At 64.4% G+C, this 115,343-nt stretch carries 90 protein-coding genes and 1 tRNA gene (1 of these 91 only partly in view); 47 read left to right on the forward strand and 44 right to left on the reverse strand.

Annotation, left to right across the window (positions count from 1 at the left end):
* Nucleotides 1–60: 60 nt before the first annotated feature.
* From C8J98_RS04195 to tviB, 3 genes are read right to left on the reverse strand one after another with little or no spacing between them, the layout of a single operon-like run.
* Nucleotides 61–1,719: a GMC family oxidoreductase gene (locus C8J98_RS04195; RefSeq protein WP_107912563.1), complete on the reverse strand. Its 1,659-nt coding sequence runs from the start codon at nt 1,717–1,719 to the stop codon at nt 61–63.
* Nucleotides 1,720–1,774: 55 nt separating this feature from the next.
* Nucleotides 1,775–2,785, reverse strand: a complete 1,011-nt coding sequence (locus C8J98_RS04200) for an NAD-dependent epimerase (RefSeq protein ID WP_107911255.1) — start codon at nt 2,783–2,785, stop codon at nt 1,775–1,777.
* A 16-nt stretch (nt 2,786–2,801) separates the two neighbouring features.
* Nucleotides 2,802–4,070, reverse strand: coding sequence for a Vi polysaccharide biosynthesis UDP-N-acetylglucosamine C-6 dehydrogenase TviB (gene tviB / locus C8J98_RS04205; protein ID WP_233260154.1), 1,269 nt, complete (start codon nt 4,068–4,070; stop codon nt 2,802–2,804).
* Nucleotides 4,071–4,398: 328 nt separating this feature from the next.
* Here tviB and C8J98_RS04210 point away from each other — a divergent pair, with 328 nt between their 5' ends.
* The 3 genes from C8J98_RS04210 (at nt 4,399) to C8J98_RS04220 (ending at nt 8,587) form a co-directional block, all read left to right on the forward strand.
* Complete coding sequence (locus C8J98_RS04210; RefSeq protein ID WP_107911258.1) at nt 4,399–5,055, forward strand: response regulator transcription factor; 657 nt, start codon at nt 4,399–4,401, stop codon at nt 5,053–5,055.
* Nucleotides 5,052–7,334, forward strand: coding sequence for an ATP-binding protein (locus tag C8J98_RS04215; protein WP_158272595.1), 2,283 nt, complete (start codon nt 5,052–5,054; stop codon nt 7,332–7,334). The genes C8J98_RS04210 and C8J98_RS04215 overlap by 4 nt, the downstream gene beginning before the upstream one ends.
* A gap of 392 nt (nt 7,335–7,726) precedes the next feature.
* Entirely contained in the window at nt 7,727–8,587 is an 861-nt protein-coding gene (locus tag C8J98_RS04220; protein ID WP_107911261.1) for an aldo/keto reductase, read from the forward strand.
* 227 nt (nt 8,588–8,814) lie between these two features.
* Here C8J98_RS04220 and C8J98_RS04225 read toward each other — a convergent pair whose 3' ends face one another.
* Both C8J98_RS04225 and C8J98_RS04230 read right to left on the reverse strand, forming a co-directional pair.
* Nucleotides 8,815–10,221: a diguanylate cyclase gene (locus tag C8J98_RS04225; RefSeq protein ID WP_107911262.1), complete on the reverse strand. Its 1,407-nt coding sequence runs from the start codon at nt 10,219–10,221 to the stop codon at nt 8,815–8,817.
* 413 nt (nt 10,222–10,634) lie between these two features.
* Entirely contained in the window at nt 10,635–11,939 is a 1,305-nt protein-coding gene (locus C8J98_RS04230; protein WP_107911263.1) for an NAD(P)/FAD-dependent oxidoreductase, read from the reverse strand.
* A 185-nt stretch (nt 11,940–12,124) separates the two neighbouring features.
* Between C8J98_RS04230 and argS the strand changes: the two genes are divergently transcribed.
* Entirely contained in the window at nt 12,125–13,885 is a 1,761-nt protein-coding gene (gene argS, locus C8J98_RS04235) for an arginine--tRNA ligase (RefSeq protein WP_107911265.1), read from the forward strand.
* Nucleotides 13,886–13,974: 89 nt separating this feature from the next.
* Here argS and C8J98_RS04240 read toward each other — a convergent pair whose 3' ends face one another.
* Together C8J98_RS04240 and rclC are read right to left on the reverse strand one after the other, a co-directional pair.
* Complete coding sequence (locus C8J98_RS04240) at nt 13,975–14,316, reverse strand: carboxymuconolactone decarboxylase family protein (RefSeq protein ID WP_107911267.1); 342 nt, start codon at nt 14,314–14,316, stop codon at nt 13,975–13,977.
* A 248-nt stretch (nt 14,317–14,564) separates the two neighbouring features.
* Nucleotides 14,565–15,143 (reverse strand): reactive chlorine resistance membrane protein RclC, encoded by a 579-nt coding sequence (rclC, locus tag C8J98_RS04245; protein ID WP_107911269.1) that lies wholly within the window; start codon nt 15,141–15,143, stop codon nt 14,565–14,567.
* A gap of 96 nt (nt 15,144–15,239) precedes the next feature.
* Between rclC and C8J98_RS04250 the strand changes: the two genes are divergently transcribed.
* Complete coding sequence (locus tag C8J98_RS04250) at nt 15,240–16,160, forward strand: AraC family transcriptional regulator (protein WP_107911271.1); 921 nt, start codon at nt 15,240–15,242, stop codon at nt 16,158–16,160.
* 70 nt (nt 16,161–16,230) lie between these two features.
* Nucleotides 16,231–16,698 carry a DUF1203 domain-containing protein gene (locus tag C8J98_RS04255; protein ID WP_107911273.1) on the forward strand — a complete coding sequence of 156 codons (468 nt, stop codon included), beginning with the start codon at nt 16,231–16,233 and terminating at the stop codon, nt 16,696–16,698.
* Here the strand turns inward: C8J98_RS04255 and C8J98_RS04260 are convergent.
* Nucleotides 16,671–17,858, reverse strand: coding sequence for an MFS transporter (locus C8J98_RS04260; RefSeq protein WP_107911275.1), 1,188 nt, complete (start codon nt 17,856–17,858; stop codon nt 16,671–16,673). The two genes, C8J98_RS04255 and C8J98_RS04260, sit on opposite strands and share 28 nt — an antisense overlap.
* Nucleotides 17,859–17,947: 89 nt before the next feature.
* Between C8J98_RS04260 and C8J98_RS04265 the strand changes: the two genes are divergently transcribed.
* Nucleotides 17,948–18,865 (forward strand): LysR family transcriptional regulator, encoded by a 918-nt coding sequence (locus C8J98_RS04265; protein WP_107911277.1) that lies wholly within the window; start codon nt 17,948–17,950, stop codon nt 18,863–18,865.
* Here the strand turns inward: C8J98_RS04265 and C8J98_RS04270 are convergent.
* The gene (locus tag C8J98_RS04270; RefSeq protein ID WP_107911279.1) at nt 18,862–19,593 is read right to left on the reverse strand and encodes a TIGR02117 family protein; all 732 of its coding nucleotides are present in this window, start codon (nt 19,591–19,593) and stop codon (nt 18,862–18,864) included. The genes C8J98_RS04265 and C8J98_RS04270 overlap by 4 nt on opposite strands.
* 270 nt (nt 19,594–19,863) lie before the next feature.
* Nucleotides 19,864–22,782, reverse strand: coding sequence for a TonB-dependent receptor (locus C8J98_RS04275; RefSeq protein WP_107911281.1), 2,919 nt, complete (start codon nt 22,780–22,782; stop codon nt 19,864–19,866).
* A 118-nt stretch (nt 22,783–22,900) separates the two neighbouring features.
* On the opposite strand from C8J98_RS04275, the gene C8J98_RS04280 reads away from it, so the two are divergent.
* On the forward strand, nt 22,901–23,590 hold the full coding sequence (locus C8J98_RS04280) for a MarC family protein (protein ID WP_107911283.1): 690 nt from the start codon (nt 22,901–22,903) through the stop codon (nt 23,588–23,590).
* Nucleotides 23,591–23,718: 128 nt separating this feature from the next.
* Here C8J98_RS04280 and C8J98_RS04285 read toward each other — a convergent pair whose 3' ends face one another.
* Nucleotides 23,719–24,681 carry an AraC family transcriptional regulator gene (locus C8J98_RS04285; protein WP_107911285.1) on the reverse strand — a complete coding sequence of 321 codons (963 nt, stop codon included), beginning with the start codon at nt 24,679–24,681 and terminating at the stop codon, nt 23,719–23,721.
* A 283-nt stretch (nt 24,682–24,964) separates the two neighbouring features.
* Here C8J98_RS04285 and C8J98_RS04290 point away from each other — a divergent pair, with 283 nt between their 5' ends.
* Genes C8J98_RS04290 through C8J98_RS04305 form a run of 4 tightly spaced genes read left to right on the forward strand, consistent with a single transcriptional unit; the run spans nt 24,965 to nt 28,479 of the window.
* Nucleotides 24,965–25,249 (forward strand): hypothetical protein, encoded by a 285-nt coding sequence (locus C8J98_RS04290; protein ID WP_199229805.1) that lies wholly within the window; start codon nt 24,965–24,967, stop codon nt 25,247–25,249.
* A gap of 4 nt (nt 25,250–25,253) precedes the next feature.
* The gene (locus C8J98_RS04295) at nt 25,254–26,798 is read left to right on the forward strand and encodes a multicopper oxidase domain-containing protein (RefSeq protein WP_107911287.1); all 1,545 of its coding nucleotides are present in this window, start codon (nt 25,254–25,256) and stop codon (nt 26,796–26,798) included.
* A complete protein-coding gene (locus C8J98_RS04300; protein ID WP_107911288.1) occupies nt 26,795–27,925 on the forward strand; it encodes a hypothetical protein in 1,131 nt (376 codons plus the stop codon). Before C8J98_RS04295 ends, C8J98_RS04300 begins: the two co-directional genes overlap by 4 nt.
* Nucleotides 27,925–28,479: an SCO family protein gene (locus C8J98_RS04305; protein WP_107911290.1), complete on the forward strand. Its 555-nt coding sequence runs from the start codon at nt 27,925–27,927 to the stop codon at nt 28,477–28,479. Before C8J98_RS04300 ends, C8J98_RS04305 begins: the two co-directional genes overlap by 1 nt.
* A 97-nt stretch (nt 28,480–28,576) precedes the next feature.
* On the opposite strand, the gene C8J98_RS04310 is transcribed toward C8J98_RS04305, so the two are convergent.
* Genes C8J98_RS04310 through grrA form a run of 3 tightly spaced genes read right to left on the reverse strand, consistent with a single transcriptional unit; the run spans nt 28,577 to nt 30,807 of the window.
* Entirely contained in the window at nt 28,577–29,257 is a 681-nt protein-coding gene (locus C8J98_RS04310) for a hypothetical protein (RefSeq protein WP_107911292.1), read from the reverse strand.
* Nucleotides 29,254–30,414 (reverse strand): cyclophane-forming radical SAM/SPASM peptide maturase GrrM/OscB, encoded by a 1,161-nt coding sequence (gene grrM, locus C8J98_RS04315; RefSeq protein ID WP_107911293.1) that lies wholly within the window; start codon nt 30,412–30,414, stop codon nt 29,254–29,256. Before grrM ends, C8J98_RS04310 begins: the two co-directional genes overlap by 4 nt.
* A 6-nt stretch (nt 30,415–30,420) precedes the next feature.
* Nucleotides 30,421–30,807 carry a GrrA/OscA1 family cyclophane-containing rSAM-modified RiPP gene (gene grrA / locus C8J98_RS04320; protein ID WP_107912566.1) on the reverse strand — a complete coding sequence of 129 codons (387 nt, stop codon included), beginning with the start codon at nt 30,805–30,807 and terminating at the stop codon, nt 30,421–30,423.
* A gap of 258 nt (nt 30,808–31,065) precedes the next feature.
* Between grrA and C8J98_RS04325 the strand changes: the two genes are divergently transcribed.
* Together C8J98_RS04325 and C8J98_RS04330 are read left to right on the forward strand one after the other, a co-directional pair.
* Complete coding sequence (locus tag C8J98_RS04325; RefSeq protein WP_107911295.1) at nt 31,066–32,628, forward strand: DHA2 family efflux MFS transporter permease subunit; 1,563 nt, start codon at nt 31,066–31,068, stop codon at nt 32,626–32,628.
* Between the two features lie 17 nt (nt 32,629–32,645).
* Nucleotides 32,646–33,083 carry a MarR family transcriptional regulator gene (locus tag C8J98_RS04330; RefSeq protein WP_107912568.1) on the forward strand — a complete coding sequence of 146 codons (438 nt, stop codon included), beginning with the start codon at nt 32,646–32,648 and terminating at the stop codon, nt 33,081–33,083.
* A gap of 150 nt (nt 33,084–33,233) precedes the next feature.
* Here C8J98_RS04330 and C8J98_RS04335 read toward each other — a convergent pair whose 3' ends face one another.
* Complete coding sequence (locus tag C8J98_RS04335) at nt 33,234–37,394, reverse strand: CheR family methyltransferase (RefSeq protein ID WP_107911296.1); 4,161 nt, start codon at nt 37,392–37,394, stop codon at nt 33,234–33,236.
* A 78-nt stretch (nt 37,395–37,472) separates the two neighbouring features.
* Between C8J98_RS04335 and alkB the strand changes: the two genes are divergently transcribed.
* From alkB to C8J98_RS21990, 4 genes are all read left to right on the forward strand, one after another.
* Nucleotides 37,473–38,126: a DNA oxidative demethylase AlkB gene (gene alkB, locus C8J98_RS04340; RefSeq protein WP_107911298.1), complete on the forward strand. Its 654-nt coding sequence runs from the start codon at nt 37,473–37,475 to the stop codon at nt 38,124–38,126.
* 184 nt (nt 38,127–38,310) lie between these two features.
* Nucleotides 38,311–46,743: a glucoamylase family protein gene (locus C8J98_RS04345; RefSeq protein ID WP_107911300.1), complete on the forward strand. Its 8,433-nt coding sequence runs from the start codon at nt 38,311–38,313 to the stop codon at nt 46,741–46,743.
* A 76-nt stretch (nt 46,744–46,819) separates the two neighbouring features.
* Complete coding sequence (locus C8J98_RS04350; protein WP_146171519.1) at nt 46,820–47,056, forward strand: hypothetical protein; 237 nt, start codon at nt 46,820–46,822, stop codon at nt 47,054–47,056.
* A gap of 23 nt (nt 47,057–47,079) precedes the next feature.
* Nucleotides 47,080–47,253, forward strand: a complete 174-nt coding sequence (locus C8J98_RS21990) for a hypothetical protein (RefSeq protein ID WP_158272596.1) — start codon at nt 47,080–47,082, stop codon at nt 47,251–47,253.
* 98 nt (nt 47,254–47,351) lie between these two features.
* Here the strand turns inward: C8J98_RS21990 and C8J98_RS04360 are convergent, their stop codons facing one another.
* The 3 genes from C8J98_RS04360 to C8J98_RS04370 all read right to left on the reverse strand — a co-directional run bounded on the left by C8J98_RS04360 (nt 47,352) and on the right by C8J98_RS04370 (nt 51,649).
* Nucleotides 47,352–50,390 (reverse strand): TonB-dependent receptor, encoded by a 3,039-nt coding sequence (locus C8J98_RS04360; RefSeq protein ID WP_107911306.1) that lies wholly within the window; start codon nt 50,388–50,390, stop codon nt 47,352–47,354.
* A gap of 276 nt (nt 50,391–50,666) precedes the next feature.
* The gene (locus C8J98_RS04365; protein ID WP_146171521.1) at nt 50,667–50,942 is read right to left on the reverse strand and encodes a hypothetical protein; all 276 of its coding nucleotides are present in this window, start codon (nt 50,940–50,942) and stop codon (nt 50,667–50,669) included.
* Nucleotides 50,943–51,232: 290 nt separating this feature from the next.
* The gene (locus C8J98_RS04370; protein ID WP_107911310.1) at nt 51,233–51,649 is read right to left on the reverse strand and encodes a hypothetical protein; all 417 of its coding nucleotides are present in this window, start codon (nt 51,647–51,649) and stop codon (nt 51,233–51,235) included.
* Between the two features lie 185 nt (nt 51,650–51,834).
* On the opposite strand from C8J98_RS04370, the gene C8J98_RS04375 reads away from it, so the two are divergent.
* From C8J98_RS04375 to C8J98_RS04395, 5 genes are all read left to right on the forward strand, one after another.
* Complete coding sequence (locus C8J98_RS04375; RefSeq protein WP_107911312.1) at nt 51,835–53,040, forward strand: efflux RND transporter periplasmic adaptor subunit; 1,206 nt, start codon at nt 51,835–51,837, stop codon at nt 53,038–53,040.
* 18 nt (nt 53,041–53,058) lie between these two features.
* On the forward strand, nt 53,059–56,166 hold the full coding sequence (locus tag C8J98_RS04380) for an efflux RND transporter permease subunit (RefSeq protein ID WP_107911314.1): 3,108 nt from the start codon (nt 53,059–53,061) through the stop codon (nt 56,164–56,166).
* Nucleotides 56,163–59,471: an efflux RND transporter permease subunit gene (locus C8J98_RS04385; protein WP_107911316.1), complete on the forward strand. Its 3,309-nt coding sequence runs from the start codon at nt 56,163–56,165 to the stop codon at nt 59,469–59,471. Before C8J98_RS04380 ends, C8J98_RS04385 begins: the two co-directional genes overlap by 4 nt.
* Nucleotides 59,468–60,880, forward strand: coding sequence for an efflux transporter outer membrane subunit (locus C8J98_RS04390; protein WP_107911318.1), 1,413 nt, complete (start codon nt 59,468–59,470; stop codon nt 60,878–60,880). The genes C8J98_RS04385 and C8J98_RS04390 overlap by 4 nt, the downstream gene beginning before the upstream one ends.
* A gap of 119 nt (nt 60,881–60,999) precedes the next feature.
* Entirely contained in the window at nt 61,000–62,109 is a 1,110-nt protein-coding gene (locus C8J98_RS04395) for a calcium:proton antiporter (protein ID WP_107911320.1), read from the forward strand.
* Here C8J98_RS04395 and C8J98_RS04400 read toward each other — a convergent pair.
* The 5 genes from C8J98_RS04400 to C8J98_RS04420 form a co-directional block, all read right to left on the reverse strand.
* The gene (locus C8J98_RS04400; protein ID WP_146171523.1) at nt 62,088–63,338 is read right to left on the reverse strand and encodes a histidine-type phosphatase; all 1,251 of its coding nucleotides are present in this window, start codon (nt 63,336–63,338) and stop codon (nt 62,088–62,090) included. The two genes, C8J98_RS04395 and C8J98_RS04400, sit on opposite strands and share 22 nt — an antisense overlap.
* Nucleotides 63,335–65,806: a TonB-dependent receptor gene (locus tag C8J98_RS04405; RefSeq protein WP_107911323.1), complete on the reverse strand. Its 2,472-nt coding sequence runs from the start codon at nt 65,804–65,806 to the stop codon at nt 63,335–63,337. The genes C8J98_RS04400 and C8J98_RS04405 overlap by 4 nt, the downstream gene beginning before the upstream one ends.
* Before the next feature lie 110 nt (nt 65,807–65,916).
* Nucleotides 65,917–67,059 carry a FecR domain-containing protein gene (locus C8J98_RS04410; protein WP_107911325.1) on the reverse strand — a complete coding sequence of 381 codons (1,143 nt, stop codon included), beginning with the start codon at nt 67,057–67,059 and terminating at the stop codon, nt 65,917–65,919.
* Nucleotides 67,052–67,570 (reverse strand): RNA polymerase sigma factor, encoded by a 519-nt coding sequence (locus C8J98_RS04415; protein ID WP_107911327.1) that lies wholly within the window; start codon nt 67,568–67,570, stop codon nt 67,052–67,054. Before C8J98_RS04415 ends, C8J98_RS04410 begins: the two co-directional genes overlap by 8 nt.
* 118 nt (nt 67,571–67,688) lie before the next feature.
* Entirely contained in the window at nt 67,689–68,045 is a 357-nt protein-coding gene (locus tag C8J98_RS04420) for a carboxypeptidase-like regulatory domain-containing protein (RefSeq protein WP_107911329.1), read from the reverse strand.
* 229 nt (nt 68,046–68,274) lie between these two features.
* Here C8J98_RS04420 and dhaL point away from each other — a divergent pair, with 229 nt between their 5' ends.
* Both dhaL and C8J98_RS04430 read left to right on the forward strand, forming a co-directional pair.
* Complete coding sequence (gene dhaL / locus C8J98_RS04425; RefSeq protein ID WP_107911331.1) at nt 68,275–69,996, forward strand: dihydroxyacetone kinase subunit DhaL; 1,722 nt, start codon at nt 68,275–68,277, stop codon at nt 69,994–69,996.
* 6 nt (nt 69,997–70,002) lie between these two features.
* A complete protein-coding gene (locus tag C8J98_RS04430; RefSeq protein WP_107911333.1) occupies nt 70,003–70,491 on the forward strand; it encodes an OsmC family protein in 489 nt (162 codons plus the stop codon).
* 7 nt (nt 70,492–70,498) lie between these two features.
* On the opposite strand, the gene C8J98_RS04435 is transcribed toward C8J98_RS04430, so the two are convergent.
* Entirely contained in the window at nt 70,499–71,059 is a 561-nt protein-coding gene (locus C8J98_RS04435) for a DUF1003 domain-containing protein (RefSeq protein ID WP_107911335.1), read from the reverse strand.
* Between the two features lie 133 nt (nt 71,060–71,192).
* On the opposite strand from C8J98_RS04435, the gene C8J98_RS04440 reads away from it, so the two are divergent.
* Both C8J98_RS04440 and C8J98_RS04445 read left to right on the forward strand, forming a co-directional pair.
* Nucleotides 71,193–72,236, forward strand: coding sequence for a Dyp-type peroxidase (locus C8J98_RS04440; RefSeq protein WP_107911337.1), 1,044 nt, complete (start codon nt 71,193–71,195; stop codon nt 72,234–72,236).
* Nucleotides 72,229–73,023, forward strand: coding sequence for a family 1 encapsulin nanocompartment shell protein (locus C8J98_RS04445; RefSeq protein WP_107911339.1), 795 nt, complete (start codon nt 72,229–72,231; stop codon nt 73,021–73,023). Before C8J98_RS04440 ends, C8J98_RS04445 begins: the two co-directional genes overlap by 8 nt.
* A gap of 12 nt (nt 73,024–73,035) precedes the next feature.
* Here the strand turns inward: C8J98_RS04445 and C8J98_RS04450 are convergent, their stop codons facing one another.
* Entirely contained in the window at nt 73,036–73,725 is a 690-nt protein-coding gene (locus C8J98_RS04450; protein WP_107911341.1) for a type 1 glutamine amidotransferase domain-containing protein, read from the reverse strand.
* Nucleotides 73,726–74,066: 341 nt separating this feature from the next.
* Here C8J98_RS04450 and C8J98_RS04455 point away from each other — a divergent pair, with 341 nt between their 5' ends.
* Both C8J98_RS04455 and C8J98_RS04460 read left to right on the forward strand, forming a co-directional pair.
* Nucleotides 74,067–75,248 (forward strand): epoxide hydrolase family protein, encoded by a 1,182-nt coding sequence (locus C8J98_RS04455; RefSeq protein WP_199229808.1) that lies wholly within the window; start codon nt 74,067–74,069, stop codon nt 75,246–75,248.
* A gap of 88 nt (nt 75,249–75,336) precedes the next feature.
* On the forward strand, nt 75,337–76,896 hold the full coding sequence (locus C8J98_RS04460) for a methyl-accepting chemotaxis protein (RefSeq protein WP_107911344.1): 1,560 nt from the start codon (nt 75,337–75,339) through the stop codon (nt 76,894–76,896).
* A 219-nt stretch (nt 76,897–77,115) separates the two neighbouring features.
* Here the strand turns inward: C8J98_RS04460 and C8J98_RS04465 are convergent, their stop codons facing one another.
* On the reverse strand, nt 77,116–77,766 hold the full coding sequence (locus tag C8J98_RS04465) for a glutathione S-transferase family protein (RefSeq protein WP_107911346.1): 651 nt from the start codon (nt 77,764–77,766) through the stop codon (nt 77,116–77,118).
* 93 nt (nt 77,767–77,859) lie between these two features.
* On the opposite strand from C8J98_RS04465, the gene C8J98_RS04470 reads away from it, so the two are divergent.
* Nucleotides 77,860–78,426, forward strand: a complete 567-nt coding sequence (locus C8J98_RS04470; RefSeq protein WP_107911348.1) for a TetR/AcrR family transcriptional regulator — start codon at nt 77,860–77,862, stop codon at nt 78,424–78,426.
* Here the strand turns inward: C8J98_RS04470 and C8J98_RS04475 are convergent.
* The 3 genes from C8J98_RS04475 to C8J98_RS04485 form a co-directional block, all read right to left on the reverse strand.
* Nucleotides 78,416–79,597, reverse strand: a complete 1,182-nt coding sequence (locus C8J98_RS04475) for an MFS transporter (RefSeq protein ID WP_199229809.1) — start codon at nt 79,595–79,597, stop codon at nt 78,416–78,418. The two genes, C8J98_RS04470 and C8J98_RS04475, sit on opposite strands and share 11 nt — an antisense overlap.
* Nucleotides 79,594–80,622 carry an NAD(P)-dependent alcohol dehydrogenase gene (locus C8J98_RS04480; protein WP_107911350.1) on the reverse strand — a complete coding sequence of 343 codons (1,029 nt, stop codon included), beginning with the start codon at nt 80,620–80,622 and terminating at the stop codon, nt 79,594–79,596. The genes C8J98_RS04475 and C8J98_RS04480 overlap by 4 nt, the downstream gene beginning before the upstream one ends.
* Before the next feature lie 75 nt (nt 80,623–80,697).
* Nucleotides 80,698–82,110 (reverse strand): amidohydrolase family protein, encoded by a 1,413-nt coding sequence (locus C8J98_RS04485; RefSeq protein WP_233260110.1) that lies wholly within the window; start codon nt 82,108–82,110, stop codon nt 80,698–80,700.
* A gap of 118 nt (nt 82,111–82,228) precedes the next feature.
* Between C8J98_RS04485 and C8J98_RS04490 the strand changes: the two genes are divergently transcribed.
* The gene (locus C8J98_RS04490; protein ID WP_107911352.1) at nt 82,229–83,146 is read left to right on the forward strand and encodes a LysR family transcriptional regulator; all 918 of its coding nucleotides are present in this window, start codon (nt 82,229–82,231) and stop codon (nt 83,144–83,146) included.
* A 54-nt stretch (nt 83,147–83,200) separates the two neighbouring features.
* Nucleotides 83,201–83,830: a TMEM175 family protein gene (locus C8J98_RS04495; protein WP_107911354.1), complete on the forward strand. Its 630-nt coding sequence runs from the start codon at nt 83,201–83,203 to the stop codon at nt 83,828–83,830.
* 12 nt (nt 83,831–83,842) lie between these two features.
* On the opposite strand, the gene C8J98_RS04500 is transcribed toward C8J98_RS04495, so the two are convergent.
* The 3 genes from C8J98_RS04500 to C8J98_RS04510 form a co-directional block, all read right to left on the reverse strand.
* On the reverse strand, nt 83,843–84,667 hold the full coding sequence (locus C8J98_RS04500) for a 4'-phosphopantetheinyl transferase superfamily protein (RefSeq protein WP_107911356.1): 825 nt from the start codon (nt 84,665–84,667) through the stop codon (nt 83,843–83,845).
* A 27-nt stretch (nt 84,668–84,694) separates the two neighbouring features.
* Nucleotides 84,695–86,560: a hypothetical protein gene (locus tag C8J98_RS04505; protein WP_107911358.1), complete on the reverse strand. Its 1,866-nt coding sequence runs from the start codon at nt 86,558–86,560 to the stop codon at nt 84,695–84,697.
* Between the two features lie 82 nt (nt 86,561–86,642).
* Nucleotides 86,643–87,578, reverse strand: coding sequence for an alpha/beta hydrolase (locus C8J98_RS04510; protein ID WP_107911360.1), 936 nt, complete (start codon nt 87,576–87,578; stop codon nt 86,643–86,645).
* A gap of 146 nt (nt 87,579–87,724) precedes the next feature.
* Between C8J98_RS04510 and C8J98_RS04515 the strand changes: the two genes are divergently transcribed.
* Nucleotides 87,725–88,108: a nuclear transport factor 2 family protein gene (locus tag C8J98_RS04515; RefSeq protein WP_107911362.1), complete on the forward strand. Its 384-nt coding sequence runs from the start codon at nt 87,725–87,727 to the stop codon at nt 88,106–88,108.
* Between the two features lie 16 nt (nt 88,109–88,124).
* Here C8J98_RS04515 and C8J98_RS04520 read toward each other — a convergent pair whose 3' ends face one another.
* Nucleotides 88,125–89,195, reverse strand: a complete 1,071-nt coding sequence (locus tag C8J98_RS04520; RefSeq protein WP_107911364.1) for a permease — start codon at nt 89,193–89,195, stop codon at nt 88,125–88,127.
* 82 nt (nt 89,196–89,277) lie between these two features.
* Here C8J98_RS04520 and selD point away from each other — a divergent pair, with 82 nt between their 5' ends.
* Nucleotides 89,278–90,318, forward strand: a complete 1,041-nt coding sequence (gene selD / locus C8J98_RS04525) for a selenide, water dikinase SelD (RefSeq protein ID WP_107911366.1) — start codon at nt 89,278–89,280, stop codon at nt 90,316–90,318.
* A gap of 2 nt (nt 90,319–90,320) precedes the next feature.
* Here the strand turns inward: selD and C8J98_RS21995 are convergent.
* The 7 genes from C8J98_RS21995 to fdnG form a co-directional block, all read right to left on the reverse strand.
* Nucleotides 90,321–90,416: transfer RNA gene (locus tag C8J98_RS21995), tRNA-Sec, on the reverse strand.
* A 13-nt stretch (nt 90,417–90,429) separates the two neighbouring features.
* Nucleotides 90,430–92,358, reverse strand: a complete 1,929-nt coding sequence (selB, locus tag C8J98_RS04530; protein ID WP_199229810.1) for a selenocysteine-specific translation elongation factor — start codon at nt 92,356–92,358, stop codon at nt 90,430–90,432.
* On the reverse strand, nt 92,355–93,779 hold the full coding sequence (selA, locus tag C8J98_RS04535; protein ID WP_107911368.1) for an L-seryl-tRNA(Sec) selenium transferase: 1,425 nt from the start codon (nt 93,777–93,779) through the stop codon (nt 92,355–92,357). The genes selB and selA overlap by 4 nt, the downstream gene beginning before the upstream one ends.
* Before the next feature lie 11 nt (nt 93,780–93,790).
* Complete coding sequence (locus tag C8J98_RS04540; protein ID WP_233260111.1) at nt 93,791–94,864, reverse strand: formate dehydrogenase accessory protein FdhE; 1,074 nt, start codon at nt 94,862–94,864, stop codon at nt 93,791–93,793.
* Nucleotides 94,861–95,523 carry a formate dehydrogenase subunit gamma gene (locus C8J98_RS04545; RefSeq protein ID WP_107911372.1) on the reverse strand — a complete coding sequence of 221 codons (663 nt, stop codon included), beginning with the start codon at nt 95,521–95,523 and terminating at the stop codon, nt 94,861–94,863. The genes C8J98_RS04540 and C8J98_RS04545 overlap by 4 nt, the downstream gene beginning before the upstream one ends.
* Complete coding sequence (gene fdxH / locus C8J98_RS04550; protein WP_107911374.1) at nt 95,520–96,434, reverse strand: formate dehydrogenase subunit beta; 915 nt, start codon at nt 96,432–96,434, stop codon at nt 95,520–95,522. The genes C8J98_RS04545 and fdxH overlap by 4 nt, the downstream gene beginning before the upstream one ends.
* Nucleotides 96,435–96,444: 10 nt before the next feature.
* Nucleotides 96,445–99,516: a formate dehydrogenase-N subunit alpha gene (gene fdnG, locus C8J98_RS04555; RefSeq protein WP_107911376.1), complete on the reverse strand. Its 3,072-nt coding sequence runs from the start codon at nt 99,514–99,516 to the stop codon at nt 96,445–96,447.
* 386 nt (nt 99,517–99,902) lie between these two features.
* Here fdnG and C8J98_RS04560 point away from each other — a divergent pair, with 386 nt between their 5' ends.
* A complete protein-coding gene (locus C8J98_RS04560) occupies nt 99,903–100,298 on the forward strand; it encodes a DUF1622 domain-containing protein (protein WP_107911378.1) in 396 nt (131 codons plus the stop codon).
* Here C8J98_RS04560 and C8J98_RS04565 read toward each other — a convergent pair.
* Nucleotides 100,260–101,408 (reverse strand): hypothetical protein, encoded by a 1,149-nt coding sequence (locus tag C8J98_RS04565; RefSeq protein WP_107911379.1) that lies wholly within the window; start codon nt 101,406–101,408, stop codon nt 100,260–100,262. The genes C8J98_RS04560 and C8J98_RS04565 overlap by 39 nt on opposite strands.
* 163 nt (nt 101,409–101,571) lie before the next feature.
* Here C8J98_RS04565 and aqpZ point away from each other — a divergent pair, with 163 nt between their 5' ends.
* The 8 genes from aqpZ to C8J98_RS04605 all read left to right on the forward strand — a co-directional run bounded on the left by aqpZ (nt 101,572) and on the right by C8J98_RS04605 (nt 107,864).
* Entirely contained in the window at nt 101,572–102,318 is a 747-nt protein-coding gene (gene aqpZ / locus C8J98_RS04570; protein ID WP_107911381.1) for an aquaporin Z, read from the forward strand.
* 90 nt (nt 102,319–102,408) lie between these two features.
* Complete coding sequence (gene kaiC / locus C8J98_RS04575; RefSeq protein ID WP_107911382.1) at nt 102,409–104,118, forward strand: circadian clock protein KaiC; 1,710 nt, start codon at nt 102,409–102,411, stop codon at nt 104,116–104,118.
* Entirely contained in the window at nt 104,115–104,435 is a 321-nt protein-coding gene (locus C8J98_RS04580; protein ID WP_199229813.1) for a circadian clock KaiB family protein, read from the forward strand. Before kaiC ends, C8J98_RS04580 begins: the two co-directional genes overlap by 4 nt.
* Nucleotides 104,432–104,764, forward strand: a complete 333-nt coding sequence (locus tag C8J98_RS04585) for a circadian clock KaiB family protein (RefSeq protein WP_107911384.1) — start codon at nt 104,432–104,434, stop codon at nt 104,762–104,764. Before C8J98_RS04580 ends, C8J98_RS04585 begins: the two co-directional genes overlap by 4 nt.
* A 2-nt stretch (nt 104,765–104,766) precedes the next feature.
* Nucleotides 104,767–106,860 (forward strand): PAS domain-containing sensor histidine kinase, encoded by a 2,094-nt coding sequence (locus C8J98_RS04590; RefSeq protein WP_146171525.1) that lies wholly within the window; start codon nt 104,767–104,769, stop codon nt 106,858–106,860.
* A gap of 124 nt (nt 106,861–106,984) precedes the next feature.
* The gene (locus C8J98_RS04595) at nt 106,985–107,167 is read left to right on the forward strand and encodes a hypothetical protein (RefSeq protein ID WP_107911387.1); all 183 of its coding nucleotides are present in this window, start codon (nt 106,985–106,987) and stop codon (nt 107,165–107,167) included.
* A gap of 97 nt (nt 107,168–107,264) precedes the next feature.
* Nucleotides 107,265–107,528, forward strand: a complete 264-nt coding sequence (locus tag C8J98_RS04600) for a type II toxin-antitoxin system prevent-host-death family antitoxin (RefSeq protein WP_107911389.1) — start codon at nt 107,265–107,267, stop codon at nt 107,526–107,528.
* A 48-nt stretch (nt 107,529–107,576) separates the two neighbouring features.
* A complete protein-coding gene (locus tag C8J98_RS04605; protein WP_107912576.1) occupies nt 107,577–107,864 on the forward strand; it encodes a Txe/YoeB family addiction module toxin in 288 nt (95 codons plus the stop codon).
* Nucleotides 107,865–108,649: 785 nt separating this feature from the next.
* On the opposite strand, the gene C8J98_RS04610 is transcribed toward C8J98_RS04605, so the two are convergent.
* Both C8J98_RS04610 and C8J98_RS04615 read right to left on the reverse strand, forming a co-directional pair.
* On the reverse strand, nt 108,650–109,879 hold the full coding sequence (locus C8J98_RS04610) for a hypothetical protein (protein WP_107911391.1): 1,230 nt from the start codon (nt 109,877–109,879) through the stop codon (nt 108,650–108,652).
* 125 nt (nt 109,880–110,004) lie between these two features.
* Nucleotides 110,005–111,207 (reverse strand): glycoside hydrolase family 27 protein, encoded by a 1,203-nt coding sequence (locus C8J98_RS04615; RefSeq protein ID WP_199229814.1) that lies wholly within the window; start codon nt 111,205–111,207, stop codon nt 110,005–110,007.
* Between the two features lie 59 nt (nt 111,208–111,266).
* On the opposite strand from C8J98_RS04615, the gene C8J98_RS04620 reads away from it, so the two are divergent.
* Genes C8J98_RS04620 through C8J98_RS04630 form a run of 3 tightly spaced genes read left to right on the forward strand, consistent with a single transcriptional unit; the run spans nt 111,267 to nt 112,810 of the window.
* Nucleotides 111,267–111,920, forward strand: a complete 654-nt coding sequence (locus C8J98_RS04620) for a DsbA family oxidoreductase (protein WP_107911395.1) — start codon at nt 111,267–111,269, stop codon at nt 111,918–111,920.
* Between the two features lie 12 nt (nt 111,921–111,932).
* The gene (locus C8J98_RS04625; RefSeq protein ID WP_107911397.1) at nt 111,933–112,400 is read left to right on the forward strand and encodes a GNAT family N-acetyltransferase; all 468 of its coding nucleotides are present in this window, start codon (nt 111,933–111,935) and stop codon (nt 112,398–112,400) included.
* A 23-nt stretch (nt 112,401–112,423) separates the two neighbouring features.
* The gene (locus C8J98_RS04630) at nt 112,424–112,810 is read left to right on the forward strand and encodes a VOC family protein (protein WP_107911399.1); all 387 of its coding nucleotides are present in this window, start codon (nt 112,424–112,426) and stop codon (nt 112,808–112,810) included.
* A gap of 15 nt (nt 112,811–112,825) precedes the next feature.
* Here C8J98_RS04630 and C8J98_RS04635 read toward each other — a convergent pair whose 3' ends face one another.
* Nucleotides 112,826–113,290: a hypothetical protein gene (locus C8J98_RS04635; protein ID WP_107911401.1), complete on the reverse strand. Its 465-nt coding sequence runs from the start codon at nt 113,288–113,290 to the stop codon at nt 112,826–112,828.
* 182 nt (nt 113,291–113,472) lie between these two features.
* Between C8J98_RS04635 and C8J98_RS04640 the strand changes: the two genes are divergently transcribed.
* Nucleotides 113,473–115,343: the 5' portion of a patatin-like phospholipase family protein gene (locus C8J98_RS04640; protein ID WP_107911403.1), read on the forward strand. Its footprint extends 385 nt past the window's final position; the window shows 1,871 of its 2,256 coding nt (coding positions 1–1,871); its start codon is at nt 113,473–113,475; the stop codon falls past the right edge of the window.

Below are 115,343 nucleotides of genomic sequence, written 5' to 3' on the forward strand. Positions count from 1 at the left end.
CAAACGGCTGTGTGATGCATCGATGTATCGCCCCCTGTAACACCCTCGTTACACGCCGGGTCAGACGACGTCGAGAAGTACGCGCAACTGCTCGGCCAGACGCAGGCTGAGCGCTATGAGCGTAAAGGTCGGGAATGCCCAGCCACCCGTGGGGAACACCGAACTGCCCGCGACATGGAGATTGGCGACGCCATGGACCTTGCCCTGCGTATCGACGACACCTTGTGTCGCGTCTTCGGCCATGCGCGTCGTACCCATGTGGTGGGCTGTGCCATGCACTTGGGCGGGGCTGTTGGGATCGGTCGTCCACGCTGCGGCATCGAACCGCCCCGCGCAGGCCAGGGCCAGGCGCTGGCCGGTGAGCGCGCCGAGCATCCGATGCGTATGTCGGTCCAGCTCGGTCAGTCGCCAGTCCACGCGGACGCGACGTAAACCCAGCGCGTCGCGCGTGTCGTCGAGCATGATCCGGCTGTCGCGATTGGGCGCCTGCTCGAAGAAGCCGACCAGTTCCACGCGATCACTGCTCACCGTCGGTTTGTCGCCCACCTTTTGCGCCACCGCGCGGATCACATCGCCCAGGTGCAGGCCGAGGCGCATCGCGCTGATGGCAAGATTCTGTGGCATGGCGAGGGCCGCCGCGCCGCCGGGCCCGTTCTGTAGCGCAGCCGAAAGTCGCGCCTCGAGCAGGGTGGCCTCATCGCGCGTGGGTGGCCGCAAGGCTGCACGTACCTCGCGCAGGGCACGGATGCCGCGTGGCACTTCGCCTTCGACGGCGAACGGATGCACGCGCGCATTCAGCGTGCGGTGCTTGCGCTGCGCTTCGAGCGAAAGGCCGATTTCAGAGGCGACCGATGCGCGTACCTTGCCGATGCTGCGCTCGTAGGGGCGGGTGAGGCGATCGGGACGTTCCGAACGGATGCTGCCGATGGCACCGCTGGGGTGATCCATGAAATAACGACCGACCAGATCGCGATCGTTGCCGAGGCCGTGAGTCGCCACGCTGTCCGAGAGCAACAGGATGCGAGCATTCTCGATACCGCCGGCGGCCAGCACGTAGTGCCGCGCACGCACATGACCACGTCGGCCGTCGAGTGAACCGATGGTGGCTTCGGTCACGGCACTCGCATTGTCCGTGGCGCGCAGTTCCATCACGTTGGCGTGCAGGAGCACGGTGATGTTCGAGGCCTGGGCAAGGGTGTCGCGGTAAGCCTCGCCGAAGGTGATCGGACTGCGCGCGAAGATGAAATTGACCATGGCCTCGGGGTCGAGGTCGAGCGGCGCGCGTGGGGTCGGTCCCTCGAAGCTCCCGGGACCGAAGGCATGTGCCGGATCGATATGGCAGAACTCCCGCGCTTTGGCGTACCAGGGCGCCAGGTCGGCGTAGCGCAAGGGCCAGCCGCTTTCGGGTACCCAGTCGCGTGGCTCGAGGTCGGTATCGGCCAGGGGAATGCAGCCGCCGCCCCAGAGTGTGCAGCTGCCACCGAACACGCGCATGCGCGATGTGCCGGCGTCGAAGGGGGCGCTACCCGCGGAGCTGCCCTCGTACAGTGACTGACTGCGATCCTCACCGGCCAGGCCACCGCCTTCGATAAGGCATACGGTGGTCGAGGTGCCGATGAAAGAGCGCGCAATAGCGATGCCAGCGGGGCCTGCGCCAATGACGCAGAGGTCCGCCTGATAGTCGGCAGCTGCCGACTTGTCGAGGTAGTCGATGATCACGGGGTGCATCTCCAACGTGGTGTCTTGTGTTCTTGTTCTTGTTTTCCGGCGCGTCCTACGCCCGGTAGTAACCGCGGTACCAGTCCACGAACTTGCCCACACCCTCGCAGACATCCACCTTCGGCAGGTATCCTGTGGCCTGGACGAGAGCGGAGACATTGGCCTCGGTGTCGGGCACGTCGCCGGCCTGCAGGGGCAGCATCTCCATCCGCGCCGTCTTTTTCAGGCACTTCTCAAGCACCCGGATGTACTGCATGAGCTCCACCGGCTTTTCGTTACCGATGTTGTAGATGCGGTACGGCGCGACGCCGCTGGAACCCGGGTCGGGTCGGTCGCCCGACCAGTTCGCATTTTTTTCGGGTATCTGGTCCAGCGTACGCAATACGCCTTCGACGATGTCGTCGACATAGGTAAAGCTGCGTTTGTGGTGCCCATGGTTGAACACCTGGATCGGCTCGCCGGCGAGGATCGCCCTGGTGAACAGGAACAGCGCCATGTCGGGTCGGCCCCAGGGGCCGTACACGGTGAAGAAGCGCAGGCCCGTGCATGGAACGCCGTAGAGATGCGCATAACTGTGCGCCATCTGCTCGTTGGCCTTCTTCGACGCCGCGTACAGCGTCAGGGGATGTTCGGTCGGTTGGTGTTCGGAGAACGGCATGCGCGTATCGGCGCCGTACACCGAGCTGGTCGATGCGAAAACCAGGTGCTCCACATCGTGACGTCGGCAACCCTCGAGCACGTGCAGGAAGCCAGTGACATTGCTGGCGATATATACGTGCGGATTCTCGGCCGCATAGCGCACGCCCGCCTGCGCAGCGAGGTTGATCACCCGTTGCGGCTTGTGCGTGACGAAGGCATTTTCCACCGCATCGCGATCGGCGAGATCGGCATGGATATGGGTGTAGCCCGGCTTGTCGGCAAAACGCGCCAGGCGGGCCTTCTTCAGCTCCACGTCGTAGTAGTCGGAAAGACTGTCGAAGCCGATGACCTCGTCGCCACGCGCGAGCAGGCGCATGGCCACGTGGGAGCCGATGAAACCGGCCGTGCCGGTCACGAGCACTTTCATGCTGGTCGGTCCGCGGTCAAAGCCGTCCGTCCACGGCGTCGCGCGGCAAGACGTACTTGACGTCGTAGACCACGGACTCGGGTTTGCCGAAGGCGCGGATGCCCGCTGCGCCCAGGGCGACGAACTCGCGATGGCCCACGGCGACGACCACGGCGTCGTACGCGCCATGCGCCGGGTCGGCCATGGGCGTGATGCCGTACTCGTGCTCGGCCTCGCTCGCGCGCACCCAGGGGTCGTGCACGTCCACCCCGACGCCATAGGTGTCCAGGGCGTTGATGATGTCGACGACGCGGGTGTTACGCAGGTCCGGGCAGTTCTCTTTGAAGGCCAGACCGAGGATGAGCACGCGGGCGCGCACGGGATTGATCCCCTTGCGCACCATCAGCCGTACCACTTCGGAGGCAATGTACGTGCCCATGCCGTCGTTGGTGCGCCGGCCGGCGAGGATTACGTCGGGATGGTGGCCGACCTGCTGGGCCTTGTGGGTCAGGTAGTAGGGGTCGACGCTGATGCAGTGCCCGCCGACCAGGCCTGGTCGGAACGGCAGGAAGTTCCACTTGGTGCCGGCGGCTTCGAGCACCTCGAGCGTGTCGATGCCCAGCTTGTTGAAAAGGATGGCGAGGTCGTTGACCAGGGCGATATTGAGATCGCGCTGGGTGTTCTCGATCACCTTGGCCGCTTCCGCAACCTTCAGGGAGCTGGCCCGATGCGTGCCCGCGGTGATCACCGAGCGGTACAGGGCATCCACGAAATCGGCAGTGGCCGGCGTCGAACCCGAGGTAACCTTGAGAATTCCCGTAACACGATGGGTCTTGTCGCCGGGGTTGATTCGCTCCGGACTGTAGCCGGCGAAAAAATCTTCGTTGAAGACCAGACCGGAAACCTTCTCCAGGATCGGCACGCAGACTTCCTCGGTGCAGCCCGGATAGACCGTGGATTCATACACCACGATGTCGCCGCGCTTGAGCACCTTGCCCAGGGTCTCGCTCGCCCGGATCAGCGGCGTGAGGTCCGGGCGGCGCGCATCGTCGATCGGGGTCGGCACGGTGACGATGTAGACATCGCACTCCGCCAGGTCGTCGATTCCTGAGGAAAAACGCAGCCGGCGCGAGGCACCGAGTTCGTCGCCATCCACTTCCAGGGTGACATCGTGGCCCCGCCGGAGCTCTTCGATGCGTCCGGAATTGATGTCGAATCCAAGGGTTGCGTAGCGCTTGCCGAATTCGACTGCGAGCGGCAGGCCCACGTATCCGAGGCCGACGATGCCGATGCGCACCGTGTCCAGCGACAGCGTGACGGTTTCGCCGGCGGCGTCGTAAGACTGGCCCTCGGCAACGGGTTCGCGCACGGCGGCGGTGCCGGCCGGTCTGCGGCTTACTGTATCCATGCCCGCGTCCTACCCCTTGATGGTCCGGAATCCCCGTCTTGCGGGTCGATGAGAGGTTAGCAACCCACTCGTGGATTGCCTGTACGGCTTACGGAGGTAGACGAATGGCCGATGCCGGATTTGCGGGGTCGGTGGCGTTTACAAGCCTCCATTGCCGATATATGGTTCATCCCGCTCCGCTTCAGAGGCAGGGCATATGACTACAAGGCAGTTCCCAGATCGACTCATGTCCGCGCGCACCTACACCGGCTCAGTACGCGTGGCCTTGCTGGACGATCATGCGCTCGTCCTCAAAGGGCTCATCGCGCACCTTGAGAAAATCCCTTCGATCCTGATCGTCGGCAGCCACGGCGGCAGCCAACCTTTCCGGGCGATGCTGGCCGCCATGCCCGTGGACGTGGCCCTGATCGACTACTCCCTGGCCATGGACGACATCGACGGTGTCGCCCTGATCAAGCTACTGCGTGCGTCGCACCCGTCACTGAAGATCCTCGTGGTCTCGGCCCATGGGTCACGCCTGGTGATTCGTAGCCTGCTGCAGGCGGGTGCCCACGGCTTCGTCGCGAAGAGCCAGGAACCGGATGAGATCATTCGTGCGATCGAGGCAGTGATGACCGGCCGCGAGTACCTGCCTCCGGGCATCATGAGCGGCCTGGTGGACAACCCCATGGCGGGGCTTTCACCCCGGGAGTGGGAAGTGGTCCGCTGCGTGCTCGAAGGCCTGTCGGTCACCCAGATCGCCAACAAGTTCAACCGCAGCCTGAAGACGGTGAGCACGCAGAAGACGGCGGCCTACCGGAAACTGGCCATCGGCGCGGACAACGAGCTGCACATGCTGCGTGCGTATCTCCTGGAATCGGACAGCGAGGTGCCGCCGAAGTGAGGCGATGGATCGCGCTCTTTCTCCTTGCGTTCGTCGTGACCGCCGGTGCCGCCACCGATCCGCCGGACCCGGTCCGCGAGCGGTGGGTCGCGCAACATCCCGTGCTGCGTATCGCGATCGACCCCCAGCAAGGCGCCGAGATACGCGGCGGCGAGGCCAATCCGCTGGTAAGCCAGTACCTGGCCCTGGTCGAAGCGCATACGGGCGTCCATTTCGAGACGGTGCACACCCGTTCCTGGGAGGAGTCCGTCAAGGCCTTCACCGAGCATCGCGTCGACCTGCTTCCCTCCACCAGTGACCGCATGGTCGTGGCGGACCTGGGCGATCGCGCGCTTCTTTCCGCGCCCTTCTATGTCGGCCGTACGCTGATCGTGACGCGTACGGTGGGGCCGGCGAAGGTGGAGATGCGCGATCTCGACGGGCATACGGTCGCGTTCAAGGGTGGCGGTGCTTACGAGTCCTGGCTGAAACGCGAGCATCCGCTGGTCACGCGTCTTCCTCTGGACGATATCCACGAAGTGCTTGCCGCGGTGGAAAGCGGCATCGCGGATGCCGCAGTGGGCATGGATGTGGCGTACCACCCCATCGTGCGCCGCGACTATGCCTCCAGCCTGCGCATCGCCGGGGATGTGCCGGAGATCCCGGTGACGGTGAGAGTGGTCGTGCAACGCGACGAGCCGGAGCTGCTCGAGATGCTCGATGGGGGCATGCGGCGCATCACGGCCGACGAGAACGAGGCGGTGATCGAGCGCTGGCTGGAGACGGCGTACCTGCGTGCGCCGACGCTGTCGCAGGTGGTTTCGGTGTATCAGGTGGAGATCGCGCTGGGCGGCGCGCTGGTGCTCGCGCTGATCTTCGCGCTGTGGCAGATGCGTCGCGCGCAGCTTGCCTCACGGCGCGGCGAGCAACAGAAAACCATGTTGCTTGCGGTGATGAGTCACGAAGTACGCAATGCGGTCAACGCCGTGGTCTCATCGATCGACCTGATGGCGAGGCAACCTCTTGAGGGCCCGCAGCGCGACCTCATGGCCATCGCGCAGGCGAGCGGTCGCAACCTGCGTACGCTGCTGAAGAGTGCGCTCGACTACACCCGATCCGAAGTGCAGGGTTTCACCCCGGATCTGGTCTCCTGTGACGCGCTGGCCGTGGCGCGGCAGGTGATCGAGTCGCAACGTCCGGCGATCGAGGCGAAGGACCTCAAGATTCGCCTGGACCTTCCCATGGGCCCGTTGCCCTGGTTGCTTCTGGACGAGACCCGGCTGCGCCAGGTGCTGGAAAACCTGCTGGCCAATGCGGTGAAGTACACCCAGCACGGACACGTCGGTATCGCGCTGTGGCAAGGCACGGAAGAGACCGCCGACGGCGTGCGCCGGTTGGTGATCGACGTATTCGACACGGGTATCGGCGTGCCGGTGGATCGGCAGCGCGAGTTGTTCCGCGCCTTTGCGCAATCGCATGGACCGCTCGATACGCGGCTTGGCGGAACGGGGCTGGGCCTGGCGATCTGCCGCGATATCGTGACCCACCTGGGTGGGCGCCTGGATCTCACCAGCGAGCTGGGTGTGGGCACTGCCGTGCGCATTGAACTGCCGACCAGCCTGGTGCCTGCCGTGACGACCGTTGCCGACGACGACGCGCTCGGTGTGACGAAGGACGAGCCGATCGGCACGGTGCTGCTTGTCGAGGATCATCCCGCGAACCGCCAGATCATCACCGCGCAGCTCAAGTTCATCGGCTACGCGACGCAATCGGTCGATCATGGGCAAGCGGCTATCGACGTGTTCGAGGCAGGGCGCTTCGTGGGCGTGTTACTCGACTGCGAGCTGCCGGACATGCAGGGCTATGACATCGCCGCGGAGCTGCGTGCGCGGGAACGCTCGGCCGGAGGACCGCGTACGCGCTTCATCGCTATCTCGGCCAATCACGGCGAAGCGCATATACGGCGATGCGAAGAGAGCGGGATCGATACCGTGCTGGGCAAGCCCCTGTCGCTTGAGGGACTCAAGGCGGCACTCGTGGCGCCGCGTACGGAATCGGAGATCGATGCGACCTTCATCAAGGAGTGCCTGGCCGACCTGGCCGCCATCCGTGCCGCCCTGGCCGCGGCGGACCTCACTCGCGCCGCCCATTTTTCCCACCGCCTCAAGGGCGGCGCACTGGTATGGGGCGCGACCTCCATTGCCGCGGACATCGACCGCATCGAGCAGGCGCTTGCGGTCGAGCCGCTCGACAGCGCGGTCGTGGAGCGCTTGCTTGACGCGATCGCCGCGCGTCTTTAAATGTGTGGGAACCCCTTCATTGTGGGAGCCACTTCATTGTGGGAGCCGGCTGCCGGCGATGGCGGTGAGGTAGCCTGGTCATTCTGTAGGAGCCGGCTATGCCGGCGATGGGGGTGAGGTAACCTGGCTATCGCTGCTGAAGCAGCTCCTACATGGCGTGGCCCTACATGGCGTGGCCCTACATGGCGTGGCCCTAAATGGCGTGGCCCCACATGGCCCGACCTTGGACGAAATCCGCGCCGTTTGTCACGGCTTGCTTCAAGCTCGCTCGAACGCAAGCTTCTACGATGTCGATCATCATTGCATCGATGTTTCACAACGCCCTTTAAACGTTCAATGGCGTACCAATGTCTGTCTGACTTTCCCTCGTCCCAACGTAACGGAGTCTACAGATGGCAAGCATCAACGCATCCGCGAGCGGCACGTTCAAGATCGGTGGCGACCTCGAGGTCAACCGCCTCGGCTTCGGCGCCATGCGCATCACCGGAAAGGGCATCTGGGGTGATCCGGCCAACCCCAAGGCCGCGCGCGAGACCCTGGCAAAGCTGCCCGAGCTTGGCGTCAACCTGATCGACACGGCCGATAGCTATGGTCCCTACGTCAGCGAGGACCTGATTCGCGAAGTCCTGCACCCGTATAAGGGCCTGGTGATTGCCACCAAGGGCGGCCTGACCCGTCATGGTCCGGACATCTGGGCGCCGCTCGGCCGTCCCGAGTACCTCCGCCAGTGCGTGCTGATGAGCCTGCGCCGCCTCGGCGTGGAACGCATCGACCTATGGCAGCTGCATCGCGTGGACGAAAAGGTCCCGCAGGATGAGCAGTTCGGTGTCATCCGTGACATGCAGAACGAAGGCCTGATTCGTCACGTCGGCCTCTCCGAGGTCAACGTCGGCCAGATCGAAGCGGCATCGAAATTCTTCAAGGTCGCGACGGTGCAGAACCTCTACAACCTCGGCAACCGCCAGAGCGAGGCCGTGGTCGACTACGCCGACAAGCACAACATCGGCTTCATCCCCTGGTTCCCGCTTGCCGCGGGCGAACTGGCCAAGGAAGGTTCGGTGCTATCGAAGATCGCCAAGAGGCTCGATGCGACGGACGGCCAGGTAGCCCTTGCATGGCTGCTCAAGCGCTCACCGGTGATCCTGCCCATTCCCGGCACCGGCAGCCCCGATCACCTGGAAGAGAACGTCAAGGGCGCATCGCTGAAGCTGTCGCAGGAAGACTTCGAAGCCCTGGAGCACGCGGTCAAATAACCGCCGAACCTTCGGCTAACCGCATAACGGTCGACTAACCGCGGAACTGTAGGAGCCGGCTGCGCCGGCGATCCCTCAACGGCGGTATATGGCGAATGAGGCTTTGAATCGGATCGGGCGGGCGGTTGACCCGTTCGCCCGGTCGTTGCACAACCTCGTTCGCAGCCATGAAAGCCTGAGGGTTCGCCGCTGAAGCGGCTCCCACATCTCGCCGGAAGCCGCGACGTTCACCGGATGCCGCGACAGGCTCGCGCCTCGTAGAGGCGCTGGTCGGCGCTGCTCAGTGCGGCATCCAGTGGCGTTCCCGCGAGCTTCATGGCGGCGCCCAATGTGAATCCGATCGGTGCCGCTTCGGCTTCACTACGCAATCGATCGCTCACTTCGGCGAGTTGCCTGTCATCGGCACTGCGCAATACCACCAGGAACTCATCGCCGCCAAGACGCACCACGGCGTCTTCATCACGCACGCGTGCCCGCAGGAACTTCGCCATATCGACCAGCACGTCGTCGCCACGCTGGTGTCCGTAGGTATCGTTGACCGCCTTGAAATGGTCGAGATCCACGGTGATGCAGCCGAGCGTTTCGTCGCGCGCCATCTCACCGAGCTGGCCGAGATAACGACGGTTGAAACAATGGGTGAGTGGATCGCTCAGCGACCACTCGCGCAGCTGGCGTTCCTGTCGATGTTGCTCGGTAATGTCCTGTGCGTGGCCGAGCACGTAGCGCTCCTGGTCGTCCTCGTCGAGCACGTTGTGATAGGCCCAGATCCGTAGTTCGCCATTCGCTGCGCGCAGCTCGAGGCGACCCGAATCGCTACCCTCGTCGATGATACGGCGCAGGTAGGCATGGAATGCCGGGAGCATTTCCGGCCGCATGAAGTCGGCGAGCGACCGGCCCATCAGGCTGTTGATCGGGTAGCCCAGTGATTGGGCCGCGGCGGGGTTGACCGAGAGCAGGACGCCGTCGAGGTCGTGCGTGCAGATCAGACCGAGGCTGTAATGGAATAGCTGGCGGAACCGGCGCTCACTGGCTTCCAATGACGCCACGGCACGTCGGCGGTGCATCTCCCATTCCTGGGCAGTACGCCTGAGGTCGCGCTCAAGGGTGATCTCACGAGCGAGCGCGGCGTTGCGTTCGACGGCGGTCGCGCGCTGTTCCAATGCCATGCCCACGAGACCGGCAAGGGTGGTCAGGATCTCCCGCTGGGTATCGGTCAGTTCCCGTGGCACACGGTCGATGACGCAGAGCGTACCCATGCCGGATCCGCCGTCAATGGCGATGGGCATGCCGGCATAGAACCGGATGTGTGGATCCGCGTCGACCAGCGGATTATCGGCAAAGCGTTGGTCTTCGTGGGTATCGCGCACTTCGAACAGAGTGTTTCCGTGGATCGCGTGTGCACAGAAAGAAATGTCGCGGGGCGTCTCGGTCACTCCCTCCAGGCCGACCTGGGCCTTGAACCACTGGCGATCGTGGTCGATCAGGCTGACCAGGGCAATCGGCGAGCCCGTGACCAGGGAGGCCACCCGCACGATACCGTCGAAGAAGGGTTCCGGCGCGGTATCCAGCACCGCGAGGCCGCGCAGGCGTTCGAGGCGGAGTGCTTCGTCGTCAGGTAAGGGCGCGGCTTGCATCGCGACTCCTGGGTGGGGGACAGCGGAACGTAGCGGCTCGGCTACCGGCCGGACGTGATCTACGTCACTATCCCGAGGACCGGTTGATCGGTCTACCTTTGCTTATAGCGGCTTGGGCGGGTTCTTGCGTGAATTTTGCGACACGCGCAAGCCGAAGCATTGCGCGCAAGCTTGGTATGCACGCTCCGCAGATCGAACGCCCGCTCGATCTGACCCACGGTTCCAGGCTGGAGCAAGTCGAGGCCGCACTGGCTGCGGTAGGCTATCGCGTCAATCTTTCCGTTGAGCCCGTATAAGCAATCGTACGCAATCCCTTGCTCCAAATTCCGGGGCGATGCAAAGCCTCGTTCACTAAATCTGTGGTGAGGGTTCGCCGATGAATCGGCTCCTACAAGAGCGTGGGCTTTCTTGCTTTAGTGGAGCTTTACCGGCGGCAGGGTGGTATTTCGTAGCCAGTCGGCCAGCCACAATGCCGTTGCACGCGGCCAACCATGCAGCGTGGCCCGGTGTAGCTGCTGTAGCGAAACGTAGAGCATCTTCGCCAACCACCCGCGCATCGGAATGATCGAGCGGCCCTTGGGCCCGGAAGGAAGCTCGCCCGTGGCCTGGCGCTCGCCCAGGGAAACCAGCGTGCCCTTGGAGTGATAGACGAAGGGCGCGACATTCTCGCCGCGCAGGGCGCGGGGCAGGGCGCGTGCCAGGTACGACGCCTGCTGGTGGGCGGCCTGGGCAGTGGGTGGCACGCTCGGGCCGCCGGGTGTGGTGGTGGCGAAGGCGCAGTCGCCCATGGCGTAGATGTCGGTGACGCCCTTGGCCTTCAGCTGGGCGTCGACCAGGATGCGCCGGTCCTTCGATAGCTCGAAGGGGCCGAGGCCTTTCACCATGTCATGCCCGGTGACACCGGCCGCCCACACCTGGATATCGCAACGCACGCTGCTGCCGTCGGACAGATGGAAGGCGCCGTCTTCGACCGCATCCACACCGACGCCGGTGCGTATCGTCACACCCATGCGCAGGAGGATTTTTTCCGCGGACTCCGACGTGCGTGGGTCGACGTTGGGAAGCACGCGTTTCGCCATATCCATCAGGGTAATGTCCAGCTTGCTGGCGGGATCGAGGCCGCCATAGCGGTGCATGTCGTTGAAGGCGTGGTGGAGCTCGGCCGCCAGTTCCACGCCAGTCGCCCCGGCACCGACAATGCCGATGCTGATGCGCTTGTCGGGATCGCCCGCCGTGCGCAGCGCGAGTGCCAGGATCTTGCGACGCAGGTCGATCGCCTGGGCGGGGCTGTCCAGCATGTCGCAGAATTCAAGGACACCCGGCGTGCCGAAATCGTTCACGCGGCTGCCGAAGGCGAGCACGAGCGTGTCGTACTTCAGTATGCGCGCTGGCAGGATGATTTCGTCGGTGAGTGGAAAGCGGACTTCGTCCAGGGCAAGGGTCTTTGCGCTGGGATCCACGTGCTTGAGCGCACCGGGTTCGAACCGGTATCCGTGCGACTGTGCGTGCGCCAGGTAGGGTACGGCTTCTTCGCCATCGCCCAACAGGCCGACTGCAAGCTCGTGCAGGCGTGGCTTCCAGAAGTGGCTGGCGTCCCGGTCAACCAGGGCGACATCGAAGTCGCCGCGCTTGCCCAGCCGTGCCGCCAGTTCAATGCCCGCCGCGCCGCCGCCCACGATCACGACGGTGTGTGCACCGGGTCGCTTTGAAGCCGTCATAGGAGTCTCCTCAGTAGCCTGTGTTCGAGCATACCCATGGATTCGTTGCTTGCTTGCGAAGACTGCTCTTTTCCGGCTAAATCGGGCACATGCATGCAACACGACTGCTCCGACGACGAACGATGCGCTGAAGCCATCCGGCGCGCCCGTGCGTGCGCCCTTGCCCATTGTTTACGGAGAAACCCATGTTCCTGTCCCTGGCGTCGCATGTCGACGCCTCGCTAGTCAGTGTGTTCGCGGCCCTTGGCCTGCCAACGGCGCTCGCGCGTGCCCAGCCGTCCACACGGCCGGATTTCGGCGATTTCCAGTGCAATGCGGCGTTGGCCCTGGCCCGTGACGTCGGGCGGCCGCCCCGGGTCATCGCCGAGGACATCGCCGGGCTGCTCCGCCAGGAGGCGATGTTTGCGGCGGTGGAAGTCGCCGGGCCCGGCTTCGTCAACCTGACGCTGGCGGGGACTTTCCTGGCGACGTCCGCGCGGGTCATGGTGGCTCATGCGCGCCTTGGTCTACCCGACACCGGGCGAGGCCGTCTGGTGATCCTCGACTTCGGTGGTCCCAACGTGGCCAAGCCCCTCCATGTGGGCCACCTGCGTTCGCTGGTACTCGGCGAAAGCCTGCGCCGCATCCACGGGGCTCTGGGCTGGCGTACGTTGGGCGATGCGCATCTGGGCGACTGGGGCCTGCAGATGGGCATGCTGAGCTCGGCCATACGGCATCGTGACCCGTCACTGGCTTTCTTCAACGGTGGTGTCAACGAGGTTTTCCCGTCGAACGCGCCGGTGACCCTGGACGAACTCGAACATCTGTATCCCGAGGCGGCCGCTGCCTGCCGCAGCGATGCCGGGCGAATGGCCGAGGCCCGCGCCGACACCGCAGCCCTGCAGGCGGGTGATCCCGGGTTACTTGCCCTGTGGCGTTCCCTGCGGGCGTTGAGCCTGACCTCGCAGGTGGCGGACTTCCGCGAGCTCGGTGTCGTCTTCGATGCGCTCGACGGCGAGAGCGATGTGCGCGACGCCATCACGCCCCTGGTCGAGCGGCTTCGCGCCAGCGGCGTCGCGCGCGAAAGCGATGGTGCGCTGGTCGTGGATATCGCCATGGCGGAGGACGCCTTCGAGGTGCCACCTCTATTGCTGGCCAAGCGCGACGGTGCAGCCTTGTATGCGACGACCGATCTGGCCACGCTGGAAGCGCGTGCCATGCACGAAGGCCTCGCACGTGTGGTGTACGTCGTCGATCAGCGACAGGCACTCCATTTCGAGCAGGTGTTCCGTGCGGCGGCCAAGGCCGGGATCGCGGCAGGCGTGGAGTTGATCCATGTCGGCTTTGGCACCGTGAATGGGCGCGATGGCCGGCCGTTCAAGACGCGCGATGGCGGCGTGGCCCGGCTCACTGACCTGATCGACGAAGCGGTGGACAAGGCCGCCGAGCGCATCGAAGGTTCCGGTTACGGAAGGGAGCTGGATGCGCCAGGCAAGCTTGCACTCGCCCGGAGCATCGGCCTTGGCGCGGTGAAATTCGCCGATCTCTCGGGTGAGCGGTTGTCGGGCTATGTGTTCGATGTCGAGCGGCTCGTCGCCTTTGAAGGTCGCACGGGGCCCTATCTGCAGTACGCGTGTGTGCGGCTGCGTTCGTTGTTGGCAAAGGCGGGTGGCGGCGCCGCGGAGCCGGGCGTTCCGGTGGCGGACAGCGAGCGGGCGTTGGTCATTGCCTGCCTGGGCTTCGGGGACATTGTGGCGGAGTCGGCGCGGCTGATGCAGCCGGGGGTGCTCGCGGAGTATGCGTTCGGGCTTGCGCAACGCTTCAGTCGGTTTTATGCCGAGTGTCCGGTGTTGGCAGAGCCTGATCTCGACATTCGTACGTCGCGGTTGGGGTTTTGCGTGCTTACGTTGCGCGTACTGGAGCGGGCGTTGTCGCTGCTTGCTATCGATGTCCCGGAACGGATGTAGGAGCCGCTTCAGCGGCGATCCCGCGGCAGCGGGGGAGGGTTTCGCGAGCACCCATTCGCCGATGAATCGGCTCCTACAAGGGGCGGGGGTCAGGCTTTTGAGTAGGCTTCGGTGGCGTCCATGACGCGGGCGGAATAGACCAGCGCGGCGCCTGCGTTGAGGGCGACGGCGACGCCAAGGGCTTCGGCGATCTCTTCGCGGGTTGCGCCTTGCTTGAGGGCTTCGGCCGTGTGCACGGTGATACAACCGTCGCAACGGGTGGTGACCGAGATCGCCAGGGCGATCAGTTCGCGGGTCTTGGCGTCGAGGTGGTTGGTCTTCGCGCCGGCACCGGACAAGGTCTGGTAACCCTTGATTGTGTCCGGGCTGAGCTTGGCGATCTCACCAATACGTGCGCCGAGCTCGTTGCGGTAGGCAGGCCAGTCAAGCATGGGGTAATCCTCGGGAATGGCCGGCGGCACGGGTTTGTGTCGTCGGTAGGAACATGATGGTCCTGCCCCGTGCGCGGGGAAATACGCGAAACGTTCTAGTTCTGGCGCATGCGTCTCACGTGACTTACAGGGGGTCGAAGAAGCGCGGCATCCCGTGCAGTGCTGCTTCATCGGCCTCGTGCCGTCATCGGGCGCCTTGATGGGCATCGTGCTGGCGCCATATGCGCATGGCCTTGCCGTCGCCGCCGTTATCGTTTCCGATTGCCGGCGAGGATAGCCTTCGCCGCATCGATGCCGATGATCCACGAACCGGCCAGCATCATCGTGTCCTTGATCACCAGGCGTCCGGCACCGGAGAGGTAAGGAAATCCGTGCTGTGCATCGCCCAGCGCAGGTACCCATGCTTCGGGTGTCGTGAAGAGAAAGGACAGGGTGACCAGTGTTGTGGCGAAAGCGAGGAAGGCGCCGAGCAGGCCGAGCTTCTTCGACAGCGGATACGACAGCACGAGCAGGGCGATCGTCCATTCGACGATACCAAGGCCGGTGGAGAAACCATAGGTGTTGTTCGCGGTCTGCCATTCGCGCTGTTCGGGCACGAGCTGGCCTTCATGCGTCAGGTGCGCCTTGTATTCGTCGGGATGGTTGTAGAAGAACGACATCACCGGACTATTGGCGACGAAGGGCGTGATGCTGTCGGCCTCGAAGGGAGCGAACTTGAGCGCGCCGATCCAGAGGAAGACGATGGCGATCGCAATGCGCATCAGGTTCGGGCCGAGGCGCTCGGTGCGGACGAAGGCAGAGAGGATGTTGCGGGCAGTGGTGTTCATGGGAGGCGACTTTCTCGGGAGGGGACGAAGAAAGTGTTGCTCGCCAGAGTGAGAGCATGAATACTCATATCACTCAATGACTGGCGCGAACGTCTCATGGATGCCTTGACCCGCGTGCTCGAACTTGCCCAGGTCCAGGGCGTCCTCGACCTCCGTTGCCAGCTGGCCGGTGGCTTCAGCCTCGACCACGTGGATGCCGAAGCCGGCGAGGCGCCATTTCATCTCGTGCTGGGCGGCAGCGCGGCCATGGAGCTGCCGGGTCACACCGTGGTGATGGAAGCCGGTGACCTGCTGGTACTGCCCCAGGGCACCCGCCACCGCGTGCACGATCTGCGCGGTCGGGATGTCACCACGACCGTCTCCCTCGACCACGCGGGCCCCTTTCGTATCAAGCGCAACACGGAAGGCGATACCGATCTCGACCTGCTCTGCGGGCGCTTCACCTTCGCGCCGGACGCGGGGCGACTGCTGTTCAGTGCCTTGCCCGAAATACTCCATGTACGGCTCGGCGGCGAACACGGACTGGATGCACTTTCCGGCATCGTAAGGATGTTTCGCGACGAAGTGGCGCGCATGGATCCCGGCGCCCTGGCCGTGGTCACGGCGCTGACCCAGGCCTTGTTCGTCTTCGCACTCCGCGCACAGTTGCGCGACGGGATCATGCCGCCGTCCTTGCTCGGCCTGATGGTCGATCCCCGGCTCAGTCGCGCCTTGCTGGCCATGCTGCGCGAGCCCGAGCGCGAGTGGACGGTTACCTCGCTGGCCGAACAGGCGGCGATGTCGCGCGCCACGTTCGCGCGTCACTTCGAGGCGCGAGGAAACGTCGCCCCGCACGAGGTACTGACCCTCCTGCGTATGCATGTGGCGGCCGATCTCCTGCGCCGTGGTGAGCTCACCGCCGGCGCCGTGGCCGATCGCGTGGGGTACCGCTCCGAGTCGGCGTTCGGCAAGGCCTTCGCACGCGTCATGGGCACGACGCCGGCGCGTTTTCGTCGCGATGGAAAAGCCGTTTCGTAACGCAAGATCCGGATGGTGGTGTACGGCACGCGAGTGGAACATGGCGCCATACCCACCACGGAGCCACGCCATGTCTTTCCGCATTACCGGTATCGACCCGAAGCCCTTCACGTCGCTGTATGGGCTGGACGAAGAGCAGCTCGCAAAGCGTGGTGTCATTCGCGTCATCGCCCAGGACGATACGGGTTACCCCGAGCGTATCGAACTACGCAACGCACGCCGCGGCGAAGCCTTGCTCCTGCTCAATCACACCCACCAGCCTGCCAGCTCCCCTTATCGTTCCAGCCACGCTATCTTCATTCGCGAAGGCGCGACCGAAGCCTGCAATGTGAGCGATGAGGTGCCCGAGGTATTGCGTACACGTACGCTTGCGCTGCGTGGATTCGACGAGCGTGATCACATTGCCAGTGCCGTCCTCGTCGAGGGCAGCGTGCTGGACGAAGCGATCGAGCGCATGTTCGCGATGTCCTCGGTAAGCTATGCACATGTGCACTATGCGGCGTACGGCTGCTATGCGGCGCGCATCGATCGGGCCTGAACCTCGTGCTTGCGTGCGGCCTGGCGGGATACCGTCAACGCCGCCAGCGCCAGCGCCGTCAACAACAGCGAGACCAGCGGCAGGGAGGCGACGCCGCTGGCCTGCGCTATGCGGCCGCCGAGAAACGAGCCGAAGGCGATACCGGCGAACAGTCCCGACGAATTGAGCGCAAGGACCAGCCCGCGTATTTCCGGTTCAAGCTCGACCACGCGCCGCTGCTGTGAGGGATAGAACACGTCCTGTGACAAGGCCCAGACCAGTAATGGCAGCACCGGCGCCCACCAGTAGGCGGGTACGACGGCAAGGGCGAGGAACACCGGTAGCATCGTGCCCATCGCGGCATACAGCAGGCGATTGGCACCGAAGCGCAACGCCAGGCGTTGCGCCAGCCAGTTACCGGCGACACCGAGGATACCGAAGCCGAACATGATGCCCGATGCGGTCGCGGTGTCTGCGCCGAAACGGTCGCGCAGCAGTGTCGTGATGAGCGTATAGGTCACGAAGTAGCCGGAGACCTGAAGGAAGATCACGGCCAGTCCTGTGCCGGTGGCCGAATGGGTGAGTGCCCTCAACAACCTTCGCAGATCCAGCCGGACGCCTCGCGACTCGTCGTCCACCGTCAGCCAGACCAGCAAAGCCGCCGCACTGGCCAGCACCGCCAGCCCCACGAACACCACACGCCAGCCAAAGGCCGCCGAGGCCGCGATGGCAAGGGGTACGGAGAGAACACTGGATATGGCGATGCCGCTGAAGACCACGGCCAGGGCGTGTCCTTGCCGCTCGGGCGGCACGAGGCCGACACCAATGGATGAAGCCATCGGAGCCACCACGGTGGCGCCAAGACCTGCGAGCACGCGGGCCGCCAGCAACCAGCCATAGCCGGGCGCGACGGCACACAGCACCGAACCGAAAGCCAGGACCAGCAGGCCGCCGATCAGCACATCGCGTCGCCGCCGGTGACCGATGAAGACTTGCGCCAGCGGAGCGCCGATGGAGAAAGTCAGCGCGAACACGGCGACCAGCTCGGCCGCTTGCGCGACGGTCATGCCAGAGCCGACCATCGAAGCCTGGGCGCCAACGACCGCCAGCGAGGCGCTTCCGAGGGCAAAGTTGCAGATGCTGAGAATGCGCAGCACCAGGGGAGCGGAAAGACGGGCCATGGCGGCGTCGCAACGATAAGGGAGCGCCTTATTTCGGGTCCGTCGACCTATAATCAACATCGATTCCAGATATACGAGCCATCCATTTCATGGATATCAGTCGGATCGACCTCAATCTGCTGGCCTCACTCGACGTGCTCCTCGAAGAAGCCAACGTCACCCGGGCGGCGCGGCGCCTCAAGCTCAGCCAGCCCGCGCTGTCCGCCCAGCTCGCACGTCTGCGCGAGTCGTTTGGCGATCCCCTGCTGTTGCCTGCGGAAACCGGGCGCGGCATGACCCTGACCGCCCGTGCGGCGGCCTTGCGCGAACCGCTGCGGGCGGCGTTGCGAGACCTCGATCGCGTGGTCACCCATGCGCCGGAGTTCGATCCGGCACATAGCACGCGCGCCTTCCAGATCGCCCTGAGCGACAACGGTGTGGCCATCCTCGGTGTCGACCTCGTTGCCTGGATAGCCGCTCACGCCGGGCCCGGTATCTGCGTGGCCTTTCGGCCGGTGGATCCCGGCCGTATCGGTGCGCAACTGGAATGTGGCGAGGTCGACCTGCTGGTCAGCATCAATAGCCTTATCCCGCCAGCGATGAAAGCCCGTGTGCTCCTCGAAGACCGTTACCTCATGGCGCAGCGAAAGGGTCACCCGCGCGGCCGCACGCCTCCCGACCTGGATACGTATTGCGCGCTCCGTCACGTGCTCGTGTCGCTGGACGGCGGCGGTTTTCATGGCTTCATGGACGACTACCTGCACCGGCTCGGGCGCAGGCGCCAGGTGGCCGTGTCCGTCCCGCAGTATCACCTGATGCCCGACATACTCGAGGCTACCGATTACGTGGGCGTCATGCCTTCGCGGCTGGTCCAGCGCTTCGCCGGACGGCTCGATGCTTTCGAACTCCCGATCCCCACGCACGATATTTCCATGTATGCGTCGTGGCATCCGCGCATGCAGGCCGACCCCGCGCACCGATGGCTACGTGAGCGTGTCGCCGCCATCGCGGAAGGCACGCGGACCTAACGACTGGCTTCGCCGCGCAGCTGCCAGAACAGCGCCTTGTCGAACGGTGACCACACCGGCACGCGCACGCCGCTTGCGGCCAGGGCGTTGCGTGTCCATTGGTTGCACGTAACGAAGAGGCTGTAACGGCCGTTGGCTTCGTAGAAGGCATCGTTGATGTCGTAATGGTGGCCCGGGATCCACACCGCCGTACCCGTATCGTCGACGGTGACACTCTGGCGGACGAAGGCGACCAGCCTTGCATAGGCGGCGGGAGTCAGGGTGAGGCGTCGTGCCGTGGGGTCGTGCTCCGGTGCCGGACCGTATTCCACATGCATCGCCGCGGCGTCACGCCCGGCGATTGCCTTGAGCGCTGTCGAGGTGGTGAGGTCTCGCCACCGTGGTACGTCGAGGTAGAACGCGCGATCACCCCAGCCGATGGTGACGTACTCAGCGTCGTCGACGTCACCCGCATGCGCGTTATGCACGGGCGGGAACAGACGGGTCCAGTCCATCTGCGGATGCCTGGCCGGCATCGCCAGGCCCGCGTGGACGCCATTGGTGGTCAGCCACACGGTGACACCCTCGTTGGCGGGCTGCCAGGCCCGATTCAACGGAATGGCGCCGAGAACGACGGCGGCGCCCATATACACGAGCGGCGCGAGGATGAGCACACCTGCGATCGTCCAGAGAAGGCGTCGTGCAAACGATGGCCGCGTTATCGGGCCCGATCGGTCCTGCTTGAGCATGCACGTTTCTCCGGCATCGACGCGCCCGCGTTGGCGGAAGGGTATAACGAGGGATCGAAAACCGCATGAGGGCCGCCGCCATGCCCGTAGCAGACCACGCAAAACCAGGAGACGAGCCGTGCCCGGTATGCAAGGGCCTGGGTGAGGTGACGTATATCGACGAGGAGGTCGGTTGCCAGATTGGTGTGCCGTGCTGGGCCTGCTCGGGACCGGCCGAGGAACACCTCGGCCAGCCCGCTTCGGATACACCCTGGCCCGGCTGAGCCGGACTCAGAGTTTGTAGTTGACGCCGAACATCAGCGTGCGGCCGTAGGTGTTGTAGTCGAGCGGCCGGGCGATCTTGATATTGTTCGGCAGCGAGGCGATCTGCTGGGTCTTCTCCGGCGAGTTGGTCAGGTTGTTCACCTGTAACAGCACCGACAGCCCGCTCCAGCGGCCCTCGTTGAACGCGTAGCCGAGCTGGAAGTCGGTCTGTTTGTCGGCGAGGATCTTCTGGTAGCCGAGCTGGTCGAACAGAGCCACCGCCTCGCCCGTGAACGACGAGCGGTAGCGCTCGGCGATGCGCACCGACCAGCCGTACTTCTCGTAGTAGAAGGCGAGGTTGGCCACCTTGCGCGACAGGCCGGGCAGGGTGGACGGGCTGCCGGGAATCGTGGATACCGCGCTGACCGGCAGCGAGCTGTTGGTCAGCGAGAAGTTCGCCAGCATGCCGAAGCCGTCGAGTGCATGCGTCAGCAGGCCGCCTTCGAAAGAGCCGGACAGTTCCAGGCCCTGCATCCTGCCGCCCGTGCCGTTCTGTGGCGTTGTGAATGAACCGATGGTGCTGCTCGGCGTAAGCGTTGGCGTGTCGTTGGTGTAGCGCGAGAAGTCGTAATCGAGCGTGGTTTCGTTGTAGATGTAGTTGAGCAGGTTCTTGTTGAACACGGCCGCCGCGACGTAGCTCGCCGTGCCGAAATACTTCTCCCACGACAGGTCCGCACCCACCGCGATATACGGTTTCAGCTGCGGATTGCCACCACTGCCGGACCACAGCACCTGGCCGGCGGCGGGACCGTCGGTGATCAGCGCGACGCTGGCGGACGTGGCGACCTTTTCGTCGTCGATGCGGCCGCGCGCCATGGTCTTGGCCAGACCGAAACGCAGGTACTGTTTGTCAGCCACTTCGGCCACGAGGTTGAGGCTAGGCAGGACTTTGTTGTAGTTTGTGCCGTCTGCAATGCGGCCGACCAGCGCATCGCCATTGGTCTGCAGGGCTTCGGACGACTGAATCGTACGCACGGCCTGCACGCCCATGTTTCCGCGCAGCGGGATGTCGCCCAGCATCGTGTCGATGTTGAACTTGAGGTACACCACCGGCACCTTCTCGCGTACGGTGTAATTGCGGCTCCAGTCGCCCTGGCCGTTACGCTCGGTCTCGTAGAACTGGTCGCTCAGCGCGCGCAATACGTTGTAGTTTACGATGCCGGGGATGCCGCCGTAACCCAGGTCGGTGATACCGCTCAGGGAGGATGGGTCGATCGGCGCGGCGAAGCCCGGCACGTAATCGTCCGAGGTGGACCCGTTGCCATTTAGCCAGGCGAAGAGCACGTCGGCTTGCTTGGTCTTTTCGCGGTCGGAGTAGTTCACCCCGAAGTTGAAGTCACTGAAGATCCAGCCCACCGGATGGCTGATTTCCAGACGGATCGCCTTGATGGTGTCCTTCTGCTTGTCGTATTCCTCGCGCCCGTTGTAACCGTAGTTGTTCGGGTCGGTGAAATTCACGGCGGAGGTGTCGGACCAGTCCGTGCCGGGGCTGAAATCCGGGAAACCTTCGTCGCGCCTGGTCTGAAAGTCCGTGGACGACGTCGCCTGGCCGGGCAGGCCGGCGAACAGGTAAGCGTCGTGCAGGTGTTTCTTCGCGCTGGAATACGAGAGATCCGCGGTGGCGTTCCAGCCGTTGCCGAAGTCGTACTGGTTGTTCCAGCCGACCGAGAACAGCTTGTCGCGTTCCTTGGTGTACTCGTTCTGCAGGATCGTCTTCAGTCCGTCGATGTGACCGGAAGTGACGATCGGGTAGGGCTGCGCAGGTACGGTGCCGATGTTCGAGTAGGAAACATTGTCGTACGGGCTGCTCGACCACTGCGCGCCGTTGAGGTAAGTCTTCTGGTCGAACGTGGAGTAGTAGAGGTCGAGTGTGGAATGGTAGTGATCGTCCGGTGCCCATTCGAGCACGGTCATCAGGCCGTTGCGCAGCTGCTTCTCGGACTTGGCGCGCAGCTGGGCGCCCTCCTGCGACAGCACGTCGTCGGGCAGGCCGGGCGTGTGCGCGGCTCCCCACTGACCTTCGGCGCCGTTCGGGCCGTTGTTGTTGCTCCACCACCACGCCTGGTACTGCTTTTCCTGCACGGGTGAGTCGAGCTGGGCAAAGCCCACGGCCAGGCCGAGCGTGTGGTCGAAGAACTGGTCGATGTACGAGAAGCTGGCGCGGTGCCCGCTGTCACCGACGCCGGTACCGTGGTTGAGACTGCCATTGGTATTGTTCTCGCCACGCAGGTTGGCGGCGAAGGTGCGCTTGGGCACGTCCAGTGGCTTGATCGTGTGCAGGTCGATGGTGCCCGAAAGACCCTGGCCGACGAGGCTGGCATCGGGTGTCTTGTAGACCACGGCGCCGCTGATGAGCTCGGACGGGTACTGGTCGTAATCCACGCCGCGGTTCTCGCCGATCGTGGCCTGCTCGCGGCCGTTCAGCGTGGTGCCGGCGAAATCGGGCGGCGTACCGCGAATGGAGATCTGGTTGGCACGACCGTCCACGCGTTGCGTAGCCAGGCCCGACACGCGTGCCAGGCTCTCGGCGATGCTGCTGTCCGGCAGCTTGCCGATATCTTCGGCAGAGATCGCTTCGACGATGTTGTCCGAAGCCTGCTTGGTCTTCAGCGAGTTCTGGATACTGCCCTGGATGCCGGTGACGACGATGGCGTCGAGATTGCTCACGGCGTCCGGGTTGGCAGCGTGTTTTTCCTTTTCTTTCGCGGTTTTTGCCGGTTTTGTGGACGGCGTCTCATTTTGTGCCGCAGTGGGAGACGGCGTCTGCTCCTGCGCGAAGACGTCGCTGCCGGAGAACACGAGGAGGGCCATGGCACATGCGGTGGCCAGCGGACGTAGCTGTAGCGCGGGCACGGCAAGACACGGCGTCATGCGTCGATAATTCATCGTTATCCCTGCGTTTAATGATGTGGCGACGCGCCCCCTGACGCGCCGGCGGCGAGGATGCGGCAAGTGACACGAATCTGTCATCCTGCGTCGCAGCACATACCTTCAGGAGTGCCCCATGTGGGAAGAGCTGACCAAGACTGTTCTGTTGATCGTCGCGAGTCTTTTTCCCATCATTAATCCGCCCGCGGCGGCTTTCATGGCAATCAGCATCGTGCCGCATGCGACCGATGCCGAGCGTGCCGACATGGCGCGCCGCGTGGCGATGAACAGCTTTGCGCTGTTGCTCGCATCGTTGCTGGTCGGCGCCTATGTACTCGGCTTCTTCGGTATCTCGATACCGGTGCTTCGCGTGGCCGGCGGGCTGGTCGTGGCCATGGCGGGCTGGCGGCTGCTCGACGCGCCTGACGACGTCGAGGAGGACCAGGAAAACGAGGCTGCCGCGGTAGACCATCGCCACGGCAGGCGCGATCCCTGCTTTTATCCTTTGACACTGCCGCTAACGGTGGGCCCGGGCTCGATTGCCGTGGCCATCGCATTGGGTACGGGGTCGCCGCGGGCGGGACCCACGCTGATTCACTTCGCGGCGGTGGGTATCGCCCTGGTGATCATCACCGCGAGCATTTACCTGTGCATGCGCTTTGCCGAGCCCATCGAGCGCAAGCTGGGTACGGCGGGCACCCAGGTGGTGATGCGGTTGTTCGCATTCTTCATTTTCTGCATCGGGCTGCAGATTCTCTGGTTGGGCGTTTCGGAGCTGATCGGGATTGTTTCGGCTGCGCCTGGCGTGGCGCATCCGGCGCCTTAAGCCCCCAGATCTCCTGTGGGAGAAGATCCTTGTGGGAGCCGATTCATCGGCGATCCCGCGGCAGCGGGCAAGCTTGCGGCTAGCACCCGATCGCCGCTGAAGCGGCTCCCACAAGGGCAAGGTCGCAGCTAGCACCCAATCGCCGATGAATCGGCTCCTACAGAAGATAGATCTCCCAAAGACCGTTCGCGTCGCCAGGCGCAGGGGGTGGCGCCGGTGAAGCGTTTGAATATGGTGGTGAAGTGCGCCTGGGTGCGGAAGCCGGTGTCGCCGGCCACTTCGACGACGGACCGCCCCGACGAAGCGAGCAGCGCCTTCGCGTATTCGATACGCGCGCGCAGGATGTAGTGATGCGGACGCTGCCCCGTGGCCAGGCGGAAGCGTGCGGCGAAGTGCATGGGCGATAACCCCGCCGCGGCTGCGACCGCGGCCAGGCTGATCGGATCGCCCAGGTGCTGGCCGATGTACGCGTCCACGCGCTGCATGCGCCACCGCGGTATCGCCAGCTTCACCGGGTCGAGCCCGTCGATAGTGGCCGTGCTGGCGAGCTGGAAAAGGCGGCTGAGGACGGCTATCGCGAAATGCCCTGCCGTGCCCGGCGTGCAAGACCCCGCATTGGCGGCGAGCAGCGCGAGCGCCAGCTGCTCGATGGCACTGTCGCGGTACATGCCACCGAAGGTTGCGCCGTCAAGCAGAGCCACGCAGTCCATATCCCTGGCAGCGTCGCGGACGAATGATGCCGGCAGATACCACTGGAGGCTGTCACCCGGACCATCCGTGCACATCGTCAGCGCCTGGCCCGGCAGGCTGACGTGCACACTCCCTGCGGCTATCGCGCCGTTCACGACGGTTCGGCCGTCCGCCATCAGTCGCATGGAGGTCGCGCTCAGGAAAACGCGCACCACATAACGATCCGTCGGGATGACGGCGGTCCGGGTACCCGAGCCGCACCGGTCGATCCAGCGGGTGGCCAGTACGCCCGGTGCCGTCCGGGCGAGGACCGGCGGGACATGCCAGATGGTTTCGAGGTGCACGGCGGTGGAGGCGGTGAGGTCGCGCGCAAGCGCGTATGAAGTCTCGTCCAGGCGCACGTTGCCGTCCTCCGCGTCGGGGCCCCGAGGGTCAGGATGATCGGTCCGGCCCCCGGTCTCGCCGACTGACAAGACGGTACGCCTGTCGCCTCGTGCGGAGAGCCGAAAATCTACTTAGAACGAATGGACTGTCCAGACCTTGGCGAGGCATGCCTGGGCCGTTCGAATCGGAAAACGGCCATGCATATCCGAAAGACCATTCGTGCCCTGGGCGACACCATGAGCGGGAAGGGGAGTCGACGCGTCGTGCGTCGGCGTCTGTCCGGTCATGGGGAGTTCCACGATGAAGAAGTCCATTCTGCTGGGCGCCGCTGTCGGCGCCGCGCTGGTGTTCGGCTGCGCCACGCAGGCCCAGCAGGGTCCGACGGTGGACATCGGCAACCGGCACGGCAACCTGCGCCAGGCCCAGGAAAACATCGTCCAGGCCTGGCATCTGGTGAGCGAGGCGCAGGAAATGAACGACTCGCGCCTGGGTGGACACGCGGCGAATGCCAAGCGCCTGCTCGAGCAAGCGAACGACGAGTTGCGCCTTGCGGCGGATGTCGCTAACCAGAACGAGCGGCACTAGACGCATGACCAGACGCAGGCCCCTGCGCGCGGCGGCCCTCGCCCTCCTGGCATGTCTTGCAGGCACGGCTCTGGCCGACCCGCCCTCCGACGACCTGCGTCCACCGCGCGAGTTCACCTACGACGCGAACGGCGTGACCACGGTCACCCTGGTCGCCGCGAAGTCGAAGATCCTCGTCGGCAACACGCCTTACACATCGTTGGTGTTCAACGACGACTACGACGCACCGCTCATCCGTGCGCGTCCGGGCGGAACGATTGCGCTCACGCTCGACAACCGCATGGACGAGATGACCAACCTGCATTTTCATGGCATGCAGGTGTCCCCGCTCGACGACGGCGACAGCATTTTTCGCACCACTGGCCCGCACGAGGTGGGCAAGTACGTGTTGCGCTTGCCCGACGACCATTCGCCGGGACCGTACTGGTACCACAGCCATTTCCACGATGGCGCCGAGCACCAGGTGTCAGGTGGCCTCGCCGGGCCGATCCTCGTCGATGGCATCAAGGACCAGTTCCCGGAACTGAAGGACGTGCGCGAGCGCGCGCTCGTGCTGCGCAACTTCCAGAAGACCTTCACTGGATCGCTCGCCAGCGAGATCGTCACCGGTGCGCCTTCCATCCGGACGATCAACGGGCAGTTCCAGCCGACCATCCGCATTCATCCGGGCGAAACGCAGCTCTGGCATCTGTTCAACATCGCCGCGAACCAGTACTTCCGCATCCGAATCGACGGCGTGCACATGCAACTGCTGTCCCAGGACGCCGATACGGTGGTCAAGCAGGTCGGCGTCGACGAGATGCTGATCGGCCCGTCGGCGCGTGTGAGTATCCTGGTGACGGGCCCCGCACCCGGTTCCTATCCCCTGAAGCTGGGTTCGGCGAACACCGGTCCCGCGGGCGACACGTACGCCGGCGCGCTACTGGGTACGCTCGTTTCGTCGGGCGAGCCCATGAAGACGGTGACGATCACCAGTCCGTATCCCGCCGTGACCGACCTGCGCAAGGTGACGCCGGCTAACCACCGTCGCTTCATCTTCCAGGACTCCGACTCCGACCCCAACGCCTTCTTCATCAACGGCCGCCAGTTCGACATCGGTCGCGTGGACACCACGGTCAAACTGGGCGACGTCGAAGAATGGACCCTGGTCAATCCCAGCCAGGAACTTCATCAGTTCCACATCCACCAGCTTGATTTCCAGGTGACGAAGATCAACGGCAAGGATGTCGACTTCATCGGCTATCGCGACAACGTGTTCATTCCCGCCCTGGGTTCGACCACGGTGCTCATTCCCTTCACGGACCCGGTCATCCTCGGCAAGTTCGTCTATCACTGCCACATTATGGAGCACGAAGACGGCGGCATGATGCAGGTGATCCAGGTGGTGCGTCCTGCCGAGTACGAGGAGGCCGTGAAGCTCGAACCGCTCGGCGGCATCTACGGCGACAACCAGATGTGCACGTACCTGCGCAACACGGGGGGGAATCCGCTCACGCCTCCGTCCAACGCAAGCCGTCCGCTCGGTCCGGCGCCTGAGGTCAGGCCGTGAAGCGGCGCGCAGCTTACGTCGGCATGGGGCTCGCACTCGCGCTTGCGGGGCAGGCGCAGGCCAGCAACGGCCGCTACCCCGGTCTGGGCATGGATTACAGCACGGCCATCCAGTACGACTTTGCCAGCCTGCGCGTGCCCAATCAGCCACATAACGTCACCACCAACGGATACTTCGACATCACCACGGCGGTGCACTTCCGACTGACCACGATCGACGAGATCTGGGTGGGCAGCGAAGTCAGCCCGGTGACGGATACGCGCCCCGGCGAGCGCCGCTGGCTCGGTGGCACCGGCCTGAACATTACCGACGTCAACTGGTACCACCAGGGTTACGTCTCGTCCTTCCGGTTGGGCAAGTTCGACGTGCCGTTCGGACGCGCACAGGATGCCGCGCCGGGACTTTACACCTCTGACTTCGTCGCACCGTACGCACTGGGCGGGATGAATGGCGGCACCTATGAGTACCGCTTCTTTACGGACAACTGGGGCACCATCGCACCGAGTCTGAGTCTCTACGCCGCCGACACGTCGGTACTGAGCCGTTCCTTCCTGCGTCCGTCACAGCAGGCGCGCCGCTCCGACGGTGGCGCGACGAATACGGGCAAGCTCAACAATGCCGCCGCCGTGGTCAACTGGCGCGCACCCGCGGCCATTCCGTACCTTGAAGTGCAGGTGGGTTACATGACCAACCATAAGGGCGATGTGTCCGCCGCCTCGCCCACGGCGGCGAACGAGCAGCTGCGCGTGGCCTCCGTGCGCTACATGATTCCCTTCGTGGCCACGACCGAACTCGGACCGACGCTCGCCGGTCGCTACCTGGACCTCGTGCCCTTCGTCGAGTACGTGAAGGTGCACAACGAGAACGGCACACCCGGCTTCGACACCGAGTACCTGACCACGTCGCTCACCTTCGACGCCGGTCGCTTTGCCTACGGCCTCACGCATACGAACAAGCAGATTTCACCGACTGGTGGTCCGCGGACCAACGAGTACCTCACCGAAGCCAGCATGGTCTACCACGTGACCGGCCTGGTCGACCTGGCACTGTCCGGCGGCAGGTCACGCCAGGGCGGGCAGACGTCCGGCTTGCTGGGCGTCTCGATCACGCTCAACGGATCGTTCTGATGCGCCGTCTCTCTTTCGTCCTCTTCGCCGTGTGCCTGGTCGCTTCCGGGGTCCACGCGGCGAGCCCCACCGTGGGTGGTTCGTTCCAGTTGACCGACCAGGATGGGCATGCCGTGACGCAGTCATCGTTCGCCGGACGGCCCTTGCTTCTCTACTTCGGCTACACCTCCTGCCCGGACATCTGTCCCGTGGACCTTGCGAAAATCGTGAAGATCGCCGGCGCCGTACGTGAGGCCAGCGGGGTGACGGTCACGCCGGTCTTCGTCACGATCGACCCCGAACGCGATACGCCGGCGAGGCTGCAGGCCTATGTGCGCGCCTTCGGCAAGGACGTGGTCGGCCTGACAGGCACGACCACGCAGATCGGTGCCATCACCGACGAGTACCACGTTTACTTCAAGAAGGTGCCCGTCGATGGCGGTTACCTCATGGATCACTCGACGATGCTTTTCCTCGTCGGCGCAAACGGCGCTTACCTCGATCACTACGGGCGCAAGCTGCCCGAGGAGGATGTGGTCAAGCGCGTCGTCACGACACTGCGTGGCGCGGGCTGAGGCAAGGATAATCGCCGCTGAAGCGGCTCCCACAATCAGCTCGGCTCCGCTCTATGTGGGAGCCGATTCATCGGCGATGGGTGCTCGCCCGATCGTCTCAATCCCAGAACGCCTCGACGATGCGATCGTTAGGCCCAAGGATCAGCGTCAGCCGGTTCGGGTCCGTATCCAGTTTGCGAATACCGTCGTTCTCGCGCAGCACGCGCGTGCTCGCCGGCAGGTCCTCTTCGCGCACCGCGTCCTTGCCGCCCGCGGAGCCGCCCTTGGGGACGAAGGTCTTGCCGACGCAGTTCGAGCAATCCACCTCGCGGCCCTGCGCTTCGGCATAGCCGGGGAGCTGGCTGAGCTTCACCGTATTGGTGGCGCTGCGCACGCGGATACCCTTGTACGGGTGTCCGGGCTCGATCACGAAGATGGCTTCCATGGGCCCGAATTTCGTCGCGCTGGAGGCGTCGTCCGGCCCGCGGGCGACGAACAGCAGGTCGAGCATGCCGTCGGCAGACGGCCCACGCGAGATGGCGACCAGTTGCGGGTCGCTCCAGTTCTCCGTGCTGCTCAGGCCGCGCACGCGAACGATGTCGAGCTCGGGCGCGTGGCTGCTGCGTATGAGTTCCACGCTGCTGACCTTGAACAGGGGTTTGATCGCATCGTCGCCGGCCTCCTGCTCGGTGGCTGGTTCCGCCGTGGACGGGGCAGGGGCTTGCTGCGCCGCCGCGCTGGCGGCGAGCCACAGCCAGCCCGCGGCGACTACGAAAACAAGTTGAGACTTTGCAATCATGACGCACTCCTCACCAGCATGTCGTCGTCGAGGACTGTCTCGAGCCGGTCCAGCGCTTCGAGGATCAGGTCCGTGGGTACTTTCTGAACCAGGTCGCAGAACGAGGTCCGGGTGGTGGCGAAACTGCCGTTCTCAGTCAGCTTGTTGATCGGTGAACCGCCGCCGCACACGGCGAAGTACGCGCACTCGGCCTTGCACGCGGCCACGCCGGCCGCGATATCACGGTGCATCGCGCGCATGGCGTCGCTCTGGCGCATGGCCTGGAGCGAATCGGTGTGGATGTTGCCGACGATGAAGTCGCCGTAGTCGGCGTTCTTCAACCCCAGCAGCTCGGGAGAAAAACTCGATACGTTGCCGTGGCAGTCCACGTTGATCATGCCGAAGGGCTGTACCTGGGAGTTCTCGCCGGCGGCCTCGTCCGGTCGCAGGATGCGCGTGAGCATGCCGTCGATCTCGCGCAGGAAACGAATGCCGGCGCTCTCGCGCGATTTCCGCCAGAACGTGCTGAGGAACGCGCGGAAGCGTGCCTCGGCGTTGCCTTCGGAGAATAGTTCGGAAACGTGGTCACCCTCGGATTCCTCGACGTTGAAGCACACGTCCGTAATGCCGACCTCCCGGTAGAACGCCAGCATCTCGTCCGGTGCCTGCAGGCCTTGCGCCGACAGCACCGAAATCACGTGGAAAGGGATGCCTTTGTCGATCAGGCAACGGATGCCTGCGACGGTCTTGTCATAGGTGCCGCGACCCTGGCGCGTGACCCGGTTGGCATCGTGGATTTCGCGTGGGCCGTCGATGCTCACGCCGACGCCGACCTCCCAACGCCGGAAAAGCGCGCACCAGGCCGCGTCGATCAACATGCCGTTGGTCTGGATGGCGTGGCGTACTTCGATCCCGGGTGGACACAGCGATGCGATGAGGGAGAACGCTTCCTCGTAGTATGCAACGGGCATCACCAGCGGCTCGCCGGCGTGCCAGATCACGGTAAGCCAGGGATGGGACCAGCCCGAGGCGAACACGGCGGCGAACACGGCGCGTACCGTGTCCAGCGACATCGTCGAAGTGTCGCTACGGCTGGGCAGGTAGCAATAGCGGCAGGCAATATTACAGAAGGGCGTGGGCTGCAGCACCACGGTGTCGATACACGGCGGGCTATCCACCGCGGCTCACCAGTTGTGCCAGAAGTTATGCCAGCCGCCGTTGCCCCAGTTGTGCCAGCCATTCCCCCAGTTATGCCAACCGTTGCCCCAGTTCCTCCAGCCGCCATTTCGCCAGCCGCCGTTGCGCCAGCCGAACCCTCCGAAGTTCATCCAGGCCAGCAGCGGGTAGGCGGTGCCGCGAAGCGGACGGGTCTCCTCGGCATCCCGGGCGACGTTCTCGCGGATGGAGGCGAGGCGGTCAGCCACGTTGAGGGTCACGTCGCCGGGACTCGCGGTCGCAGGCGTGGCTGGCAGGACGGTCGCCTGCGCCGAACCCAGGATGGTGGAGGCACCGAGGATGCCTGCTGGAAGCAGCACGGCGAGGGCTCGGCGGGTACGGTTCCAGTCAGGCATGGCGAACTCCATGGCAGAGGTGCGGGCGTCGTACATAGTTAAGCTGTCGTGGCGGGTATGGCATGAGTAGAAGTACGTAAAACGGAAAGCCGATGCCTTGCATATAGCTGCATAGTCAGATATAGTCTATGTCAGGCAGTTGCGATGCAGCATGCCGGACGGACCGCCGCCTCCCGCAACGTCTTTGCGGGCAGACGACCGCGGCCTTCTTTTTGCCTACATATCTGATATGTCAGATATATCGAAGCTGGACGTCCCATGTCGTCGTCATCCGCAGTAATCCCTCCCGCGCCACTGACCGGTGTGCGTTTCGTGCTGGGCGCCGTGGCGGTGGCCCTGGCCACCTTCATGAACGTGCTGGACTCGTCGATCGCCAACGTCGCCATTCCCACGCTGTCCGGCAGCCTGGGTGTGTCGGTCGATGAGGGCACCTGGGTCATCACCCTGTTCGCCGCCGCCAACGCCGTGTCGATTCCGCTCACCGGCTGGCTCACCCAGCGGGTAGGGCAGGTGAAGTTGTTCGTCTTCGCGATCCTCGCGTTCACCTTCTCATCGTGGCTATGTGGCATTGCCCCGACCCTGCCCGTGCTACTTGCGGCGCGCGTCCTGCAAGGGGTGGCGGCGGGACCGCTGGTACCTCTGTCCCAGGCGCTGTTGTTAGGCACGTTTTCCAAGGAAAAGGGATCCTCAGCGCTCTCCCTGTGGGCGATGACCGCGACCGTCGGTCCGATCGCGGGCCCCGCGCTCGGTGGCTGGATTACCGACAGCTACAGCTGGTCGTGGATTTTCTACATCAACATTCCCGTGGGATTGTTCGCCGCCGGTGTGGTGTGGACGATCTACCGCGACCGCGAAACACCGTCCAAACGCGTTCCTATCGACGTCATGGGCCTGGTCTCGCTGATCGCCTGGGTGGCCTCGTTGCAGATCATGCTCGACAAGGGCAAGGACCTGGACTGGTTCAGCTCGCCGCTGATCTGCGCGCTGGGCCTGTTCGCCCTGGTGAGCTTCGTCTTCTTCGTCATCTGGGAACTCACCGAAGAACGTCCGATCGTCAACTTGCGCCTGTTCGCGGGCCGGAACTTCCTCGGCGGAACGATAGCGATCTCGGTGGCATACGGCGTCTTTTTCGCCAACCTGGTCATCCTGCCGCAGTGGATCCAGGGTTATCTCGGCTACCGTTCGGTGGATGCCGGGCTCGTCACGGCGCCCCTGGGCATCTTTGCCATCATTCTTGCGCCAGCGATGGGACGGATCATGGGCAAGGTGGACTCGCGAGTGCTCGCGACGATGGCCTTCGTCGGCTTCGCGATGGTCTTTTTCATGCGGTCGCGGTACACCACCGACGTCGACAGTTTCACGCTGGTCCTGCCGACACTTTTGCAAGGCATTCCTACGGCGCTGTTCTTCGTGCCGCTCACGGCGATCATCCTGTCCGGATTGCGCCCGGACCAGGTGCCCGCGGCTGCCGGCCTGTCAAACTTCGTACGTGTCTTTGCCGGCGCGGTGGGCACCTCGCTGCTTGCCACGGGCTGGAGTGACCGGACCATCTTCCATCACGCGCAACTGACCGAGCGTGCCAACGTCTACGATCCCGGTTTTCTCGATACGATCGCCACGTTACGCGGCACCCTGCACGCGGATACGGACGGCGCGATGGCCTTCTTCGAGCGTGGCCTCACGGCCCAGGCGACCATGCTCGGCCTCAACGATATCTTCTGGCTGTCCGGGGTGGCCTTCATCGTCATCATCCCGCTGATCTGGGTGGCCCGGTCGACCCGTGGCGGCGGCGGGGCGGCCGCCGCGGCAGGCGGCCATTGATGGGCCATAATCGGGCCATGGACCATTACACCCGCAAGAACTTCGTGCACACCCAGAGCATCGGCTTCCTGCTGGCCCGGGCACGTAACCTGCTCGCCTCCGATATCGACGCGGCGCTGAAGGATCTGGACATCAGCAGCCAGCAGATGGGCATCATCGTTTCGCTCAGCAAGGGCACGGCGAGCACGCCTTTCGAGCTGTCGAAGCTGCTGGGCATCGACACGGGCCTGATGACCCGCATGCTGGACAAGCTCGAGGAGAAGGGCCTGCTCGAGCGCTCCCGCGACGACAAGGACCGCCGCGTGGTGAACCTCACCCTGACCCGCGCGGGCACCCGTGTGGCCGACGCGATTCCCGATATCGTGCCGCCGGTGCTCAACGCCCATCTGAAGTCGTTCACCCGCGCCGAGTTCGAGGAACTGAGGCGCTTGCTGGGCAAGTTCCTCGGCGAGTGAGCGAATGCGCAGGAGCCGCTTCAGCGGCGAATGCCATTGTAGGAGCCGCTTCAGCGGCGATGCCCTTGTGGGAGCCGCTTCAGCGGCGATGGGTGCTCGCGAAGAGCTTCGCCGATGAATCGGCTCCCACAACGGCAAATGAATCGGCTCCTACAACGGTGAACCGGAGCGCGAGGCCGGAAAGCGCGCCAGGGTGGCCAGCAGGATGCGCATCGATACGGGTTTGCTGATGTGCGCATCGAAGCCCGCCTTCAGCGCACGCCGTTCATCTTGAGGGCGGCCGAAGCCGGTCAGGGCGATGGCCAGGATGTCTCGCGTGGCTGGGTTGGAGCGGACCCTTTCAATAAGCTCGTGACCGTCCATTTCCGGCATGCCTATATCCGAAAGCAGGATGTCGTAGTCACCGGAGGCCAGGATCGACAAGGCCACGGTGCCCGTCATGGCGGTGGTCACGCTGGCGCCTTCCTGGCGCAGCAGTTCGGCGAAGGGCCCGAGCAATTCGTCGGCGTCATCGACCACCATGATGTGGCGGCCGACCAGCTGCGGTCTCCAGCCTGCCGTGATCATCATCGCCGCTTCGCTCTGTCGGACCGACCGGACTGGCAGGACCACGAGGAACGATGCGCCCTGGTCGGGCCCTGGCGAGGTGGCGGAGACTTCGCCGCCGTGAAGGTCGACCAGTTGCTTGACCAGTGCCAGGCCGATGCCGAGGCCGCCGGTGGCGCGATTCTTCAGCGTGGTTCCCTGTTCGAACATGTCGAACACGCGGCCGACCAGGGAAGATGAAATGCCGATGCCGTCGTCGGTTACTTCCAGGCGCACATGCTCGCCGGTGATGCTCAGGGTGGCCGAGATACGCCCGTTCGCCCGGGTGAATTTCAAGGCATTGCCGAGCAGGTTCCAGACGATCTGTTCGACGCGTATGCCGTCGGCCGTCATCATGACGTCGGTGGAGGGCAGTGCAAGGCTCAACTTTACCGACCGCCCCGCGAGCTCGTCGCGCATGCCGTCGGCCACACGCCGCAGGCAATCGGATACATTGACTTCGGTTATGTTGAGGGCGAGTTTTCCGGTATTGAGGCGGGAGAGATCGAGCAGGTCGTCGATGATCTGCGCCTGTCCTTCCACGGTTTTGCGGATCGCGTCGGCCGATCGCTGCGTCGTTGCGTCGCCGCCGACCGCGGCCGAGCGGGCGATGAGTTCCGCGTTCATCAGGATCAGGTTGAGCGGATGTTTCAACTCGTGCGACATCACGGCGAGGAATTCGTCTTTCATCAGCACGGCGCTCTGCGCCGCCTCGCGCGAGGCTTTTTCGGCGTGGAAGAGTTCCTCGCGCTCGCGCTCCCGGCGCTTCTCCTGGGTAATGTCGCGCGCGATTTTGGCGTAGCCGTGAAATCCACCCTGGTTCAGCGGGGTCGTGATGCCGCTGCAGAAGATACGCTCGCCGTCGGCGCGGATATGCCAGCGATCGTCCCTGGCGCGGCCGTGCGTTCGCGCCTGTTCCATCTCATCCTGGAACGCACCCTGCGCGCGGTCTTCCGAGGTGAAGATGAGGTTGGCATGGCGGCCGATGGCGTCACTGTCGGAATAGCGGAACGTGCGCTCGGCACCCTTGCTCCACGAGGTAATGATGCCCTCGGGGTCGGTGGTGATGATCGCGTAATCCACTGCGCTGTCCGCCACCAGTCGCATGCGTTCCTCGCTGCTTCGCGCGGCTTCTTCGGCGGCGCGGCGCCGGGTGATGTCGATGAAGGTCATCACCGCGCCTTCGATGCGGTCCTCGGCGGTGCGATACGGAAGGATGCGGGAGATGTACCAGCGGCCATCCTGGCTGCCGACCTCTCGCTCGATCGTCCGCAACGCCTGGAAAGCCAGGGACGCATCGGCGGCAAGGTCGGGGTAGACGAGGCTGTGGTTGAGGTCGAGCAGCGACCTGCCGACATCCGCGGGGATTAACCGGAACACGTCGGCGGCGCGCGGGGTGAACCGCTTGATACACATGTCGCGGTCGACGAAGACGGTGGCGATGTCCGTGGAGGCGACGAGGTTGCTGAGGTCGTCGTTGGCCTTGGCTGTTTCCTCCACCTTGAGCTTCAGCTCGTGGTTGACCGTGATGAGCTCCTCGTTGATCGACTGGAGTTCTTCCTTGCTGGTCTCCAGCTCCTCGGTGGCCGAACGGAGCTCTTCGTTGATCGACTGCAGTTCTTCGTTGGACGCCTTCAGTTCCTCGTTGGAGGACTCCGACTCCTCCACGGTAGCCTGCAACTGTTCCTTCGCACGCTTCAGTTCCTCTTCCAGCTGGAGCAGGATCGGCGTCTGTTCGTTGTCCGCGTACTCTGCCGGTGCGGCGCTGCGCGCAGGGCCCTCGTGGAAGACCACGAGATGGAAGCCACCGACCTGGTCCTGGTCGCGAACAGGCCGTACCTCGATGCTGACCGAGAGCATACGGCCATCGCGTTCGAGGTCTACGGCCCGCGCACGTACCGAGGTGCCGTCCTGGGTGGACTGGAAGAGCGATGTGCGCAGTTCCAGCCGCAGCTCGGGAACGATCAGGGCCGCGAGCTGGTAGGACGGCGCGCCGCCGGTGAGGCGGAGGTAGACGCCGGCACTCTGGGACATGTGCGCGACATGCCCATCGCGGTCGACGAGGATGCTGGGTGGCACGCGGTCTTCGACTGCTTTGCGGTGGATTTCGCTCAACGAATGGTCCCGGCGGTCCTGTGCGGCCGCAGCGGCAGCCGTCGCGCCGGCGCTGAGTACAGTCGAGGGAAGGCGCGTTGGCGAGTGCAGGTAAATACCGGTACGGCCAACCGCGCTGGCGCGATAGATGCGGTTCTTCTTGTCCACGGGCGTGAAGTACTTCGATACGACTTCGGCGGACTCCGAGCTACCCAGGAACAGGTAGCCGCCCGGGCGTAGCGCGAAATGGAACATCTCCAGGGCATGCGATTGCACATCGCGATTGAGGTAGATGAGCAGGTTCCGGCACACGATCAGATCGAGCTTCGAGAACGGAGGGTCCTGCAATACATTGTGCCTGGCGAACAATACCTTCTCGCGCAGGCTCTTCTGCACGCGGTAGCCATCGTCCTCGCGGGTGAGGAATCGGGTGATGCGGCTGGGCGAAACATCAGCCACCACGGCGGATGAGTAGAAGCCATGGCGGGCATGGGCGATGGCGTCGTCGTCGATGTCGGTGGCGAACACCTGCACCGGGACCGACTTCGGTGCGGCCGCCTCGGTCAGGAGCATCGCCAGGGAATAGGCTTCCTCGCCTGTCGCACAGCCGGCGCTCCAGGCGCGGATGCGCGTGTCTTCGGAGCTTTCCTCGAAAAGTCGTGGAATCACTTCGAGCTCCAACGCCTCGAACGCTTCACGATCGCGGAAAAAATTGGTGACGCTGATCAACATGTCCTTCAACAGCGCGGGCCGTTCGTGCGCGTGCTCCTGCAGGAAGTCCCGATAGCCTTCGAGGGTTTGCTGGCCGTTGACCTGCATGCGTCGCTCGATGCGGCGGAGCACGGTGGCGCGCTTGTAGGCACGGAAGTCGTGGCCGGTCTTCGCGCGCAGGGTGATCATGATGTCGCGCAGGGCATCCTCGTGCTCGCGAGACCCGGCCTCCGCCGCCGCTTCGCCCATGGCAGATGTGTCGTCGAGCGCGGCGCCAGCGGGAAAGACGATGCGCGATGCATCGCGTGCCATGGCGACGATGCGTGCGGGAAGTTCGGCGACGGGAAGAATGACGTCGACGGCGCCGGTGGCGATCGCGGAGCGCGGCATCTGGTCGTACTCGGCATCCTCGGGCTGTTGCACCAGGGTGATACCGCCGCGTTCGCGGATGCGCGCGATACCGACCGATCCATCCGATCCCGTGCCGGTCAGAATCACCGCGAAGGCCTTTTCGCGGTGCACCTCGGCCAGGGTACGGAAGAAGAAATCGATCGCGACGTGCTTGCCGCGCGGGCGCTCCATGTCGATCAGGCGAAGGTAGCCGTCGTTCATCGACAGCGCCTTGCGTGGCGAAATCACGTAGACGTGGTTTTTCTGCAGGGGCAGCGCCTCGACCACCTGGATGACCGGCATGCTTGTGGAGCGCTGGAGAATGCGATCGGCGACGCTGTCATGCCGGGGGGACAAATGCATGACGATAACGATGGCCATGCCCGGCTCGGCGGGCGTGGCCTCGAGGAAGCGGCTCAGCGCTGCCAGACCACCGGCTGACGCGCCGATACCCACGACCGGGAAATCCAGCCCGCTGTGCTGCAGGGTGGGGTCGACTTCCGGGTCGGACGGTGTGGCAGGCTGGGACATCGGAAGGAGCTCAGGTGGGCGATAACCGATTCTCGCGCAACTGGGTACTAAAGGGTGTGTAACGGGGATAATAGGGGCATGACTGCGGATCTCTTCGCCGATTCTCCCTCCACCGAGCGACGCAATGAGCCGCTCGGCCCGGGCGCCGTGGTTCTGCGTGCGTTTGCCCTGGACGAAGGGGCCGCGCTCGTCGATATCATTCACGCGCTGTCCACGGTCTCGCCGTTCCGGCACCTGGTCACCCCCGGTGGTCACACCATGAGCGTGGCCATGACCAACTGCGGCAAGGTGGGCTGGGTGAGCGATCGCCGCGGCTACCGCTACGACGCGATCGATCCCGAGACCGGCCAGCCGTGGCCACCCATGCCGGCACTGTTCATGCAGCTGGCAGCGGAAGCGGCTGCCGAGGCCGGCTTCGACCGTTTCGTGCCGGATGCGTGCCTGGTGAACCGCTATGTCACTGGATCGCGTCTCACCATGCATCAGGACCGGAACGAGCGGCGCGATTCGGAGCCCATCGTGTCCGTGTCGCTGGGCGTGCCGGCCATGTTCCAGTTTGGCGGCCAGGGCAAGGGCACCAAACCGCTGAATGTCCCGCTCGTCCATGGCGACGTCGTCGTCTGGGGCGGTCCGTCGCGCATGAATTACCACGGCGTGCTGCCGTTGAAGGCATCGCATCATCCGCTGACGGGGATGGACCGCCTGAACCTCACCTTCCGCACCGCACGCTAGCGCCTCCGGGAGAGCGTAGACTGGACCGGCGGCCCCCAGGGCCCACGCCGCGCTGATCCATGAAACGAATCCCACCACCCCCAAGGGGCAGGATATAGAGCTGTTCAGGCGCGCAAGTCTTCATGACGCTCCGGGTCCAGAGCGTGAGCCCGCACTGCGGGCGGAACTGTTCAACGCCGACCAGATGGAAGCCCACGGGCTGGTGCTCGCGAAACGCCACGAAGTGGCGAAGCAGCGCTCCGCGGAATGGCTGTTGCCCAGGCTGGCCGATAACGAACGGGTCATCCTCGATGTCTGCCGCGCGCTGATGGCGGCCGGGCGGCGAGGCGCGGGCACCACGCCCGCCGGTGAATGGTTGCTCGACAACCTCTACCTGATCGAAGAACACATCCGCATCGCCAACAAAGACTTCCCCAAGGGCTACAGCCGCGAGCTGGTGCAACTGGAGGATGGTCCGTCACGGGGCTTGCCGCGCGTCTACGACATCGCGCTCGAAGTGATTTCGCACGGCGACGGCCGCATCGATGCAGCGGGGCTGGCGCGTTTCCTCCAGGCGTATCAGTCCGTCGTGCCACTGAAGCTGGGTGAGCTGTGGGCCATCCCGATCATGCTGCGCCTCGCGCTGATCGAGAACCTAAGGCGCATCGCCGCGCGCGTGATGCTCGACAAGGCCAGGCGCCGTCGCGCCACACGTTGGGCCGACGCCATGACGCGCATGGCGTCGGAAGATCCGAAGAACGTCGTGCTGGTCGTCGCCGACATGGCGCGCTCCTCGCCGGTGATGAGTGCACCTTTCGTCGCCGAACTCGTTCGCCGTCTGCAAGGGCAGGGGCCTGCGCTGGCCATGCCACTGGGGTGGATCGAGCAGCGCCTGGCCGAATCCGGCCGCAGCATCGACTATCTGGTACAGATGGAGTCGCAGCAGCAGGCCGCGCACCAGGTATCCGTCGGCAACAGCATCGGCAGCCTTCGCGCGCTGGTGACGGTCGACTGGCGCGACTTCGTCGAGCACGCCAGCCTGGTCGAGGCCTGCCTGCGCGAGGACCCCGCGGGTATTTATGCGGCGATGGATTTCGCCAGTCGCGACCGCTACCGGCACGCCGTGGAACGCCTGGCTCGTGCGGGTCGTATCGGTGAAGTGGCCACGGCGCGCGCCGCCCTCGCAGCGAGCTGCCCCGAGCCGGGTGAGCCACGCGATGGCACGGTCACGCACGTTGGCTATCACCTGGTCGGTGCGGGGCTTCCTGCACTCGAGCGTCGCCTGGGCACCCGGCAGTCCTTCGCTTCGCGGTGCCGGCGTGTTTTCGATCGGGCGCCGTTCGCTTTCTCGCTGACGGCGTTCTTCCTGTTACTGGCAGGCCTCACCACCGGCCTCGTCGAAAGCGCTTCCTTGCCACCCGGCTCGGGCTGGATCGCAGCCGCATTGGCCCTGGGCGCACTGATCGTCGCCAGCCAGCTCACCCTGAGCCTGCTCAACCTGGCGGCCGTGCTCGTCACTAAGCCCGATCAGCTGCCACGTATGGACTACTCAGAGGGCATTCCCGCCCGGGCGCGCAGCATGGTGGCCGTGCCGACCTTGCTCGGCAGCCCCGACGATGTCGACGAGGTAGCCGACGCGCTCGAAGTGCGCTTTCTCGCCAATCGTGACGAGGTCCTGCACTTCGCCTTGCTGACCGACTTCATGGATGCGGATGCCGCCTCGATGCCCGGCGATGCCGCCATCCTCGAGCGTGCCAGGCAGCGCGTCGACGCGCTCAACGCGAAATATCCCTCGCAAGCTATCGATCGCTTCTACCTCTTCCATCGTCCACGCGAATGGAGCGAGACGGAACAGCGCTGGATCGGTGCCGATCGAAAGCGCGGCAAGCTCGCGGCGATGAATGGCCTGCTCCGTGGCGAGGGCCGGGAGCGCTTTGCGCTGATCGTCGGGCGGATAGAGAGCCTTCCTCCGGTGCGTTACGTCATCACGCTCGACACCGATACGCAGCTTCCACGCGACACCGCGCACCTGCTGATCGCGGCCATGGACCATCCGTTGAACCGCCCGGTGTTCGACGAAGCCCGCGGCGTCGTGGTAGCCGGTTACGGCATCATGCAGCCGCGTGTCGGCATCGGTCTTCCCGCGCAGGCGAGGTCGGCTTATGCGCGTCTCTATGGCGCCGATGCCGGTATCGATCCGTATACCCGTGCGGTCTCCGATGTCTACCAGGACCTCTTCCACGAGGGCTCGTTCATCGGCAAGGGCATCTACGACGTGGATGCCTTCGAGCATGCACTGGCGGGACGCCTTCGCGATGAGCGCGTGCTCAGCCACGACCTGATCGAAGGCTGCTTCGCGCGCACGGCCCTGCTCAGCGACGTGCTGGTGTTCGAGGAGAATCCGGAACGTTATGTCGACGACAGCCTTCGTCGCCATCGCTGGATGCGTGGGGACTGGCAGTTGCTGCCATGGCTCATGCCCACGGTACCCACGCGTGGCGGATGGCGGCGTAACGACCTAAGCCACCTGTCGCGCTGGAAGATCTTCGACAATCTGCGTCGCAGCGCGGGCGCTCCTGCGGCCCTGGCCCTGCTCGTGGCAGGCTGGTTGTGGATCGCCCCGGTACTGAGCTGGACACTGGGCGTGCTGTCGATGGCCTTCGTGCCGGTGCTGCTGCAGGCCTTGATGGAAGCCTCGCGCAAGCCTCGCGATATCGGCTGGCGACAGCACGCGCGCGCTTCGCTGGTCGCCACCGGCCAGCATGGCCTGCGCCTGGTCTTCTCGATGGCCTGGTTGCCCCACGAGGCCCGGGTAAGCCTCGATGCCATCGTCCGCTCGTTGTGGCGCATCGTGATCAGCCACCGGCATCTGCTGCAGTGGCGTTCGTCCAGCGAGGTGGAACGCAGCGGCAGGGGCACGCATAACGTGCCCTGGCGTTCCCTGTGGGCCGGCCCCGCCGTGGCGGTCGTTCTCGCCGTCCTGCTCACGGTCGACCGCCCCATGGTGCTCGCCATCGCCGCGCCGGTGCTCATGCTGTGGTTTCTCTCGCCCGTGTTCGCCTGGTGGGTGAGCCGTCCCGATGTCAGCCATGTTTACGCCCCAAGCAACGCGGATCGGACCTTCCTTCGCCTGCTTGCCCGGCGAACCTGGGCATTCTTCGAGGCCCACGTCGGTGACGACGACCATTGGCTGGCGCCGGACAACGTGCAGATGACGCCCGAGACCAGGGTGGCCCGGCGCACGTCGCCCACCAACATGGGCCTGGGCCTGCTGGCGAGTCTGGCCGCGTACGATTTCGGCTTCCTCGGCCTCGGCGGTGTCATCAGCCGCACGACCGCCACGCTCGCGACCATGCATGCGCTCGAGCGTTACCGTGGCCATTTCTACAACTGGTACGACACCGAAACACTCACGCCGTTGCGTCCGCTCTACGTATCCAGCGTGGACAGCGGCAATCTTGCCGGGCATCTGCTGACCCTTCAGCGAGGGCTGATGGCGTTACCGCATGAACCGGTTTTTCGTGCCGCGTCGATCGAAGGCCTGCGCGACACGCTCGGCGTGCTTGGTCAACACGTGGACGATGCCGACCGGCCGGACCTGCTGGCGTGGTCGGACGAACTGCTCACCGCGGTGGCTTCGCCGCCCCGATCGATGGACGCGGTGTTCGCGTTCGCGGGCACCCAGGCCGATCGCTTGCGCATGGTGATGCCTGCACTTGCGCGCGAACCATCTGACGAAGCGGCCTTCTGGCTTTCCCGTCTAAGCGCGCAATGCGACGAGCTGATCGCCGAGGCGGAGCAGTGGCGAGGTGGAAGCCACGTCGAAGGCATTCCGACCTTGCTGCAGATGGGCAGCGAGGGGACAACCGACGCCGCCCAACGCGCCGCCGCGCAGGCGCGCATCGAGGCACTGGGCAATATCGCCGCACTGGCAGGTGAGCTGGCCATCATGGACCACGCTTTCCTGTACGACGACAACCGGCACCTGATGTCCATCGGCTATGACATCGACCGGCGCGTGCTCGATGCGTCGTTCTACGATCTGTTGGCCTCCGAGGCGCGGCTGACCACCTTCGTCGCTATTGCGCAGGGCCAGATTCCGCAGGAAAGCTGGTTCTCGCTCGGTCGCCTGCTCACGACCACGGGTGGCTCGCCTGTGCTGCTTTCGTGGACGGGCTCGATGTTCGAGTACCTGATGCCGATGCTGGTCATGCCGACCTACGAGGGCAGCCTGCTCGACCAGACCTGCCGGGCGGCCGTCGCCAGGCAGATCGAATACGGCAAGCAGCGCGGCCTGCCATGGGGCGTGTCGGAGTCCGGTTACAACGCCGTCGACGCGCAGCTGACCTATCAATACCGTGCCTTCGGCGTACCCGGGCTGGGTCTCAAACGCGGCCTTGGCGACGATCTCGTCGTCGCGCCGTATGCCACCGTGCTCGCGCTGATGGTCGCCCCCGCGGCAGCCACCAGCAACCTGCGACGGCTCGCCGACGCTGGCCTGGCAGGTCGTTTCGGTCTGTACGAAGCGGTCGATTACACGCCGTCCCGCCTGCCACCGGGGCAGGACGCCGTCGTAGTGCGTTCGTTCATGGCCCATCACCAGGGCATGTCCCTGCTGGCCATCGACCATTTGCTGCTCGGCCAACCGATGCAGCGCCGTTTCGAATCGGACCCGCACATCATGGCCACCACGCTGCTGCTTCAGGAGCGTGTGCCACGAAGCGCGACGGAGTACCTGCATACCGCCGGGCTGGGTGACGACGCCACGGCGCCGTCGACGCCCGAGGCGCGCCTTCGCCTGTTTACCGATCCGGATCGCCCGCGTCCGGCCGTACAGCTGCTTTCCAATGGGCGCTATCACGTCATGGTGAGCAGTGCCGGCGGCGGCTACAGTCGTCGCGATGCCATGGCAGTCACCCGCTGGCGCGAAGACATCACCCGCGATAACCACGGCATGTTCTGCTACTTGCGGGATCCCGAGTCGGGCGACGTCTGGACCACGGCCTACCAACCGGTAGCGCGACGTACGGATCTGTTCGAGGCTATCTTCTCGGAGTCGCGGGCGGAGTTCCGCGTGCGCCAGCGCGGTTTCGAGACGCACACCGAGATCGTGGTCTCGCCCGAAGACGATATCGAACTGCGCCGCACGCGCGTCACCAATCGTGGACGCACGCGCCGCACCATCGAGCTGACCAGCTACGCCGAAGTAGTGTTGACCGACCCTAACGGCGACATGGCGCATCCGGCCTTCAGCAAGCTGTTCGTCACCACGGAGATCGTGGCGTCGATGCAGGCACTTTTGTGCGCACGCCGTCCGCGCTCAGCCGACGAGCAGCCACCATGGATGTGTCATCTGGTGGCCGTCCACGACGTGGACGTGGATGCGATTTCCTACGAGACCGATCGCGCCACGTTCATCGGGCGCGGACGCAGCACCGCACAACCGGCGGCGCTCGATGTCGGCATGGATCGCCTGAGCGACACGGCGGGCGCCGTCCTCGATCCCATCGTGGCGATCCGGGTCCGCATTACGCTGGATCCCGAACAGACCGCGACGCTCGACTTCGTGACCGGCGTGGCGGACACACGCGACGGTTGCATGCGCCTGATCGAGAAGTATCGCGATCGACACCTGTCCGACCGCGTGTTCGACCTCGCGTGGACGCACAGCCAGGTCTCCCTGCGCCAGGCGAACAACACGCTGGCCGATGCACAGCTTTACGAACACATGGCGACCTCGGTCGTCTATCCGAACCTCGCCCTGCGCGCCGAGCCGGCGCTCATCGCCGCGAATGCGCGCGGGCAATCGGGGCTATGGGGGCAGGCGGTCTCAGGCGACCTGCCGATCGTGCTGCTGCGGATCGGCGATATCGCCCGGCTCGATGTCGCGCGCGACCTCATCCACGCGGCCGCTTACTGGCGGCTGCGCGGCCTGGCCGTGGACCTGGTCATCTGGAACGAAGACAGCACCGGTTATCGGCAGACACTGCACGACGCCCTGACCGGCCTGCTTGCCTCGGGGACGGAATCGACCCTGCTCGACCGGCCGGGCGGTGTGTTCATTCGCGCCGCGCAGCCACTCTCGTATGAAGACCGGTTGGTGATGGAAGCCAGCGCGCGCATCGTGGTGGTCGACAGCCTTGGCTCGCTGGCCGAACAGATGGAACGTCATCGCCTGGACTCGCGTCCGGCCGCCGCGGAGCCCGCTTCGTGGCCACGCCTGCCACGTCCCGAACTGGCTGCGGCGAAACCGCCCACGGGCGCTTTCTCCGCGGATGGCAGCGAGTACGTCATCGTGCTGGAGCAGGGCGCCGAAACGCCGGCGCCGTGGTGCAATGTGCTCGCCAACCCTTCTTTCGGAAGCGTGGTATCCGAGAGCGGCGGCGCGTATACGTGGGCCGAAAACGCGCATGGCTGCCGGATCACGCCGTGGCATAACGACCCGGTCGAGGATGCGAGCGGCGAAGCCGTTTACCTGCGCGACGAATCTAACGGCCGCGTCTGGTCGCCGACGCCATTGCCGGTGCGCGGCAAGGGCAGCTATACGACGCGCCACGGCTTCGGCTACAGCACTTTCGAGCATGACGAGGAAGGGCTTCACTCGCGCCTGGAAACCTTCGTCGCGCTGGATGCGCCGGTGAAGTTCCAGGTGGTCACGGTGACCAACAAGGGCCCCGAGGCGCGTCGCCTTTCGGTCACCGCATACGTGGAATGGCTGCTCGGCGATGTCCGCGAGAAGAGTTCGATGCACGTCGTCACCGAGGTCGATCCGATCACGGGCGCGCTTTTCGCACGCAACGCCTACAACAGCGACTTCCCCGGTCGCGTCGCCTTCTTCGACATGGGCGACCGCGAACGCTCCGTGGGTGGCGACCGGACCGAGTTCCTCGGCCGCAACGGACGGATGGATTCGCCGTTGGCGATGCGTCGCCAGGGCTGGAGCAACCGCATCGGCGCCGGGCTGGATCCCTGCGGCGTCCTGCGCGTCGTCTTCCTTCTCGAGCCCGGCGAATCGCGTGAGGTCGTGGTCCGGCTGGGCATGGGGGGCAATGAGGCCGAGGCCCGCAGCCTCGTGCAGCGCTTCCGTCAGGACGGCTCCGCCGCCAGGGTGCTGTCTGCCGTGCGCGCGCACTGGCGTGGCCTGCTCGGTGTGGTCCAGGCCAGGACCCCCGAGCCCGCGATGGACACCATGGCGAATGGCTGGCTGCTCTACCAGACCATCGCCAGCCGTCTTTTCGCGCGCAGTGGCTATTACCAGTCTGGCGGCGCCATCGGTTTCCGCGACCAGTTGCAGGATTCCATGGCCACCCAGCACGCTGCGCCTGCCATGGCCCGCGCCCAGCTGCTGCTCTGTGCGGCGCACCAGTTCGTCGAAGGCGACGTGCTGCACTGGTGGCATCCTCCGATCGAACGCGGGGTGCGTACGGCCTGCTCGGACGATTACCTCTGGCTGCCCCTCGCCACCAGCCGCTACGTGCATGCGAGCATGGACGCCGCAGTGCTGGATGAATCGATCGAATATCTCGAAGGTCGCCCGCTGCGTCCCGGTGAAGAGTCCTATTACGACCTGCCACGCCCGTCGGGTGTTCGCGCAAGCCTTTACGAACACTGTGTGCGTGCCATCGAGCACTCCATGCCACGCGGGCGCTACGGCCTGCCGCTGATGGGTAGCGGCGACTGGAACGACGGCATGAACAAGGTCGGCGAGGGCGGCAAGGGCGAGAGCGTCTGGCTAGGCTTCTTCCTGGTCCACGTGCTGCGCGAGTTCTCGGTGACGGCACGTTCGCGCGGCGATACGATTTTCGCGGACCGCTGCATGGCGGAGGTGGCGACGCTGTCCACCGCTCTGGAGGCGCATGCCTGGGATGGCGAGTGGTACCGGCGCGCCTGGTTCGACGACGGTACGCCACTGGGCTCGGCCAGCAACGACGAATGTCGCATCGATGCGATCGCGCAGAGTTGGTCGGTCCTCTCGGACGTCGCCGGCGACGAACGCCGCACGCAGGCCATGGCGTCGTTGGGCAGTCATCTCGTGCAGGACGACGTCGGGCTGATTCGCCTGCTCGACCCGCCGTTCGATCGTTCGGCCATGGACCCGGGCTATATCAAGGGGTACGTGCCTGGCGTGCGCGAGAACGGTGGGCAATACACGCATGCGGCCGTATGGGCCGCGATGGCCTTTGCGCACATGGGCAACCACGACCGCGCCTGGGAACTGGCGCGCATGATCAACCCCGCCAGCCATACCGGCGACGCCGATGCCGTCCAGCGTTACAAGATCGAGCCTTACGTGCTTGCGGCTGACGTTTATTCGGTGGCGCCCCATGTGGGCCGCGGCGGCTGGAGCTGGTACACGGGCTCCGCGGGCTGGATGTACCGCCTCCTGATCGAATCGCTGCTGGGGCTGAGCCTTCAGGAGGGGCGGTTGCGCATTCGCCCCTGCGTGCCGGGCTCATGGGCGGGTTACAGCCTGCGTTACGTGTTCGGAGCTTCCACGTACTCCATCGATCTGCGCCCGGCGCGTGAAGGTGAATCGACGGGCATCCTGCTCGATGGTGCTTCCATCGAGGGCGATACCCTGTCGCTTCAGGACGACGGGCGTGAACACAAGGTGCACGTGGTGTACCCGCGAGGCTAACGGCAAGGTAACGCCGCCGGGCGCAGCCTCGCGCTTGGCGGCGCGCGTCGATGTCGCCCAGCGGGAGTATCGCGCCATGTCCACGATTTCAAAGGATCGGCCGTCCTACCTCGAGGCAAGGCGTTGGATGCTCGAGGCTTACGATGTCGCCGCGGCCACGCACCCGGCGGCGTGTGCGATTCGCGAGATCAACGAGAAGGGCGAGTGCCTGCCGCTTACGGCGAAGCAGCTGAGAGGACGCAAGTCCGTCGCGGCGCCCGATTCGGTGATCAGTGAACCGGAACACTTCCCGCCGCGAACGTCGCGGCATTGATGTACCGCCTTTTGGGGTCGACGATGAGCAACCCGTTCCAGAGCATCAACCAGCGAATCATCGACGACCTGCGCAAGAGTCGTAGCGAAGCTCCGGCGGAGCAGCTGCCCAAGGCGATGCCAGCTAATCGTGACGCCGACGACGAAGCGTCGGAAGAGGCCTATTCCAACGAAGGCAACCCCGAAGACGACTCCTGACCGCCACACCATGCCCCCTGTAGGAGCCGCTTCAGCGGCGATAGCCAGGTTGCCGCGCCGCCATCGCCGCTGAAGCGGCTCCCACAGATGCTGCTGCTTCAGAAGTCGTAATTCGCACTGAGCCGCAGGTAACGCGGCAGCTGCCGTGACGTCGGCGTCCCGTACAGCGGGTTGGCCAGGTTCGGGCTCGACTCCGCGTTCGGATAGATGCCCACCACGCGCTGCTCGTTCAGGACGTTGAACACGTTCACATTGAATGCCAGCCTTGCGTCGGCGAACGCGGGCCGATACGTCGCACCTACATCGAGCTGGCGCACCCAGGGCAGGCGGCCGTGGCTTCCCGGCGGCGAGGGCAGGCCGTTGCAAAAGTGGTAGCTATTGCCGTAGCCGGCCGGGTCTTCCCGATCCGGGCCGAAGTAACCGAGGCAAGGCCTGGGCGCACCGGAGATCATGCTGAGATTGCCGCTGACCAGCCACTCGGGGGTGATCTGGTAGTAGCCGAACACTTTCAGCTGGTGCTTGTGATCGTTGTTCTGCGGCCCGTTGGTGTTGACCATGATGTACGAGTTGTCCCAGTCCTGGGTGGTCGACACGGCCGTCTGGCCGGTACCGCGCGACTCGCGGTAGAGGTCCGAGCGAAGCTGGCCTTCCGTGTTGCCGTAGCTGCGCGAGAACGTATACGTGGCCCGTGCGTACCAGGTGCCGTCGAAGGGATGTTCCAGGAAGGATTCCAGCGAGTAGTAGCGACGCTTCAGGCGGTCGAACCCGAATTCCTGGTTGGTGAGCGGCACGCTGACGTGGTTGCCCGCGGTGTCGACGAGGTTGAACGTATTGGCCTTGCCCGGATTGAACAGCCAGCAACTGACGGGGTTGCTCGCTGTCGTCACGTCGTAGCCTAGCGACTGTGCCTTGGCCAGCACGAGGTCGATATCGCAGTAGTCGTCGATCGCATTGCGCAGGATGCGTTGCGTCGCCTTCGCTCCATAAACCCACTTGGTACCCAGGGTCTTGGTGAAGCCGAGGATGAATTCGTCCTGGTACTCCGACTTCAGGCCCTTGGTGGTGACGGTGGAGGGATCCGGCAGCTGGCCGAAGGTGTTGTTAGCCGCCACCGGCGGTGAAATGGTGGTCAGGTTGGTTGGTGTGCCGTCCGCGGCGATGCCGCCATAGGTGAAGTACTGCGAGGTGGTCAGTGCACCGCCGGCCGCATTGAGCGCGGGGTTCAAAGGCAGGCCGAGGTAATAGCGACCGGCATTGGCGTAGACCTTGAAGGTTGCGTCGCCGTTCACGTCCCAGCTGGCGCCCAGGCGTGGTGCCCATTGCGGTTTGTGCTGGGTCACGAAGGGCTGGCCATCGCTGTTGAAGTTCTCGAACTGGTCGTTGCGCAGGCCGACCGAGAGCAGCCAGCGATCGTTGATCTGCCACTTGTCCTCGATGTACTGCGCGCGCTGCGTGGAGCGCACGGTGGCCAGGCTGCTGTTGATGTTCTGGATGACGTAATAGCCCTGCGCGCCATTCGGAAACCCGCCGGTGGCGGGCACGCCCAGGCCGGTGGAGATCGGCGTGTTCGGGTCGCCCTGGCCGTACGTCCAGGAATAGCCGCCGGGTCCGGAGGTGATCGTGCCCTGGTCCAGGGCCTTCGCGGTCTGGTTATCCATACCCGCCGTAATGGTGTGATCGCCGATCTTGTAGGTGAGGTCGATGCGGGTATTGGTCGTGCGGTTGCCGCGCCCGGCGGGACTCAGGCTGGCGACGGTCTGGTTGTTGCCGCGTGGCGCGCCACCGTTCAGTGCGGGGTTCTGATTGGTCAGGCCATCCACATAGGTGAGATCGGCGTTGTAGCCGGCGGGCGCATCGTAGTCGTCGCTCTTCAGCTTGCCGTACTGCGCGGTAAGCGTGAGGTCGTCGGTCAGGTAGCCGGTGTATTTGGCCGTCCACAGGTCGCCGCCGGTCTTGATGTTGTCGTCGCCGCCGATCCGGTCCTGGCGCGTACGCGTCTGGTAGTCGTAACCGTAGACGGTACCGGAGGTTTCGTACTTGTCGGAGGCGCCGGTGAGCTCGACGATATTGCTATCGGTGATGTTCCAGTCGAGTTTTCCGTACCAGCGTGGCTCGTTGTATCGATAGTCGACATAAGGCTTCGTACTGCTGAAACCGCTCACCGGGTTGACGGTGGTGCCCTGCTGCCGCTCGTATTCGCCGGCGATGAAGATGAACAGCTTGTCCTTGATCAGCGGGCCGCCCGCATATGCGCTGACCGTGGTGCTGGTCGCGGAATCCTTGCTGTCGGGCGAATACAGCTGGCCGGCCTTGGGTGATGCCGGAAGCCCGTTCTCGAAGTAGCGATTGCGTTGGCTGGAGCGCGCGAAGTTCGGTTCCCACAGTACCTGCGTGCCGAAATGCCATTCATTGGTGCCGCGCTTGCCGACCACGTTGATCACGCCGCCATCGGACCGGCCGTACTGCGCGCTGTAGCCGCCGGTATAGACCTCCTGCTGGTCGATCGCGCCGTAGGGCAGGGACAATCCGCCGAAGCCGCGCAGGGGATCCGTGGTGGAGAAACCGTTGACGTAGTAGGCGTTCTCGCTGGCCGCGGAGCCGCCGAAGCTCACCAGGGAGTTACCCGTGGGGCCCTTGAAGCTACCGCCGTTGTTGACCACGCCCGGTGCAAGCAGGGCGATGGCTTCGGAATTGCGACCCAGCGGCAGGCGCGCCAGCTGCTCGGAGGTGACCACGGTGCGCGAATCCACCGTGGAGACATCGATGCTTGGCAAGGCTGCGGCGGATACCGTAACGCCTTCCATCGACTGCGCCTGCGAGGCGATGAAGGATACCTCGGTGCCTGCGCCCACCTTGAGCGCGATGTTCTGCCGCGTGTCCACCACCTTGCCGCCGACCTTGAGGCTCACGTTGTACGTGCCCAGGGGTAGCTGGCCCGCCGAGAAGCGACCGCGTTCGTCGACGGGAAGGTCCCGGCTCAAACCGGTATCGCTGGTAACCGTCACTGTCTCGCCGGCGGCGGCTGGCGCCTGCCCGAAAAGACTGCCGGTGGTGGACTGCGCCAATGCGCCGGAACTGATCGCCAGCGCAAGGGCGGTAACCAGGGCACGCTGGATGCTGGGAGTCTTGCTGGACATGAACGACGCTCTCCTCGAACCATTCTTCAGGCGTAAGCGCACACGGTCGCTGCTGCCGCAGGGCCGGGCATGACGGGTAATCGAAGGAAAATCCCCTGGAGGCGCGACCCTGACGCCGGCGGATTCGCCGGGTCGTGGGTGCCGGTAGACGGGCTGGTGCCGGCTACATCCCTATGTAACAAAAGTGTGCTGCGTCGCAGCACGTGAGCCAGTTATATCGAAACTAATTTCGAATGTATAGCCCTCTAGACATCTCTTTTGAGATGCGGGGCCTGGCTAGTCGAGGGCGACCGGGTCGGTCTGAAAGCCCAGGCTATCGTGGATGCCGGCAAGTTCCCGGCCGCGCTCGTCACGTTCCTTCGTCGTTTGCGGCGGATGCCGTTCCATTTGCTGCAGCACGGGAAGCAGGTCGCGCTGCTGCGATTTCTTCAGCGGCGTCGTTACGTCTTCGACCTTCTGGCCCATGACGTATTTCGACCGTTCAGCGCTCTGGCTTGCCGTATTGCTTTGCGTTGCCTGCACCAGGCGACCTTTTTGATAGCCGATGTTCACGTTGCTTTGCGCGGAGTCGCTGATCTGGCTGTAGTAGTAATTCTGCGACTTCGGATCTTCAGTCAAATTGAGGCGGGCATCGGCCGATAGCGCCGAATGGCTCGCGTGAAGCTGTGACGACGAGGTCTGCGAATGGGTTAGCCGCTGACGAGGTCGGCACCGCCGCCGTGCTGCGCGGCGGCAACGAGGAGACCGGCACCGCCGCCGCGCTTAATGAAGTTATTGTCATCCTTCAGGCTCCTTTCCCTGTTGACCTCCCTGTGTAGCGGCGTTTATCGAAGGATCTTGAGTCAGCGGCGTCCGTCACCGCGCCCCGGGTTACCGCGGCCGTCATGCCATTCGTCGCCATGGAAGCCAGGGATGTTGTCGAACCGCGTACCGGGTGCCGGACGTTCATGCAATTGCGGCAGGGGACGGGCGTAACCGCGGCGCGGATCGAAGCGCGGATCGACGTGGCCGCGAAAGCCCCGCGGCCCGCGAAACCATGGACCCGCACCGATGAACAGGCCGCCGGTGAACCACTCGGCGCCGTAATAACCGTAAGGCGCGCAGGGGTAGGGCGCGTACTCGTAGTAACCGTAGGGACAGGCGGGCTCCGGGCCGATATCCACGCCGGTATCGACGTAAACCTGGGCGGAAGCGGACGTGCCTGCGGAGGCGGCCACGGTGAAGAGCGTAGCCAGGGCAATCGAGCGAAGTGTGTTCATCACAGCACCTTGGGGAAGTGGGCCTGATGATGACAACGGCTTGCGGTCGGTTGGGTTTACGTCGCGAAATCCTGCGAATGGAAGCGGATGAGCGTAGGTTAAACAGGCCTCACCCTGATTAAACGCATTCGGACCTCGTGCGTTCCTGTTAGCTAGCCCGACCGGATAAGCCAGGAGATCGATTCATGAGTGATGCGACACAAGCCCAGCGCCCGCCACACAAGGGGCGGCGTCTGCTGATCGTCTCGCTCGTAGCTATCGTGATCGTCGCGTTGGTGCTCTTCCACGTCATCAGTGGTTCCGGCAAAAAAAGGCCTGTCACGCCACCGCAGCTGGTCAGCGCGGCCAAGGCGACTCTCGGCGACATGCCCGAGCTGCTCAACGAACTCGGCACCGTGACCCCGGTGGCCACCGTGAACGTATTGCCACAGCTCAGCGGCTACCTCACCGAGGTGGGTTACAAGGAAGGCCAGGATGTCGAGAAAGGCCAGTTCCTGGCACAGATCGACCCTCGCCAGTACGAGATCGACAAGCGCCAGGCCGTGGCGCAGATGGCCAAGGACAAGGCCACGCTTGCCCAGGCGCGCTCCGACCTCGCTCGCTTCACCACGCTCAACGAGCAGAAGTCGATTGCCGAACAGACCTTCGCCGACCAGAAGTTCGCCGTGCAGCAGGACGAAGCGGCGGTGCAGGCGGACGAAGCGAACATCGCGCAGTTCGACCTCGACCTTGCCTACTGCCATATCACCGCGCCAGTCGCCGGGCGCGTCGGCCTGCGGCTGGTCGATCCGGGTAACTACGTCACCCAGTCGACATCCCCCGGCATCGTCACCATCACCACGATGAAGCCGACCACGGTGCAGTTCACCGTGCCGCAGAATTCATTAGGCAATGTGCTCAAGCGCTTCGGCACCGCGGATACCACGCTGACCGTCGCCGCCTTCAGTAGCGACAACAGCCGCCAGATCGCTACCGGCAAGCTCTATGCGCTGGGCAACCAGATGGCCACGGCCACCGGTACGGTCACGCTGCGTGCGACGTTCGACAACGACGACGAAGCGCTGTACCCGAACGAGTTCGTCAACGTGCGCCTGCTGGTGGATACGCTGAAGCAGGCCGTGCTCGTGCCGACGCCAGCCGTGCAGAGCGGCGCGCCCGGCGATTTCGTCTACCTGGTCAATGCCGACCAGACAGTCTCGGTGCACAAGGTGACGCTCGGTCCGAGCGACGGCAAGAACACGGTGATCACCGCCGGCCTCACTGCCGGACAGACGGTCGTAACCGACGGTATGGACCGCCTTACCGACGGCGCCAAGGTGAAGCTGGCCGGCGCGAAGCCCGCCGCTGGATCCTCGGCGGGCGCTGCGCCAACCCGACGCCACGCGTCGTAAAGGCGGGCACGCGATCCGATGAACATTTCCCGTTTGTTCGTACTCAGGCCGGTAGCCACCGCGCTCCTGATGCTCGCGCTTGTGCTTGTTGGCCTGGTCGCGGTGAAGTTCCTTCCCGTGTCGTCGTTACCCGCGGTCGACTATCCGGTCATCCAGGTACAGACCTTCTATCCCGGTGCCAGTCCTACCGTGATGGCGAGCACGGTGACCGCTCCGCTCGAAGTGCAGCTGGGTGAAATCCCGGGCCTGCAGCAGATGACCTCGAACAGCTCGGCAGGCGCTTCGGTCATCACACTGCAGTTCGACCTTTCGCTCAGCCTCGATGTGGCCGAGCAGAACGTGCAGGAGGCGATCAACGCCGCGAACAGCCTGCTGCCCGCTGGCCTGCCGGCACCGCCGACCTACGCCAAGGTGAACCCGGCCGACCTGCCGATCCTCACCCTGGCCGTGACCTCGGCATCGATGTCGTTGCCGCAGCTGGAAGATGTCGCGAACAACCGGCTGGGCTCGAAGATCGCCGAAGTGCCGGGCGTGGGCCTGGTAGTGCCTGCGGGGGGTAACGTTCCGGCCATTCGCGTCGAGGCGGACCCGAAGAAGCTCGCGGCTTACGGCCTGAACATCGACGACCTTCGCTCGCTCCTGGCCAACGTCAATGTGAGCCAGCCGAAGGGCAACTTCGATGGCCCCGAGCTCGACTACACCATCAACGGCAACGACCAGATCCGCGATCCGAAGGATTACCTGGCCACCGTGGTCTCGTACCAGAACGGCGCGCCGGTTTACCTGCGCGATATCGCCCGGGTGACGCAGTCCGCGCAGAATACGGAGCAGGGCGCCTGGTTCGGCAAGACCCAGGCCATCGTGCTGAATGTGCAGCGACAGCCGGGGGCGAATGTCATCGCTACGGTCGACCAGATCAAGGCGAAGCTGCCTCAGCTGGAGTCGACGCTTCCGGCGGGTATGAAGGTAGAGGTTGTCTCCGACAGCACCGGCGTGATCCGTTCGTCGGTCGCCGATGCCGCCTTCGAACTAGGGCTGGCTATCGTGCTGGTGGTCCTGGTGATCTTCGTCTTCCTGCGCAACATCCCGGCCACGATCATCCCGAGCATTTCCGTGCCGGTATCGCTGATCGGCACGCTGGCCGCGATGTACGAGCTGGGCTACTCCATCGACAACCTTTCACTGATGGCCCTGATCATCGCCACCGGCTTCGTGGTGGATGACTCCATCGTGATGATCGAGAACATCGTGCGTTACCTCGAGGAGGGCATGGCGCCACTGGAGGCGGCGCTGGAAGGCGCGGGGCAGATCGGCTTCACCATCGTGTCGCTGACCGTTTCCCTGATTGCCGTGCTGATTCCCCTGCTTTTCATGGGTGGGGTGATCGGCAGGCTGTTCAACGAGTTCGCAGTGACCCTGGCGGTGACCATCGTCATTTCCGGCATCGTCTCGCTGACCCTGGTGCCCATGTTGTGCGCGCGGATCCTCCGTGCGCAGGTAGACCGGCATCCGAGCCGCTTCGAACGGATCAGCGAAGGCCTGTTCGACAAGACACTGGCCGCATATGAGCGCGGCTTGCGGTTCGTCATGGCCCGCCAGACGCTCACGCTGGTCGTCTTCCTGGTGACTGTCGCACTCACTGTCGTGCTCTACGTGGTCATTCCCAAGGGCCTGTTCCCGACCCAGGACGTCGGCGCGGTGGAGGGCATCAGCGTCGCCGACAACTCGGTGTCCTATAGCGCCATGGTGAAGCGGCAGGCCGCGCTGGCCGAGGTGATCCTGAAGGATCCCAACGTGACGGGGCTGACCTCGTACGTTGGCATCGACGGCACCAACAAGACACTCAATAACGGGCGCTTCCTGATCGGCCTCAAGGCGAAGGACGACCGTTCGCTCAGCGCCGCCGAGATCTCGCGTCACCTGCAGGATGAAACGGCCGACGTGCCGGGTATTCGCCTGTTCGTGCAGCCGGAGCAGGACCTCACGCTCGATACCACGGTCTCGCCCAACCAGTACCAGTTCGTGTTGCGGGGTTCCTCGGTGCAGGAGTTGGGTAAGTACGTGCCTGCGCTGGTGGAGCGTATGCACAAGATCACTTCGATCACCGATGTCACCAGCGATCTCAACAACGACGGGCTTGCAGTGAACGTCGAGGTGAATCGCCAGCTCGCCGCACGCTATGGCATCACCCCGGCGACGATCGACAACGCACTCTACGACGCGCTCGGACAGCGCATCGTGTCGACCATTTTCGAGCAATCCAGCCAGTACCGGGTGATCCTGGTGGCGAAGCCCGAGAGCCTGCCCACTGTGCAATCGCTGGGCGACATCTACCTGCCCAGCCAAACCGGTAGCAGCGGACAGGTGCCCCTAAAGGGCATCGCCGCGATCCAGATCGTGAAGGCGCCGCTGGTGGTCAGTCACCTGGCGCAGTTCCCTGCCGTGACGGTCTCCTTCAACCTCGCTCCCGGCGCTTCGTTGAGTTCGGCGGTGAAGGAGATCACCGCGGCCGAGCAGGCGGTGCACCTGCCGGCATCTGTCACCTCGTCATTCCAGGGCGCGGCGCAGGCCTTCCAGGATTCGCTCTCCAGCGAGGTCTACCTGCTGATCGCCGCGCTGGTCGCCGTCTACATCGTGCTCGGGGTGCTGTACGAAAGCTTCGTGCATCCTCTGACCATTCTTTCGACGCTGCCTTCGGCCGGCATCGGCGCCTTGCTGGCCCTGATGGTGGCGGGACATGACCTGGACGTCATCGGCATCATTGGCATCGTCCTGCTGATCGGTATCGTGAAGAAGAACGCGATCATGATCGTGGATTTTGCGCTGGAGGCGGAGCGCGAACACGGCAAGCCACCTGCGGAGGCCATCTTCGAGGCCTCGCTGCTGCGTTTCCGGCCGATCCTGATGACGACCCTGGCGGCGATGCTTGGCGCACTGCCGATGCTGGTCGGTAACGGCACGGGCTCCGAGCTGCGCCGGCCGCTCGGCCTGGCCATCATCGGCGGCCTGGCGCTCAGCCAGTTGCTGACGCTGTTCACCACGCCGGTGATCTACCTGTTCTTCGACCGCCTTGCCGTCAGGTTGCGGCGCGCGCCGACGCAGAAGGCGATCGGACACGAGTCATGAGTATCCCGGGTCTTTTCATCCGGCGTCCGGTGGCGACCACCTTGTTGGCCGTCGCCATCCTGCTCTCCGGCGCGCTCGGCTACTTCAACCTGCCGGTAGCGCCGCTGCCCAACGTCACGTTTCCGGTCATCGTCGTCCAGGCGAACATGGCCGGCGCCAGTCCGGACATCATGGCGTCCACGGTGGCCGCGCCACTGGAGCGGCGGCTCAGTGCCATTGCCGATGTCTCCGAACTGACCTCGACCAGCTCGGTGGGCTCGGCGCGGGTAGTCATCCAGTTCGGCCTAGGGCGCGACATCAATGGTGCCGCGCGCGATGTACAGGCTGCTATCCAGGCCGCACGCGCCGACCTGCCAAGCACGCTGCGCAACAACCCGACGTATCGCCAGTTCAATCCGGCCGACACACCGGTCATGGTGCTGGCGCTCACCTCGTTCACCCTGACGCGGGCACAGCTCTACGATTCCGCTAACTCGATCCTCCAGCAGCAACTTTCGCAGGTGGACGGCGTGGGGCAGATCACCCTGGGCGGCAGCGCCTTGCCATCGGTTCGCGTCGAGCTGCAGCCCGACCAGCTCAACAGCTACGGCATTGGCATGGAGGATGTCCGTGCGGCGTTGAGCTCCGCCAACGCTAACAGCGCCAAGGGTCATATCGACCAGGGCGATCAGCGTTTCGAGGTGTTGTCCAACGACCAGATAAGCAAGGCCGCGCCGTATCGCGACATCGTGGTGGCTTATCGGCAGGGCGCGCCTGTCTTCCTGCGTGACATCGCCGAGGTGAAAGACTCCGCGGAGAACGTGCGCAATGCGGGCCTGTACAACGGCAAGAATGCCGTGCTCGTCATTGTCTACCCGTTGCCCGGCAGCAATATCGTCAAGACCGTCGCCGAGATCCGCAAGGTCCTTCCGAATGTCGAAGCCACGCTGCCGCACGATGTCCATGTTGGTGTGGCACTGGACCGCTCGCAGTCGGTCAACGCCGCCGTGGACGATACCGAACGCACGCTGTTCATCGCTGTGCTCCTGGTCATCGGTGTCGTTTTCATCTTCCTGCAGTCGCCCCGTGCGGTGCTGGTGCCAGCGGTCGCCTTGCCGCTCTCCATCGTGGGCACGTTTGGCCCGATGTACCTGCTCGGCTACAGCCTGGATAACCTGTCGCTGATGGCGCTAACCATCGGTACGGGCTTCGTGGTGGACGATGCCGTCGTGGTGCTCGAGAACATCGTCCGCCACGTGGACGAGGGCATGGACGTGCGCGAAGCGGCCCTGCTCGGTAGCGCCGAAGTCAGTTTCACGGTGATTTCGATGAGCCTGTCGCTGATCGCGGTGTTCCTGCCTATCCTGTTGATGCCCGGCATCGTCGGCCTGTTGTTCCACGAGTTCGCCGTGACGCTGTCGATCGCCATCCTGCTTTCGCTGGTCATCTCGCTGACCGTGACGCCGACGATGGCGGCCTTCGTGTTGCGGCCTAAGGGCTCGGCGAAACAGCAGGGCCGGGTGGCGGTCTGGTCGGAGCGCCAGTTCGAACGCTTCAAGCAGGGTTATGACCGCTCGCTGGCGACCGCGCTGGACCACCGCCTGCTGGTCGCGCTGGTCCTGATCGGCCTGATTGTCCTCAACGTCTTCCTGATTCGCTTTGTACCGTCCACCTTCTTTCCCGAGCAGGACAACGGCATCCTCCAGGGCCAGATCATCGCCGACCAGAGCATCTCCTTCCAGGCCATGGAGAAGAAGCTCGCCCAGTTGCAGGACATCGTGCAGAAGGATCCCGCTGTAGCTTCGGTCGCTGGCTTCACCGGCGGTCGCGCGCTGAATTCCGCGAATGTCTTCATCGAACTCAAACCCCTGGCAGAAAGAAAGATTTCCGCCGCCCAGGTGGTGGACCGGTTGAGACCGAAGCTCAATGCGGTGTCCGGTGCGCGTCTGCTGCTGCAGGCCGCACAGGACCTGCGTATCGGTGGCCGTCAGTCGGCTGCGGAATACCAGTACACGCTGACCAGCGACGACCCGGATGCCTTGTTCACCTGGGTGCCGAAGCTGGTGGACGCGCTGAGCAAGGAGCGGTTGTCTGATGTCAATTCGGATCTGCAACAACACGGCTTGCAGATCTTCGTGAACTTCGATCGCGCCACGGCCGCTCGCTACGGGTTCGCACCCAACCAGATCGATACCGGGCTATACGATGCCTTCGGCCAGCGCACGGTTTCCACCGTCTATAACGAGCTCAATCAGTACTACGTGGTAATGGAAGTCGCCCCTCAGTACTGGCAGTACCCGCAGATGCTCGAGCGCATACGCTTCAGCACCGCGGCCGGTAACGCGAGTGGCACGCAGCAGACCCAGATGTCGAGTTCGCTGGTGAAAGGGGTCACGGCCACCACGGTGAGCAGCGCGGCGTCGGGCACCAACACCTCGACCAACGCGAAGAACGCCGATGCCGAGGCCAACCTGCTCACCAACGCCATTTCCAATGCAAAAGGCGGCGGTTCGAGCGGCAGTGCGGACAGTACGGCAGCGGAGACGCTGGTGCCGTTCCCCGCCATCGCCAGCTACGTGAGCAACCACACGGCGACCCAGGTCAGCCATCAGGATGGACTCGTCGCTGCCACGGTCTCGTTCAACCTGCCGCCGGGAGGCTCGCTCAGCCAGGCTTCGGCCATCATCGGACGGGTGTCCCAGCAGATCGGACTGCCGGCGTCCGTCCACGGCAGCTTTGCCGGTGCGGCCCAGGTCTACGGTCAGTCCATGTCGACCATGCCGCTGCTTATCGTCGCCGCGCTGGTCGCTGTTTACATCGTGCTCGGCGTCCTCTATGAAAATACGGTGCATCCGCTGACGATCCTGTCCACGCTGCCGTCGGCCGGCATTGGCGCAACGCTCGCCCTGCTCATCTTCGGCACGCCGTTTTCGGTCATCGCGATGATCGGCATCATCCTGCTGATCGGCATCGTCAAGAAGAACGCGATCATGATGATCGATGTGGCCATCCACTTGCAGCGCGACAAGGGGCTCGACGCGCGCGAAGCGATCCACAACGCCGCGGTGATCCGCCTGCGCCCGATCATGATGACCACGGCGGCGGCAGTACTTGGCGCCGTACCGTTGGCGATCGGCATCGGGCAGGGCGCCTCGCTGCGCCAGCCACTCGGTATCACCGTGATGGGCGGCCTGATCCTCAGCCAGGTCGTCACGCTCTACACCACGCCGGTGATCTATCTCTACCTGGACGGTTTCCGCGCCAGGCTGGCACGGTGGAACGACCGCCTGCCATGGAACCACGTCGACGCGAGCACAACGCTATGAAGATTTCCCGAACCCTCCTCGTGGCCTCGATCGCGTGGTTGCTGCACGGCTGCATGGTCGGTCCCGACTATAAGAAACCGGATGTCGCCATGCCGGTCGCCTACAAGGAAACGCCGGGATGGAGTCCTGCGCAGCCCGGCGATGCCGCGCCGAAGGGCGACTGGTGGGCCGTGTTCCATGATCCGCTGCTCGATCAGCTCGAACCCATGGTGTCGGTATCCAACCAGACCGTGCGCCAGAGCTATGAGAACTACCAGGAGGCAGTGGCCGAGGTTCAGGTGGCCCGCAGCGCCTTGTTTCCGACCATCGGCGTGACCGGCTCGGCGACCAAGCAACGCAGCGCGAGCAATGGCGTGGGCAACAGCGTCAGCGTGAATCCGGGCATCCGCACCGCCGGCTCGCTGGAAGGCAACGTGAGCTGGGCGCCGGACTTCTGGGGCAAGACGCGCCGTACCGTCGAGGAAAACAAGGCGACGGCCGAAGCGGGCGCGGCAACCCTCGCCAACGCCACGCTGACCGAGCAGGTGGCACTGGCCACGGCCGTGATCGACCTGCGCGTGACCGATGCCAACATCGACCTGCTGACCCGCACCGTCGATGCCTACAAGGAATTCCTGCGCGTGGTGGCGAACCAGGGCAACGCAGGCATCACGCCGCCGTCGGATGTCATTGCGGCGCGCACGCAACTGGAGAACGCGCAGTCGAGCCTGATCGCGCTGGGCGTATCGCGTGCCAGGTTCGCGCATGCGATTGCCGTGCTGGTCGGCAAGACGCCCGAGGAACTCGACATCGCGCACAGCACCGCACTGCCGACGCTACCTTCGCTTCCTGTCGGGCTGCCTTCGACGCTGCTCCAGCGCCGGCCGGACATCGCCGTGGCCGAGCGTCAGATGGCTGCGCAGAATGCCGCCATCGGTGTGGCGGTCGCCGCTTACTATCCGGACATCTCATTGTCCGGCGCGGACGGATTCTCGCAGTCGCCGCTGGCGGGCCTGCTGCATGTGGCCAACCACGTCTGGTCGCTCGGTGCCGACGTGAGCGAGACGATCTTCGATGCGGGCGCACGCCATGGCCAGGTCGCCGCCGCGCGGGCCTCGTATGAAGCCGCCGTGGCGAATTATCGGGGCACCGTGCTCACCGCCTTGCAGAACGTCGAGGACGATCTCGCCGGCATCCGCATCCTGGCGCAGCAAGCCGAGGTGCTCGATGCCGCCGTGACCGACGCCACGCGTGGTTCGGAGATCGCGTTCAACGAGTACAAGGCGGGTACGGTCGACTACACCACGGCCATCACGGCGCAGACCACGCTGTACAGCACTCAACAGAACGCACTCGATGTACGCGAGCAGCGCCTGCTCGACGTGGTGTCGTTGATCGGCGATACCGGTGGGCCGGTGCCCTCGCCCTGAGGACTCAACCCGCAGGCTCCACCATGCGACGTTAGGTAGTTCTACTGGTTTGCTTGCCAACCGGAACGACGTCGGGCACGTTAGGGTAAGGTCCGCCTGCCGTCCTTCGTGGAGCATGCATGAACACACCGACCGCGTTTGTGCGAGAGGAATGGTTCCTGGTCGTGACCGTGGCGACGAGCGCGGTTTTCCTGGGAAAGCACGACTCCCTCTTCGCTGGCTTCGACTCGCGGGCCTGGCTCGTCCTGATGTTCATCTGGCTGTTCGTGGTCATCCTCGGCTCCGCACTGGCCGTGGTGAGGCATGCGGAGCGTCTCGCCCGTCACCTGGGCGAGCCCATCGGCACCCTCGTGCTCACGATCGCGGTGACATCCATCGAGATCATGAGCATTTCGGCGGTCATGCTGCATGGGGACAACAACCCGACGCTGGCCCGGGACACCTTGTTCTCGGTGACCATGATCGTGCTCAACGGCATGGTCGGGCTGTCGTTGCTGTGGGGCGGCTGGAAGCACCGTGAACAGGCTTACAACCTGCAAGGCGCGAATACCTACCTCGGACTGATCATCCCCTTGGGCGTGCTCGGCCTGGTGTTGCCGCGGTTTACCAACGTGGCTGAAGGATCGCCCCTGCCGTTCGGCCACCAGATATTCCTCGTGGTGGTAATGCTCACGTTGTATGCGACCTTCCTTGGGCTGCAGACCAAACGCCTGAAGGGATACTTCACCACGGACGCATGCACGGACCGCGACGGCGACGCGGAGAAGCTGTCAATGTACGGGCCCGTCGCATCCGCGGTGCTTCTCATCGCCTATATGATCCCCGTGGTCTTCCTCGTGGACCAGCTCGCGGTCCCCGTCGACTACGTCGTCGAGACGCTGAAGGCGCCGGCCGCGCTGGGTGGACTGACCATGGCGATCCTCGTCGCCTTGCCCGAGGGCATGGGCGCGATTCGCGCTGCAAGCCGTAACGACCTGCAGCGCGCGGTAAACATCTTCCTCGGCTCGGTGCTCTCGACCATCGGCCTGACCATTCCGGCCATCCTGCTGATCGGCCAGATGACCCATCACCCGGTCATCCTGGGGCTGGAACACACGGACCTCATCCTGTTTGTCCTGACCCTGGTGCTTTCCCTGCTCACCTTCTCGAGCGCCAGGACGCACCTGCTACAGGGCGCGGTGCACCTGACGCTCTTCGTCTGCTTCGTCTACTTCCTGTTCTCGCCCTGAGTCGGGACCATGGCCGGAAGGGAAGCGTCCACACGAGCCGGGTCGACGGCCCTGCGGACGAGCGCATCGAATTCGCCGATCGTGCACTCGCCGATCTTGCCGCAGCCCTGCACACGAACGGGTTTCGCGGCGACATCGTCGAAGCGGTTGCTGCGAAGCGCGTCCATGGAAGGCATCAGGCTGCGAATGCGGACGATATCCGTGTTCCCGCGATGCACGAGGCTGAAGACGAGGGCACCGCCCGGCGGGTAGTCGTCAGGTGCCAGCGGATCATGCCAGTCCAGGCCGAGGACCCCGGCCACGTTGGCGAGGTTGGTGTCGTGCCCGACCAGGACGACGACACCGCGGCCGGACGCGGAGAGCGGCGCGATGCCCGACTTCACCCCGTGGGCAGCGTCCAGGCTGGCGGCGATGTGCGCGACGAGATTGGATGCGGCATTCGCCGCGGCGGGCATGGCTTTCTTCGTGGCCGCGAACTGCGCATTGTGCAGGGTGATCAGGCGGCCGAGCACGGTGACGTCCGCGCGACCGAAGGCGACCGCATTCACCGGCATGCCTTCGGCGTAGGCGAGCATGAGGTTCTCGCTGAGCGTGCCGGCGAGCTTCATGGCCTTCGATAGGCCGTCGGGGCCGTCTACGAGCAGCTTCTTGTTCCCGCGTGTCGCGACCTCCGTGCAATCGGCCGGCGTGCAGCCGAGCAGGAGGGTCTGCAGTTCGGCGAGCGCGGGTGGTGGGACCGGCGTGGCTGAGGCACCGTCATCGTCGTCATCCGACTTGCCTTTGTCGGCGTCCTTGACGAAGTGGAACAGCGCATTGTTCGCGCTTCCTTCCATGGCCAGGAACGAGCCCCGGCATCCCGGGGTCACGCCGTCGAGGAACGCGGCCGAACTTTCACGATTGCGTGGCGTGGTATCGCCGATCACCACGAACGAGGCTGGTTTCGGGCAAGCCGCGGCCATCACGCCATCGTCCAGCAGCAAGCGCCTGACGCGCCCGCCGATGGCGGTCATGCCCTCATGACCGTGGGGCGTGAGGATGCCGGGTGCGACCGGCCATGCCGGCCAGTCGCCGTTGGCATAGGCGGCATAGGTTTGCGCTGGCTTGGTCGGTGATCGCACACCGTGGCGCATCAGCACCACGTCGAGCCTGGTGGTCTCGACCGGCTCGGCAGGTGCCGCCGATACGCCGACGGCAGCAAGCAAGAGCAAAAGAGAGAGCGCGGTTCTCATAGCTTCACCGAGAGGTCGAGGAAGATGCCACGGCCGGGCAGGCCGAAGTAGAGTGGATCGCCGCTCACCGACTGCGTGCCGGCGTAGCCGGTGAGCTTGTGCACGTTGAACAGGTTGTTGACGTCGACGCTGATCGAATAGCCCTTGGTACCCGCCGGGCCCTTGTCGGTCCGGTAGCCCGCTGCGGCGTCGACGCTGAGGTAGCCGGCGATGCGTTGATCGTTGGCGAACTGGATGTTGCCGGCGTCGTCGGTCGTGTTGTCCAGACCATACTGGTGGCCGAGGAACTTGCCCATCAACGAACCGAAGTAGCCGTTCGTGTTGCTGTATAGCAGACCCAGTGCGGCCGTGATCTTTGGCGTGCCGGCAACCTGCACGCTGCTGCCCTTGTAGGTCGCCTTGTTGTAGCTGGCATTGCCGTAGAGGCTCAACGCGCGCGTGAGGGCGAAGGTGGCCTCCATTTCGGCACCCTTGTAGATCGCGCCGCCGCCGTTGATGAAGGTGTCCTCGTTGCCGTTGTCCGTCGCCACCTCGGTCTCGGTGATGAAATTGGAGAAGTTGATGTAATAGACATCGGCGCCGAAGGTGAGCTTGCTCGACGCGTAAGCCGTACCGAGCTGGTAGTTCCTCGTCTTCTCCGGCTGCAGGCTGTGCGAGCCGTTGACCTGGATCACATCGATCGGCGGTGCGAGGAAGCCCTCGGCGGCCTGCGCGTAGGCGCTCCATGAGTCGCTGAGGCGATCGTGCACGCTGATCGACGGCAGGGCGGCGTGATAGGTGGCTTCGGCGCTGAGCGGTACCGGCGGCGATACCTTGTTCAACGGCGCATCGATGCTGCGCGTGACTTCGGAATAGCGCACGCCCGGGCTCACGGTGATGGCATCGGTGACCTTCCAGTCGTACTGCAGGTACGGCTGTACAGTGTCCGTGCGATCGTCGAGCAGGTAGTTGTCCACGGGGCCGTATTTGGTCCCGGTTTTCGCGGCGGTCGTCAGGTCCACCGGATACTGGTAGCGCGCGTCGAGGCTGCGCTCGAGCCAGATGCCGGTGAGCAACGTGCCGTCACCCAGGTCGCGTCCGAGCCGAAGTACGTTGCCGAAGGCGTGGAAGCCCGAATCCGAGAGCTTGCCAGGGAGGTCCGTCTTGGAGGTCGCGACCTTCTTGCCCTTCGCGTCGTAGAAAGTGACGCCGTTGTCGGCGGGATCGATGTCCGACGCATCCGTGGCCTTGCGCGCCCAGTGATCGAAGGTGTTGAGGTAGACCTTATCGTCGACGTCCCACCCGGCCACCTGGCTGGTCAGCCCGACATAGGTGAAGCTGGAGTAGTAGGCCGCGTTGTTGGCGCCCTTGTAGTTCTGCACGGTCGGGTCGTCGCCAAGACCGAAACGCCAGCCGTGTTGATCGATCTCCTCCTTGGTCGCGCCCTGCACGGTGTTCTGGTGTTCGCGGTTATAGCTCGTCACGAAGGTGAGGCTGGTGACGTCGCCGAGCTGGCTGATCGTCTTGATGAAAATGTGGTCGCGCTTGTCGTCGGTGCCTTTGAGGAAGGTGTCGCTCGACTCCTTGGAGACGTCCGCGAAGACACGCGTGTTGCCCACCGTTTCGTCGGCGGTCACGCCGCCGGCACGCGTGTTCCAGCTGCCCAGCGTGAGGTACGGCGTGATGCCCGGCTCGTCCGACGGATCGCGCGAACGCAGTGCCACCGTACCGCCGAAGGTCGCGTTGCCGAGCGTGCTGCCGCCGCCCGGGCCGCGGTCGATTTCCGCCTGGCCCAGTACGTGGTTGTTGAAATACGCAGAGGTGGTGTGATGCAGGTCGCTGGCGTCGCCGAAGGGGATGCCGTCGAAGGTGATGTTGAACTGGCCGTCCTGGAAACCACGGATGCTGATGCCTTCGTTCTTGCCCAGGCCCGGACCCTCGGGCGAGGTCACCGTCACGCTGGGTGCGTACTTAATGATGTCGTCGAAGTTGGCGTTGAAACGCAGGCCGTCGCGAATGAACCGCTCGTCGATCACCGAGGTCGGCTGCGTGGCGTCCAGTGGTGCCGCGCTCGGTGCGAGGGTGTCCACGGCGTTGGCGTGCACGCTGATCGGAGCGAGTTTCTGCGCTTCGTCACGGGTGTCGATCGCCGGGATGGCTGCGGCCGGCGCCGGGCCGGCCCCGACGTTTCCCGGCACGATGGTCACCGTGGTCGGGGTAACGAGGCGGTAGGTCATGCCCGTGCCGGCCAGCAGTGCGGACAGCTGCTCGGCCGCAGGTACGTGTCCGGGCGCGGCGTGGCTGCGCAGACCGTCGGGCACCTCAGCGCCATAGACCACCTGCCAGCCTGCCTCGTGTGCGAAACGGTCCAGCGCCTGTGCCAACGGCATGGCTTCGATGGGTTGGGTGGTAGCGGCCAGTGCGACCGTGGGTACGACGGTGGTGCCGGCAAGGGCAAGGGCGATGCAAAGGGCGAGCGAGTTACGCATGGTGTCACTTACCTTGGATGGGAGGTCACAGAGGACAGTCATCGCTGTCCGACCCCATCTAAGAGTCCCGCTGCCGGCCGACGGGTACCACTCATTTGATGAATTTTTTCTTACAGCTGCGTCGCATGGTGCGTCGTGGAGAAGCGGACGCGGTCGGTCATGCGATCGACACGCACATGCGGCAGGCTGTCGACGTAAGCGATGAAGGCCTCGGGATCGCGGGCGTGGAACACGCCGCTGATACGTTTGCGTGCCAGCTCCGGATCATCCACGACGAGCGGCTTCGTCGAGTACGCGTTGAAGCGGCGCGCCACTTCGGCGACGGTCGCATCATGGAAACGGATGTCTTCGGGAAGCCATTGCGTGGTGGCCACCACGTTCGCCTGGCCGTGTCCGGTGACGTGACCATCCGCGTCCACGCGGGCCGTTTCACCGCCGCGCAGATCCACGAGGCGATCGCGGGGTGCGGGTGTACCGGTCAGTCGTGCGCGCGCCCTTGCCAGCCACGGGGAGGGCAGGTTCCACACGGACACCTGACCGCTGACGACCGTCACCTGCGCGGCGCCGTCGCTGCGCTGTACATCGAAGACGGTGCCGACATCGTCGATCTGCTGGCGACCCACCGTGACCTTCATCGGCCGGGCGGCATCCTTGCCGATGTCGAACGAGGCACTGCCCTGGACCAGTTCGATATGACGGGCAGCGGTATCGAAGCGGACGACCATGGCGCTTTGCGGCGAGAGTTGCACGACGGTGTCGTCGTCGAGCGTGACCTCGCGAACATCGATGCCTGCGGCGTAGCGGATGCCGGGCTCGGCGGGTGATGGCCAGGTGGCGGTGAGGCTGCCGCAGGCCAGGAGGACGGTTGCTGCTGCGGCTGTCCAGCGCAATACCCTGGTTCGACGTTGTCGCGGTCTGGCATCGCCGATGAATCGGCTCCCACCAACAGCATCCGCACCTCCTTGTGGGAGCCGATTCATCGGCGATGGGTGCTCGCCAAGAACACCAGCCCGCAGCGCAACCACCGCACTCTCACTCCCGGCAAGCTCCCGCAACTCCTCCAACGACATCTCCTCCGCCGCCGTGGCCGCCCGCAAATCCCCATGCATCTGCGCCATCGCCAAGTACTCCGCCACGTGCTCGGGCGAGCGGCGCAGCCAGCGCATGAACTGCGCCTGCGTGCGCGCATCGGGCGCGTCCTGCATGTCGAGGTACCAGGTGGCCGCTTCCTCGGTGAGGCGCCGGTCATTCATAACGTGCCATCCCTTGCCGACACGCGGCCAATCCCTTGACGATGTACTTCTTGACCATGTTCGACGAGATCGAAAGCCGCTCACCGATCTCCCGGTAGGAGAGGTCGTCGCGGTAGTGCATCACCAGCACGGCGCGGCATTTAGGCGACAACCGGCCGATCAGGGTGGCCAGCCGCTGGCGACGCAGCGCTCGATCGACGTCGGCACCGGCGTGGCATGGCGTCGCCAGGCGTTCGATCACTTCTTCGAGGCCCTCGCTGCTGATGGGCGCGCGCTGTTGCATCTGCGCGTGCTCCTTGACCAGGTTGGCCGCAACGGTGAACAGGTACGCCTCGGGGTTGCGCACCGCACCGGCGCTGGCATCGCCCGAGCGGAGCAGACGCAGGTAAACCTCCTGCACGAGGTCCTGCGCGTCCCAGCGATGCGAGACACGGCGAAGAAAATAGTTGGCGAGGGTGGGCCCTTTGTCGGCCAGCAGCCGCGCCCAGCTTTGCGGCGTCTCGGCGGACACGTCGGCTCCAGGGGGATGCCGAGAGGCTAGGGGCCGAATGTTGCAACTTTACGTCAAGGCCGCGCGGGAGCCGCGCGGCCTTGATGGATCATCGTGGCGAAGGTCGTTGCCGGAGCGATCAGCTACCGGTCGCGCACTTGTCGTTCTCGCACGCGAAGTCGACTTCCGCGCCCTTGCCGACCGTCAGGCTGATCTTGTTTCGGGTGTCGAGCACCTTGCCGTCTTTTTCGAGCGTGACGGTATAAGTCCCCATGGGGATCGGCGAAATCTTGTAGCGACCGCTGTCGCTGATCGTCGCGTGACGCTGTGCGCCCGTATCGCTCTTGGCGGTCACCACGCCGCCGGCCGGACCCTGGCCAAACATGCTCGCGGTGGTTCCCTGGGCCTGGACAGGCGCGGCCGCCGTGGCGAACAGGGTCACGGCGACGGAGGTAGCGACGCCCAACAGGAACGCGCGATAGCCGATGCTCTTCATGGAACTCCTTTCTTTCGGACGGTGGGTTGGCCCCTAAGGTTGTATTTCAAGCGGCGTGCGCAAGAAAGTACCCCTGATGGAAAGACTGTGTTGCCCCTGCGGAATCAATGGATGATCACTTCAATGACAAGCCAGCGTCAACGCCGGTCGGCGTGAATCTATGCCAGACTTCCGGCACTTGCCCGTCCCCACTCGGGCGCGTTCGTAAACCTGCCTCGAGGAACGATACGTGAAGAAACTCATCAACGATCCGCTTCAGGTCGTCAGCGAAATGGTCGAGGGGCTCGTCCTCGCCGATGATCGCCTGACTCGCATAGCCGGCGAAAACGTCGTACTCCGCCGGGACCACGCAGAGCATGCCGCCTCGGGCAAGGTGGCCCTCATATCGGGCGGCGGCGCTGGCCACGAGCCTGCTCACGCGGGCTATATCGGCCAGGGCATGCTCACCGCAGCCGTGGTCGGTGAAGTGTTCACCTCGCCCAGCGTCGATGCCGTGCTCGCGGCCATCCTCGCCGTTGCCGGGCCGGCCGGCGTGCTGCTCATCGTCAAGAACTACACCGGCGACCGGCTCAACTTCGGCCTGGCCGCGGAACTGGCACGCGCCTCCGGCGTGACGGTAGACGTGGTCGTGGTCGGTGACGACGTGGCGCTGGATACCGACGACGGCGCGGTCGGCCGACGCGGCATCGCCGGCACGGTCCTCGTGCACAAGGTGGCCGGCGCCGCTGCCGAAGCCGGCCTTTCGCTGGCCGAGGTCAAGCGGGAAGCGCAGGCGGCCATCGACGCTGTCTTCAGCATGGGCCTGGGTCTGGGCGCGTGTATCGTCCCTGCCGCCGGTACGCCGGGCTTCGAGCTTTCGGACACTGAAGTGGAATACGGCCTTGGCATCCATGGCGAGCGCGGCGCGAAGCGCGGCACGATCGCGCCGGCTGATGCCATGCTGGACACCTTGCTCGACAGGCTGCTGGAGCGTAGCGGCCTGCGCGCGCAGGAACGCGTGGCCTTGCTGGTGAACAACCTGGGCGGCACCGCCGTGCAGGAACTCGGCATCGTTGCGCGCCATGCGTTGAAGCGGCTGGAGGCGGCGAAGATCGAGGTTGCCCTGGTCCAGGTCGGCACCTTCCTCACGGCGCTGGAAATGCCGGGTTGCTCGCTTTCGCTGATGCGCCTGGATGAAGCGCGTCGCGAACGCCTGCTCGCGCCGGCATCGGCCGCGGCCTGGAGCGTTCCAACGCACCCGGTGACCGTTGCTCCGGCCGTCAAGGCGCGCACGTTGACGCAGACTGCCCAGGTGGCGGGTCCGGCATGGACCTCGACCGGACATTCGACGCGCTTTGCCGGCGCGATCCGCGCCGTCACGGGTGCGTTACAGAAGGCCGAGCACGAGTTGACCGACCTGGATTCCGTGGTCGGCGACGGCGATATCGGCCTGAGCCTGGCGCGTGGTGCGCGAGGCGTCGAGGCGGCACTGCCGGAACTGGACAAGGCGCATCCCGCGGTCGCGTTGCAGACGATCGCCTCGGTCCTGCGTCGTGAGCTCGGTGGCACCTCGGGTCCGTTGTACGCGGCGTTCGTGGTGCGCGCGGCGAGTCACCTCGCCGAGCGCGACGAGGCGGATTCCGCAGACGCCTGGGCGGCGGCGTTCCGTGCAGGGATCGAAGGCGTGCAGGCACTGGGTGGAGGCAAGGCGGGCGACCGCACCATGCTCGACGCACTCATCCCCGCAGCGGATGCGATGGACGCCGCCGTCTCGCGTGGCGATGCCGCTCCCGCCGTGGTCCAGGCCGCGATCAAAGCAGCACATGCCGGCGTGGAAGCAACCAAACAGATGCGGCCGCGACTGGGCCGTTCGTCGTATCTCGGCGATCGCGCGCTGGGCCATGCGGATCCCGGCGCCTTCGCCGTGGCGCTCTGGCTCGAAGCAATCGGCACTACATTCCCAGGAGCATAAGCAAACATGACGTCACAACCGGTCATCGTCCAGCCCACCGGGCAAGGTGAATTCCAGGTGCGGGTGAGCGCGCAGGGGCCTTCGTTCTTCGTCGACGAGCCACTGGCCATGGGCGGACTCGCCTCGGGGCCGACGCCGTACGACCTGCTTAGCGCCGCCCTGGGTGCCTGCACGGCAATGACATTGAGCTTGTATGCGCGCCGCAAAGGCATTCCGCTGACCGATGTGCAGGTATCGGTAACACATCGTCGCGACGCGGTTACCGGACGCGACGCGTTCGAGCGGGCGCTTTACATCGAAGGCACGTTCGACGACGCGCAGAAGGCGCGTTTGCTGGTCATGGCGGACAAGTGTCCGGTGGGCAAGACCCTGGCCGCCGGAGCGGACATCCAGACGCATCTGGCATCAAAGACCGAGCCGGTGATTCCGAACCGTCCCTGTGACCAGACCCATCCCGGTGCGATGGTCCAGGCCTGCGAGGAAATGGACGCCTGAGGGCTTCCTATCGATTGCCTTCCTGCACCAGGCGGGTGAGCAGGTCGATCTGGGCCTGCTGCTGGGCGAGAAGTTGCACAACCTGCTCGTTGCGCAGCGCGTCGAGCTTCTCGTGCAAGGCGAGGATCTCCACTTCGGCCTTGAGGTTCACTTCGTAATCGTAGGCCGCCATCTCGCGATCCTTCGATGACTGGCGGTTCTGGCTCATCATGATGACCGGGGCCTGGAAGGCCGCCAGCATGGAAAGCATCAGGTTGAGGAAGATATACGGGTAGGGATCGACGGCGGACCTGCCGAGCAACAGGCTGTTCAGCACCACCCATGCGATCAGGATGGCCACGAACACGATGATGAAGGTCCACGAGCCGCCGAAGGCTGCGACCTTATCGGCCAGGCGCTGGCCGTAGGTGGTCTTGGCGTCGATACGCGCGTTGACGTCTTCGGTGACGGTTACGCGGCGGGTGGCCCGCTCGAGCACACGCCTGGCGGTCTGGTTGAATTTCGCGCCCTCCGTGCCGAACCAGCGTGCGGATGAGGTCAGGTAGTCAAAAGGCGGTAGATGACTCATGGGCTGGCTCCGGGCGATGAGGATGTAACGGCATGGGCTGAAATTACCCTCCTGTCAGCGCAATGTCTTGTCTGTTGGCATGAGGTCGGACGAGAATGGCCGCTTTACGTCCTTCCGTGGAAAGGAGCCCTTCGTGGCTACCGTCGTTGCGCAACCCGTCGTCGCCACGCTTACGCGGTCGGCCATTTTCCTCGTCCTCAAGGTCAATCCGGGTGGCAACGCCGAAGAGGCCGTGCGCTCGCTCTGTGGTGACCTCGCGGGCCTGTTGCGCGCCGTAGGTTTTCGCGACCTCGATGGGCGGCTCACCTGTGTCATGGCTTTCGGCTCGGACGTGTGGGACCGCCTGTTCGCCGGACCCCGTCCCGCCGAGTTGCATACCTTCCAGGAGATCAACGGCGTACACCGCGCGGTGTCGACGCCCGGCGACATCCTGCTGCACATCCGCGCGACACGCGAAGACCTCTGCTTCGAGCTGGCCGCGCAGATCATGTCGCGTCTTGGCGATGCGGTGACCACGCTCGATGAGGTGCACGGTTTCAAGTACTTCGACGATCGCGACCTGATCGGTTTCGTCGACGGCACGGAGAACCCGCAGGACGCCGACGCCATCGAGGCTGCGGTCATCGGTGACGAGGATGCCTCTTTCATCGGCGGTAGCTACGTGATCGTGCAGAAGTACCTGCATGACCTCAAGCGCTGGAACGCGGTGCCGGTGGAGGCGCAGGAGCGCATCATCGGCCGGCAGAAACAGACCAACATCGAGCTGGACGATGCCGTGAAGCCGTCCTACGCACACAACGTGCTCACCTCCATCGTCGAGGACGGTGTCGAACTGGACATCGTGCGCGACAACATGCCGTTCGGCGAGGTGGGGAAGGGTGAGTTCGGCACCTATTTCATAGGGTATGCCCGTTCGCCGGCGCGCACGGAGCAGATGCTCACCAACATGTTCGTCGGCAAGCCGCCGGGTAACTACGACCGCCTCCTCGACTTCAGCACGGCGGTCACCGGCAGCCTGTTCTTCGTCCCGTCGGCAACGTTCCTCGATGGTATCCCCGATGCACCAGCTGCCCAGGGAAGCGCCCGCAACAATGCGAACGGACAAGACAGCGCGCCGCGCGCAACGGATGGTTCACTCGGTATCGGTTCGCTAAAGACGGAGAACACCCATGAATAACCTGTTTCGCGAACTCGCACCCATCAGCGGTGGTGCCTGGGAGCAGATCGAAGATGAAGCTACCCGCACGCTGAAGGAATACATGGCGGCGCGCCGCATCGTCGATGTTATCGGGCCCAAGGGCTTTGACTATGCGGGCGTGGGCACCGGTCACACACGTAAGTTCGAATCGTCCGGGAGCGTCCGCGTGAAGCAGCGCGAGGTCGCGGCCATGGTCGAACTACGCGTGCCCTTTACGCTCTCACGCGAGGATCTCGACAACGTCGCGCGCGGTTCCAATGATCCGGACCTCCAGCCGCTGAAAAATGCGGCCAAAGAGCTGGCATTCGCCGAGGATCGGGCGGTGTTCGACGGCTACGCCGATGTCGGCATCGCGGGCATTCGCAAGACGACGAGCAACAGGCCGATCGCCTTGCCCGCCGATCTGACCGCGTACCCGGTTGCCGTGGCGCAGGCCTTGAACGAACTCCGCCTTGCCGGTGTGAACGGACCCTACAAGCTGGCCATTGGCGCAAAGGCCTATGCGGACCTCAACGGGGCAACCGATGAAGGCTACCCCGTCTTCCGCGAGCTGCACGCCATGCTCGACGGCGGCATTGTCTGGGCGCCGGCTATCGAAGGTGGCGTGCTGACCACGGCCCGTGGCGGCGACTTCGAACTGCACCTGGGGCAGGACGTATCGATCGGCTATGACTCGCACAACGGATCGCACGTGACCCTGTACCTGCAAGAGACCTTCACCTTCCTGCCGCTGACCACCGAAGCGTCGGTGAACCTCACGGCCTGACCGTTCGGCGACCTAGGCTTTCTGCAACGTGGCCATCAAGGTGAGCAGCGCCTTGGCGGTCACGGTCGACGATGCCGGGTTCTGCCCGGTAATCAGGTGGCCGTCGGTAATCGTGAAGGGCTGCCAGTTGGCCACCTTCTCGAACGTGCCGCCAAGCCGTTTCAGCTCATCCTCCACGAGGAAGGGCACGACCTTGGTAAGCCCCACTTCTTCCTCTTCTTCGTTGGTGAACCCGGTCACCCGTTTACCCTTGACGATGGGCTCACCCTTGTACTTCACGTGGTGCAGCACGCCGGGTGCATGGCATACGGTGGCGACCGGTTTGTCCGCGTTGTAGAAGGCCTCGATGAGGGCGATCGACACCGGGTCTTCGGCGAGATCCCACATGGGACCATGCCCACCCGAATAGAAGATGGTGTCGAAGTCCTTCTCCGAAACGCTGTCCAGCTTCACCGTATTGGCAAGCACCTTGAGTGCTGCAGGGTCGGCCTTGATACGTGTCTGCGCCGGGGTCTGGTTGTCCGGCTCGTCGCTCTTCGGATCGATAGGCGGCTGGCCGCCTTTCGGGGACGCTACCGTCACTGACACGCCAGCATCGGTGAACACGTAGTACGGCGCGGCGAACTCTTCCAGCCAGAACCCGGTCTTGCGTCCCGTGTTCCCCAGCGTGTCGTGTGACGTGAGCACCATCAGAATCTTCATGGGATACCTCCGCAGCGACCCCCCGCTCGTCACTGTAGCGCCGGTTTTTTCGGGGTGGCAATCATCCGCAGGTATGACCACTCTTCGCAAGATCATCACGTTCAAACCATCGGGGACGCTTCCAATACCGGGGTTTGCGCATCGGAGACGCTCACAAGCGCGTCGGCAGGCAGGTCTGATCTCCAACGAGGGGTATTGTCATGGCGTCACAATTCATGCGGTCCACGCGTTTGCAGTTCCTGACAGCGGCTGCTATCGCCGGAGCCGTCTGTACCGTCCTGCCAACACCCAGCCACGCTGCGGGTGCCTCGCCCATGCAAGCGGCGTCGCCGGCTGAAGATATGTCTATCCGTCCCTTCCCGAAGATCCATTTTTCCGACGAGGCCCTCCAGGACCTGCATCGGCGAATAACAGCCACCAGCTGGCCGAGCCCGGAACTCGTGCCGGATGCGACCCAGGGCGTGCAGATCGCGACGCTGCGCAAGCTGGCCGATTACTGGCAGTCCGGATACGACTGGCGGAAGGTGGAGGATCGGCTGAACGCGTTGCCCCAGTTCGTGACCACCATCGACGGCGTGGACATCCACTTCATTCACGTCAAGTCGAAGAACAAGAACGCGCTGCCGATCATCATCACGCACGGCTGGCCGGGTTCCATCATCGAACAGATGAAGGTGATCGACCCGCTGGCAAACCCGACCGCGCATGGTGGGAAGGCGTCGGATGCGTTCGACGTGGTGGTTCCATCGCTTCCGGGCTACGGCTTCTCAGGAAAGCCGACCGCCGTCGGCTGGGATCCTCAGCACATCGCACGCGCATGGACCATCCTGATGAAACGGCTCGGCTACAAGCACTTCGTCGCGCAAGGTGGCGACTGGGGTGATGCCGTGACGGAGCAGATGGGCGTACAGGCACCACCGGAACTGCTCGCCATCCACACCAACATGCCCGCGACGGTGCCGGACGATATCGCCAAGGATCTCGCGGCCGGCGCTCCCGCACCGGCTGGCTTGGCACCAGACGAGAAGAACGCGTACGACATGCTCGATTTTTTCTACAAGCATGGCCTCGGCTACGCGCAGGAGATGACGAACCGCCCGCAGACGCTCTACGGTCTCGAGGACTCCCCGGTCGGTCTTGCCGCCTGGATGCTCGACCACGATGCGCGTAGCTACGCGTTGATCACCCGCGTATTCGACGGCAAGCCGGAAGGGCTTTCCCGCGACGATATCCTCGACAACGTCACGCTCTACTGGCTGACGCACACGGCCGTCTCCTCCGCGCGTCTCTACTGGGAGAACAAGCTGGCGTTCTTCGAGCCCAAGCACATCACCATTCCGGTGGCGGTGAGCGTGTTCCCCGACGAGATCTACGCGGCGCCGAAAAGCTGGGCGGTGAAGGCGTTTCCCAAGCTGATCCACTTCAACACGCTTCCCAAAGGTGGGCACTTCGCTGCCTGGGAGCAGCCGGACGAATTCGTTACGGAAATCAGGGCATCGTTCAAGACGGTCCGTCCGAAGTAATCGTGCATAACGTGCATAGCTGATATGGCTAAACGAAGAGAGTGATGGGCCGATACCCCATCACTCTCTTTCGCGGAATGAACGCACGATGCGCTTTACGGTAGGACGCAAGATATTCGCCGCCATGAGTGTGGGTTTCGTGATCGCCCTGGCGCTGGGCGGCGTCGGCTTGCTCGCCCTCAACGACACCTTTGGCGACCTGGACACCACTTTCCACCGCAACCTGCTGCCGGTAACGCAGGTGGGGCACATTCGTGCAGCCATCGCGACCCAGCGCGGTGCGGTGAGTCGCGCCTTGCTGTTCGGCACGGCGGATGCAGCCGATGGTGCCTCGCGTCTTATCTCGTCCCTGGATCGCGATATCGACACACGCTGGCAGTCCTACCGTGGCGAGAGCCTGCGCTCGGCGGACGAGGAGAGCGCCGCACGTGAGTTCGAGCAGGCACGGCACGCCGTGGGACCTCTGATGGCCCAGTCGCTGACCATGCTCCGCGACGGCAAGCACAAGGAGGCGACGGATCTCGCCCTGCACGAACTCGCCTCGGCGTTCGATCGCGAGAGCGCGGCCATCCTGCGTAACGTGACACTCAATGAAAAGGCAGCCGGCGACCAGTTCGCCGGAGCCGAGGGCCGCCATAGTCGCGCCATCGCGACCAGCCTGGCGATCACCGCGGCAGGGCTCATCGTGTTGTGCGTGGCCGGCTGGTTGCTGCTTCGGTCCGTGATGAAGCCGCTTCGCGTGGCCAGCAAGCTTGCGTCCGAAATCAGCGAGGGTGCGCTGAATCACTCGCTCGTGGTCACGGGAGACGACGAATTGAGCGACACCTTGCGCTCGCTGGGTGCCATGGACAGGACGCTGGCCTCCGTCGTCGATCAGGTACGCCAGGGAGCGAAGAGTGTGTCTCTCGCAGCCGCCGAGATATCACAAGGCGTCGACGACCTCTCGCAGCGCACGCAGTCGCAGGCGGCATCGCTTGAGGAGACCGCGGCTTCCATGGAACAGATGGCGGCGTCGGTCCGGCAGAACTCCGAAGGTGCCCGCGTCGCCTCGACGATGACTCGCGACCTGCATGCGGATGCGAAGCGTGCGGCGGAAGTGGCGCACTCGGCGGAGGAGGGCATGCAGCGTATCCGGGCGGCCACGGCCAGCATCTCGGATATCGCCGGGCTGATCGATGAAATCGCTTTCCAGACCAACCTGCTTGCACTGAACGCGGCCGTGGAAGCGGCGCGTGCCGGCGATCACGGGCTGGGCTTTGCCGTCGTAGCGGCTGAAGTGCGCCGCCTCGCGCAGCGCAGCGCGACCTCATCGCGCGATATCCGCAAGCTGGCCGTCGAAACCGGCGAGAGCGTCACCGCTGGCACGGACCTGGTCCGTTCGACCGGTCGTTCCCTGGAGGAAATCCACCAGGGCGCGGCACGCGTCGCCACCATCATCGCGGAAATCTCCGCAGCCTCGAACGAGCAATCCTCAGGCATCGACCAGGTCGTGCAAGTCGTATCCGCCCTCGACGAAGCCACCCAGCAAAACGCGGCACTCGCTGAAGAAGCAAGCGCCGCAAGCCGCACATCCCTGGAGCTAGCCCAAGGCCTGTCCGAACAAATGGCCTTCTTCCGTCTGGCCGGCTCGCAGCATCTGATTTCTTAGATCGAGACTATATGAGGAGCATCGCCGCTGAAGCGGCTCCCACAAGGAGCAAGATAAGGAGCATCGCCGCTGAAGCGGCTCCCACAAGGAGCAAGATAAGGAGCATCGCCGCTGAAGCGGCTCCCACAAGGAGCAAGGCAGCGATGCTCTCACCCTTGTGGGAGCCGCTTCAGCGGCGATGCTCTTGCCCTTGTGGGAGCCGCTTCAGCGGCGATGCTCCTACCCGGCAGAAGCAACCCTGACACTCTCCCGCCCATCCACCCGCGCCTTCCAGGCCACCAAAGCAGTCAACGACTCAGGCACAGGAATCTGCGCGTACGAGGCAAACAGCAACCCACCAATCACCGTCGTATCCGCCATCGAGAAGTTCTCTCCAGCAACATACGGCTGCGTCTTCAGCACCTCGTTGAAATACCGCATACCGGCCTCGGCCTTCTCACGATGCATCTGCCCCCAACGCTGACGACCCTCCCACTCAGGACTCTTGTACGGGAGCAGACCTTCACCCAGACCGGCGGTGGCGTAATGGAAGTAAATGCCGATAGCGTCGATCAGCTCCGACTCCGCACGCTTCTGCATCATATGGATGGTCGCCTTCTCCAACGGCGTGGTGCCAGTCAGGGTCGGATGGCCGTCGAGGTTGTCCAGGTACTCGGTGATCGCTGTGGACTCGGAGATATAAGTGCCGTCGTCCAGCTCGAGCACGGGCACGGTGCCCGTCGGGTTGATGGCCAGGAAAGCAGGCCGTTTATGCTCGGCGGCCGGGAGATCGACCTTGACGAACTCGACCTTGTCGAACAGGCCTTTCTCGGCCAGGACGATACGGACGCGGAGCGGATTGGGGAAACCGGGGATATCGTGGATCTTCATGGAAGTTACCTATCTAGTGATAGATAGACATTGCGCCTTGCTTTTCAGCCTGTCAACCCCTATCAATCGATAGGTAGCCTGAAGGACATCGCCATGACCTCCCCCGACACCCGCCAGACCATCCTCTCCGTCGCCCGAAAAATGGTGCAGTCACGCGGCTTTTCCGCACTGAGCTTCCGCGACATCGCGGCGTCAGTGGGCGTGAAGAGCGCGAGCGTGCATTACCACTTCCCGACCAAGGGCTCGCTCGGCTCGGAACTGGCCAGGGGCTACACGGACGAAATGGCGGCTTATCTTGCCGAGGCGCTCGACGAGAATGCCGATACGGCCGCCTTCATGACGAAGTACGTGGGTGTGTTCCGCGCCGCGCTCGTCAACGACAACCGCATGTGCATGTGTGGCGTCATGGCGGCCGAGCGCGATGAGCTGCCGGCGGAAGTGCAGGCGGAGGTTGAGCGCTTTTCCGAGGTGAATGTGGAGTGGCTTGCTAAGGCACTTGAGCGCCACGATGCCAGCGTTCCCGTGGCCGCGCGGAAGGCGAGGGCGCTGGCAATCTTCGCTGCGGTTGAAGGTGCGCAGTTGATTGCGCGGAGCCGGAGTGATGTGGGTGTTTATGATCAGGCGATTGGGGCGATGCGGGTGGCGGGACTCATTCCCTGAGTCCCGCCAGGCGAAAATCAGGTCCTGCGCCATACAAGATGGCCTTTGCACCGATCGCGACAAACGACAGCGCCGCGAAGACGAAACCGCAACGGATAATTCCGTCCAGTCCAGAGGTCTCGATAAAGACGCCTCCGATCCAGGCGCCCAAGGCAATCCCCGCGTTGGCGAACGATACATACAGGCTGGTTGCAAATTCGTGTGCTTCCGGCGCCGACCGCGTGAGCCAGGTCTGCGTTATCACCATGCCGCTGGTGTGGATGCCACCCCACACGAACACGACGATGGCCATGGTCGCGAAGGTCGCGGCGTCCAGAGCGAGCAGCACCATGTAGACGAGGGCGAGCAGGAGCGGAAACGCCACGGCGGTTGCTACCGGCCAGCTGGCAAGCATGCGTCCCGCACACAGGTTTCCCAGGACACCGCCAACCCCGAAGATCAACAGCAGCACACTGATCGTCGTGGCATCGAGGCCGCCGCGTGTGTTCAGGTACTCTGCCGCATAGCTGTATACCGCGAACTTTGTCGTGAAAACGAGCACGGTCGCCGCGATGGCGAGCCACACGGAAGGGCGACGTAATATGGCCAGCTGGTGACCGAACGACAGGCGCTTGACGTTCGTTTGCTCGGGCAGGCGCAGGAGTAGCCCGATACCGGCCACAAGGGTCGCCAGCCCGCAGAACAGGATCGCCGCTTCGTAAGAAACCAGATCCGCAACGAGCGTGGTCAGCGGCACGCCGAAGACAAGGCCGAGGGTCGTGCCGATGAAGGCGAGTGTCGTCGCTTGCGCGGCCTGCTCACGTGGATACAGCGACACGGCCGCGGCGAAGGCCGCCGAGAAGAAGACCGGATGAAGCATCGCGGGTAGCACGCGTAGTGCCATGAGCGCGGCGTAATTGGGTGCGAATGCGGAGAGTACGCTACACACGGAGAAGCAGAACAGCGACCACGTCAGGATCCGTCGACGTTCGAACCGCGACGAGAGAAGAACGAGGAACGGACCTGAGGCCGCAACGACCAGCGCGAACACACTCATCAACAGTCCTGCCTGGGCGATCGTCACGTGGTAACGCTCGACGATGAGCGGCAGGATGCCGACCACGCCAAGCTCCAGTGTGTAGAGACCGAACAAACCAAGAATGATGAAGGGCATCACAGTGAGCGGCTTCATGGTGCGTCGTTCATCGTGATCACCACCTTCCCGAAGGCGCCGCGCGCGAGGTGCGCGAAGGCAGCCGGTGCGTCGGCAAAGGCATAGCGGCCGTCGATGACAGGTTTAACGGCGTTGAGATCGACCATCCTCACGAGATCCTCCAACGCGCGGCGGGGTCCGACGGCCACCGCAACGATGTTTGCCCGACTGCCCAGCAAGGGCATGATTGGCGTGCGCAACTCGTCCGATGCGAGGAGTCCGATGATGGAGATGCGGCCGCCGGGCTTCACGGCGCGAAGGGAGCGCTGCAGGTTGTCGCCGCCGGCCATCTCCAGGACGTGGTCCGCACCGCGCCCGCCGGTAAGTGCTTGTACCGCATCTTCCCAGTTGGGCTCGCGGTGGCGATGGATGCCGTGTCGGGCGCCGAGCGCCTTCGCGCGATCGATCTTTTGCTCGCTGCTACTGGTGACGATCACTTCGGCACCAGCGGCCGCGGCGATCTGCACGGCGAACAGTGCCACGCCGCCTGTGCCTTGGACCACGACCGTTTGACCAGGTCTCAGGTTGCCGAGTTCGACCAGAGCCATCCACGCCGTCAGTCCCGCTATGGGCAGCGTTGCCGCCTCCGCGGCGTCGAGGCTCTGTGGCGCGCGCACGCACCATGCCGCCGGCGTGGCGACATACTCCGATAACATGCCCTGGATGGGACCGCCCTGGGTCGGCATCTCTGTCCAGGAGGCAGGCGCGCCGTCGACCCACTCAGTGATGTAGGTCGAGATGACCTTGTCGCCAACGGCGAAACGCGTTACGTCTTCGCCCAGTGCAACGACGGTGCCGGCCATGTCCGAGGTCGGCACGAACGGAAACTGAAGTTTCGCCGTCATGCCGTTGTCGAGCACTTCCTTGTCGCGAAAGTTCAGCGATACCGCATCGACCTTGACCAGGATCTCCCCTCGCTTTGGCTCTGGGCGAGGGGCGGTTGCGAGGGTCAGGTGTTCGACACCGAACCGGGAGATTTCCCAGCGTTTCATGGATGCGTTCATGCGTGCTTCTCGAAGTAGGGGATGCAATCAACGGTAGGAACGGGTATTCCCGATCGTGCCGGATGGAGTTCGCGATCAGGCAAAGGTCGGCGGACCGTCGGCGAGGACGTCGGCGGCATAGCCAACGGCGGCGAACAGGTGGGTTCGCGACGATTCGGTCGCCGCCCTGAGGGCTGCCATATCGATGCCCACCAGCCTGCCGCCGTGCTTTCGAATACGTCCGCCGACAATCACCGTGTCGACGTTGCTGCGTTCCGCGGCGTGCACCACGCTGCCGATCGCGTTGTTCAGCGGGTACAGGTTGATGTCCGTGGTGCGGATCAGGATCAGGTCGGCTTGTTTGCCTGGCGTCAGCGTGCCGACACTGTTCACCAATCCCGCGACTCTCGCGCCGCTGATCGTCGCCGCCGTGAGGACGTCACGCGCCGTTACCGGGTTGGGCGCGTTCGCGTCACCGGTATACCGTCGGTGCTGCGCGTGCGCGCGCTGCAGGAAGTACACCGCGCGCATTTCGGCGAACATATCGCCGCCGTATGAGGCTTCGACGTCGATGCTGATCGCCGGGGCGATGCCGTGGTCGACCGCACGCTGATAGACCGTGAGGCCTTCCTCCAGACCATATTGCGCGTCCGAACGCGGGCAAACATTCACCTGGACGCCGTTGTTGCGCAGGATGGTCCACTGCGCATCGGTAAGGCCGGTACAGTGATTGAAGATGTTGTCACTGCCCAGCAGGCCGTCGTCCTGGAGGCTGGGAAGCAGTTCGCCCATCTCCTGGCCGAGGAACTCGGTGATGATGCGCAGGCCGGAGGCACGTGCCGCCGCCCAGGTGTCGCGATCCCATTGCGACATCATCGCCATCGTCACCAACTGGTCGTCCGAGGCGAAGCGCTCCTTCTTCAGACGCGCGAGGTCCTGCGGCCAGTGCTGCGCCCAGTCCCCAGCGAGGGGGCGGCCTGGCGCGTAGACCGCGCGGATGCCGGCATCCTCGAGTGCGTCGATCGAGGCGTCAGAGTGCGAAGGGCTGCGCGCATTGTGCGAGTTGTCGACGACGGTCGTAATGCCGGCGTCGAGTGCACCGAGCGCAGTCAGCAGGTTGCCGACGTACATGTCTTCGGGGCGGTAATGTGTGGCGAATGAGAAGTGCGTCGAGTTCAGATAGTCCAGCAGGGTGGGCGAGTCCGGGTCGATGCGTCGAAGCTGGCCCTCCCAGGCGTGTCGATGGGAGTCCACGAAGCCGGGCATGACGATCATGTCGCTGGCATCGATCACGCGGCCACCCGCGGCATCGAGATCGGTCCCGACGGCTATGATGCGGTCGCCCTGAATAAGAACGTCGCCTCGGGTAAGTTCGCCGACCAGGGGATCCATCGACAGGATCGTTCCGCCCTTGATGAGCAGGTGCTGGGTGGGCGAGATCGGCTCCAGCGGAGCGACGATGGCGCGCATGGGCTGCCAGCTCGTATTGGGATAAGCGTCGAAGGGCATTTGGCCGGTCTCGGGAGGTGGTCGGGAAGAGCGCTGCGAACCCGAGATAGAATGGATTCGCCACCACCGACCAACAATCGCCTGGGCCATTCATGGCCTCTGAAGCTGGAGATACACAATGCGAGGGGCCGAGTTCGCAGATCTCAAGGCGTTCGTCACGATTGCCGAGCAAGGTGCGTTCGGGCGTGCGGCCGAACAACTGGGCGTTTCGCCGTCTGCCCTTAGCCAGACCATTCGTGGCCTGGAGACGCGCCTCGGTGTCCGATTGTTCAATCGAACCACGCGCAGCGTGGGACTGACCGAGGCCGGCAGCCGCCTGTTCGCCCGCGTACAGCCGCTGTTCGATCAGTTCGACGAGGCGATGGACGAGGTCAACGACCTTCGCGACACGCCGCGTGGGACCTTGCGAATCTCAGCACCGCAAATGGCCCTGGTGCATTTGCTCCAGCCGATGCTCGGCGTGTTCCAGCGCGACTATCCCGATGTAGTCCTCGACTTGCATAGCGACGAAAGCCTGGGCGATATCGTCGCCAACGGGTTCGATGCCGGCATTCGCCTTGGCAAACACATCGATCACGACATGGTGGCAGTGCGGCTCGGGCCCGACCTGCGTCAGATCGCGATCGCATCACCGGCGTACATTGAGAAGAACGGCATGCCCCAGGTGCCCGAAGATCTTCGCGAACATCGCTGCATAAATTGGCGGCGCGCCGGGCAGGCCGGCCTCTATCCCTGGGAGTTCGCTCGTGACGGGAAGTGGTTCGAATTGCAGGTCACCGGTTCGCTGATCGTCAATGACTGCGCTGTTGCCCTCCAGGCCGCGGTGGACGGGTTGGGCGTCACGGTATGGACCGAGGAGTGGATGAAGCCATTCTTTGATGCGGGAAAGCTGGTGCCGCTCCTCAAAGAGTTCTCCCCACCGAGCCGGGGCTTTTATCTCTATCATCCAAACCGGACACGCATCCCACCTAGCCTTGAAGCATTCATTCACGTAGTGAGGCAGGTTGCGATGGGTGAAGACGACGCGGAGCAGTAGCGCGACCGTGATCGTCCGGAGCATGATCGGGCGGGAAAACCATAGGGGGAATGCATGGAAACGAATCCGTCAGGCCTGTCGGAAGAACGCGTGCGACTACGTCACCTCGACCGTCTGATCATGATGTCCGATGGTGTGTTCGCTATTGCGCTGACGCTGTCGGCGGTGGAACTCCACCCCGAAATGGAAGCCGGGAAGACCTTGTTCCAGGTATGGGCCATGCCTTTGGCGGTCTATTTCATGAGCTTCCTGTTGATCGCCGCAGTGTGGGTCGCCCACCGCCGGAACCTGGCTCATCTGCATTCGGTCGATGCGCCCACCACGTGGCTCAACCTCCTGTTGCTCAGCATGATCGGACTGTTGCCCGTGGTAGTCCGGTTCTTTCTCGTCAATATCGACACGGCGTCGCGCTCGGGCATGGTCGCCTACGCCATGGTGTTGTCCGCGACGTATTTCGCTCTCGCGCTGACATGGGGCTATCCCGCGCTGGTCGCGAAACACACGACTGGTGTGTCGCTTCGACGTGCATGGGCATGGCTTGCCGAGTACGTCTTCGTCGCGCTGTTGTTCGCCGCGCTGGCGATTTACGCCATTGGCATGACGTGGCTCGCCTGGCCTGTCGGTGTGGTCGCTGTGCTCTTGCGTATCACGTCGCTGCGGTTAGGACGCGGCGCGGAGAGCTGAGCGACGTCTGCTTCACCAGACGAAACTGGTGAGGACGGTGTCGGCATCGATGCATTGCGTGCGCAGGGTGAGCGCCTTGCCTTCAGGCAGTCCTGCTGCCAGTGAGCGGTTGAGGACGATCTGGAGCGTTCCGCCGGGAATGTCGAGTGCCTTGATGTCGACTGCGTCGAAATTGAAGTAGGTACCGACGGTCGCGAAGCTGCCCTTGAAGAAGCTCTCCTTGGCCGAGAAGGCGATGGTCAGCAACATCTCGTAGGGCAGGTCACCGGAAAGCGCATGCAGCAAGGCTTTCTCGGCTGGGTTCAGTACCGTGTCTTCGACGGATTGGCGTGTTTCTGGGCCGATCCGGCATTCGATATCGATGCCGATGCCTGTGATGTTGGCTGCGCTCGTTGCCACGGCTGCTGCGTAACGCCCAGCATGCGTAATGCTGCCGACAGTACCCGCAGGCCACACCGGCTGTCGCGAAGGGCCGATGGGGATCTGCTTCATCCGGGTGGGTGGGTCGCTAGCACCCTTCGCCGCTAAAGCGGCTCCTACAGGGGGGGCGGAGAGAGTGTGAGGTGCATATCCGGCAGCCAGACGACCCATGAAGAACTCGGCCTGGCGCTTCTTCACGCTGCGCTCGATGCTGCCCGGCATGTCGATACCGTGCCGCGCGAAGGCGCTCACTCCGAATGCTTCAACGTCATAGGCGATCAGCGTCGCAGGCGGTAAACCAACATCCGCCCAGTCAAGGTCGAGTGCGCGAACGTCCAACACACCCGACGCCCGCCACTCCGCGGGAAGCGGAAGGCCAGTCGGCGCAGTGGCGGCATCAGGGTCGGGGTGGCTCATGGCGTGCCGACTATATCAAGGTCACGCTCAGTCCAGCCCGATCCACCGATGCATCTCGGCCATCGCCAGGGCAAGCTTCGGTCCGCGTCGCGCGACACGCTCTCGCTTCTCGCGCTCGCTGCGGATGGTCGGCCACGCGGCGAGATACGCCTTGAGCGTTTCGGCATCGCACTCATAACGGGCGAATGCCTCAGCCGTGGCCGAGCGCAGCGCAACCGCACCGTTGTAGCCACCGAAACCCTGTGTCGCGCAGATAGCGCCACCATCGGCGCTGCCCGGCGAGGGCTCGGCCTGCAGGTGGAAGTGACTGGCGATTTCGGCAAGGTCCGGGTCGAGTCGACGAAGCGTCGGCACGCCCGGCGCCGTGCGACCGAGCACGAACTGCACCGCCTGCGACATGGCCTTCAGGCCGGTCTCGCCCATGGTGTGTCCGTCGCCGACGGCCTTCGGCGTGCCGACCATGAGCTTGGGCAGCTCGCCGGTCATGCCTTGCCGGGCGGCCGCGCCGCGCAGGCCGGCCAGCGCCGTGCCGAGGTCGGTCTTCGAATTGGTGCGCGTACCGGTGGCGTGAGCCGCCATGTACTGGAAGTCGCCGACGCCGTAGCCGTGACCCTGGAAGGCCATGTCCAGTGCCTGGACCAGCGCGTTCTCGCCGCCGAAGCCGACACCGGCGAAGTGCGCCTTGCCACCGGCTTCGCCGCTCTGGCCCCAACCGACGATGATGGAGGTGATATCCAACTGGTTGCGTAGCGCGAATTCGAGCGTCGTCACCAGCAGGCCCGAGCCACCATGACCGACCACGGTGCCGTCGGCATCGACATCGAACGGGGCGAGGGAGTCGTGCACGCTGCGCACGTTGCCGTCGGCATGCGCGGCGTTCTTGGCGGCCAGCTTGTCGCCCGTCATCAGGGCGCCACCGCCGAAGGCTTCGAGGATGCCGTAGCGCGATTGCAGGGCGGCATCCGCCGCCGTGAGCAGCACCATCTGCGGTTTATGAAAGCCGGGATAGTCGAACAGCATCTGCGGCGCGACGTCGGCAAGGGCGATGAGACTCGAGGCACACGCGCCCACGGCGGTCATCGGGGCCTGCGGCACGCGCGTATAGCCGATATCTTCCGAACGCAGCGATTCACGCAGCTCCGGATTCTTCAGCACCCGGCTGATGCTGTAGCTCGGCGAAAGCATGGTCGAGACCAGCGCGGGGCCATGCGAGCCCAGCGAGTGCGAGAGGCGCACGGCGAAGGTGTCTTTGGGGATGCCGCCTTCCGGCAAGGGCGCATCCGGTCGCAGCCACTGGGCGAGCGCGTCCATGCCGCCAAAAGCCGTCGCCGAGGCGACGCGGAAGTCGAACGGGTTAGGAACCAGCTCGGACAGCGGGCGCGGCAGTCCCGCCAGGGCGCCCAGCGCGCCATAGGCGAAGAGCTGGGCCTGCAACGAAGGGCTCAGGAGCGGGTCGTCCTGGAAGAGCCCGTGCATGTCCTTGAGCTTCGAGGCGCGGATGTCCTCGTAGCGCAGGCCGGCCAGGCGGCGAAGGCCCACCGTTTCGAGATCGTGCGGCAGCGGCGCGGCGATGTCGGTGACGACGCGCGGAGCCAGTTCGCGCACACCGGGCACATGCCGGATGCCGGTGTTGGCACGCAGGGAGTCACCATGCAGGCGCCTGAGCTCATCCAGCGTGACCGCTTCGCCGGCGTGATCGCCCGCGGCCCAGCGCATGCCGTCGGCCGCACTTGCAGCCTCCGGGTCGATGTCCACCAGACCGGCGTCGAACGCCGCCAGCGGGAGGAATTCGTCCGACCGGGCAACGAGGGCCTGGTAGGTTTCCGTCGAGCCCACTGCCGAAAGGGTGCAGGCGGTGCCGACGGTGACGAGAACTTGGTCGCTTCTCAACATGTTTTTGGGTACGTAGTGAAACAAACGAGTTGGGCAGTATAAGCGTCAGGCGGCCCGACCGGTGGTTGCGCGCCCGCCACGTTCAGCGAGGCTGTTTGTCCAGGAAGGCAAGGACCAGCGCCGCCATCTCATCGACCTTCTCATCCCATGGAAAATGGCCGGCGTCGAGCAGATGAACCTCGGCGGCGGGTACGTCGCGCTTATAGGCTTCGCCGCCCTGGCCGATGAACGAGGGATCGTTCTTGCCCCAGACCACGAGGGTCGGCGGCTTGTGCTCACGAAGCCATGCCTGCCACGCCGGATAAGAGGCGACGTTGGTACGGTAGTCATACAGCAGTGCCGACTGGATCTCGCGCTGGCCCGGGCGTGACAGGTGCGCGAACTCGTCGGTCCATGTGTCCGGGTTGTAGCGATCGGGCTGCGCGGAGCCGAGCGTGTGACGTTGCTCCGTGGCGGCTTGCGAGATGAAGCCCGCGAAGACCTCCGGATGGGCTTTCGGATCTTTCCAGTACCCGGCGATCAGCGTCCATTTCTTGCCGAGACCTTCCTGGTAGGCATTGGCGTTGGAGACGATCAGCGACTGCACGCGCTCGGGATGTTTGAGCATGATCCGGAAACCTACCGGACCGCCGTAGTCATGCAGATAGAGCGAGTACTTCTTGAGACCGAGTTGCTCGAGAAGACCGTTGGTCGTCTCGGCCAGGTGGTCGAAGGTATAGGTGTATGTCGACGGGTCCGGCGCGTCGCTTTGCCCGAAGCCCGGATAGTCCGGCGCGATCAGGTGGTAGCGCGTGGCAAGCAACGGAATGAGGCTGTCGAACTGGCGAGACGACGACGGGAAGCCATGCAACAGAACCAGTGTTGGCGCATCCTTGGGGCCGGCCTCGCGATAGAACACGCCGACGCCATCGACGGTGACCCGATGGTAGGTGGTCGTCGCGTTGCTGGAGGGCAGGGATGCTGCGTTTACCGTGGAAGCCATGATCATCCCGGCGGCTAGGAAAGCGAGGGTCTTCATATCGGCGGTCTCTTCGACAGGCTTTCCTAGTATCCGCCCTGACCTCCGAGATGGGAGCGCCGCCTATGCATACTTTGGGTTGATGTTCGCCCAGACGCGAAGGTGCTAGCGTCCCGATAGGCAGCTTCACCCACCGGAGGCACGGGATGGACGAGCAAAGCATCCGATCGGCCATCGACCAGCATTGGGCCGCATCCGCCGAGGGCGACCAGTTCGCCGAACATCAGATCTATCACGACGACGCGGTGTGCGAGTACCCGCAGTCGGGCGAAGTGATTCACGGCCGGCACAACCTGCAGGCGCTTCGTAGCCACCATCCGGGCAAGCCCTCGGGGTTCAAGGTGCGCCGCATCGTTGGCAGCGACCAGCTTTGGGTCACCGAGTACATCATCACGTACGAAGGCAAGCGCGCCTTCACCGTGAGCATCATGGAGTTCAGGGACGACAAGGTGGCGCACGAAACGCAATATTTCGCGGATCCTTTCGACGCGCCCGCCTGGCGGAGTCAGTGGGTCGAAGTACGGAAATAATTCAGGTCGGTGCAGGTCAGTGCATGCCTGAAGCGGAGGCGATCAAACCCGCCAGCACGCCGAAGCCCACCACCGCCGCGGCGAGCGCCAACAGCAGCTGCCAGGATAGCGACCGCCCCAGCATCGCCATCGAGGGCAGGCTCACCGGCGGGAGGGTCATCAGTAGCGCGGCGGCCGGTCCGATACCCATGCCCAGCGCGAGCATCGCCTGCACGATCGGTACTTCGCCGGCAGTGGGAATGACGAAGAGCATCCCGGCCACGGCCAGCGCCACGATCCAGAACCATTGCTCGCCGATGTCCGGGCCGATATGCGGGAACATCCAGGCGCGCGCGGCGCCGAGCAGCAGCACGATGACGATGTATTCGGGGATCAGCCGGAATGTCATCCGGGCGAAGATCGATACCCACCGACGACCCACCTCTGCCATCGACCGGGCTTCGGATTCGGGCTCGTGCACGCCTTTGGAACGAAGCGCATCGACCGACGCCACGCCTTCCCTCGTCGCGAAGCGGTTGGCCAGGTAGCCCAGGCCGAAAACCATCGGCACACTCAACACCACGCGCAGCAAGGTCCAGTTCCAGCCGAGCACAAAGCCGGTGAACACCAGGGTGGCCGGGTTGAGCATGGTGTTCGATAGCCAGAACGCGACCGAGGGCCCCGCGGCCGCGCGCTGCCGGCGCAATCCGACAACGACGGGTGCGGCGCAGCAGGTGCACATCATGCCCGGTATACCCATCAGTCCGCCGGCCACCGTACCGGCAAAGCTCCGGCTGCCCAGCGCACGCTGTACCCAACTCGCCGGTATCAGCGCCTGAAGGCCAGAGCCGAGCAGCAGGCCCAGAAGCATGGCCTTCCAGATGGCCTTGCCGTACGCGAGCGCGTAGCCCACGGCGGCGCTCAACGAGGGATCGGGCGCGCTGGATGCGTCGCCCATGAGGATGGACTTGCCGATGGAATGCTGCGATGCGGCGTCGAAGGCGCGACCGTAGTAGGGGAACCACTTCACGTAGAACAGGCCGGCGACAGCCAGCAGCAGGAAGACGGACCAGCGCACGGTGCGGGTACTACGCAGAGCGACAGGCATGTCATCCTCCCGGACATTCGTCTGGGGTTATGCTGCCGCAGAATCCCTCCGTCGCGCCAGCGCGACTTTGGTGGAGCTTTCCATGACTTGTATGCGTTTGACTGAACTTGCGCACGGCGGCGGTTGTGGCTGCAAGCTTGCCCCTTCCGTGCTCCAGCAACTGCTTGCCGACAAGGCGGCGACCCTGCCGTTCGCCCAGTTGCTCGTGGGTAACGAATCGAGCGACGACGCAGCGGTGTGGCAGGTGGATGAAAACACCTGCGTGATCGCCACCACCGACTTCTTCATGCCGGTGGTCGACAATCCTCATGATTTCGGCCGCATCGCCGCTGCAAATGCCCTATCGGACGTCTACGCCATGGGTGGCAAGCCGATCATGGCCCTGGCCATTCTCGGCATGCCGCTGGGCAAGGTCGATATCGAGACCGTGAGGGCGATCCTTGCCGGTGGCGAATCTATTTGCGCCGAAGCGGGTATTCCGATCGCTGGCGGTCACTCGATCGATTCGGCCGAGCCGATCTACGGCCTCGCGGCGATCGGCCTTTGCTCGCCATCTAATGTTCGTCGCAATACAGGCGCGAAGCCGGGCGATGTGCTCATCCTCACCAAGGCCATCGGCGTCGGTGTCTACTCGGCGGCTTTCAAGAAGCAGGCCCTGCCGCAAGACGCATACGACGAAATGATCGCCTCGACCTCGCTGCTCAACCGCATCGGCCACGAGCTGGGCAAGGATGACGACGTGCATGCGATCACGGACGTCACCGGTTTCGGGCTGCTCGGCCATGCGATGGAGATGGCTCGCGGAAGCAGCGTGCGTATCGCTATCGACGAGGCACGCGTTCCGCTCTTCGCACAGGCCAGGGCGCTGGCCGAAGCGGGCTTCATCACCGGTGCGTCGAAGCGCAACTGGGACAGCTACGGCGAGGGCGTCAGCCTGGCCAGCGAGCTGCCTTCATGGCGCCGCGATCTGCTTACCGATCCGCAAACCTCGGGTGGCCTGCTGGTCGCCTGCAAGGCGGAACGCGCCGCGGCCATACGTGTGCAGATCGAGGAGGCCGGCTATGCGAGTGCGAGCATCGTCGGCACGGTGGTCGCTGGAAGCCCGGGTATCGAGGTGACTTGAGGTGGCGGAAGAGCATGGGAGTCGAACCCACCCAAGACAGACTGGCTGCCTCACCCGGATTTGAAGTCCGGACGCCCCACCGGGGACGATGCTCTTCCATAGCGGGGAACGCTACGTGGTCGGAGCGAAAAGGTCCAGATAACGCGGCTGGATCCGGCGGAGCGTGCCGCGCTTGAGCATGACACCGTGCCGGTCGAAGAACTCCAGCACCAGGATGGCGACCTTCCGCCCGCAGTCGAGCCGGTCGCGGAACGGCGCGGCGGTCAGCCATCTGTCCGCTGCATGGGCCTCGATATCGGCTGCGATCTGCAGCATCTCGTGAACGGTCGTGCGAAGGAAGAAATGATCGTGGCTGACTTCGTCGACCAGGCCCATCCGAGCCACGAGTTTCAGGAGCTGACGGGTGTCCGCTTCCGGAAGCGAGAGCACGCTGGCGATGTCGCGCACGCGGGGCGGCCGAAAGCGCGCCTCGCCAGCTAGCAGGGGCGCGACCGCCGTCCACTGCGTTTCACGCGAGGCGGTCAATTGCATCACATGACTGGCCAGACGCACGAAGGCGCCGTCGCGCGCGACATGATTCGCAAGGTCGACGTGCTGCAAAGCCAGGGCAAAAACGGATGGGGGAAGCTCCGGTTTTACGGCCTTGCGGAGCTTTTCACGCGCCATGCCTTGCGAGTCGGGGTAAGCCGCGTGGAAGCCTTCGAGGCGTTCGATCACGGCGGCGACAAAGCGTTGCCACTGTGCGGCGCCGATCGCGACGCGTTCCTCGTCGGCGAAGACGAGGGGCGAGAGTGTCGCAACGATCTCCTGCATGGCTGCCGCGGATAGCGCGCGGTCGCGCGCGAAGACGTCGAGATCGCTCGCCGAGGACGATGCATCGAGCAGCGCGGCGAGGCTCTGCCGCGGATCGTCGATACTGAATGCAGCACGTTCGGCCTGACGCGCCGGCGTCCGACGATGACGTTCCGGCGCACGCAGATCGATGAACTGCCCGCCACCCATGGTGCGACGGGCGGAGACATCGCGCAGCACGAAGCGATCCAGCACGGCGGCAGCGATCGGTCGGTCCAGCACCAGCTGCACGTCCGCGGCATGACCCGGGCGCAGCTGTTGGCCCTCAAGCGGAATGACGCGGGCGCCGACTTCCGCAGCGCCGTGATGCAGTCGAACCGCGAGCCATGGCTCGACCGCCCTCGGCTCGGAAGGGAGCAGGTGCAGCCGGGCGTCGATGCGATCGGTCGGCGCATGAAGGAAGGGATCGACGAGCATGTCGCCGCGGTGGATCGCATCTTTCGTGATGCCTTCACCCGTGAGGTTGAGGGCGCACCGATCGCCAGCGCGACCGATCTCTACCGGCTGATTCTGTGCATGCAGCGAGCGCACGCGTGCCAGCAAGCCGGATGGACTGATCCGCAACGCGTCGCGTAGACGCACCAATCCGGAAAGCACGGTTCCAGTTACGACCACACCGATGCCGGGCAGCGTGAACACGCGATCGACCGCGAGACGGAAGCGCCCTTCGTCACTGCGCTCATCCAGCGCGCGCGCTTCGGCGACAAGTCGCTCGCGTAGTGCGTCGATGCATTCGCCGGTCGCGGACGAAACGGTCAGGATGTCCGCCCCAGCCAGCGCGGTCGCCTTCGTTGCCTCGCGAATTTGTGCCTGGACCTCGGCCAGGCGTTCCGGTGTCGCCAGGTCCACTTTGGTCACGGCGATCAGGGCGCGCCGTGTACCGAGCAGATCGAGAATGGCCAGGTGCTCGCGGGTCTGTGGCATCACGCCATCGTCGGCTGCGACGACGAGCAGGGCGATGTCGATGCCGGCGGCACCGGCGACCATGGTATGCACGAAGCGTTCGTGGCCGGGCACGTCGATAAAGCCGAGCGTCGTGCCATCCGGTAGTGGCAGGTAGGCAAAGCCGAGGTCGATGGTGATGCCCCGCGCCTTCTCTTCTTTCAGGCGGTCGCCGTCGACACCCGTGAGCGCCCGGACCAGTGCCGTCTTACCGTGGTCGACGTGGCCTGCGGTGCCGACGATCACGGGCGGTGAGAGGCCAGGGCGGCCGCGTCCAGCTCGCCCAGGGCGGTGAGGAACGAGGCTTCGTCGGCTTGGTCGAGGCAGCGCAGGTCCAGCAGTAGCGCGCCTTCCGAAATGCGTCCGATCACGGGATACGACAGCGCACGTAGCGCCGCCGTCAGCCCCTCCAGGGCTTGCTGACTTCCCCGCGGATGGATGCGCAGCGCAGCGCTGGCGAGGGTATCCAGCGGCAGTGCGCCCGATCCGATCTGGCTCTGGCACTCGCCCACGTCGGCGGTGAAGGCCTCGCCGAGACACTGCGTTACCGCGGGCAGCAGGCGATGTGCCTGTGCCTCGATATCCGCGCGAGTCCGGGCGAGGTAACGCAGTGTCGGCAGCCGTTCGGCAAGGCGATCCGGATCACGGTACAGCTCGAGCGTGGCCTCGATCGCCGCCAGCCGAAGCTTGTCGACGCGAAGCGCGCGCTTGAGCGGATTGCGATTGATCTCGGCGATGAGGGTGCGATCACCGACGATGAAGCCGGCCTGCGGCCCGCCGAGCAATTTGTCGCCGGAGAAGGTGACCAGTCGAGCGCCTTCGTCCACGGCCTCGCGCACGGTCGGTTCCTTCGCGAGGCCGTAGCGCGCGAGGTCGACCAGGCTGCCTGAGCCCAGGTCATTCAGAAGCGGTACGCCGGCAGCATTGGCGATGCCTGCCAGTTCGCGCGCTCCCACGTCGGCGACGAAGCCCTGGATCCGATAGTTCGATGTATGCACCTTGAGCACGATGCCGGTGCGCTCACCGATCGCATTTCGATAGTCCGCGGCATGCGTGCGGTTGGTCGTGCCTACCTCGACCATGTCGGCGCCGGCACGCAGCATGATGTCCGGCATGCGGAAGGCACCGCCGATCTCGATGAGCTCGCCGCGCGAAACGATCGCCTCGCGGCGTAGCGCGAAGGTATTGAGGCAGAGCAGTACGGCGGCCGCGTTGTTGTTGACCACCGTGGCGTCTTCCGCGCCGGTGAGTTCGCGAAGGAGGTCGCGGACGTGGTCGTCGCGTTCGCCACGCGAGCCGGTGTCGAGGTCATATTCGAGCGCCACGGGATGGCGCATCGATGCCACGGCCGCCTCGATCGCGGTCTCGGCCAACACCGCACGGCCGAGATTGGTGTGCAACACGGTACCGGTGAGGTTGAACAGCGGTCGCAGGCCGGGCGTCCGTGCGTCGAGGAGATGTGCAGCGCGTTGGGCGAGTTCGTCGGCATCCGGCGCCAGCGTGGGCGCGATTTGAAGGGCTTTCCGGGCCTCGTCGATCACCCGTCGGATCGCATCGGTGGTCACCGCGTGCCCGTGGCGGTCCAGCAAGACGACGGCACCGGTGGTCGCCAGCACGGTGGCGACGGCGGGGAGGCGGCGAAGGGCATTCGTTTCGGGCTCGGCCATGGACCGATTATCTACCCGATATCTTCCTCGCTGTCTCCCGTCAGCAGCAGCGGGTTGGGCGCATGGCGGGCGAAGCCCTCCTCGCTCACCATCAGGTCGAGGCCGTACGAGGCGAGGTCGTCGGCATAGGGATCGACCTGGGTGTCACGGACCTGGTAGAGCAGCTTGCTGTAGGTATGGCAATCGGCGCAGGCCTCGACCTTGACGACGCCGGGGTCGCCCTCGATGCCTTGCAGGGAGACCTTGCGGGTGCCGCCGCAGGTGACGCAGACGGCGCGGGTGTGGTTCCACGCGGTGGAGCACATCGAGCAATAGAGGTAGCGCGTACCCGGGATCAAGCCGGTGGCCGTGATGATCCCGGCTACCGAGGGTGAGCCGCAGCAGGGGCAGAGGGCGCGTTCTTCGAGCAGGCGCAGGTCGCTGGCGGCGAGGCGTGCGGCGGAGCCGGTGAAATAGACCTGGAGGGCGGCGACGATGAAGATCGTTGCGGCTGTATCGGACAGGGGGATGTGGCCTCGGAGAAAGTTGTTGGCGAGGGTTTCGAGGGTGGTGGTGTCGCTGGTGCGGAGTTGGGTGATGGCGTTGAGGGTGGCTGGGGGGAGGGGGGTTTCGTGTAGGTTTTTCGCCGATGAATCGGCTCCCACAGGTGTATTGGCCCCCACAGGTGTATTGGCTCCCACAGATGTATTGGCCCCCACAGGTGTATTGGCCCCCACAGGTGAATCGGGTTCCACAGAGATGTGGTTTAGGAGGGTGGTCAGGGCTTCGCGCCAGGAGGGGGCGCGGGGGTGGCCGTCGGCGGCCAGGGGTGGCAGGCGGGCTTCGGTGGCGCGGGTTACGTCGGCGGCGCTGAGGATGGCGGCTGGGGCTAGGGTGGTTGCGACGGCGTGCTGGGCCCTGGAGAGCCGGGCGACGAAGCGCAGCCAGGGTTCCATGGGATGGCCGGCGGCGAGTTGGTCGAGTCTTGCGGCCGTGGCGGCGAAACGCAGGGCCGGGTCGGGCGTCACAATGGGCGAGGGGGACTTCACCCCGGCGTGGGACGGACCGCTCCAGGACGCGTCGGGTGGTGCCTCGGCTTGCTTCACGGATTCTTCCTGGGCGTGGTCTTGCTGACGCGACGGCTCGCCGCCAGCTGGTAGAACCACTTCCGATGATGGTGCCACGCCCAACCCGGCGTGACATAACCCTGGGTCATGCTGCGCACGGAATCGCGAATCCAGATCGCGGCGTACACGTGAACCACCCAGACGAGGATCGCGCAGATCGCAGCGAGACTATGGATGAGCACCGCCGCGCGCTGCACCGGAATCGAGGTCGCTTCGCCGAAGTACACCTCCCAAATGAGCAGCCCGGTGACGAACAGCACGGGGATCAGCAGGGTCATCGACCAGAACACCAGTTTCTGGCCGCTGTTGTTGCGGCCGATCGGCGGCACGTGTTCGTCGTCGTTGGTGATCACGTGGACGATTTCCTTCGACCAGGCGATGTCGTCCTTCGAAGGCAGGTTCGCGCGCCAGAACTGGATGATCATGCCGATCCAGCTGATCACCAGCAGCACGCCGAACCAGGGGTGCGCCGCGCGCGCCCACTGGCCTCCGCCGAACAGCCCGGACAGGAAGAACAGGATCGGGTGGAACATCGACAGCCCGGACAGCACCAGCAGGATGAACAGGCCGGCGTTGATCCAGTGATTGACGCGGTTCAAGGTGGTGTAGCGAGTGATCGCATTGGCCGGGCGGGTCATGTCGACTCCTCCTCTTTCTCACGCAACACGCGGTCGGCCTCCGCCTCATCCGCCTCGGTGACCTCGTTGGGACCGATCGTGGTCCAGTGGAAGAAGGCACCGACGGCAGCCATCGCGATGCCGATCACGGCAAGGGGCTTGATGATTCCCTTCCACAATTCGACCACCGGGCTGATGCGCGGTTTATCTGGCAGGCCCGAATACAGTGACGGTTTGTCCGCGTGATGCAGCACGTACATCACGTGGGTACCACCGACTTCGGGCGGATCGTACAGGCCGGCCTTCGCGAAGCCGCGCGACTTGAGGTCTTCGATGCGCTCTCCGGCCCAGTTCGTCATATCGGTCTTGGAGCCGAACATGATCGCGCCGGTAGGGCAGGCCTTCACACAGGCAGGTTCCAGGCCCACCGCGACGCGATCGGAACACAGCGTGCACTTGTACGACTTGTGATCCGTCTTGCTGATGCGGGGAATGTCGAACGGGCAGCCCTTCACGCAATAGCCGCAACCGATGCACTTGTCGCTGATGAAGTCGACGATGCCGTTCGCGTACTGGACGATCGCGCCCGGGGCGGGGCAGGCCTTCAGGCAACCCGGGTCCTCGCAGTGCATGCAGCCGTCCTTGCGGATCAGCCACTCGAGGTTGCCTTGCTCGTTCTCGTACTCGGCGAACTTCATCAACGTCCACACGCTCGGCCCCAGGTCCATCGGGTTCTCGTAGGAGCCTTCGAAGTGACCGATCTCCGGACGCAGGTTGTTCCACTCCATGCATGCGGACTGGCAGGCCTTGCAGCCGATGCAGCGGCTCACGTCGATCAGCTTCGCTACCTGGTCCTCATGGCTGCGCGCCTTCGGCGGGGTCATCGTCGTGGCGGAGCGACGTACGTAGTCTTGTGATTGCATATCCGACATGACGTTCGCCTCAGGTGGCCGGAGCGGCGGTGCGTTCGATATTGACGAGGAACGCCTTGAACTCCGGCGTCTGCGTGTTGGCGTCACCCACCGACGGAGTCAGCGTGTTAGCGCCGTAACCCTTTCTCGCCTGGCCAGTGAAGCCCCAGTGCAAGGGCACGCCGATCACATGGGTCGCCTTGCCATCCACGGTCATCGGTTTGATGCGCTTGGTGACATAGGCCTTGCAGATCACCTCGCCACGCTTGGACGACACCTTCACCCAGCCGCCCTGCGCGATGCCTTTCTCCTTCGCCAGCACCTCGCCGATCTCGATGAACTCTTCCGGCTGCAGGATCGCGTTGATCAGTGCGTGCTTGGTCCAGAAGTGGAAATGCTCGGTGAGTCGGTAAGTGGTGGCCACGTACGGGAAGTCACGCCGGTGTCCGAATGACGCGCGATCGTCGGCGAACACGCGGGCTACCGGGTTGTTCGGCACCTTGGGATGAAGCACGTTTTCCGAGGGCGATTCGAACGGTTCGTAGTGCTCCGGGAAGGGACCTTCGGCCATGAGGTTGAGTGCGAACAGACGCCCCAGGCCCTCGGCGTTCATGATGAACGGACCGACGTTGTCGGAAGGCTTGGTGGTGGGTATGTAGTCGGGCACATCGATGCCCGTCCAGCGCGTGCCATTCCACTCGATGACGGGCTTCTTCGGATTCCAGGCCTTGCCGTCAAGGTCGGCGCTGGCCCGGTTGTAAAGGATGCGTCGGTTGGCAGGCCATGCCCAGGCCCAGTTCGGCGCGATGCCTTGCTCACGCGGATCCGTCGCGTCACGGCGAGCCATCTGGTTGCCCTTCTCGGTAAACGAGCCGGCGAAGATCCAGCAACCGGAGGCCGTGGTTCCGTCATCCTTGAGTTGTCCGAAGCCATCGAGCAGGGTGCCGGTCTTGGTCACCACGTTAGTGACCGGATCGGTCAGATCGGCCAGCGCGCGGCCATTCATTTCCTTGGCCAGTTCCTCGGGATCCGGTGCGGTCGGGTTCGTGTATTTCCAGGTCATGTTGAGGATGGGATCGGGGAAGGCGCCGCCTTCCTTTCGATACATGTCGCGCAGGCGATGGAAGATGCCGCTCATGATCCAGATGTCGGCCATGGCCTTGCCCGGGCCTTCGGCGGCTTTCCAGTGCCATTGCAGCCAGCGCGCCGAATTGACCAGTGAACCGCTTTCTTCGGCGAAACAGGTCACCGGCAACTGGAATACCTCGGTCTGGATTTCCGTGGATTTGGCCGGGTTCTGCGGACCGAAGTCCTGCCAGAAACGCGAGGTCTCGGTGTCCAGCGGATCCATCGTGACGAGGAACTTCAGCTTGCTCAAGCCACGGCGGATCTTGCCGCGATCCGGGAAGGCCTGCAGCGGATTGAAGCCCTGGCAGATGTAACCGGTCATCTCGCCGTTGTTCATCATCTCGAAGGCCCTGATGATGTCGTACAGCGGCACGTCGAGCTTCGGCAGCCAGTCGTAGCCCCAGTTGTTTTCCTTCGTTGCGGCATCGCCCCACAACGCCTTCTGCAGGCTGACCACGAACTTGCCGTAGTTCTGGTAGTAGCTGGTCTGGCCGGGGCGCAGCGGCTTGAACAGCTTCGTCTTCATGTAATCGTCGAAGCTGGTTTCCTTGTCCGTCGGCAGGCTCAGGTAGCCGGGCATCTGGTTGGAGAGCAGGCCGATGTCGGTCAGCCCCTGGATGTTGGAATGCCCACGCAGCGCGTTCATGCCACCGCCGGCCACGCCGATGTTGCCCAGCAGCAGCTGGACCATCGCCATCGCGCGGATGTTCTGCGCACCCACCGAATGCTGGGTCCAGCCCAGCGCGAACAGGCTGGTCATGGCCTTGTCCGGTGCCGCAGTACTGGCGATCAGTTCGCATACGTGGAGGAACTTGTCCTGCGGTGTGCCGGTGATCCGCGAGACCATTTCCGGTGTGTAACGCGAGACGTGCTGCTTGAGCAGGTTGATCACGCAGCGTGGGTTCTGCCAGGTGTCGTCGGCTTTGGCGAAGCCCTGGTCGTCGAACTCATAGTTCCAACTGGCTTTGTCGTAGGTATTGGTTTCGCCGTTAAAACCGCTGAAGTGGCCGTCTTCGAAGGCAAAACCGTCCGCAACGAGCAGGCTGGCGTTGGTATACGCGCGCACGTAGGCATGCTGGATGGCATCCTTTTCCAGTAGATAGCGCATCACGCCGCTGAGGAACGCGATGTCCGTGCCCGGACGGATCGGCGCGTAGTAGTCGGCAACCGAGGCGGTCCGCGTGAAGCGCGGATCGACCACGACGAGCTTGGCGCCGTTCTCTATCTTCGCTTCGATCACCCACTTGAAGCCGCACGGGTGCGCTTCGGCGGCATTGCCACCCATGACGATAACGACGTTGGCGTTGCGGATATCCTGCCAGGTGTTGGTCATCGCACCGCGACCGAATGATGGGGCCAGACTGGCCACCGTCGGTCCGTGTCAGACGCGCGCCTGGTTGTCGAACACCACCATGCCGAGGGAGCGGGCCACCTTCCAGGTCAGGTAGGCGGTCTCGTTGGATGAGGCCGAGGCCGCCAGCATGCCTGTGCTGGTCCAGCGGTTGACGGTGGTGCCGGCCGCGTTCTGCGTAATGAAGTGTTTGTCGCGGTCCTCCTTCATCAGCCGGGCTATTCGATCGAGCGCGAAGTCCCAGGACACTTCCTCGAACTCGGTCCCGCCGGGTTTTCGGTAGCGGGGAGCCTTCAGACGGGTAGGGGCATGCACGATATCGAGCAGCGCAGAGCCCTTCGGGCACAGGGTGCCGCGATTCACCGGATGATCCGGGTCGCCTTCGATATGGATGATGTTCGACAGGGCGTTCTTGGCCCGGTCGCCCATGCTGTAGATGAGGATGCCGCAGGCCACCGAGCAGTACGTACACGTGTTACGCGTCTCGGTGGTATGGGCCAGCTTGAAAGGTCGCACGGCGGCGGCCTGCGCCACGCCCGAGGCGCCGAAGCCGAGCATGCCGAGACTTCCGGCTGCTAGCCCAACACCTGTGACTTTAAGAAACTCGCGACGAGTGAGAGGCATGACTTGAAGCTCCCTCGAAACCTGGCTTGGACATGCCGTCCGCTGGGCGGACGGCGACTTGGCTCGGAATCACGTGGGAAAAACGTAGCACGAAGGGCAGTAGCGGGTCGATGACGTTCTTGCGCTGGTAATAATCTAGTGGGGAATATACGATAACCAATTGATTATTATGAATACATGCTGCCGAATTGTAGGAGCCGCTTCAGCGGCGATCGGGTGCCCGCGAAAGCCTTCCCCTCTGCCGAGGGCTCGCCACTGAAGCGGCTCCCACATCTACGTAGTACTACGCACTCCGATCACGCGGTACTACGGCGTCCAAACCGCATAGCGCCGCCTAAGCTTGCTCAACGCGAACTGAGGCCGACATCGTTAAGGCTCACATCATTATGGAAGTTGCCAGCAGCGCGCATTCCCTGATCGAAATCGCCGCGCTCGGCATCGAGCTGCTGGCAACGGCGCTCATCATCTGCGCGATCGTCGCCGCCACGGCGATCTACCTCACCGGGCTGCTTCGCCGGGTCGCCAATCCTCCCGCGCATTACACGCAATACAAACAGCGGCTGGGCAGGGCGCTGCTGCTCTGCCTGGAGATCCTCGTCGCCGCCGACATCGTGCGCACCATTGCACTCGACAGTTCGGTACAGAGCGTTCTCTCGCTCGGCCTTCTGGTGATTATCCGCACATTCCTCAGCTGGTCGCTGATCCTCGAAGTGGAGGGTCGGTGGCCGTGGCAGCGTGAGCCGTCAGAAAAGCGCATCCACAAGGTGGTTGACGATCGCTGAGAACGGAATGGCGGAAAGCCAGATCGGCACGAAGGGAAGCACCGTGGCGACCACTACCGAGAGCAAGCCCTGGATGTCGTAGATGGCCGTGCGCATCGCATAGACATTCGCCACGATGGCGTACAGATCCGTCGTGGCCGAGAAGTCGGGTCGCTCCATGAGCTCGGCATCGAGTTGTTTGCCCTCGGCAAGCCACCGGCTTTCGAACGCTTCGCCGGCGCGCGCGGCGAGGTCACCGTAACGGTAGACGCCCCGACGCCAGGCCGCCAGAAGGGCACGCGTGAAGACCAGTGGTGGCGTGGCAAACAACAGGAGCGTGGCCGCCGCGGTAACGATAGGTGTGGCCTCGTGGCCGATAGGCGATGCGCCTGCGATCACCTTGTTGGCCAGGGTGCCGGCAACGACCACGCCGATGGGAAGCGCGAGCGTGGAGAAGACCCTCGCCGAGTACGCCAGGAACTGCAGCCCGCCCGCCTGGTCGGGATGCGCCGGCACAAGTTGAAGGCGCATGTTCGCCATGCGCCAGAGGAATCGTGTCCATACACCCAGGCGCCACAACCACGCCAGGAGCAAGCCAAGCTGCAGTGGCAGGCTGATGGCGAGATGCCACCAACCGGCGAGCGACAGCCCGGTGGGAAGCGTGCCGCGCTGCCACAGGGGAAGCAGGTCTTTCGGGACCATAATCGCCAGGAGAACGACCAGGGCATAGACGGTCACGGCGAGGATCCCGGATGGCCAGACGCCCGCGCTGAGGCGGCGACTGCTTGCGAGCAGCGCGTTGTACTCATCCATGCGTGACGGCGGCACGAGGTTGGTGACGGCGAAATAGCGCGCCATCGATTCCAGACGCGGAAGCACCACGTAGTCCGCGGCGATGAACAGCGGCACGGCAACGAGGAAACGGGCGTGCACGGCAACATCCCGTAGGAAGGCCGCTATCGATGGGGTGTCCCTGCTGATCAGCGACAACACGAAAAGCGGAACCCAGGCGACACCGATCGCCACGGCGATGCGCATCGCCATCTCGCGCCGGTCGTCGATCCGGATCACCCGCAGCCGTCGCAACATCTCGACGTGGGTGGCTTCGCTGAAGAGCACGCCTGCGCGCATCACGTCCTCGACGGCGCACGCGCCGGGATCTGGTCACACGCAGGCTAGGCCCGTTGGAAGGTGCTCCCTAGCGAAGGCTTACCTAGCCCCGTTAGGTATTTGTACGCATGACTTCGCGCTGCCGGGGCTCAAGTATCGGTCCACTCACCGCGAGGAGTCTCCCATGTCGAAGCGCCTGTTGGCCGAATTCTTCGGTACGTTCTGGTTGGTATTCGGTGGTTGCGGCAGCGCGGTATTGGCCGCCGCATTCCCCGAACTAGGCATCGGCTTCGCTGGCGTTGCACTTGCCTTCGGCCTGACCGTGCTGACCATGGCTTATGCGGTGGGCTACATCTCCGGCGCTCACTTCAATCCTGCCGTCACGGTAGGCGTGTTCGCGGCCGGCCGCTTTCCGGCGAAGGACGTCGTCCCATACATCGTGGCCCAGGTAATCGGCGCTATCGCGGCAGGTGGCGTGCTCTTCATCATCGCCAGCGGCAAGCCTGGGTTCGACGTCGCACTGGGTTTCGCCACCAACGGCTACGGCGAGCACTCTCCCGGCGGCTTCTCGCTGGCTGCGGCGGCCGTCGCCGAGTTCGTTCTCACCGCGTTTTTCCTCATCGTGATCCTCGGTGTCACCCATAAGCGCGCTCCGGTCGGCTTTGCGCCGTTGGCCATCGGCCTGGCACTGACTCTCATCCACCTGATCTCGATTCCCGTGACGAACACTTCGGTGAACCCGGCACGCAGCACGGGCGTCGCGGTGTTCCAGGGCGGCTGGGCACTCGGTCAGCTGTGGCTGTTCTGGGTGGTACCGCTGCTCGGCGGCGCGGTGGGCGGTTGGGTTCACCGGGCACTGTTCGAATCGACACCCGAGGTCCTTGAAGACATCGAGGGCGGTGAGCGCCCCGACGGTAGGGCCCCGCGATAGCCTGAAAACAGGCCCGATCACCGGCGCTTCACGCAGTCTGGATACCCTTTCCCGGCATAGTTTTCATCAGCCGCGAAACAAAGGTATCGAATGACCGACCCGGTCTCCGCCCAGGACCAAGGGACATCCAAAGTCCCATCGCTGCAAAAGACGCCCACCGGCATTGGCGGCCTCGATGCGCTGACCTTCGGCGGGCTGCCGGAAGGCCGCCCGACGCTGATGTGCGGTGCGGCGGGTTGCGGCAAGACGCTCTTCGGCGTCACGTTCCTCGTCAAGGGCATCGAGGAGTATGGCGAGCCCGGCGTGTTCATGAGCTTCGAGGAGCGCCAGGAAGAACTCGCGACCAACGTCGCGTCGCTGGGATTCGATCTCGACGGCCTGGTCGAGCGGAAAAAGCTGGTCGTGGATTATGTGCGCCTCGAGCGTGGGGAGATCGAGCAGGCCGGCGACTACGATCTGGAAGGCCTGTTCGTGCGGTTGGGCCACGCCATCGACACGATCGGCGCAAAGCGCGTCGTTCTGGACACCGTGGAAGCCTTGTTCGCCGGCCTGGAAGATTCAGCGACCCTCCGATCGGAATTGCGCCGCCTCTTTGCTTTCCTCAAGACCAAGGGCGTCACGGCGATCGTGACCGCCGAGCGCGGTGAAGGTCAGCTCACCCGTTATGGCATTGAAGAGTACGTGTCCGATTGCGTGATCCTGCTGGACAACCGGGTCATCGACCAGGTGACCACGCGCCGCTTGCGAGTGGTCAAGTATCGCGGCTCGTCGCATGGCACCAACGAGTATCCGTTCCTCATCGACGAGCAAGGCATCACGGTCCTGCCGATCACCTCGGCAGGGCTGGCGCACGAGGTGTCCTCGGAAGTGATTTCCTCGGGCGTCGCCGGGCTGGATACCATGCTCGGCCGCCATGGCTATTATCGTGGCTCCAGCGTGCTGGTGTCGGGCTCCGCCGGTACGGGCAAGTCGACGCTGGCTGCGTCGTTCGTCGATGCCGCGTGTGCGCGCGGCGAGCGGAGCCTGTTCTTCGCTTTTGAGGAATCACCCGCGCAGGTCACGCGCAACATGGCCTCGGTGGGAATCGATCTTCAGCGCCATCGTGAAGCCGGGCTGCTGAAGTTCGAAGCCGCCCGCCCGAGCCTCTACGGCTTCGAAATGCACCTGGCGCGGATGCATCGGGATATCGACACGTTCAATCCCAGCGTCATCGTGGTCGATCCTATCTCGGCTTTTCGCGGGCCGTCGGTGGAGGTCAACGCCACGCTGCTGCGCCTGGCCGACATCTGCAAGAGCCGTGGCATCACCGCGCTCTTCACCTCGCTGTTGTCATCGGGCGATTCCATGAACGACAGTGAGCGCAACGTGTCGTCGCTCATGGATATATGGATATCGCTGGCGGACGTCGAAGCCAATGGTGAACGCAACCGCGTGCTCTCGCTGTTGAAGGCGCGCGGCATGAATCACTCCAAGCAACTGCGGGAGTACCGACTGACGGACCAGGGCATCGACATGGTGCCGGTCTACGTCGGCCCGGACGGTGTGCTAACCGGTACCGCGCGCGTGGCGCAGGAGGCCCGCGAGCGCGAGGTCGAACAAACCAGGCAAGACGCGGTCGCAGGCCGGCGGCGTGTGCTGGAGCGCCGCCGACTTGCCGTCGAACGGCAGATTGCCGAGCTGCAGGCGGAACTGGAGAGCGAAGAAGCCGAGGTGACCCGCATGGGCGAGCAGGACGACGTGCAGGCCACCAACCGGGACGCCGACCGGTCGGTCATGTCGACGTTGCGAGGTGACATGTGACCGCCGTCGAAGACATGCAGCCGGGCGACGACGGGCAGGTGCACCTGCGCCTGTACGTGGCCGGCCAGACGCCCAAGTCGCTGGCGGCCATCGCCAACCTGAAGCGGTTGTGCGAGGAGCATCTGTCCGGGCGCTACAGCATCGAGGTGGTGGATCTGCAGGTGACGCCGCAGCTTGCCGCCGGCGACCAGATCGTCGCGGTGCCCACGCTCATCCGTCGTTTGCCGCCGCCGCTGCGCCGCGTCATCGGCGACCTGTCCAACGCGGAACGCGTTCTGGTGGGTCTGGATATGATCCCGCGGTCGTCCACGCCATGACGTCGTTGCCTCCCGACATGCCCTCGTCCGCGACTGGGTTGCCGCACTACAAGCTGCGGCTGTTCATCACCGGATCGACGCCACGTTCCACCCGCGCAATCGAGAACCTTCGAAAGATCTGCGAGGAAAATCTCGATGGTCGGTACGAGCTCGAAGTGATCGACGTGTACGACCGCCCGGAAACCACGCGGGAGCTACAGATCGTCGCGACGCCGACCCTGGTCAAGGTCTTGCCCGAGCCCTTGCGCCGGATCATCGGTGACCTCTCCGACGAGCTCAAAGTGCTGGCCGGCCTCGATCTTGCCCCGCGGCAATCGCAGCAGGGTTGATCGTGCGTGCTGACGAAGACACTGGCGATAAGCTGCCCAGCCGCGAACAGCTGGAAGAACGGCTGCGCGAGGCGGAAGAGACCCTGGACGCGATTCGCCGCGGCGAAGTGGACGCCGTGGTCGTCCACCATCCCGATGGCGAGCGCATCTACACACTTGAGAGCGCCGACCGGCCGTATCGCGTGCTGGTCGAGCACATGCAGGAAGGTGCCGTCACCCTCACCAGTGACGGGGTGATTCTGTACTGCAATCGCCGGTTCGCCGCCTTGCTCGGTCTGACGCGCGAGTCGATGATCGGCCGATCGGTGATTCCCTATCTCGAGCGCGCCGATGCACGGGTGATGACCGAGCTGCTGTCTGGCGGAGCCGATGCGGGTGCGGGTCGGGCGGCTGAAGTGACGCTGCACCGGACTGATGGCCACGCTATCCCCGTTACGTTGTCTGCCGTGGATCTGCCATTCGAGGCGGACCTGCCGCGCATCATCTGCATCATTGCGACGGACCTGACCCACGCTCGCCAGCGCAGCCACGAACTGGCGGCGACCAACGAGCAGTTAGCCGCGGAGATGGTCGAACGGCGCAGCGCCGAAGACCGCCTTGCGGTGGCACTGGATGCGGCAGGCATGGGCAGTTGGGACATCGACCTGGAGCAGGGCAGCGTTACGATCTCGCGCCAGGCCGAGGTGATCCTGGGGCTCGCGGAAGCCGGTTCCGCGGCACGTACGCCGGATTCCCTCTTGCACCCCTTCCTCGCACACGAACAGGCCGAGGTGAAGGCTGCATTTGATCTGGCGATGACCACGGGCGTGCTCGACTTCGAACGGCGCGTGCGCTCTCCGTCGGAGGAGAGTGCCCGCCGCTGGGTACACGTCATTGGCCGCACCTACCATCGCGACGGACTGCCGGCACGATTGGTCGGCGTGGTCGCAGACGTCACCGAACGGCGCCTGATGGAAACGCAGTTGCGTCAGGCGCAGAAGATGGAGGCGGTGGGCCAGCTCACCGGTGGCATCGCACATGACTTCAACAATCTCCTCATGGTCATCGGCGGCAGCCTTGACGTGTTGGAGAGCTCCATCCCAGGCGAGAACGCCAGGGCCCAACGTTTCTTCGCGGCCGCGAAATCGGGCGTCGAGCGCGGCGCCAGTCTCAACCAGCAGCTGCTGGCGTTCTCCCGCCGACAGGACCTGCAGGCACAGCCGGTGTGTGTCGATGACCTGCTGCGCGCCTTCGCCACACTGCTCAGCCGCGCACTGGGCGAGACGGTTTCGCTCGAACTGCCGCAACCCGCGCAACGCTGGTACTGCCGAAGCGATCCGCACCAGCTCGAAACGGCCATCCTCAATCTGGCAATCAACGCGCGCGATGCCATGCCTCACGGAGGTCGCCTTACGATCATGACCGCGCTGACGACACTGACGCCGCGCGAAGCCCTGGCCGTGGACGCGGAAGCGGGTAGCTACGTGGTCGTCCGTGTGCGCGACAGCGGCACCGGCATGACACCCGAGACGGCCGCGCGCATCTTCGACCCGTTCTTCACCACCAAGGCCATGGGCAAGGGCACCGGGCTGGGTCTGAGCCAGGTGTACGGTTTCGTCAGGCAATCAGGCGGCTTCGTCAACGTCACCAGCGAAATGGGGCAGGGCACGACGATCGACCTGTGCCTGCCCTATACCGACGAAGTGGCAGCCGCCTCACCGGTGACCCAGGCACCCACGGCCGCAGGTGATGGACGCGTGCTCGTCGTCGACGACGACATCAACGTGCGCGAGGTGTCCGTTGCCATGCTGAGCGCCCTGGGCTACACGACGGTCGAAGCGGGAGATGCGGTCGAGGCGCTTGGCATACTCGCCCAGCGCAGTGACATCCACGTGATCTTCAGCGACGTGATCATGCCCGGCGAGATCAACGGATTGGATCTCGCCCGCTACGTGCGGGCGAACTATGCCAACGTCGCCGTCGTACTGGCCTCGGGCTACACGGCACAGCAACGCGACGACAAAGGCACGCCCAGCGACGTGGAACTCCTACGCAAACCCTATTCCCGAGCCGCCCTCGCCGCCGCCCTCACAAGAGCCCGCGCTGCGCAGGCATAACCCTCCCACGCTCTTGTGGGAGCCGATTCATCGGCGATGCATGTCACCTCACCCTAAACACACCCCCCACCCACCCTTCACCCGACCCGGCGCCCCATGGATTCCTCAACAGGAGGCCAACGCCATGAACCACGATCGCCAGGACGTAAACCACCCCGATCACGGTCAGCCCTCGCACCCGGAAACGACCGAGGAAAAGAAGTCGCGGAAAGACAAAGCCAGCGACAACCAGGATCAGGCGCTGGAAGAGACCTTCCCGGCGAGCGACCCGGTATCGCCCTTCGTGCCGGCGAAGGCTCCGGAATGATAGGACGCCGTTGCCGGGCTCGTGACCGATTGCCGATGGGGTGCAGGCTGGGCTAGACTCCAACATGTACGCAAACCTGTACATGTTGGAGCGAGTCATGCGGACCATCAATTTCACCGACGCCAGGAGCAACCTCAAAGAGGTGCTCGACACAGTGGCGACGGATCACGACATCACCCTCATCAAGCGTCGTGACGCCGAAGATGCCGTCGTAATGTCCGTGAGCGACTACAACTCACTGCAGGAGACGCTGTATCTGTTCAGTAGCGCCGCGAATGCAGTTCGATTGCAGGCCGCGATGGCCGAGGCCGACGTGTCCCTGCCGACAGGCGCCCGCATACTTGGTCCGGACAGCGTTTAAAGGGAAAGCCGGATGGCAGTGCGTAAGGAGAGGGAAGACCTTTGGTGGATGAGTAAGGCCTGGGAGGATTATCTCTACTGGCAAGAGCACGTCCCCGCGAACGTCGACACCGTAAACAGCTTGATCGAAAACATACGGCGCACTCCGTGGACCGGGCTTGGCAAGCCGGAGCCTTTAATAGGTGACTTGAAGGGCTGGTGGTCGCGTCGGATCACACTGGAGCACCGCCTGGTGTATCGCCTCTTCGACATGGACAAGCCTGCGAAAGGTCAGGCCAGGCCGCAAAAGATCACTGTGATCCAGGTCGCCCAGTGCCGGTACCACTACACGCGCTAGGCACCTCCGATTCGATCGTCCTACGGTGAAGGGAATGGATTCGTCAGACGCCGGTGCAGCAGGGTTGCCGATCGACGTTTCGAAATGACCATTCAGGCGGTTGCCGGACGAGTCTTCCAGCGTGCCGCGGACCATGAGGCGATAGGGTGCGGTCCGCCATGGCGTGGCAGGCGTGAACGCCCAGGTTCGCTCGCCATCTTTCAAGCTCGCCTGTCCGTCGACGAGGTGGTTTTCCATGTCGACGACTGCCAGGTAGTCCGCATCCCGGCCGTCGATGGGTCCGTCCAGCGCTACAACGAGGGGCTCCCGCGAGTCGGGGCGCACCGGCGATAGCTTCCAGGCAGAGGCGACAGGCCCATTACGATCCTCGGGCCCGACGTTCCATTGCTTGACAGGCTGTCCATCAAGAGTGAGGACGACCTTTTCGCCTGCGACCAGGATCGGACCCAGTTGCTCACGTGCGTTGAGCCCGGTCTTAACGCGTCCCGGATGCATCAGGATCGTCAGCACGCGGCTGTCTGGCGACCATAGCTCCTGTTGCAGGAACGGCGCCTCGATGACGCGGCCGTCGGTATGCCTTAGTCCGATTCTGCCCAGCACCGGTCCTTCGACCGGTGCCGTGAACTCGATGGAGATGCGCAGCAGGTTGGCCGGTACCTCGGGGCCCGACGGTCGAACCACGACAGCCTGTGGTGTCGCCGCCCCGGCAAGCGCTGCGTCCAGCGCGGCGACGAGCATCGCAGCAATGAGCATCGCAGCAACGAGAAACCGTCGCAGGAACATGACTACTGAGTGGCCTTGACGAGATCGGGAAGGCCTTCGTCCTTCAGCAGCGCGTCCTGGCGAGGCTTGATGTTCTCGATCTGGAAGGCGTTACCCTTGAAGCTGAAATCGGGAAAGGCGTATTCGGAGACGTGGTCGGTCAGGCGGAAGGTGAGGTCCTTGCCGATGGACACGAGCTGCAGGGCATCCTGTTCGAGTTCGCGACGCACGACCACGAACGACTTGTCGTCGAGGTTGTCGAGGCGCAGCGTGCCGGACAGCGGCGCCGTCATCAGGTTGACCCCGGTGATCTCACCGAAGGGCACCTGCTTCTCGATGCCCGGCCGCACGCGTGCTGCCTCCAGTTCGGATACCGGAATGACATCCGACACCCGGTTGAAGTTGACCAGCATGAGGAAATCTTCGGTCTTGCCGTGGTCGGTCTTCGAGTAGGAAACCATGTCCGCGGGCGTATTGCCGTAACCGAGTTCGGCGACCGTTTTCCCACGGACATGCGCGCCATCCTTGAGGTCGTCGAGCGGGATGATCACGAGCGGGGTGCAGGTATAGGCGGCCACAAGGTACGGCTTTCCCCCGAGGTTCGCGAAGCTCATGGCGCGAATCGGAGCGCGCGTCTCGATCAGGTTGTGACCGCCGTGGAAAATCTCGACCGACGTCATCGACTGCTGCGCGCCGAAGGGATACTTCACCCGGCGTAGCGTCGACTCGAAGGTCTCATTGGAAAGGCCCGCGATGAACAGCTCCCCGTCGCGCCACTTCATGTCGGTCACGGTGAAGCTGCGTTCCGGCGTCTTTTTCCAGAAGGTCCCCTGGGCGTTCGGGGCGTCGCGGAGTTCGATCGAGGTTGACTTCGCCTCACCGAGATTCACCCGGCGAGCCTTCTGGTCGCTGCCGACGACGAAGAGCGCCGGCGTCTTCTCCGGGCCGTAGCTGGTCGCGATGTAGACCTCGGCGGTACCCGGACGAACCACCATATCCTCCACGGTCACCTTTGCACCGTGCACCTGGTTCGACAGGACGGTCTCGAGGTCGAGGATGTTGAACGTCGTGCCTGCCGGCTTCTGTGCCGCTGGCGGAAGGGTGAGCGCGTAGACCTTCGCTTCCTTCCAATCGGCGACGAAAAGAACGTTCTCCGGACCGGCGGCAAGGCGGGATATCGAATGGATGTCTGCCGCGAAAGCATTGACGGAGAATCCGATGCCGCAAGCGAGTGCGATGGTTTTGATGCGCATGAGCTACCCCTGTGTCACACCGATATGGTATGCACCATCCTAGGCTGGGGATTTCCTGCCTGGTAGCTACGTGGCGCGAATCACGATGGTGACTTCATGGCACCAATGCCCCGTCATGAAGCGGCTCAACCATGGGGTGTGACGCGAACCAGCGTCGTGCCGTGGCGGGGAAGGGTCGTGACGAACGGACTGCGGGTGTCGATGGCTGCATGCTGCCAAAGATCACGAGCCTCCACCGCCTTGCCGAAGCGTGTTCCCAGCTTCGACCAGGGCAGTCGCACCGTCGCCCCTTCGCCCCGGTTGAAGAACCCGACGACGACGGACCCGTCGCTCATATCGCGCACCAGCACCTCCACGTCACCCTGGCGTTCCAGGCGGCGTGCCGGGTACCCGGCCGGATCCTGATCCACGGCGATCACTTCGCGATTGAGCAGGATTTCCCGCGTCGCGGCGACCATCGTGCGCAGGTCGTTGCCGGCCAGCAGTGGCGCCGGGAGCATCGACCACAGGCTCATCTGCGTGCGGTATTCGTCGGTACTCATGGCGCCGTTGCCGATCTCCAGCATGTCGGGATCGGACCAATGCCCGGGCCCCGACCAGGTGCTGAGCTCGAGTTGGCGGAAGCCACGTTGGATCATGGAACCCCAGTCATCGCTGATATCCGGCGTGGTACGCCACAGGTTGGCACCGGTCTGCGGGCCCCAGTGCCAGATGTCGAACTCGCCCGATTGCGAGAGGCTGTACACCACGGGGCGGCCTGCCTTGAGCAGGGCGGCGCCCATCTTGCGGAACAGCATCTCCTGGTTGCGTTGGGTGACCGGGTAGATGTCGCGGGCGCCGCAGTAGTCGTACTTCAGGTAGTCGACACCCCAGGCGGCGAACTGGCGCGCATCCTGCTCCTCGTGCCCGTGACTTCCCGCATAGCCCGCGCAGGTTTTCGCGCCGGGTGACGAGTAGATACCGAGCTTCAGTCCGCGCGAGTGCACGTAGTCCGCGAGGGCCTTCATGTCGCCGAACTTGTCGTTGGTCTGGATCTCGCCGGCGGCGTTCCTGTCGCCTTCCCAGGTGTCGTCGATATTGACGTAGATATAGCCTGCCTCCCGCATGCCATTGGCCACCATGGCATCCGCCATGGCGCGCACGTCCGCTCCGGTGATCCTGCCGGCGAAATGGTTCCAGCTGTTCCAGCCCATCGGTGGTGTGGCGGCCAGGCCGTTGGAAGGCACCGGCGGAACGGCGGGGGGTGCCGTGGGCTCGCTGGCGTTAGCCACCCCCATGGCGGGCACGGCCAGGGAAGCCAGGACGGCGGCGAGAACTCGAGCAGGCATGGACAGTTGCATGAAGTCAGCTTATGGCGCGAAATACTGGATGGTAACCGGAGTGCCCCATGCCCCAGAAAATGAAGATCGACTTCGTATCGGATATCGCGTGCCCCTGGTGCGTCATCGGCCTTGGCGGCCTTGAACGCGCGCTGGAGAACCTGCATGAGGTGATCGAGCCGGAGATTACCTTCCATCCGTTCGAATTGAACCCGAACATGCAAGCCGGTGGCGAAAACACGGTGGAGCATGTCGTCGCCAAGTACCGCATTCCCGCTGACGAAGCGCGGGTGAATCGCGAACGTATCAAGGAGCGCGCGGCGTCGGTCGGTTTCACCATGAATACCTCGGACGCGAGCCGCATCTACAACACCTTCGACGCGCATCGCCTGCTGGCCTGGGCCGCGGGGGAAGGAAAGCAGCACGAGCTGAAGCGCCAGTTGTTCATCGTGAACTTCACCGACCAGACCGACCCGGGCAACCATGACGCGCTCGTCGAGGCGGCCGGAAAGGTGGGCCTGGACCAGGCGGAGGCGCGCGCGGTGCTCGAGTCCGATCGCTACGCCGGGGAAGTCCGTCGGGACGAGGCACTCTGGCAGAGCCGTGGCATTACCGGTGTACCGGCGGTGATCGTCAACGACCGTTACCTGATCTCAGGAGGGCAGCCGCCCGACGAGTTCGAGCGTCAGTTGCGCAAGATCGCCGCCGAGAGCGCGGTATAAACGGAAGCCGCCATGGAAACATCCGCTCAGCTGATCATTCGGCCCGCTACCCCAGATGACTTCCAGAAATGGACGGTTCTCTGGGACGGCTACAACACATTCTACGGGCGGGAAGGTGAGACGGCCTTGCCGGCCGAGATCACGGCCGCGACCTGGCGCCGCTTCTTCGATGGCTACGAGCCGATGTACGCGGTGGTTGCCGAGCAGGCTGGCGAGCTGATCGGACTGGCGCATTTCCTCCTGCACCGAAGCACCACGCAGATCCAGCCGAACTGCTATCTGCAGGACGTCTTCACCGCGGAGCGTGCACGCGGCAAGGGCGTCGCCCGCGGGCTCATCGAAGAGGTCTACACGCGCGCAACGGCGCTTGGCGCAGGGCGCGTGTACTGGCAGACCCATGAGTCGAATACGACCGCCATGTATCTGTACGACAAGATCGCGCAGAAGTCCGGGTTCCTCGTCTATCGAAAGCTGTTGTGACCCCTCACCTCACGGAGGCCCAGATGAAACGAGTTACAGGTATCGGCGGCATTTTCTTCCACGCGCGCGATCCCGTCGCGTTGCGCGCCTGGTACAAGGAACACCTCGGTATCGACGTGCAGTCGTGGGGTGGCGCGGCCTTCCCCTGGACCGATGACGCCGGTGACCCGACGACGGGAACCACGGCCTGGTCGATCGGCACCGCGGGTGGCGACCAATTCGCGCCGAGCACCTCGAGCTTCATGGTCAATTACCGCGTAGCGGATCTGGACGCCTTGCTCCAGGCGCTACGCGACGAGGGCTGCAAGGTGCTGGAAAAGGCGGACTACTCCGAGTACGGCAAGTTCGGCTGGGTGATGGACCCTGAAGGCAACAAGGTGGAGCTCTGGGAGCCGCCTGAAGGGGGATGACATGCCCTGGCGCGGTCAATTGACGGTATATCCGCGCCCCTTCATGCACGCGCCATAGGCCTGGCCGATTGAAGCCTCGTTCTGCGCACTGACGTTGGCTGACGCCTCGTTCTGCGCCGCCTTGGCGTGGCGCGCGCGTACGCCGCCTGCAACCACGCCCGCGGTGGCGCCGACACCGGCGCCCCTGCCGGCGTCACCGTGAGCCACTCCCCCGATCACGGCACCGGCTGCCGCCCCTCTGGCGGCGCCCCCAAGGCGTTGACCCCCACCGACGGCGGGTCCCGTTTGTTGGGCGGGTACGGCCTGTGTCTGTGCGTTGGACCGGGCCCACGATGTGCAGGCGCTCTTGTCAGATGCCTGTTTGTCCTGGCTCTGCCCCTTGGCGGGGTAGGCAGCAGGGAACTGTTGTGCGGAGGCGCCGGTAGCCACAACGGCGATCGCCATGACCAAGGCCCACATCAGTTTTGGGGTAGCGTTCATCTGCAAAGCTCCTGGGTTGTTGCGGGATAACCGACAACCTAGCTTCGCGCCCTGAGCACCCGAGGCATCCGCATTCTTGCGGAGTACTGCCTACGTACTAATACCAGCTTCACGCGTGAACCGGCGGATTACGCTTAGCTCAATTGGGCCGGAGGCAACACCATGCGTGCGGGACTGCCACCATGATCAGGCGCCGCGTGCGCGTGCGCGTGCTCGCGTCGCTCACGACGTTAGCAGCGTTGCTAGCCGTGCCTATGGCGCGGGTCCACGCGGAAGAGGCGACGCTGTCCTGCCGGGCGCGTCCCGTGCAACCGGAGAACCGGCCACGCATCGGCCTCGTGCTGGGCGGCGGCGGTGCCCGCGGCATCGCCCACATCGCGGTATTGCGCAAACTCGAACAACTGCACATTCCCGTGGACTGTGTCGCGGGAACGAGCATGGGCGCGCTGGTGGGAGCGCTCTACGCCTCCGGAAAGTCGGTCGATGAGATCCAGAGCTTTGTCCTGGCGATCGACTGGGATCGCCTCTTCAACGATTCGCTCGACCGCCGTGAACGTTCGTATCGCCGGAAGACCGACGATGCCCTCGTGGTATCGGCGCCCGGCGTCGGCGTCAGCTCCAAGGGACTGGTGATCGCTGGAGGCCTGCTCGCCGGCGAACGCATCCTGCTGTTGTTCGAGAAGACCATCGAGTCGGTTGCAACGATCGAGCACTTCGATGACCTTCCGATTCCGTACCGCGCCGTCGCCGCGGACATCAATACGGGTGAGGCCGTGGTCATCGACCGCGGCGACCTCGCCCTGGCGATGAGGGCGAGCATGTCGATTCCGGGCGTCTTTCCCCCGGTCCGCATCGGTGACCATGTCGTTGTCGACGGCGGCGTAGCACGCAATGTGCCGGTGGATGTGGCGCGCGCCATGGGTGCCGACATCATCATCGCCGTGGATGTGGGCACGCCGCTGGCCACCGTGACGCCGCAGTCGAACGTGCTGGAGATCACCGGCCAGGTGACCGGCCTGCTCACGGTGCGCAATACGCGTGAGCAACTGGCCACGCTGACCTCTCGCGATGTGCTGGTCAGTCCACCGCTGGGCGACCGTGTTGCTACCGCATCCTTCGCCAAGGGACCGGAAGCGCTCGCCATTGGCAAAGAGGGTGCCGATGCGGCCACGGATGCCCTGAGCCGCCTGTCGATCGACGAGGCGGACTACGCGCAGAACGTCGCCACGCGCCATGGCAGGCAGACGCCGGCGCCCGTCGTGCAGTTCGTGCGTCTGGACAATCACAGCCGTTACCGCGACAGCATGATTCTGGCGCGTATCGATATCCCGGTAGGCAAGCCGTTCGACGCGGCGCGTGTCGAGGACCAGCTATACCGCGTCTATGGATTGACCACGCTTTCCCTGGTGACCTACGAGCTGGTCAAAGAAAACGGGCAGGACGGCGTGATCGTCCACGTCAACGAGAAGCTCCAGGGCCCGAATTACCTCGAAGCCGGCTTGAGCACCAGCGGCGATTTCAACGGACGCTTCGACCTCAGCATGCGCCTTGGCATCCTGCGGTCGCCGGTCAACGACAGTGGTGGCGAGGTTCGCGTCCTCGCCTCGCTCGGCGACGAGACGGGCCTGCTGACCGAGTACTACCAGCCGCTGGGCGTGGCAGGCAAATACTTCTTCGCAGGGCGCGCCGACGTTCGCTCCTATCAGATCGATTCGTTCGACTCCCGCGGCGACCGGACCGCCGAATACAATGTGCGACAAGGTGGCGCCGGCTTTGGTTTCGGCCGTGAGTTCGGCAACTATGGCGCGGTGACCGTCGGTTACCGGCGCGATACCGGGACCGTCAAGATCCAGATCGGCGACCCGGCCATTCCGAGGACGCACTTCGAGGGAGGCCAGGTGTACGTCGAAGGAACGCTCGATCGCCTGGATAGCTCGTACTTCCCACGCGACGGTTATCTTGCGCGAACCCGATACACATGGTCGCGCGGCTCCCTGGGCGCCGATACGAAGTTCGACCAGCTCGACTTCGATGCCATCGATGCCTACCAGTT

The sequence above is a fragment of the Luteibacter sp. OK325 genome (genome assembly GCF_003050935.1).
GTDB lineage: Bacteria > Pseudomonadota > Gammaproteobacteria > Xanthomonadales > Rhodanobacteraceae > Luteibacter.

Excerpts from the sequence above, each read along its gene's own strand:
- C8J98_RS04620 (WP_107911395.1), top strand. The coding sequence starts at position 111,267 with ATGCCCCAGAAAATGAAGATCGACTTCGTATCGGATATCGCGTGCCCC.
- C8J98_RS04470 (WP_107911348.1), top strand. The coding sequence starts at position 77,860 with ATGACCTCCCCCGACACCCGCCAGACCATCCTCTCCGTCGCCCGAAAA.
- C8J98_RS04240 (WP_107911267.1), bottom strand. The coding sequence starts at position 14,316 with ATGCTTGACTGGCCTGCCTACCGCAACGAGCTCGGCGCACGTATTGGT.
- C8J98_RS04475 (WP_199229809.1), bottom strand. The coding sequence starts at position 79,597 with ATGAAGCCGCTCACTGTGATGCCCTTCATCATTCTTGGTTTGTTCGGT.
- C8J98_RS04255 (WP_107911273.1), top strand. The coding sequence starts at position 16,231 with ATGTCTTTCCGCATTACCGGTATCGACCCGAAGCCCTTCACGTCGCTG.
- C8J98_RS04600 (WP_107911389.1), top strand. The coding sequence starts at position 107,265 with ATGCGGACCATCAATTTCACCGACGCCAGGAGCAACCTCAAAGAGGTG.
- C8J98_RS04635 (WP_107911401.1), bottom strand. The coding sequence starts at position 113,290 with ATGAACGCTACCCCAAAACTGATGTGGGCCTTGGTCATGGCGATCGCC.
- C8J98_RS04395 (WP_107911320.1), top strand. The coding sequence starts at position 61,000 with ATGAACACACCGACCGCGTTTGTGCGAGAGGAATGGTTCCTGGTCGTG.
- alkB (WP_107911298.1), top strand. The coding sequence starts at position 37,473 with ATGACTGCGGATCTCTTCGCCGATTCTCCCTCCACCGAGCGACGCAAT.
- C8J98_RS04595 (WP_107911387.1), top strand. The coding sequence starts at position 106,985 with ATGAACCACGATCGCCAGGACGTAAACCACCCCGATCACGGTCAGCCC.
- C8J98_RS04545 (WP_107911372.1), bottom strand. The coding sequence starts at position 95,523 with ATGACCCGCCCGGCCAATGCGATCACTCGCTACACCACCTTGAACCGC.
- C8J98_RS04560 (WP_107911378.1), top strand. The coding sequence starts at position 99,903 with ATGGAAGTTGCCAGCAGCGCGCATTCCCTGATCGAAATCGCCGCGCTC.
- C8J98_RS04430 (WP_107911333.1), top strand. The coding sequence starts at position 70,003 with ATGACGTCACAACCGGTCATCGTCCAGCCCACCGGGCAAGGTGAATTC.
- C8J98_RS04220 (WP_107911261.1), top strand. The coding sequence starts at position 7,727 with ATGGCAAGCATCAACGCATCCGCGAGCGGCACGTTCAAGATCGGTGGC.
- C8J98_RS04370 (WP_107911310.1), bottom strand. The coding sequence starts at position 51,649 with ATGAACACACTTCGCTCGATTGCCCTGGCTACGCTCTTCACCGTGGCC.
- C8J98_RS04400 (WP_146171523.1), bottom strand. The coding sequence starts at position 63,338 with ATGAGAACCGCGCTCTCTCTTTTGCTCTTGCTTGCTGCCGTCGGCGTA.
- C8J98_RS04360 (WP_107911306.1), bottom strand. The coding sequence starts at position 50,390 with ATGTCCAGCAAGACTCCCAGCATCCAGCGTGCCCTGGTTACCGCCCTT.
- C8J98_RS04465 (WP_107911346.1), bottom strand. The coding sequence starts at position 77,766 with ATGAAGATCCACGATATCCCCGGTTTCCCCAATCCGCTCCGCGTCCGT.
- C8J98_RS04480 (WP_107911350.1), bottom strand. The coding sequence starts at position 80,622 with ATGAACGCATCCATGAAACGCTGGGAAATCTCCCGGTTCGGTGTCGAA.
- C8J98_RS04405 (WP_107911323.1), bottom strand. The coding sequence starts at position 65,806 with ATGCGTAACTCGCTCGCCCTTTGCATCGCCCTTGCCCTTGCCGGCACC.
- C8J98_RS04495 (WP_107911354.1), top strand. The coding sequence starts at position 83,201 with ATGGAAACGAATCCGTCAGGCCTGTCGGAAGAACGCGTGCGACTACGT.
- C8J98_RS04260 (WP_107911275.1), bottom strand. The coding sequence starts at position 17,858 with ATGGCCCGTCTTTCCGCTCCCCTGGTGCTGCGCATTCTCAGCATCTGC.
- C8J98_RS04335 (WP_107911296.1), bottom strand. The coding sequence starts at position 37,394 with ATGTCCCAGCCTGCCACACCGTCCGACCCGGAAGTCGACCCCACCCTG.
- C8J98_RS04625 (WP_107911397.1), top strand. The coding sequence starts at position 111,933 with ATGGAAACATCCGCTCAGCTGATCATTCGGCCCGCTACCCCAGATGAC.
- C8J98_RS04460 (WP_107911344.1), top strand. The coding sequence starts at position 75,337 with ATGCGCTTTACGGTAGGACGCAAGATATTCGCCGCCATGAGTGTGGGT.
- C8J98_RS04290 (WP_199229805.1), top strand. The coding sequence starts at position 24,965 with ATGAAGAAGTCCATTCTGCTGGGCGCCGCTGTCGGCGCCGCGCTGGTG.
- kaiC (WP_107911382.1), top strand. The coding sequence starts at position 102,409 with ATGACCGACCCGGTCTCCGCCCAGGACCAAGGGACATCCAAAGTCCCA.
- selD (WP_107911366.1), top strand. The coding sequence starts at position 89,278 with ATGACTTGTATGCGTTTGACTGAACTTGCGCACGGCGGCGGTTGTGGC.
- C8J98_RS04435 (WP_107911335.1), bottom strand. The coding sequence starts at position 71,059 with ATGAGTCATCTACCGCCTTTTGACTACCTGACCTCATCCGCACGCTGG.
- C8J98_RS04330 (WP_107912568.1), top strand. The coding sequence starts at position 32,646 with ATGGACCATTACACCCGCAAGAACTTCGTGCACACCCAGAGCATCGGC.
- C8J98_RS04630 (WP_107911399.1), top strand. The coding sequence starts at position 112,424 with ATGAAACGAGTTACAGGTATCGGCGGCATTTTCTTCCACGCGCGCGAT.
- C8J98_RS04305 (WP_107911290.1), top strand. The coding sequence starts at position 27,925 with ATGCGCCGTCTCTCTTTCGTCCTCTTCGCCGTGTGCCTGGTCGCTTCC.
- C8J98_RS04410 (WP_107911325.1), bottom strand. The coding sequence starts at position 67,059 with ATGAATGACCGGCGCCTCACCGAGGAAGCGGCCACCTGGTACCTCGAC.
- C8J98_RS04385 (WP_107911316.1), top strand. The coding sequence starts at position 56,163 with ATGAGTATCCCGGGTCTTTTCATCCGGCGTCCGGTGGCGACCACCTTG.
- C8J98_RS21990 (WP_158272596.1), top strand. The coding sequence starts at position 47,080 with ATGAGCAACCCGTTCCAGAGCATCAACCAGCGAATCATCGACGACCTG.
- aqpZ (WP_107911381.1), top strand. The coding sequence starts at position 101,572 with ATGTCGAAGCGCCTGTTGGCCGAATTCTTCGGTACGTTCTGGTTGGTA.
- selA (WP_107911368.1), bottom strand. The coding sequence starts at position 93,779 with ATGGCCGAGCCCGAAACGAATGCCCTTCGCCGCCTCCCCGCCGTCGCC.
- C8J98_RS04275 (WP_107911281.1), bottom strand. The coding sequence starts at position 22,782 with ATGAATTATCGACGCATGACGCCGTGTCTTGCCGTGCCCGCGCTACAG.
- fdxH (WP_107911374.1), bottom strand. The coding sequence starts at position 96,434 with ATGTCGGATATGCAATCACAAGACTACGTACGTCGCTCCGCCACGACG.
- C8J98_RS04345 (WP_107911300.1), top strand. The coding sequence starts at position 38,311 with ATGGAAGCCCACGGGCTGGTGCTCGCGAAACGCCACGAAGTGGCGAAG.
- C8J98_RS04295 (WP_107911287.1), top strand. The coding sequence starts at position 25,254 with ATGACCAGACGCAGGCCCCTGCGCGCGGCGGCCCTCGCCCTCCTGGCA.
- C8J98_RS04450 (WP_107911341.1), bottom strand. The coding sequence starts at position 73,725 with ATGAAGATTCTGATGGTGCTCACGTCACACGACACGCTGGGGAACACG.
- C8J98_RS04310 (WP_107911292.1), bottom strand. The coding sequence starts at position 29,257 with ATGATTGCAAAGTCTCAACTTGTTTTCGTAGTCGCCGCGGGCTGGCTG.
- grrA (WP_107912566.1), bottom strand. The coding sequence starts at position 30,807 with ATGCCTGACTGGAACCGTACCCGCCGAGCCCTCGCCGTGCTGCTTCCA.
- C8J98_RS04390 (WP_107911318.1), top strand. The coding sequence starts at position 59,468 with ATGAAGATTTCCCGAACCCTCCTCGTGGCCTCGATCGCGTGGTTGCTG.
- C8J98_RS04485 (WP_233260110.1), bottom strand. The coding sequence starts at position 82,110 with ATGCCCTTCGACGCTTATCCCAATACGAGCTGGCAGCCCATGCGCGCC.
- C8J98_RS04505 (WP_107911358.1), bottom strand. The coding sequence starts at position 86,560 with ATGTTGAGAAGCGACCAAGTTCTCGTCACCGTCGGCACCGCCTGCACC.
- C8J98_RS04200 (WP_107911255.1), bottom strand. The coding sequence starts at position 2,785 with ATGAAAGTGCTCGTGACCGGCACGGCCGGTTTCATCGGCTCCCACGTG.
- C8J98_RS04380 (WP_107911314.1), top strand. The coding sequence starts at position 53,059 with ATGAACATTTCCCGTTTGTTCGTACTCAGGCCGGTAGCCACCGCGCTC.
- C8J98_RS04510 (WP_107911360.1), bottom strand. The coding sequence starts at position 87,578 with ATGAAGACCCTCGCTTTCCTAGCCGCCGGGATGATCATGGCTTCCACG.
- C8J98_RS04500 (WP_107911356.1), bottom strand. The coding sequence starts at position 84,667 with ATGAGCCACCCCGACCCTGATGCCGCCACTGCGCCGACTGGCCTTCCG.
- C8J98_RS04585 (WP_107911384.1), top strand. The coding sequence starts at position 104,432 with ATGACGTCGTTGCCTCCCGACATGCCCTCGTCCGCGACTGGGTTGCCG.
- C8J98_RS04515 (WP_107911362.1), top strand. The coding sequence starts at position 87,725 with ATGGACGAGCAAAGCATCCGATCGGCCATCGACCAGCATTGGGCCGCA.
- rclC (WP_107911269.1), bottom strand. The coding sequence starts at position 15,143 with ATGAACACCACTGCCCGCAACATCCTCTCTGCCTTCGTCCGCACCGAG.
- argS (WP_107911265.1), top strand. The coding sequence starts at position 12,125 with ATGTTCCTGTCCCTGGCGTCGCATGTCGACGCCTCGCTAGTCAGTGTG.
- C8J98_RS04375 (WP_107911312.1), top strand. The coding sequence starts at position 51,835 with ATGAGTGATGCGACACAAGCCCAGCGCCCGCCACACAAGGGGCGGCGT.
- C8J98_RS04455 (WP_199229808.1), top strand. The coding sequence starts at position 74,067 with ATGTCTATCCGTCCCTTCCCGAAGATCCATTTTTCCGACGAGGCCCTC.
- C8J98_RS04325 (WP_107911295.1), top strand. The coding sequence starts at position 31,066 with ATGTCGTCGTCATCCGCAGTAATCCCTCCCGCGCCACTGACCGGTGTG.
- C8J98_RS04280 (WP_107911283.1), top strand. The coding sequence starts at position 22,901 with ATGTGGGAAGAGCTGACCAAGACTGTTCTGTTGATCGTCGCGAGTCTT.
- C8J98_RS04265 (WP_107911277.1), top strand. The coding sequence starts at position 17,948 with ATGGATATCAGTCGGATCGACCTCAATCTGCTGGCCTCACTCGACGTG.
- C8J98_RS04615 (WP_199229814.1), bottom strand. The coding sequence starts at position 111,207 with ATGCCTGCTCGAGTTCTCGCCGCCGTCCTGGCTTCCCTGGCCGTGCCC.
- C8J98_RS04565 (WP_107911379.1), bottom strand. The coding sequence starts at position 101,408 with ATGCGCGCAGGCGTGCTCTTCAGCGAAGCCACCCACGTCGAGATGTTG.
- C8J98_RS04420 (WP_107911329.1), bottom strand. The coding sequence starts at position 68,045 with ATGAAGAGCATCGGCTATCGCGCGTTCCTGTTGGGCGTCGCTACCTCC.
- C8J98_RS04250 (WP_107911271.1), top strand. The coding sequence starts at position 15,240 with ATGGATGCCTTGACCCGCGTGCTCGAACTTGCCCAGGTCCAGGGCGTC.
- C8J98_RS04230 (WP_107911263.1), bottom strand. The coding sequence starts at position 11,939 with ATGACGGCTTCAAAGCGACCCGGTGCACACACCGTCGTGATCGTGGGC.
- C8J98_RS04350 (WP_146171519.1), top strand. The coding sequence starts at position 46,820 with ATGTCCACGATTTCAAAGGATCGGCCGTCCTACCTCGAGGCAAGGCGT.
- C8J98_RS04270 (WP_107911279.1), bottom strand. The coding sequence starts at position 19,593 with ATGCTCAAGCAGGACCGATCGGGCCCGATAACGCGGCCATCGTTTGCA.
- C8J98_RS04490 (WP_107911352.1), top strand. The coding sequence starts at position 82,229 with ATGCGAGGGGCCGAGTTCGCAGATCTCAAGGCGTTCGTCACGATTGCC.
- C8J98_RS04225 (WP_107911262.1), bottom strand. The coding sequence starts at position 10,221 with ATGCAAGCCGCGCCCTTACCTGACGACGAAGCACTCCGCCTCGAACGC.
- C8J98_RS04210 (WP_107911258.1), top strand. The coding sequence starts at position 4,399 with ATGTCCGCGCGCACCTACACCGGCTCAGTACGCGTGGCCTTGCTGGAC.
- C8J98_RS04445 (WP_107911339.1), top strand. The coding sequence starts at position 72,229 with ATGAATAACCTGTTTCGCGAACTCGCACCCATCAGCGGTGGTGCCTGG.
- C8J98_RS04520 (WP_107911364.1), bottom strand. The coding sequence starts at position 89,195 with ATGCCTGTCGCTCTGCGTAGTACCCGCACCGTGCGCTGGTCCGTCTTC.
- C8J98_RS04605 (WP_107912576.1), top strand. The coding sequence starts at position 107,577 with ATGAGTAAGGCCTGGGAGGATTATCTCTACTGGCAAGAGCACGTCCCC.
- C8J98_RS04610 (WP_107911391.1), bottom strand. The coding sequence starts at position 109,879 with ATGCGCATCAAAACCATCGCACTCGCTTGCGGCATCGGATTCTCCGTC.